The organism is Sphingobacterium sp. Lzh-3, from assembly GCF_046764375.1.
Classification (GTDB): Bacteria; Bacteroidota; Bacteroidia; order Sphingobacteriales; family Sphingobacteriaceae; genus Sphingobacterium.
Window position 1 is genome coordinate 691,715 of the sequence record NZ_CP177226.1, and the last position, 115,343, is coordinate 807,057.

Here is a 115,343-nt window from a genome sequence, read left to right on the forward strand (position 1 = left end):
GTAAAGCTTCAAAAAGTTCCTTGTCAACTTCACGGATCTGAATAGCAAGCACCCCTTGCGCTGGTGCCGGAATAATTTCAACAGGAGGAATCTCCTCCACATGAAAATCTGTAATATCCATTTCAATACGGCTAATACCTGCCTTTGCAAGTACTATGGCATCATATTGCTCATCACGTAGTTTTTGGATTCTTGTCTGCAAATTACCACGGAGATCGTCAAATTCTAGATCAGGACGTAGTGCCGAGATCTGCGCTTTTCTACGGTTAGATGATGTTCCAACTGTCGCATTGTGCTTTAATGAAAGACGTTTTTTGATGTCCACACAATCTTTGTGGATAATCAATAATTCAGCTGGATCTTCGCGCTCAGAAACCGCTGCAATGATCAATCCTGGAGGATTGACCGTAGGTAAATCTTTGTGTGAGTGTACAGCTAAATCAATGGTCCCGCTTAAAAGCTCTTCCTCAAGCTCTTTAGTGAAAAATCCTTTGCCTTCTAATTTATCCAAACGAAGGTGTTGAATGATATCACCCTGTGTCTTAATGACTTTTAATTCTGCTTCAATTCCGATTTCTGCCAATCGATCTTTTACAAAATTTGCCTGCCACATGGCAAGAACGCTTCCCCGGGTACCAATAATTAGTTTTCTATTCACGTTAATTTTACTTTACCTATTAAAACAATCACAAAGATGTTCCACCGGTAGCTACGTATTCAACTAGCACAGAATGTGTTTTAATTCAATTGAGCCCCGGAAAATGAACAATTTCGGAAAAATGTGTTTAATACCATTTATCAGAGCAAAAATAAATAAATGAAAGGAATATGTTGACACGTTACTGTCATTATATGTCAGGAAATAATTGATAAACCGAAATTTATGTGAAACAGTCAAAGGGTAGCTCCACGGGATGTGAGCAGAGCACATTCAGTGAGCAGAATAACCTTAGTACAAAACCTAGGGATAATAAAAAGTAGAAGGAAATCACTGCTCCAAGCAGCAGGTTTAGTGTTAGTTCTTTTCCGTTTCTGGAGTTTTAACCAAAATTTCTTTCGCCATAACCATTGGAACCTTGATGTATTTCTTTTCCATATAGTTGATGACTTTTTCCAAGACTTCTCTCGCTTCGGGGGTTAGGGCTTGAACCTCTTGGGCAAAAACCTCATTTAGAGCGAATGATTTAATTTCTTTAATTTTTTCAGGAACCTCACGCATAGCAACTTCTACACGTCGCTGTTTGATTAAAGGTAAAAATTCTTGGATATTGTCTTGGATAATCTTTTCGGCACTCTCCAGTTCATTATAACGCTCTTGGATGTTTTTCTCCGCGATAGCTTGTAAGCTACTTACTTCAATATAATGAATCGGATTATTTTGGAGAACTTCAGCATCGATATCGTTTGGAACGGCTAAGTCAATGATGATTTTCTTATCAGTTTCTCCGTTTAACAAGGATTGATAAAGTGTGTTGTCAATAATGGAAGTCGGTGCACCGGTACAAGTAATCAGAATATCAAAACCCTCTTTGTACTGATCAATAGCGGCCAAGGGGTAAGCTTCAGCGTTTAATTCTTCGGCTAGGGCCTTTGCATTCTCCACTGTGCGGTTGAAAATAACAAACTTGGCTTTTTGGTTCTTCTGGAAATATTTTGCTAAATTCTGATTGGTTTCTCCGGAGCCGATGATAACGATCCTAGGATTTTCAACCAGTTTTAATTCGCGTAATTTGCGATAGGCAAGAGAAACGACTGAAATTGGGTTTCTGGAAATTTTAGTATAGGTGTATACTTCTTTAGCAGTTTTTACGAGACGATCCATCATCAGACGTAGAAAATCTCCAGTAAAACCAGCTTCTCTACAACGATCATATGCCCGACGTACCTGTGCCAAAATTTCTTTTTCACCAACAACAAGACTTTCAAGTGAACATGACATCCGAAGCAGGTGATTTAAAGCATCCATACCCTCGTATTTGTTGACCTGTCCCAAGTAACATTGTAGTCTTTCCTGAGGGACACAGAAGTTCAATTTTCCCATAAAATCAGCAATGAATTCATGGGTCAATTCGTGAGCACCATAAAATACAAACTCTACCCGGTTACAAGTACCAATATAAAAGATCTCTGGAATGTCTAGGCTATGCTTTAGATTGATGAGGCGACTTTCTAAATCCTCATTGCAGATCACTAGATTACCTAGATCTTTTAGTTCGACATGTTTATGAGTAAACGCTAATACTTTAAGATTTTTCAAAGCTCTAATCCCTCGCTTATATTTAACGGTACAAATGTAGCTTAAAAGCTTTGTGCTTGTGTCAAAAATCTGTCAAAGGGATTAATTTAGAAAGATTTTAAATAGATATTTTTTATATGTAATCTACTGTTTTATAGGTAATTATATTGATATATGGTGCTGAATGATTTTCGTCACGATCTGTCGTGACGAAAATTTTAGCTATAAAATAGGATAAACTACTCTTTGATACCCGTATTTGTCGCTGCCGAATCGATAGTGACATCTTCCAATTCTTCCACATAAGGCTCCTCTTCAGAAGTAGTAGCTTCTTGAATTTCACTGTCACTATATTGATAATAGCTATCGAAGGTCTTACTGCTTTTATTGTAAATTAATGCATATTTGGAATTTTTATTCTTGACAATAATTCCATCAGCAGGAGCCGGCACTAATTTCATCTCATCCATAAAAATTTTCTGTCCCTTTTTGAAGCTGTTGATGAGTGGCAGTTCGCTGGAATATTCTTTCCAGAATAAAATATCGCCTTTTGCAGATATGATCCAGATGGCACTGCTCTGATAGTCATTCTTTTCGATCAGAAACGCCATTTCTTTATTCCAACTGTCTGCATCGTTGCGATCTGTAAAGTTCCCATAGCAGAAAACAGATTTAGCCCGATCTTTTATCCGAGTAAACTTGTATATAGGTTTATCATCTACAGGTTCTAGGTAGTTATTGCCCATAAAAATCTTTGTAATCCCCCTTCTATAGCGTAATGGGATGTTGTCGTATTCCGGAAGAGTGAAGATTGCATTATTCCAGTGTTGATAGTCTTCTAATGAACTCCATCCATCAGCATCTTCCAGGTCTTTGGGATCGGCATTATCAAATCCGACAACAGCTGTCGCGGTACTATCTACTTGCAAGCTGTCGAAAGCTTGTCGCTGGCTATAATTGTAATATCCGCCACCCGCTAGGATAACCAACAGAACGACGCCAATAATGATATATACTCTTTTCTTTTTATTTGGCTGTGTGGGTTGATCTGCGGTGATTTCTTCAACTTCTCTTTTCATGTTTATTATTCGGCTTAATGCTAAAAATTATACTCATCTCTTTTAAACAAGTGGAAAACAAGATCTAAATGATTGTTGGTCTTTTGATTAGCCCTGTTTTTTATTTGTTCTAAGCGTTAATTGCGCTTAAAAATAGAATAATTTTTCAAAAAGTGAAATACAAGTTATATATGTGTCAATATTCAACTTATATTCGTAGCAGTTTTAAAGGAATTTGAATCATGATTATTATCAAAAAATACGTTGCCATCGTTGGACTAGTCATTTCTTTTTTGTCCAGCATGACACCGTTCTTAAAAGTACCTATTAAAGGAAATTGGAATTTATATCAGGTAGATGCCTATTTATTCTTTATTACATTATTTATTTTGGGGGTGACGGCCCTTTTATTTTTTGTTCGTGCAGTTCGAGCTTATCAATGGATGACCCGATTAGCCGCCTGTTGGTACCTGTTGAGTATAACAGCGGTCTGGTTTAAGATCAATAACTATTTCGGTTGGGGATTTGCCGATAAATTGCTTTCTAAATCCTTGCACATGCGCTGGGGCTGGATTGTCTATTTGATTGGAATCTTACTGTTAGTGTTGAGTACCAAGAAGGTTTCTGCGGCAGCTGAATAAAATAAAGCCGTTTGCCAAATAAAACCTTCATGACTTCGCAGACACCAACAGCAATGAAAGCGGACTGGAGGTTCTTTCTGGCCAATAAGATCAAGCAGTTTCAGAAAAAAAATAAGCTAGATGAATTTCATCTAGCTTATTTTTTGTTTGGACGATGCGGTACGAAATGACTTTTTAGCTTGTCCAGTCCTAAATCCTCTTCAATCTTATCCAGTTCGTAAGACCATATTTTTTCATCCAAAATTTCGTTAAGGATTTTCGGATTAGTAAGATCTACAGGACGAACACGTTGTTCCCTGTTGATTGGTGAGGTCAGTTCCTGCAAACTGCCGCTATGGCGTATGATCTGAAAACGGAAAGTAGGCCATTTCCCAACATTTGCAAAGTTGCCTGTATAAAACTGCATAGAATCGTGCGGCGGTATCTTATTGCTGAAAATCCCTTTCACTTTATTCGCTGTCGCTTCAGATACGGATACCAGGAGCTCAAAGCTCGTTTCATTGATGATATGTAATTTAGCAAGTCCATCTTTGTGATCTCCCGAGATTGCCAGAAGTATTCCTTTTTCGATAAATCGATGTGGTGTCAGTGGTGTCGCATGCTGGTCAAGTTCATCATCTGCGCGACGCATATTACCGAAGACAAGGGTGATTTTATCCATTGGCACCGGAATCTCAAAACCAGTGTCGTCTGTAACGCCTACAATATCGTTGGGCTGCATGGATGTGATATGCCCTTCAATGGCTTCATCGACAAACCGTACTAAGTCGCCTATTCTAAATTTCATGTTTACTTTACTTTTGTGTCAATAATATATAGTAGCTTTTCAAGATCCGAGTGATCATTGTACAAATGAAATCCGACACGGATGCCCGAACCTCGGGGAAAGCATTTTATGCCCTCATCCAGGAGAGTTTGATAATAGTCGGGGTTGATCTGAATATTGAAAATATTGCTCTGCGGACGTCTATTGATGATGCTATCCAATAACAGTTTTCTGTTGGCAAGTTCAGCGCGGGCATCTTCGATCAATTTTTGGGTATAGACCACTGTTTCGGCAAACCCCCATTCCTCCAATTGAAGAAGAGACTGCTGTAGCGTTCCGTGCGACAGGGTGTCCAAATGCCCTGGTTCAAAACAGAGTTGTACCACAGATTTATTCATCCATTGATTGTTGAGGAAGCTGTAATTTTTTTGGATATCCGCATAAAGCATCGCTTTGAGTCTTTCACTTAAGAGCACAAAACCATTACCAAAGCCTGCCATAAGCCATTTGTATCCACTTGATAATACAGCGTCAAAACCCGAAAGTGCGAAATCAAAAAGATCCGTCCCTAAATATTGGGTGCCGTCGCCTACAATCAACAACTCGGGATGCTGATGCTTTAATTCCTGTATGAAGGATAGATCTATTTTTAACCCCGAAATATATTGAACAATAGAAAGGATAAGGACATCTGGTTTGAATGTTGCTATTGTGTCCAATAAGTTCGTTTCCAGTTGTTCGTCCATCGTGACAAATTGGTGTTCAAAACCACTTAATATCGTCGGAAAATTAACGGAAGGATAATCATTATTCAGTAATAAAACCTTAGCTTGTTTTGGTAAACCTGCCAATAGCGCATTGAAGGCAAAGGAAAAACAACTTGATAAGAAGACATTTTGGGAAGGGCAATTGAAAAATTTACCGAGTGTATCCCGACAGGCATCTAAAGTTGCGCCTTGCTGTTCGCGTAAGGTGGTATTCGAGTCAAAGAAATCTTGGTCCCTTTTGGCACGCCATGCCTTTGTTTCACGTGAAAGTAAGCCGGATCCCGGTGTCGTTAGGTAAGTTACCTCCGAAGCGATGTCAAAATGTTTGCGATATGGACTACTCATGTCTTTGGTCTATTGTTAGTATTGCTAAATAATCTGTCAAGGAGAGGTATTCTCCGCCCATGCTTTCTAAATGATCCGTGTGAAATTGGCAATCAATTAACCGAAGTTCAATTTCTTGCGCGAGATAAATCAGGGCCGCTTTCGAAGCGTTGGCGACCTTTGAAAACATGCTTTCGCCACAAAAGACGCCATTGATTAACACGCCATAAAGCCCACCAACCAGCAAGCCGTCGTGCCATACTTCCACCGAATGTGCATAACCCCGTGCGGCGAGTTTACTGTATGCGTCTATCATGTCCTCTGTTATCCATGTTCCGGCCTGATCTTTTCTATCGATAGCCGCGCAAAGCCGAATGACTTCTTTAAAACTTCGGTCTATCGATAAGGAAAATGTTTTTTTCCGGAGAACAGTCGCCATGCTCTTGCTGATCCTGATCTTGGACGGATAGATTACAAATCTCGGATTTGGAGCATACCAAAGTATGGGGCTATCATCACTGAACCACGGGAAAATTCCGTTACTATAGGCCAGTAGCAAACGATCTACCGAAAGATCTCCCCCTACGGCGAGTAAACCATCTGCATCTGCATAACTTGGGTGCGGAAACTCAAGTCTTTTCGTATTCAGTTCAAATACCATTGTTGTTTAACATGCTACGATAGATGGCATTATTCTGGCTGACGCGGTTCTTTACTGATCTCTTCAAATAATTTATCCATGTGTTCCACATATTCGTTGGTGTCATCCAGGAAAAACTCCAATTGAGGAACGATCTTCACCTGGTTCTTAATTTTTGCACCCAGTTTGTAGCGTATTTCAGATGTTTTGGAACGAATGGCCTTAATATCCTCCTGTGCCGTTTTTGTATTCAAAAAGCTCACGTAAACACGTGCAATCGCCAAATCTGGCGTAACACGAACCCGTGTCACCGTAATAAATGCTCCGGGAGCCCATGAATTACCTTCGCGTTGAAATAATGCTGCTAAATCTTGTTGAATGACCCCAGCAAAACGTTGCTGTCTCTTGCTTTCTGTTCCCATCGTATACGTTTTATGTTGAATATGATCAATTATGTTAAACAAAAATAGCCAAAATTTCAATTAAAAGAGAAACTTGGCTCGGGCTCTTGTCGCTTACTTGACAAAATATATACAATAAACCATCGATTGGTAGCGAACGGATTACAGTTTTGAAAAAACTAAAATAAGCTGCACAAGAAAAAAGGCACATCTTGGTTTGACGTGCCTTTAAATTTCGATTCACAATTGGTTAGGTAATTTCTTTCAAGTTTTAAGACTTTGGGGTCTATCATATTTGGTTCTAAAATTCGGTGTATTTAAAGCGGTAAGTATTTACTAACCCTACCATCTTCTATTTTTTCATCTCCCTTACACTACAAACATAGGAATACTTAAAAAACTGACAAAATAACTTTTAAAAATAAAGTGAGTGATTACTTATAAAATGTGTTTATCGCGATTTAACAAACTTTTAACATTTATTTTTTTTTGTAACAGCTCCTTTTTTTTGCTGCCCTTTTCAGTTCTCACCCAAATCGTATCCCAAAAATGTCTGCAATCTTTGCATTGATATAACCATTTGCAATTGGTATTTTTGTAAAAATTGTATGTGATAGAATTATCAGGAGCTTCAATCAACGCTAAACCGGCCAAAGGCTTTTGATAATAACAGGATCAAAAAGAAATTATACGAATGAAAATCTGGCAAAAAAATATAGATGTCGATTCTTTTGTAGAATCGTTTACGGTGGGCAATGACCGCGTAATGGACCTGCAACTTGCTGCTGCGGATGTTTTGGGTTCATTGGCCCATACACGCATGTTGAATAGCATAAATCTGATGACCGATGAGGATCTAGTGCTTGTACAAAAAGAACTGAAAAATATCTATAAGGAAATTTTAGCCGGTGACTTTCGTATTGAGGACTCGGTAGAAGACGTGCATTCACAGGTCGAAATGCTGCTTACACAGCGTATTGGAGAGGCCGGTAAAAAAATTCATTCCGGCAGATCCCGTAATGACCAGGTTTTGGTCGATCTAAAATTATACTTCCGCTCAGAGATTCAGCATATCATCCGGAATACGGAAGCTCTTTTTAATGAATTGATCCAGCTTAGTGAGCGATATAAGCATATTCTGATTCCTGGATACACGCACTTGCAGATTGCGATGCCTTCATCGTTTGGATTATGGTTTGGTGCTTACGCAGAAAGCCTTGTTGATGATCTGGAGATGATGCGTGCAGCCTGGAAGGTTTGTAATAAGAATCCTTTAGGATCTGCTGCAGGCTATGGATCATCTTTTCCATTAAATAGAACGATGACGACGCAGTTGCTGGGATTTGAAGACCTAAATTACAATGTGGTTTATGCACAGATGGGGAGAGGTAAAACCGAACGTATCTTAGCACAGGGCATGAGTTCCATCGCGGCGACATTGGCCAAATTTGCAATGGACGTATGTCTGTATATTAATCAAAATTTTGGCTTTATCTCCTTTCCGGCACATTTAACGACGGGATCGAGCATCATGCCGCATAAAAAGAATCCCGATGTCTTTGAGTTGATCCGTTCGCGCTGTAATAAGATACAAGCGCTGCCAAATGAAATTGCGTTGATGACGACCAACCTGCCATCTGGTTACCATAGAGATCTTCAATTGTTAAAGGAAAATCTATTCCCGGCTTTTAAATCGCTCAATGAGTGTCTTGAAATGGCAGCTTTCATGTTGGAAAATATTTCTGTTAAAGACAATATCCTGGACGATCCAAAATACGATTATTTATTCTCTGTGGAAGTTGTGAACAATGAGGTACTGAAAGGGGTTCCTTTCCGGGAGGCCTACAGGACTATCGGTATTGATATCGATGAAGGCCGTTTCAAGCCATCAAAAGAGGTAAACCATACCCACGAAGGAAGTATTGGAAATCTATGCAATGATCAGATCCAACGTATGTTCGGAGAGGTCAAAGCAACTTTTGGTTTTGAAAAAGTCGAATCAGCATTGGATGATCTTTTAAAATAAAAAATATGCTGTGGCCCTACAAAGGAAACAGCACATCAACATAAAACGGCCGGTAAGCATGTGCTTATCGGCCGTTTTCTTTTCTTATTTTTTTATCGAGAACTTAAAGTGTGTCTCGGAGTCGAACGATTCGCCCGCTTTTAACAGGGTTGAAGGAAATTCCGCCTGATTGGGCGTATCCGGAAAATGTTGTGTTTCCAGGCAGAATCCGGCGTAAGGCAGATACTTATAACCTCTTTTGCCAAAATCATTTCCCGTCATCCAGTTTGCTGTATAGAGTTGTACACCCGGTTCCGTTGTGAAAACATCCAGCTGAATGCCCGTGTTTTTTGAATAAACTGTTGCACAAGGCTGCGAAATAGGCTGGTTGTTGACATAACAATGGTCATAGCCTTTGGCGGCGATCAATTGTTCGTTATTTGCAGTAATATCTTGAACAATTGGTTTGGGGGTGCGAAAGTCGAAGGCGGTGCCCTCAACTGGTACTATTGCATTTGGTATCTGGTTGTCGTCAACAAATAAGACCTCATCTGAGTTGATCTGAAGGATCTGCTGCAATACGTCGCCACTGCCTTCCCCATCCAGATTGAAGTACGTATGATTGGTCAAGTTGATGTGTGTATCGGCATCCGATTGCGCGTGATATTTGATAATGATCTCGTTATTTCTGGTCAGGGTATAAGAAACCATAACTTTTAAGTTTCCTGGAAAGCCCTCTTCACCATCTGGGGAAACATAATAAAATTCGACGTGCGATTGGTAAGTTACCCTTCTGTCCCAAACCTTATCGTGAAAGCCCGAAATACCGCCATGAAGACAATTATTGCCATTGTTTTGCGGAAGCGTATACTGTTTTCCGTTGAGCTCAAATTTGCCATCAGCAATGCGATTGGCAAAACGTCCGGCAGTACAGCCATGGTATTTTTCATCAGAATCCAAATACGCCTGAATGGAATCGAAACCCAGTGCAACATCCACTAAATTTCCCTTGTTATCAGGTACCAAAATGCTGACAATACGTGCACCGTAATCCGTTAAGAGTACTTGCATGCCGCCTTCGTTTTTTAATAAGAGCAAATGCGTGTTTTTGCCTTCGATTGTACCTTCAAAATGTTTTGGAATAAGTGTTTGATATTTCGTCATGATGGATCCCTATTGGTATTTAGGTTAAAGATACAGAATATAACCAGTATAAAAATGACTTTGATACCAGCTGTATGTAAAATTTGTCATTTTGAAATGCAATCATCGATAATGTTGCAAAAATGACTCCTGAATAGGTGAATAACAGGAGTAATATATAGCGATATACGGACAGTCATTCGGGTCATTTCCGAATCGGTCTTCTATGATTATAATTGTATTTAAAGGCAAATTTATCTAAGTTTGCGCTATGTCTGAAAAAATGAATTGGAAAGATTTGCTCTCTGCAAAGCGCTGGGGTTACGAAGATCGGAGCGTAGATAGTTACCTTGTGGCCCGGTCGGAATTTCAACGGGATTATGATCGTTTGATCTTTTCATCCCCATTTCGGAGATTACAGAATAAGACGCAGGTTTTTCCACTTCCCGGCGCTGTATTCGTGCATAATAGATTAACTCATAGTCTAGAAGTTGCCAGTGTGGGCCGCTCTTTGGGGCGTATGTTTTATGCGCAGTTGAAAGAGGAAAATCCAAACCTGGATAATGATTACCCCTTTTTGCAAGAAGTCGGAAATATTATCTCTGCGGCATGTCTTTCACATGACCTGGGCAACCCTGCCTTTGGCCACTCGGGTGAATCTGCCATATCCACGTATTTCACAGATGGAGATGGACGTAAATACCAAGAGCAGGTAACGGCCGAAGAATGGGCCGATCTGACCCATTTTGAAGGAAATGCAAATGCCCTGCGGATTCTCACGCATGCCTTCCAAGGAAAGGATCCCAAAGGTTTTGCATTGACCTATACTTCCCTGGCTTCCATTGTAAAATACCCCTGTCTGGCAATTGATGGCCACCTTAAGAAGAGCCATCACCGCAAGAAATATGGCTTTTTTACAGAAGAACAAAAGGCGTTTGAGAAGATTGCCAATGAATTGGGACTATTAAAAGATCCCGCTAATCCAAAGGGCTATCTGAGACACCCCTTGGTTTATCTCGTGGAGGCTGCAGATGATATCTGTTACAATATTATTGACTTAGAAGATGCTCATCACCTTAAAATATTGTCCTATCAAGAAGTGGAAGAATTACTATTGCCACTATGTGGTAAAGAAAATCTTCGTGACAGACTCGATGGATTGCTGGATACCCCAAGCCGCGTAGCATTGTTACGTGCCAAAGCGATCAATACCTTGATTAAAGGATGTGTTGATGTCTTTGTACGTGAGCAGGACAAGTTTCTGTCAGGAACTTTCGGATCAGCGTTGATGGATGCCCTAGATGAAGAGATTGTTACACAAATGAACAAAATCTCGAAGATTTCCATTGCAAAAATCTATAATGCACCCACGGTTGTACAGATTGAGATTGCTGGCTACCGGGTGATGGATGCCCTATTGAAAGAGTTTGTTCCGGCATACCTGAAGAAGAACAAGAACAACTATGATAAAAAGCTAGTTGCGTTAATTCCTGAACAATTTTATACGGACAGACAAGATTCGTATTCAAAAATTCGTTGTGTATTGGATTTTGTTTCAGGTATGACTGATGTTTATGCGATAGAGTTGTATCGTAAAATCAAGGGAATAACGATACCATCAATAGAATAGGGACGTTTAAGGTAAAGGGTTAAAACATCAATATTAAATTGAGACTAACTGTAATATCCTCGGGTATTATAGCTGGTTTCGGATCGAAAATCTAACATCTCATATCTAAAATGAAGGTTGTAATTGCTGAAAAGCCCTCCGTGGCGCGTGATCTGGCTCGAGTGATGGGGGCGAAGGAAGTCAAAGACGGTTATATCGCCGGCAATGGCTATGCTTTTACGTATGCTTTTGGTCATTTGGTTCAACTCTGTACGCCACAGGCTTACGGATACAATTCGTGGACAATCTCGAACTTGCCGATCATTCCACCAACATTTAAGCTGGAGTCGAAGAAGGTGAAGCGTGATGGCAAGCAGATGGATGATACTGGAGCAGTGAAACAACTCAACACCATAAAATCCCTTTTAGAACAGGCCGAAGAAATTATTGTGGCGACCGATGCTGGACGGGAAGGGGAATTGATCTTTCGTAATATATACTATTTTTTGGGTTCTAAAGTCCCTTTTAAACGCCTTTGGATATCCAGCCAAACAGATAAGGCCATTAAAGAAGGATTTGCCAATCTGAAAGCAGGTACCGAATACGATAGCCTATATATGTCTGCTCGCTCACGTTCGGAATCCGACTGGCTCATCGGTATCAATGCGACGCAGGCCATCACCTTGGCGGCGGGAAATAAAGGATTACTTTCTTTGGGCCGTGTACAGACACCAACTTTGGCCATGATTTGTTCGCGCTACCTGGAAAACAAAGATTTTAAACCCCAGGCATTTTATAAAATCCAGGCCGGGTTTGAAAAAGACAATATCAGTTTTAAGGCAACCTCCAATAAGATCGATAAAAAGGATGTTGCCGAGCAAACCATTGCGCGATTGACCGTTGGTTCCAATTCCCGTGTGGCAAAGGTGGAAGCCAAAGAAACAAAAGAGCAGCCCCCCTTGCTATTTGATTTGACATCGCTGCAACAGGATGCAAATAAAAAATATGGTTATTCGGCAGATCAGACACTGAGTATTGCACAAACACTTTACGAAAAGAAGGTCATTACTTATCCGCGTACGGGTTCCCGTTACATCGGTGAGGATGTTTTTGAAGAAATTGGCGCACTTTTTCAACATTTAGCAGATACCGCGGATGAATCCATTGCATCGATTGCAAAAAATCTGATCGGCGCAAAATTGAACAAACGTTCTGTCGATGACAAAAAGGTAACAGATCACCACGCCTTGTTGGTGACGGATGAAAAGCCGGGGCCCATGCTCAAAGAGCAACAGAACGTTTACAATATGATTGCCAAGCGTATGGTGGAAAGTTTCTCGGAAGTTTGTATAAAAGATATTACCACCGTGACAATTGATGCGCAGGGAGTTGAACTTATCGCCAAAGGTACTGTGATCAAGCAATACGGCTGGCGTCTTTCCGCGGAGCAGATCGAAGCGCCTGATGAAGATAAGAACAATGACGATCAGGATAATGAAAATGCGCAATTACCGAGGCTATTAGCCGAGGAATTATTGCAGGTTCTGACCCTCGAGCTTGCCGAACGTTTTACAAAAGCAAGACCTATCCATACGGAAGCTTCTTTACTAAAGGCCATGGAAACTTCTGGAAAGGAAATTGAAGATGATGAGATGCGTCAGGCCATGAAGGACTGTGGACTTGGTACACCTGCTACGCGTGCTGCAACCATCGAAACACTTTTTCAACGTGATTATATTAAGCGCGACAAGAAAAAACTGATTCCAACGGAAAAGGGGCTTGCGGTATACAATCTTGTAAAAGATCGTTCCATTGCCAAAGTAACCTTGACCGGTAAATGGGAGCAGAAGCTGGAGGAAATGCGGGCCAATAAAGTGTCTTACGATGTTTTTATGAAACATATTAAGGACTATACGGCCAAAATCACAAAAGAATTGTTGACACTGCGGATTTCTCTCGCACAAGAGGAAGTTAAACCTCAACAAAAAGGAAAGATAAAATGTCCGAAATGTGAGAAGGGATTGATTTTGCTCTACGATAAAGTGGCCCAGTGCGACCATTATGCCCGTGGATGTGATTTTAAGATCTGGCGGACATTAAATGGTATCTTTCTGGACGAAAAAGAGATGAAGAACCTGCTGGAGAAAGGAAAAACCTCCGAGTTTAAAGGCGTAAAAAATAACGAGGGCGCCATTGTCACTGCGCCGCTTGTATTTGAAAATTTCAAGGTTAACGTGGGATAAACGGTTTACCCCACGTATTTATCTTTTCGGTTTTTATCCCCGCTGCAGAATATCCTGCAAAGCAGTTGAAATTGTTGGAAACTGGAAGGTAAATCCACTGTTCTCCAACCTTTCAGGTAATACCCAACGGCTTTTTAAAAGCAGCTCTGTCTCCGTGCCAATTAAAGCCGCACCTATTTCCAGTAGCCATTTGGGAGATGGTAGGCCAATTTTGCGGTTCATTACCTGTCTAAAAGTTGCCATAAAAGTCTTATTCATAATCGGGTTGGGTGCCGCACAATTGACGACACCATACAAATCCTCATGGCCTTTTAAGAACAAAATAAGCTGAAATAGATCTTCAATATGAATCCAGCTAAAATATTGCCGGCCATTTCCCTGTATTCCCCCTAGTCCGGCACGTACAAGATTTTTAAAAGGAAGGATAACCCCTCCATCCGCGCCCAAAACTATCGCCATCCGAAGTGCCACCTGTCTTGTCTTTTCCGATTTGAAGTCGAAGAAAGTCTTTTCCCATAATGTTGCAACATCAACGGAAAAACCTGTTCCGATCTCCCCCGAACTTTCTGTCATTGGACGATCTTCGGCGTGACGATAGATGGTGGCGGTACTCGCGTTTAGCCATAGTTTTGGTGGATTGGTACAGCCTGCTATGAGCTCCCCGAGAAGCGTAGTCGTTGCTGTTCGTGAAGAAAATATTTCGGCCTTATTTTTTTCGTTATACCGACAGTTGACAGATTTTCCGGCTAGATTGATTAGCATCGCTGCATTTTCCAGTGAATCGGAAATAGCGGATCGATCGGTCCAAAGGATATTGCCCCGCCGACGGCCAATGGTGATAACCTGATAGCCTAATGTACGAAATCTCTCGGAAAGATATTGTCCAACAAAACCTGTTCCTCCAGCGATGACTATTTTATTCATGGCAAGTGTATTTGCAGTCTGTTTTTATTAGGCGTTGAAGGTTGTATCCATGTTTCTTCGTTGTTTTGCAATCCGTTTGCCTCTAAAGAAGAGAAACATATTAAGAAAGAGCATTACACCAAGATATATGCTAAATCCACCGATTTTATAACTCAGACGCTCAATGAGTTCCTGAATGCTCGGCTTGTACAGGCTGATTTCAAGTATATAGAGTGCAAATCCCAAATTCATGAGGTAGAATCCGATGCGAAATAAATTATTCGTCGCATGGGCTACCTCCGGCCTACCGGCAAAGATATCATTCATGTAAACAATGCTATTTTTAAAAAGCACGTAGGCAACATAATAGGTTAATCCTATTGCAATGGGTAAGTAGATAAAGTACCCGATAACTGTTAAATTTCCCATGATATTAATGTTTAATGGTTAATGAATTCTTTCTTTTTGCGGAAAAGTAAATGCTGAGCATATTGAAGTAATGTAACCCAACAAGGACAAAAAGTAATCGTCCTGTTTTAAAGGCAATGCTGCTGATCATTTCATCAAATGATTCAATTTGTCGCCAATAACTAAATTGCAGGATTGCATATCCGATGTTGAGTAGATAATATCCCAGCAGCAATAAATTATTTGTCGTATCGGCCAAGTTGACCTCCTGGTGAAAAAGTGATCGGATGAAAATCCGACCATTTTTATGGAATAACCGACCCACCCAAAGAATAATATAACAGGTGAGCAGGCCGTAGATTGCGTACGCTAGGATATTGAAGTTCATGACGCTACATCATTAGTTTGATCAATTTGATTAATAAATCTCCGCCGCTTGTATTGAAAATCTTGTTGGCAATTGTTTCGAGTTGATCCGTCAGATTTTGGATGTCCTTTACCGTTTTATGGAACTCTTTGCCTTCTGCTGTCTGGTCCTTTTCGGTATTCCGGCTTATATCCTTTAGAACATCCATAACGGGGTCAAGCTCTTTCTGCTTACGCATCACCGCAATTTTCATCGCCCATTTTAAGACCTCTTTCTCTGCGACGAAATATTCCTTTCGATCACCAGCAATATGTTTTTTGTAGACAATACCATAATCGATCAATTGCCGGATACTCATATTGGCATTCCCGCGGGAAATCACCAACTTTTCCATAATCTCATCTGTAGACATGGGATTGCTTGCGGAAAGGAGTAGGGCATGAACCTGAGCAACAGATTTGTTGATCCCCCATTCAGAACCTAATGCGCCCCAGGTGTCTATGAACTGTTGTTTTGCTTCTTGTAATTCCATCGTACTTTTATTTTGCCAATACCTCAATTTGTTTTTATCGGACTATTGAACCGATCGGCTTTCCCATCCTTTTTGTGATTGCCTATATCAAAGGTATTTAAAGTTTTTTAATTTTCAATAATTTCTGAAAATAAAATAAGTTTAAGGATGCAAGTCACCATATCGTAATAAGAATTTGCTTTTCTTGCGGACTTTTCGATTTGTTTTAACTTTGCCTGCATTATGGCGACAACTTTGTATAATCCATTCAAACAATTTCAGTTTGATTCAGATATTTGTTTTTTAACAGGGAATAAGCTTCAGTCGGAAGAAGAATCCATTCAGGTGTTTCCTGTATGGATGATGAAATCTTTTCAATTGGAAGATAAACCTTTTAAAATGCTGGATGAGAATCTGGTTACTTACAAATCGTTGAAACTACCGTGTTCCATGGCTGCTGCTGAAGCTATTGAGCAAATGGAGCGTGCGGTAGAACAGTCGTTTGAACAAGGCTATGAAGCTGTCAAACAGTTGGATCCATTACTATTGTTTCAATGGATGACAAAAATCATCTATGGGGTGGTTTTTAATGAAATTCTTGCGGGAATTCAGCAGCAAAAAGCTTCTGGTGAAGATATGAATTTTTCTCAGGCACTCGCGCAGCGTTTTACGAATCTACATGCAATGTTACAGTCTCTGGTTGTACCGATGGAGTTTGAAAATACATTCCCATTTTCATTGGTTGTTGTACCTGTTGAGAATGCACCTGATACATTTATGTATCGTGATGAAATCAATACCTTGATCTTCTCGATCCGTATGAAGAATTTTGCTGTAGTTGCCTGTCTTCAAGATAATGCGACAAACAATATTTATCACGAGGATATTCTCAAAGTCATTGCGGGCAAAACATTACACCCGATCCAGTTTGAAGAATTGTGTGCCCGCTATTTTTATTCAGCCTACTTATTTAACCGTCTGCCAGATTATACCTATCTAAACACCCCGCAAAAAGTCTATGTTGAACCTATGCCATTAGCAGATATGTCGATGAAACCTATCTTTGATCATTGGCAAAATAAGACTTATGGCCAAGTTTTGGAAAATTTTTGGAAACCTTGGGGATTGACTTTATTCGAGATTATTAAAAATCCAGAGCATCCGATCAGTTTTCTTGTTGATGAAAAAGGGGCGTTTATTGCAGAGGTTGCTATGCCGCTCAATTAGTCCGGAGGATTTAAAGCAATAAATTATCTTATACAAGCGTTAAATGGTACGATTATGGATAGGATAGGTTATGTATTTAACGGGATTTAAGACTTTTTTTTCAATTCTACTTTTTATGGTATTGTGTACTTCCGCAGGTGCACAAGTGATTGCTAAACGGGATATTCCTGCAGACAGTATTGCACAGCACGTTGATGATTTTCCCTATTTCAAGGGCGGGGTGGTGGCCTGGTCCAGATTTTTGCAAAATAACCTGGATTTGTCGGGAACAATCAGGGCAATGGACAGTGTGGCCTATGCAAAATACGGATCTCGGCAGACGGCAATGCTGAAATTTATTGTTTGTGAAGATGGGGAGATCTGTAATATTGAAATCGAGAATCCCGATAAGGTGAGTCCCGAGTTTGCGAAGGCTGTGTTGTCCGCCATGCGCAGATCGCCGCAATGGATGCCGGGACAGGTCAAAGGAAAACCAGTTAAAACAAGATTTAGACAGCCTGTAGTAGCTGTAATTGAATAAATTTGAATAGAAAATAATCGCTAACATTTTCACCATTTATAAGATAATATGTCATTTTGGGATAAAGTCAAAAAAATTATGAACGGCGAAGAGGAAGAATCTCCGTCCGAAAAAAAAGATAAAGAAATTACTGCCGGAGGGTCTACGGTCTACCGTTATGAAGATCAATCTGATGATAAGGATCCAAAAAGCCTATTTCCGGAGGTACAATGTGTCTATCTGGATGAAATCGAGGAGCATTTGACCAAATATATTGCCGAACCCGATATGGTGTTCCATGAGATTATCTCCGAACTTGTTCATATCGATGTGCATTGGATTAAACCAAGTGCAAACTATCCATTCCATATATTGGTTACTTCGGGCATGAGTGATTTGGCCATGCATGTTCCTGATGAAGTTGAAAACAAAGAGACTTATGAGCGGGCGGAGCTGATGGTCGTGTTGCCCGCAGATTGGAAGATCGGAGAAGAGGAATTTCAGGATGACAACAATTATTGGCCGGTCTACTTTTTGAAAAGATTAGCGCGGTTTCCACATGAGTACAAAACCTGGTTGGGATATGGGCATACCATTCCCAATGGGATGGAAGCCGAAGATATTGCAAATACAGGTTTCGGTTGTATGTTGCTGCTTCCACCTATGCTAAGTTTTGATGAGGAATTTTTGGAGTTAAAAACCAAAGATGGTAATCTGATCAATTTTTATGCAATGATCCCTGTATATAAAGAAGAGATGGATTACAAACTTGAAGAGGGGACAGATGCACTCTTAGACCTGTTTGATGAGTATGGAATTTCAGAACTGGTCGATATTGACCGTCCCAATGTATGTAGAGATAGATAGTTTATAAAAAAAATAAGCAATGCTATTGGCTACATTGAAGCTTTTTAGCATTGCTTATTTTTTAGGAAATACTCTTTTCTATAATTGCTATCGTTTTATCGATATCCTCATAACTCACATTAAGGTGCGGTCTAAAACGGATACTTTTCTCTCCACAGCCTAACATAATCAGTTTATTTGCATAGGCATTTTTGATAAATTCATTGCGTGCAGCTTCCGATGCGAAATCCAATGCAACGAATAAACCCTCACCTCGTAAATTGGACAGCTGCGGTTTTTTCGCTAGCAGTTCCTGGAGCTTATCTTGTAGATAGCGCCCTTTTTCTGCTGCATTTTGAACGAGATTTTCCTGTTCTATGACTTCAAGAATTAATTTAAAGCGGAGCATATCCATAAAATCGCCACCAAATGTTGAATTGATACGACTGGATTCTTTAAAGACATGATGCTCCACCTGATCAAATTTTTCCTTACTCGCCAGTATACCACATACCTGGGCTTTTTTGCCGAAGGCAATGATATCGGGAATTACGTTGTAATGTTGGTAAGCCCACATTTTCCCCGTAATACCCAATCCGGTCTGTACTTCGTCAAAAATCAATAGGATCTGATTTTCATCACAGATTTGACGAAGCTGTACGAAAAATTCCTTTCGAAAATGGTTGTCGCCACCTTCACCCTGTATCGGTTCAATAATGATACAGGCAATATCGTTGGGGTTGGCGGCAAGGGCTTGGTGTATTTCAGAGACAGCCTTTTCCTCCAAAGTAATAGTCTGCTCAATATGTTCGCTTGTTAAGGGGTAGCTCAACTTCGGATTGGTAATGCGTGGCCAGTTGAACTTTGGAAAATAAAGGTATTTTCTGGGGTCTTGTGTATTTGTTAAGGACAGGGTATACCCGGATCTGCCATGAAAAGCCTGTTTAAAGTGAATGACCTGGCTGGCTTCCTTTTGTATTCCCTGTGCAAAATTAAGCCTTGTTTTCCAGTCGAAGGCAGCTTTTAAAGCATTTTCCACGGCGAGTGTTCCGCCTGATATGAAAAAGGCATAGGAGAGTTCTTTCGGTATGGCTACGCGGTCAAAAGTGTCGACAAAATCAGCAAACTCTTTTGGGTAAATATCAGACATGGCTGGCTTATTGACGGCCATTTTGCCTAAGAAGTCACGTTGTTTGACCAAATGTGGATGATTGTAACCCACGGCCATGGAAGCAAACATACTGAACATATCGAGGTATTCATCCCCATTTTCATCCACGACATAAGAGCCATGGGATTTTTCCATATCCATAACCAAAGGAAATCCATCGGCCAATATATGTTTGCTTAATCTTTCATGTACGTTGCTCATAATTTTGTGTGTAAATGGTTTATAAATCAAATTTGATACCTTGTGCCAACGGTAGGTCAGTCGTATAATTGATGGTATTTGTCTGACGGCGCATATAGGCTTTCCAGGCATCTGACCCAGATTCCCGACCTCCGCCAGTCTCCTTTTCGCCTCCAAAAGCACCTCCGATTTCGGCTCCTGATGTGCCGATATTGACGTTGGCGATACCGCAATCAGAGCCAGCAGCACTCAGAAATAGCTCGGCTTCCCGTAGGTTGTTCGTCATAACGGCAGAAGACAATCCCTGTGCGACGCTGTTTTGTAAGTCTATGGCCGCACTGATATCTCCCTTGTATTTGATTAAGTAAAGAATAGGGGCAAAGGTCTCATGCTGTACGATTTCATAATGATTTTCGACTTCGGCAATGACAGGCTGCACATAACAGCCACTTTCATAGCCTTTGCCTTCAAGTACCTTTCCCTTGATCAGCATTTTTCCCCCTTGTGTTTTAATTTTGTCCAGTGCGTTTAAGTATGATTTTACGGCGGCTTTGTCGATCAATGGTCCTACATGATTTTTCGTGTCCAAAGGGTCACCAATTTTTAACTGACCATAAGCTTTGGTCAGTTGTTTTTTGACATTGTCATAAATGTGCTCATGGATAATAAGTCTTCGCGTACTTGTACAGCGTTGTCCGGCTGTACCCACGGCACCAAATACAGCGCCGATGATGGTCATTTTTAAGTCTGCGTCTGGAGTAACGATGATTGCATTGTTTCCACCGAGTTCCAAAAGTGTTTTACCGAGGCGTTGTGCTACGGTGACGGCGACTTCTTTTCCCATGCGCGTGGATCCTGTTGCAGAAATCAAAGCGATGCGGTTGTCTGCCGAAAGCCACTCGCCAACTTCTCTGTCGCCCATAATGAGGTTGGATATTCCTTCGGGCAGCCCGTTGTTGTGTAGGATTTCTGCAAGTAATTTTTGGCAAGCTATGGCACATAGCGGTGTTTTTTCGCTGGGTTTCCAGACGACAGTATTGCCGCAGACCAGGGCGAGGGCGGTGTTCCATGCCCATACCGCCACCGGAAAGTTAAATGCTGTAATAATACCTACAACGCCCAAAGGGTGATATTGGTCGTACATGCGGTGCCCGGGGCGTTCCGAGTGGATGGTGTTACCATACAGTTGGCGGGATAGGCCTAACGCAAAGTCGCAGATATCGATCATCTCTTGCACTTCCCCCATGCCTTCTTGGTAAGATTTACCCATTTCATAGGAAACTAATTTTCCGAGAATGGGTTTGAGTTCACGGAGCTTGTCTCCCAATTGACGAACAATGTCGCCTCTTTTCGGGGCAGGTAGTAGGCGCCATTGTAAAAAAGCATCTCCTGCCTGCTTAATGACCGCTTCATAGTCCTTACGATTGCTGCCTTTTATTTTTGCGATGGGTTTTCCATCGACAGGTGAAATGGATTCGAATTCTTTACCTTCGGAAAACCATTGCTGTCCAGTTGATGATCCTAAATTCAGGGAAGATATTCCAAGTGTTTTAAGCGCTGATTGTATCATAATGGTTTATTTTATTCGTGGAATAGTTTAAATATATGAAATAAATTTTTTGTTGACAAGTTTGTTCTGAATATTGTTCAGTGAAAAATAATCATTATCTTAGATAAGCTAATGTAGACTATATCATGATCAAACAGATTAATATCGATTATTACCAGGTGGATGATTTATTGTCCGAAGAACATAAACTGATACGGCAGTCTGTCCGTGATTTTGTGAAAACAGAGATCAAGCCTTTCATTGAAGATGCGGCACAGGAACACCGTGCTATTGAGGGGTTGATGCCTAAATTAGGTGCAATTGGAGCTTTGGGGCCTTATATTCCTGCTGAATATGGCGGGGCGGGATTGGATCAGATTTCTTATGGCTTGATTATGCAGGAACTGGAAGCCGGTGACTCGGCAATTCGTTCGGCGGCATCGGTGCAGTCCTCTTTGGTGATGTTTCCGATTTATACCTATGGCAGCGAGGAGCAGCGTCGTAAATATTTACCGGGGTTGGCATCCGGCGAGTTGGTCGGTTCTTTTGGGCTTACTGAGCCTAATCATGGATCTGATCCGGGTGGAATGGAAACGAAATTGACGGCAAAAGGAGATGGTTTTTTATTAAATGGGGCAAAGATGTGGATTACAAATTCGCCTGTCTGTGATATTGCCGTCGTTTGGGCACGAGATGAGTCCGCAAAAGTACGGGGAGTAATTGTTGAGCGTGGAATGGCTGGTTTTGAAACTCCCGAGACCTTGCATAAGTGGTCGTTGCGCGCTTCCAAAACAGGTGAATTGGTTTTTCATGATGTTTATATCCCTGCGGAAAATGTGCTTCCTGCTGTAAATTCAATGCGTGGACCGCTTTCCTGTTTGAATTCAGCCCGCTATGGAATTTCATGGGGGGTGATCGGAGCAGCAATAGACTGTTATGAAACTGCGGTTCAATACGCGTTGGAGCGACATCAGTTTGATAAACCAATTGCTGGTTTTCAATTGCAGCAAAAGAAGTTAGCGGAATTTCTGACAGAAATTACCAAGGCGCAGTTGTTGTCGTGGCGTTTAGGGCAGCTCAAAAATGAGGGACGAGCGACGCCACAGCAAATCTCCATGGCAAAACGGAACAATGTGAATATGGCGCTACAGATAGCGCGTGAATCTAGGCAGATCCTTGGCGGAATGGGGATTGTTGGTGACTTTCCAATAATGCGGCATATGATGAACCTAGAGTCTGTAGTTACCTATGAAGGGACACATGATATTCATTTATTAATCACAGGACAGGATATTACGGGGCTGAACGCTTTTTCTTGATCATTTTCTTTGCTCCCACAGTTTCCACGGGGATTAGCTATACGATGCTTTAGTGAATAAAAATTCACTAAAGCATCGTATAGTTTGTGTAGGCTTTGCTATTGCCAAAATAAACCTTCGGTTTGTATGGCCTTATTTATTCTTAATCTCATGCTTTCGCGCTATATGAGCAATCTCCAAAACGGATAGCAGGCTAACGTTTTCATAAAAAAATGCCTATATCATGGCGATTCTGGTTGGATGCTGGGACACTTATAGGGTTATTTATGTCGTGTTCTATTTATTCGCTTTTATTTGGTTCTTCTTTAAGCAAGATTTTAATTGGTATTTAAGTAAACCCTACACCAGAATGAGAATTGATCGAGGTCTACTTTAGGCCAGTTCTGCCATCCTCTATTCCGCTGCGGTTGCAGTTCGCGGTCACCTCCTATCTCTATTATGTATATCGATGGTATTAACCGTTGCGGATCTCTGTTATTACGTTGCTTATGTTCAAATTGTATACCGATTTGTAATTAACAGCAGTATAGCACCGTTTTAACAGGGGGATAACAGGGCTTGTACCCCTGCTAACCCCCTGTTAACCCCCTGTTATCCCCCTGTAATACCCCTATTAATTAACTACAAAAGTTAGACGAAATTGGTAATAGATCCAGTGCGAAGCCTGCCTCCATACGCTATAGGATAACCTGAGGTTCTCCGAAGGCCCAATCTGGCGACCGGATCAGCTATTCCAGCCCTCCGATCACCTGTTTTACAAAAAGAATCGTGCACCGTTACAGGCAGTTAAGAACAAAATGAAATAAATAAGAACAAAAGGCTTGGAAGTTTGTTCCTAAACTCCCTATCTTTGCACCACTCCGCAAGGGAGGGACGGTTACCCCGAAAGAGGGAAACCATGAAAAAAGAAGGGTTTAAGAGAAGTCTGGCAGGATCTAAAATCCCGTTCAGTTTATTTTAAACGCGGAAATCGAAAAAAGAGGAAAGAAAAAAAAACTTCAAAAAGTTTTTGGAAGTTCGGAAAAGATTTCTACCTTTGCAGTCCCAACGGAAACGAAGGGAAAAACAAAACGATAAAGAGTGGCGCAATGCCCATCGGAATAAAGCGGATACGGAAGTTGAAGCGACAGAGTTCTTTAAGAAAACACAATCATGTAAGCGTGACGAGTAGGCAAACGAAAGTCATGAACAAATTCAAGTAATTCGTTCAATTCGATCCAAGATCAGAGATATAAAAAAAGAATTCTGATTATTATAAATAGTTGGAATCAAAAACTTCATTTTACAATGGAGAGTTTGATCCTGGCTCAGGATGAACGCTAGCGGCAGGCCTAATACATGCAAGTCGGACGGGATCCATCGGAGAGCTTGCTCGAAGATGGTGAGAGTGGCGCACGGGTGCGTAACGCGTGAGCAACCTACCTCTATCAGGGGGATAGCCTCTCGAAAGAGAGATTAACACCGCATAACATCAACAGTTCGCATGTTCAGTTGATTAAATATTTATAGGATAGAGATGGGCTCGCGTGACATTAGCTAGTTGGTAGGGTAACGGCTTACCAAGGCGACGATGTCTAGGGGCTCTGAGAGGAGAATCCCCCACACTGGTACTGAGACACGGACCAGACTCCTACGGGAGGCAGCAGTAAGGAATATTGGTCAATGGGCGGAAGCCTGAACCAGCCATGCCGCGTGCAGGATGACTGCCCTATGGGTTGTAAACTGCTTTTGTCCAGGAATAAACCTAGATACGTGTATCTAGCTGAATGTACTGGAAGAATAAGGATCGGCTAACTCCGTGCCAGCAGCCGCGGTAATACGGAGGATCCGAGCGTTATCCGGATTTATTGGGTTTAAAGGGTGCGTAGGCGGCCTATTAAGTCAGGGGTGAAATACGGTGGCTCAACCATCGCAGTGCCTTTGATACTGATGGGCTTGAATCCATTTGAAGTGGGCGGAATAAGACAAGTAGCGGTGAAATGCATAGATATGTCTTAGAACTCCGATTGCGAAGGCAGCTCACTAAGCTGGTATTGACGCTGATGCACGAAAGCGTGGGGATCGAACAGGATTAGATACCCTGGTAGTCCACGCCCTAAACGATGATAACTCGATGTTGGCGATAGACAGCCAGCGTCCAAGCGAAAGCGTTAAGTTATCCACCTGGGGAGTACGCCCGCAAGGGTGAAACTCAAAGGAATTGACGGGGGCCCGCACAAGCGGAGGAGCATGTGGTTTAATTCGATGATACGCGAGGAACCTTACCCGGGCTTGAAAGTTAGTGAAGAGTGCAGAGACGCACTCGTCCTTCGGGACACGAAACTAGGTGCTGCATGGCTGTCGTCAGCTCGTGCCGTGAGGTGTTGGGTTAAGTCCCGCAACGAGCGCAACCCCTATGTTTAGTTGCCAGCATGTAGTGGTGGGGACTCTAAACAGACTGCCTGTGCAAACAGAGAGGAAGGTGGGGACGACGTCAAGTCATCATGGCCCTTACGTCCGGGGCTACACACGTGCTACAATGGATGGTACAGCGGGCAGCTACATAGCAATATGATGCTAATCTCTAAAAGCCATTCACAGTTCGGATTGGGGTCTGCAACTCGACCCCATGAAGTTGGATTCGCTAGTAATCGCGTATCAGCAATGACGCGGTGAATACGTTCCCGGGCCTTGTACACACCGCCCGTCAAGCCATGAAAGTTGGGGGTACCTAAAGCATGTTACCGCAAGGAGCGTGTTAGGGTAAAACCGATAATTGGGGCTAAGTCGTAACAAGGTAGCCGTACCGGAAGGTGCGGCTGGAATACCTCCTTTCTAGAGTATCGAAGATCGGTGCTCGTCACGTTACATATGATTGCAGAAGAAAAAAACATCAGAAGAAAGTGCCCGCCCCTAAGGGAGCAGGACCGAGAGAAAGAGATGAACAAGATAAGCTAGTCCCGTAGCTCAGTTGGTTAGAGCACTACACTGATAATGTAGGGGTCAGCAGTTCAAATCTGCTCGGGACTACGAAAACGTTTGGGGAATTAGCTCAGCTGGCTAGAGCACCTGCCTTGCACGCAGGGGGTCAACGGTTCGAATCCGTTATTCTCCACGTCTCCGGGGAAGTGTATAGCGATATACTTCATATATACCGGAAAAAGAGTTCTTTGACATATTGAAAGAGAAAAAAATTACAAGAGAAGACAACAGTATAGAGACAATACGTGTATGTGTTCGATGTAGAGAGGAGACCCTCGGTGAATGCCGAACGAATCTTTACGTAGCATACGGGTATATATATCAAAAGCAGCCGCATAGTAGCAAAAGGCTATGCCGGTGAAGAAAGTAAATAAGGGCACACGGGGGATGCCTAGGCTCTCAGAGGCGAAGAAGGACGTGATAAGCTGCGATAAGCTTTGGGGATTGGCAAATGCGACTTGATCCAGAGATTTCCGAATGGGGCAACCTGACTATTTGAAGAATAGTCGTATAAAACGCGAACGCGCTGAACTGAAACATCTAAGTAGGCGTAGGAGAAGAAAATAACAATGATTTCCCAAGTAGTGGCGAGCGAACGGGAAAGAGCCCAAACCGATCATGTTACGGCATGGTCGGGGTTGTAGGACCACGACATTGTACAGCGCTATGAACTGGAAGCAGGTGGGAAACTGCGCGACAAGGGTGAGAGCCCCGTACAGGTAAAGAATGTTGACATAGTGGTATCCTGAGTACCGCGGGACCGGAGAAATCCTGTGGGAATCCACCAGCACCATCTGGTAAGGCTAAATACTCCTGAGAGACCGATAGTGAACCAGTACCGTGAGGGAAAGGTGAAAAGAACCCCGAACAGGGGAGTGAAAAGAACCTGAAACCGTGTGCTTACAAGCGGTTGGAGCAGGCAGGTCCTGTGACAGCGTGCCTTTTGCATAATGAGCCTACGAGTTACTCTTGTCTGGCAAGGTTAAGTCCTTCAGGGACGCAGCCGAAGCGAAAGCGAGTCTTAATAGGGCGCATAGTCAGATGAGGTAGACGCGAAACCTTGTGATCTACCCTTGGGCAGGTTGAAGTTGCAGTAACATGTAATGGAGGACCGAACCGATAAACGTTGAAAAGTTTCCGGATGACCTGAGGGTAGGGGTGAAAGGCCAATCAAACTGGGAAATAGCTCGTACTCCCCGAAATGTTTTTAGGAACAGCGTCGGCGTAGAGTTTGATAGAGGTAGAGCTACCGATTGGGTGCGGGGGAGTCAAATCCTACCAAATCCAGACGAACTCCGAATGCTATCAAATATAGCCGGCAGTGAGGCTTTGGGTGCTAAGGTCCAAGGCCGAGAGGGAAAGAACCCAGACCATCAGCTAAGGTCCCCAAATCCGTTCTAAGTTGAACTAACGAGGTCCGGTTGCCCAGACAGCTAGGATGTTGGCTTGGAAGCAGCCATTCATTTAAAGAGTGCGTAACAGCTCACTAGTCGAGCGGCCGGGCGTGGATAATAAACGGGCATCAAGAACGGTACCGAAGCTATGGATTTGTACTGAAAGATGTACATCTGGTAGGGGAGCATTCCATCGCCGGAGAAGCAGTTTGGCAATGAACTGTGGAGGTTATGGAAAAGCAAATGTAGGCATAAGTAACGATAAGGCGGGTGAGAAACCCGCCCACCGAAAGACCAAGGTTTCCTGATCAACGTTAATCGGATCAGGGTCAGTCGGGACCTAAGGCGCACCCGAAGGGGGCAAGCCGATGGACAACTGGTTAATATTCCAGTACTCTTCATAACTGCGATGTGGTGACGGAGTAGTGACACTGCCGCGAACTGACGGAATAGTTCGTTGAAAGGCGTAGGTATAGGGACGGTAGGCAAATCCGCCGACCCTGCTGAAACCCAATAGTACAGCAAAGCTCCGGTGGCGCTGATAGAGCAGGTAAACAGACTTCCAAGAAAACCCGCTAAGCTTCAGGTTATGAAGACCCGTACCGCAAACCGACACAGGTGGTCGAGGAGAGAATCCTAAGGTGCTCGAGTGAGTCATGGCTAAGGAACTCGGCAAAATGGCCCTGTAACTTCGGGAGAAGGGGCGCTGTCTCGTAAGAGCAGCCGCAGTGAAAAGGCCCAGGCGACTGTTTAACAAAAACATATGGCTTTGCAAAATCGCAAGATGAAGTATAAGGCCTGACACCTGCCCGGTGCTGGAAGGTTAAGAGGGGATGTCATCGCAAGAGAAGCATTGAATCGAAGCCCCAGTAAACGGCGGCCGTAACTATAACGGTCCTAAGGTAGCGAAATTCCTTGTCGGGTAAGTTCCGACCTGCACGAATGGTGTAACGATCTGGGCGCTGTCTCAGCCATGAGCTCGGTGAAATTGTGGTATCGGTGAAGACGCCGATTACCCGCAACGGGACGGAAAGACCCCATGCACCTTCACTATAGCTTAACATTGAGATTGGGTACAGGATGTGTAGGATAGGCGGGAGATGTTGAAGTGGCTTCGCCAGGAGTCATGGAATCAACCTTGAAATACCGCCCTTTCTGTATTCGGTTTCTAACTCCCTTATGGGGAGGACATTGTTTGGTGGGTAGTTTGACTGGGGTGGTCGCCTCCAAAAAGGTAACGGAGGCTTTCAAAGGTAAGCTCAGTACGCTTGGTAACCGTACGTGGAGTGCAATGGCATAAGCTTGCTTGACTGTGAGACCGACAAGTCGAACAGGGTCGAAAGACGGACATAGTGATCCGGTGGTTCTGTATGGAAGGGCCATCGCTCAAAGGATAAAAGGTACGCTGGGGATAACAGGCTGATCTCCCCCAAGAGCTCATATCGACGGGGAGGTTTGGCACCTCGATGTCGGCTCGTCACATCCTGGGGCTGGAGAAGGTCCCAAGGGTTGGGCTGTTCGCCCATTAAAGTGGCACGCGAGCTGGGTTCAGAACGTCGCGAGACAGTTCGGTCCCTATCTGTTGTGGGCGTTGGAAGTTTGAGTGGATCTGACCTTAGTACGAGAGGACCGGGTTGGACAGACCTCTGGTGAACCTGTTATGCCGCCAGGTGTACGGCAGGGTAGCTACGTCTGGAATAGATAAGCGCTGAAAGCATCTAAGTGCGAAACTAGCCACGAGATGAGACTTCCTTATAGGGTCGTAGAAGATGACTACGTTGATAGGCCATAGGTGTAAAGGTTGAGAGACCAAAGCCAAGTGGTACTAATAGCCCGAAGCTTTCTCAAGCAGACAGACACTGTTGTCTTCCTCTTTAATTTTTGAAACATACAGGAAACGAACCTCTTTCAATACATATGTCAGTTGGCATGAAAAACATGATATGAATATCATAGATCATCCAATAAAGATTTTTAGGTGCCTATATCGGCGGTGTCTACCTCTTCCCATTCCGAACAGAGCAGTCAAGCCCGCCAGAGCCGATGGTATTGCCGTAACAGGTGGGAGAGTAGGTCGGTGCCTTTTTTTACACGGAAGCCCTTGCTGGAAACAGTCAAGGGCTTCTTTCGTTTAAGTACTTCCATGGCCATTACACTTCGGCCACTGACCATCACTGCCTTTCCTCCGTCTATCGGTTCTCGCAGCACAGGACCGTCGGTGAGCCCGGTCCATCGGCAGCTGTTCCGAAACCTCCGCTATCCTGCAGCTTTCACTGTGCTCCGGTGATATGGAGCATCCTCGTAGCCAAGGGGAATTGTAATCCAGTGGACAGCACTCATACAACCTTCACTGATCGTATCAAATCCTATTACTTTTTACCTGTATCCTATAGCTGCATATCAATTGGTCTTGCAGTAGCTACTTATAATACTGTATATGCTATCCGACTGTTGGGAAGTATACCGGTAGTGGTTACAGATATAGCTACCAGAATTACACACTATACAGCTATTCTGTACTATTATTAAACTTTATGGGCAAATATCATTAACAACATGACTATGATCTTTTTATGTACACTTTACAGTCAGGAACGTAATATAACATTATACCTGCAGCTATACCTCTGTGTAGTTACAATTGTATAACGCTAGCAAATGCAGCTCGATATTCCCTGCTAGAGTAACCGATTATAATGGGCTTATCCTATCAGGGATTTCATTATTGAAAACTTTGTGGCTGATGAATATCGATTGAAAAACAACGAAGATAAAAAATTAAGCAATCGTTTGTGTAGATTAAGCAAACGATTGCTTTCAAGTTTCATTTTTTATTTAGAAAAAAGTGTTATATTATTGTTATAGAGATTAAGTTCTTACATAAGAACCAAATATAAATCCAATCCAAAAGGATTTTTCTATTGACTGTTTAGTTTGTTTTAAAATAGGTGATTTTTTAGAGGGACCAATTGGTCCCTTTAAATTTATATGAACTTTAAATTATGGATTCTAGAAGAGATTTTCTAAAAAAGGCCGGAATATTGTCATCACTGGCTGTTTCACTCCCTACTTTGGTCAATGCCAATACGGCAGCAGAGTCGTTTAATATGTGTGGCTATGCAGCTCCAAAAATTGATAAAGTCAGAGTAGCAGTGATTGGACTGGGCATGCGCGGTCCTGGTGCTGTTGAACGGTTGTCCTTCATTGAGGGATGCGAAATTGTCGCACTTTGCGACAAACATCCAGATCGGGTTGAACGCGCAACAAAAATCGTTACATCGAAAGGTCTAACAGCTCCGAAAGCATATTCAGGTGAAGATGGCTGGAAATCCTTGTTGAAGGAAGAGAAACTCGATCTGGTCTATATTTGTACGCCTTGGGATTATCATACTCCAATGAGTATTGCCGCGATGAAAGCGGGTAATCACGTGGCTTGTGAAGTGCCGATTGCTTTGACGATCAAAGATTGTTGGGAGGTCGTGAAGACATCTGAAGCGACTAAAAAGCATTGTATGATGTTGGAAAATTGCTGTTATGATTTCTTCGAAATGCTGACATTGAATATGGTACGCCAAGGCTTGTTTGGCGAACTCGTCCATGCCGAAGGTGCTTATATTCACGATTTGCTGGATCTTAATTTTGCAAAGAATGGCTATGATAACATGTGGCGCCTGAGAGAAAATATAAAATTAAATGGAAATCTATACCCTACTCATGGACTTGGGCCTGTGGCACAATGCTTAAATATCAATAGAGGGGATAAGATGGATCATCTTGTGGCAATGTCTTCCAATGATTTTATGATGGGAGAAAAAGCAAAAGAGCTAGCGGCCAAGGATTCTTTTTTCCAGGAATTTGTCGGAAAGAAATACCGTGGTAATATGAATACAACGCTTATCCGCACCGCAAAAGGAAAAACGATTATGCTGCAGCATGATGTCACTTCTCCTAGACCTTACTCTAGATTACATACACTAAGTGGAACCAAAGGGTTTGCACAAAAGTATCCTACGGAGAATATTGCTTTTGGCCATGAATTCATTACAGAACAGAAATTAAAAGAACTGTACGATAAATACACACCAGAATTGGTGAAATATATTGGTGAGCAGGCAAAACAGGTTGGTGGACACGGTGGGATGGATTTTATGATGGACTGGCGTCTGATTGACTGTTTGCGCAACGGATTACCTTTGGACCAGGATGTCTATGATGCTGCTTCATGGAGCTGTATCGTGCCATTGAGTTTCGAATCTGTAGAAAAGAACTGTAAAACAGTTGATGTACCGGATTTCACAAAGGGTGCATGGAAAAATAATACGCCGGTAGAAATCACGTTAAAAGGCGGTGGAAATACGCCTATTCGTGCTAGATCAGCGAAAAAAGAAAATATACAATTGGGCGTATAGTCCGCTTATATAAAATGACTTATTGAAGGGGAACTTTTTATTGTTCCCCTTTTATGTTTATCTTTAATTATGTTATTCAATCTGACTCTAATGACCTGTTTATCGTTATTTTCCACCAAGGATACACTTTCCTGTTGTGTCGGGGAAAATATACCTACGCGCGCAGGTATGATAAAATCCCAAATTGCTCAGTTAAAAAGTAAGACTACAGACAAGATGATATTAGTCGAAGGGGGCAAATTTTTGATGGGAAGTTCGAATTTTGAAGATAGTAAGCCTTTACATCAGGTGCAACTGAATTCATTTTATATGGACGAACATGAGGTCACAAATGCACAGTTTGCGCAGTTTGTAAAGGAGACGGGCTACGTTACAGTAGCTGAACGGGAACTGGATCCGAAAGACTTTCCAGGGGTAGATCCCAAGATGTTAGTCCCGGGATCGGCTGTGTTTTCTAAACCCAAAGAACTCAATTCCTTAAATAATTACCTGATGTGGTGGGAGTATGTCCCCGGAGCAAACTGGCAACATCCCGAGGGACCGAATAGCTCGATAAAGGATAAAATGAATTATCCGGTTGTTCAGGTTGCCTATGAAGATGCAGCAGCTTACGCGAAATGGGCAGGCAAACGATTACCTACAGAAGCGGAATGGGAATATGCGGCTAGAGGGCGTAAAGATGCAAACGATGACTTGTATTATTGGGGCAAGGACTTGAAGCCTAATGGTAAATGGACCGCTAATATTTACCAGGGAAAGTTTCCTGTACAAGATTCAAAGGAAGATGGCTTTGAGGGGACTGCGCCTGTAAAATCATTTCAGGCAAATGCGTTGGGACTGTACGATATGGAAGGGAATGTGTGGGAATGGTGTGCTGATTTTTATAGACCCGATTATTATCAGCATAGTACAACTGCTAACCCCAAAGGACCACAAGATTCTTATGATCCGCAGGAACCAAATCTTGAAAAACGCGTTCAGCGGGGCGGGTCATTTCTTTGCAATGATCAATATTGCGAAAGGTATAAAGCCGGAAGCAGAGGAAAAGGGGAGGTCAACAGTCCTACAAATAATGTTGGGTTCCGCTGTGTAAAAGATATAAAATAGAAAAGGCTTGCATTTGCAAGCCTTTTCTATTTTATTGATATGTCTTATTGTGCATTCAAAAACATTGATTTTTGATTGTACAATTCTCTGAAATAAGGATCTTGAAGATCTTTGATAAAGCGAATTGCTTCACCAGTTGATTTCATCTCAGGGCCTAATTGCTTGTCTACTTCAGGGAATTTATTGAAAGAGAATACAGGTTCTTTAATCGCGTATCCTTTCAGCTTACGTTCGATCGTAAAGTCTTTCAATTTATTAACACCCAACATGACTTTAGTTGCAATATTGATGTAAGGAACATCATAAGCTTTAGCGATGAAAGGAACCGTACGTGATGCACGTGGATTAGCCTCGATAACATATACATTTTCACCTTTTACAGCAAACTGAATGTTTAATAGACCTCTTACGTTCAATGCTTTTGCTAATTTAATGGAGTATTCTTCCATTTTATCCTGAACAGCTTGTGATAGGCCAAATGGAGGCAACACAGCTGAAGAGTCTCCTGAGTGGATACCAGCAGGTTCAATATGTTCCATCATACCAATGATGTGTACATCTTCACCATCACAGATTGAATCTGATTCAGCTTCTTCTGCACGATCCAAGAAGTGGTCGATCAGGATATGGTTTCCAGGAAGGTTTTTCAACAAGTTGACAACAGCTTTTTCTAAATCTTCATCGTTGATAACAATGCTCATGCCTTGTCCACCCAATACGTAAGAAGGACGAACCAATACTGGATATCCAACTTCGTTTGCAACTTGTAATGCTTCTTCTGCTGAAGTTGCTACACCGTATCTTGGATATGGAATTTCCAATTCTTTCAATAGATCGGAGAAACGGCCACGGTCTTCTGCCAAGTCCATATTCTCAAATGAAGTACCGATGATTTTTACGCCAAGTTGCTCTAGACGCTCAGCCATTTTAAGAGCCGTTTGTCCACCCAACTGAACGATAACACCTTCTGGTTTTTCTAATTCGATGATCTCACGTACATGCTCCCAGAATACGGGCTCGAAGTATAATTTGTCAGCCATATTGAAGTCTGTCGACACAGTCTCTGGGTTACAGTTAACCATAATCGCTTCGTAACCAGATTCTTTAGCTGCCAATAAACCGTGTACACACGAGTAATCGAACTCGATACCCTGACCGATACGGTTAGGACCTGAACCTAAAACGATGATTTTCTTTCTGTCTGAAGAGATCGATTCGTTTTCTTCTTCGAATGTCGAATAGTAGTATGGTGTTTGTGCAGGGAATTCTGCAGCACAAGTATCGACCATTTTGTAAACCCGGTTGATACCTAGCTCCTTACGACGATCGTAAACTTGATCCTCTGTTACATTTCCTAGTAACCATGCGATTTGTACATCTGAATAACCTTTTTGTTTTAAGGTCATGAAGAAATCGCGTGGAATATTATTCAATTGATAACGACGTAATTCTTGCTCAAGGTGTACCAACTCTTGGATCTGTACTAAGAACCATTTGTCGATACGTGTTGCCTTACGGATAGATTCCAAAGGAACGCCTAATTCGAAAGCATCTTTGATATGGAATAAACGGTCACCACTTGGATGTTCCAAACTATCCATGATTTCGTCAAGGTTTCTCCATTGACGACCGTCAGCACCTAAACCAGCGCGGCCAGTCTCCAATGATTGACATGCTTTTTGTAAAGCTTCGATAAATGTACGGCCGATTGCCATTACTTCACCTACTGCTTTCATCTGTAGACCTAATTCCTTGTTTGCTCCTTTGAATTTATCGAAGTTGAAACGAGGGATCTTAACGATCACATAGTCCAATGTTGGTTCAAAATATGCGGATGTTGTCTTTGTGATCTGATTTTGCAATTCATCCAAGTTGTAACCAATCGCCAATTTAGCTGCAATCTTCGCAATTGGATAACCCGTTGCTTTCGATGCTAAAGCCGAAGAGCGTGATACACGTGGATTGATTTCGATGGCAATAATTTCTTCGTTTTCCGGGTTTACAGAGAACTGAACGTTACAACCACCTGCAAATGTACCAATTGAACGCATCATCAGAATAGCCTGATTACGCATATCTTGATAACATTTGTCTGACAATGTCATGCCTGGTGCAACAGTGATTGAGTCTCCAGTGTGGATACCCATTGGATCAAAGTTTTCAATGGTACAGATGATGATAACATTGTCGTTGGTATCACGAAGTAATTCCAACTCAAATTCTTTCCAGCCCAATACCGCTTGCTCTACCAAAACTTCGTGTGTTGGTGAAGCGTGTAAACCTCTATTTAAGGCCGCATCAAAATCTTCTTTTCTGTGAACAAATCCACCTCCTGTACCTGCAAGAGTATAAGATGGACGTATAACAAGCGGATAGCCAATTTCTTGTGCCGCTTCTTTACCTTCAAGGAATGAGTTTGCAATTTTGGATGTTGCAACGCCCACACCGATATCAACCATTAATTGACGGAATTCTTCACGGTTTTCAGTTTTTTCAATGGCAGCAACATCAACACCGATAACTTTTACGTTGTATTTTTCCCAAAGACCTAGGTTAGAAGCTTCGATACATAAGTTCAAAGCTGTCTGGCCACCCATGGTAGGAAGTACAGCGTCAATGTTGTGTTTTTGCAAAATTTCTTCAATACTTTCGCATGTTAATGGAAGTAAGTAGACATTGTCTGCAACAACTTTGTCCGTCATGATTGTTGCAGGGTTTGAGTTGATGATGGATACTTCAATACCTTCTTCTTTCAATGAAAGGGATGCTTGAGATCCAGAATAATCAAATTCACAAGCTTGACCGATAACGATGGGACCTGATCCGATGATTAAAACCGACTTAATGGAAGTGTTTCTTGGCATTATATCTAGTTCAAAAAATTAAATTTCCTATTGTAAATCTGAGCAAAGACAATCAAAAGTAGCTCATGGGGAAGGGTCATTCCGACTGCTTTGTCGGAGTGCAAAGTTACATTTTAAATTTTGAAAATTAACTATTTATTTTAAGAATATTTCAAAAAAAAATGTAGTTTTTTAGAAAAGTGGCCCTGAAAAAACAAAAACGAGTTGGAAAACATAAGCGGTATGTTTTCCAACTCGTAGGCAATAATGAAGCTGATTTGTTTAATAAACGATGATTTCGTCGGTGAACAAGTAGCCTTTTTTTGGATTGCTGGCTTTGATTTTTATATAACGAGCCTGTTGGGCTTTGTCAAGTTTGAGTTCAAACCTTTTGAACGTCAACTTGGATTCTTTATCGGATATGTCATTTTTGATCGTTCCTACAGATCTGAAGGTACGGCCATTATCCGAAAGCAGGACTTCCATTTCTCCAGGCATATAAACGCCGGGTCCGATCATCTGCATAAAATTCATGGCTACTTGGTGTATTTCTTCCCTGCGTTCCATATCCACGACAACATCAATCGGACTGGTGAATCCTTGCCATTGACCATCGTGATAGGAAAGACCGCCCATGATTCCGTTTGTTAAGGTAGAATCTTTTTGTGCTGGATATCCCGACCATGCTGTGTTGTACGTTACTTTTTTTCCAATAGCACGATGAATGTCAATATCAAAGGATAGGGTTGGTCCGATTTTGATAGAATCTTGAAAATAAGCGGCATTGATATGACCTGTTGAGCTGAGTTCAAATGGTCCAGTATATGGCGTAGACAAGATTGTAGGCTCACTGCTATCAATGGTATATCGGATCTGATCTGTTTTTAGTTGCTCCGTTGTCAGCGTAATTTTATTATTATTTTTAGCGGCATTGTATGTTGCTGTATAAGCGACATTAAAGGAAGGACGATAATAATTGACGTTCAGATCTTGTAAAAGCTTATAATGTGATTGCAGTCTTCGCTGAAAATCCGTCCAGCTTTTCCCGTCTTTATTCGTCCAATTGATCTCCGCCAAAGCCAGCGCACGTGGGAACACCATATATTCGAGGTGTTCGGTGGTAGGTACATATTCTGTCCATATATTCGCCTGTGCGCCGAGGATATGCTTGGTTTTGTCCCCTTGTATGGCGGCTGGAATAGGATCATACGAATAAACCTTATCAAGTGTCAGATAACCCCCGATGGCTTCAGGCTGTGTCCGAGGGTCTGTTTGATAAGAATCAAAATAGAGGTGTGAACCAGGAGTCATGATGACATCATGGCCTGCATTTGCGGCCTTTATGCCACCATCTTCACCGCGCCAGCTCATGACGGTCGCTCCTTCGGTGAGCCCCCCTTGAAGGATTTCGTCCCAGCCGATCAGCTTTCTACCTTTGGATTGCAGGTATAGATCCATTTGTTTGATGGCATAACTCTGCAGTTCGTCAACAGATTTTAATCCTTCTTTTTGCATGAGCGCCTGATCTTTTGGGCAGGTTTCCCAATGCTTTTTCTCAGCTTCATCACCGCCGATATGAATGTACTGGGAAGGGAATATCGTGAGGACTTCATCCAAAACATTTTTTAGAAATTCAAACGTTTTTTCATTGCCGATACAGAATTCTCCCTGACTATAGGGCTTTCCGGAGCAAGAGAGTTCGGGGTATACGGCTAATACTTCTTCCGAATGTCCGGGCATTTCTATCTCAGGAATAACATTGATCCCTTTACGGGCTGCATAGTCGACCAATTCGCGTGCTTCTTCCTGCGTATAGAATCCACCGCTGGCATTTGGCTTACCTTTTTCTACATACTGACGACCATTGTTCCACCAATCTTTCCAGCCCGTATGTGTACGCCAGGCCGCCTTTTGTGTTAACTCGGGGTATTTCTTAATCTCCAATCGCCACCCCGCTCCGTCGGTTAAATGCCAATGAAAATTGTTGAATTTGTAGATGGCCATGATGTCGATATACTTTTTTACAAAAGATAGCGGCATAAAATGGCGCGATACATCCAGGTGTAAGCCACGGTAGGCAAATCGTGGCTCATCGACTATAGTTGCATAGGCTATTTTACTTGGATCAGCTTGTAGATAGCCCAATTGAACCAGTGTGTAAATCCCATTGATAACCTGGGGTACAGTCCAGGCCCTGAGTAGCAGGCCTTTTTCATCGATTTGGATGGAATAGGCGTTCTTGCTAAGGTTATCTGCATCAACTGCTTTAATAATGCGAAAGCCTTCTTTTGGACCTTTTTTATTTTTCTTGAGTACTTCGACAGCTAGGCTTTTGATAGCTGGGTGTTCACTAAGCAGTTGTGTCGCCTCCTGAAATTCATCTGAAACAATAACCTGAAGATGTGTAGGGATAGCGTATGTTCCCGTAGCCAATGTGATTTTCGAAGGTTTGGGTATAATGTCAAAGTTGGTTTGGGCATGTGCAGTAAAGATCGTTGCACCCCCAAGTAACAACATGGATAAAGATCGGCTCAGTCGCATAGTTTTGTTATTAGATTAATGATAATCAACACAAATATCCTAATTTTTGTTTCATAATTCTATTATTGGTGGCAATCGGTCATTTTTTATGATATAAAACCAACAAATTGACGGGTAGAAATTACATTTTTAATCCTTAACTTTGTTGTATGATTGAACTTCCAGTTATTCCGGCAACTCCTGCACAACGCAAGCCTGATTGGTTGCGTGTCAAATTGCCTGTTGGTAAAGAGTATAGACATGTCAGAAGTCTTGTAGACGAGCATAAATTACATACAATTTGTGAGAGTGGAAATTGCCCGAATATGGGCGAATGTTGGGGCGCTGGAACGGCAACCTTCATGATTTTGGGAAATATCTGTACGCGTTCTTGTTCGTTTTGTGCGGTAGCAACCGGTCGTCCTCTGGCGGTTGATTTGGATGAACCCAATCGTGTCGCCAATTCTGTCAAGTTAATGCAGGTAAAACACTGTGTGATCACTTCGGTGGATCGTGATGACCTAAAAGATGGTGGTTCGATAATATGGGCGGAGACAATCAACGCAATCCGTAGAGAAAGCCCAGAAACAACCTTAGAAACACTTTTGCCAGATTTTAAAGGACAATGGGATAATTTGGACCGCGTGATCGCAGTACGTCCCGAAGTTGTTTCGCACAACCTCGAAACTGTCCGTCGTTTGACAAGAGAAGTTCGCGTTCAGGCTAAATACGATCGTTCACTCGAGTGCCTACGTCGCATTTCTGAAGCGGGACTCCGTACAAAATCAGGAATTATGCTTGGCTTAGGTGAAACTGAGGAAGATGTTATCGAGGCAATGCAAGATTTATATAACGTCGGGGTGCATATTTTGACATTAGGTCAATATTTACAGCCTACGAAAGCTCACCATCCTGTAATCGAATGGATTACACCTGCACAGTTTGAGAAATATCAGAAAATTGGTTTAGAAATGGGATTCAAGTATGTGGAGTCAGGACCGTTGGTTCGTTCTTCTTATCATGCTGAGAAACATCTATTCGATATGCAATAGAAAACAGTTCTAAAGTTTTTTAACGAAGAATACTTTTTCGCAAGATATAAAAAGAAGCCTGAGTGATTTTTTGCTCAGGCTTCTTTTTTAATACCCCAACGCAATTGTTTCTTTCCGATGTGGTCTGATGCTTTAAAGGTTAAAAACTGTGCGGAGTAAAATTGTTCTTCCGCGAAGTTCAAATTCATTCTCGGAAATCATATTGGCCGTCATCAGATAAGTACGATAGTTTTTGATATTGGCCAAATTATTCATTTCCAATTCGAAGTCCATTTTCCACTTGTTGACCTTGTAGCGCGTAAAAAAGTCTATGAAGGTATAACTTGCATTCTTCATGTTTGTTTGAAAGGTGGCAAGATTGCGCAGGTTTAGCCGCATAAAGCCGTTTTTGAAGAGGCTGGTCGGAAAACCTATATTATGCATCATTGTGGTGGTTTTATTTTGGATCGTATTGTCCAGACCCTGTTGTTTACTCCTGCTCCAATTGAATAGTCCTGAATAGGAAATGTTATAAGATTTAAAGACTTTAGCTTCTATACTGGGTTGAAATAGATAGCTCATACTTCTAATAGGGACTAGGGCATTGTTTAACAATTGATTGTATTTGAAGTGAGAAATGCTTCCTTTTAGTTTGAGGGTACTTGCCAGGGGGAAAATGTATTTATCGAACCCGATCTGAGAAGACCAGCGCTCCTGCAGGTTATCCATATTGACCAAGATATTTTCGGTGATGTTATTTTTTATAACGGAAGATAATATCGTGTTGGAAAGCGATCTTGAATAGCTAACACCAGCATTTGCAAATAATACTTTTAGGGTACGGGCTAAATTATAATTGAGATTAAATGTATGTTTTTTGGATTCATTTAGCGCTGCATTATTTTGGCTGAGCATTCTATAGTTCCGTAATACCGCACCGCGGTATATATCTTCTATGTTGCCAATGTCCTGCGCAAATTGATAGTTAAATTGAAGATAGTCTTCTTGAGAAACCTGCCATCTCGCTTTTAAATTAGGATTGATCAGCACAGAATTTTTGGAAGTGGACAGCTGATGACTGACATCTTCATAATGCGTAAATAAATAGGTGACCGGGATGTCGAGCTGGGTTTCAAACCGACTTGTTTTCCAGGAATATTGAGGAGTAATAAATGCTTGGGACCTGCTCCAATGCAGATCATTACGGGTATTATCGCCCAAAGTTCGAATATGTTGATCATTATCCGCTATTGTAAGGAGCGAGTTGAAGTGTTGGCGATCTGTATCGAAGCCAATTTGATAGTATTGCTTGATTCTGCCTTTATTGAAACGATAACCTGTACTGACCTCCGTAAAAAAGGAAGGAACTTCAATTTGCTGGCGGCTACTTTTATAGGGAATGCTATCGTTGAGTATTTCTGGAAAAACACCGGGATAGATCTGTAAAGACTGTGGTTTATTACCATAATTTAAAGTCCAGTTGATTGCAATAATGTCGTTGTTTTTAAGTTGGGGTATATAGCTAAACAAGTTGCTGAATCCCTTGATGTGGTGTTTTTGGAACTGCTCGATCTGGCCTGAAGAGTTTGTCAACAATGCTGTTATATCTTTTTTTTCATACTCAAATGACAAGGCATTACTCGCATATTTCTTTTCCGTATTGGTGGATGCCGAAAGTCTGGCTGCGCCAAGCCATCGCGCTGTTTTCAGCTGATTTTGCTCATTAAAATAGACGTCGCCATCATCGAGCAGGTATTGTGTGCTTGAGGCATTATTTTGCCTATTGTTGTCGTATAAAACCTGAATATTTGATTTTAGCTGCCAGTGATTCTTAAGGTTATATAGATTATTGGTGTTTAGCGAACCTGTATTGTTGAAATAATAGTTGTTTTTAGGGATATTTGGACTGCCTGTTGTGCTCGTCGCCAGGAGATTGTTGATGGGCGAGCTACCAAACTTGGCCAGTAAAGAGGACTGATTGGCGCCGATGATATCTCCGGAAAGATCATTGCCGGTATTATTACCGCTGAGGACATTCAACATCTTAACTTTTTTGTTGAATAGGATTGAGTTCAATTCAGGATCATAGAGATTGGGCGTGCCGACGCCAATTTTGGCCTGCCCAGTGAGTTTTAGCTTTGCTTCCTCTTTGATAACGAGATTTATGGCGACGTCTTCTGTAAACCGTTTATTTTTAAGAACTTTATAATGTTCGTGATTGTCGAGTACCTGAATGTCTTTTACCATTTTATGCGGGATTGTCCGTGTACCTACACCATAGCGGTTTTCCAATAGATCGTCACCGTCAATGTAAAGTTTAGAAACGGTTTTGTCCTGGTATTTAATAAGACCCGATTCAGTAACTTCCATACCCGGAAGACGTTTGATTACGTCGCCTATATTTCGATCCTCTTCTTTGGCAAAAGATCCGACGTCGTAAGAGATCGTATCATTTGAACGGCTTACTTTAGGTTTGCTCTTTACAATGACATCTTGTAGTAGATTGGTTTTTGGTACGAGGGCGATCCGAAGATTCGATGTCTGCGTGCCAAGTTTGAGTTCAAATTTTTCGTAAGTAAGGTGATTGATCTGCAGGTAGAGGCTTGCATAGTCCTTTGGTAATGTAATTGTAAAACGCCCTTCTTTATCTGTCGGTTTGAAAGCGATGATTTTGTTGTCTGAAAGGATGTTAACACTGGCAAAGGGTACGGGATGCTGCGTCTTATCCACTTGGACCGTTCCACTAATCGTTTGCTGGGCAAAGGTTATTTGCCCAAGCAAAACGAATATAAATAAACATAAAAATACTTTCATTAAGGCGTCAGCTCTATCGGATTGTTGGTAACTTTTGAAGGTTTGTATTTATCGTCTCTTGAAATATTGAAACTCTTTATTTTTGACGGATCCAAAGCACCAGCAGGGGAGCCTCCTCCGGAGCCGGAACTGGATCTAACTGCAACCATATTTCCCGATGAACCTACACTGATGGTTCTGTTTTTTCCCGATTGGGCTTGCATATAAGCTTGTGGATTGGCCTTAAAGGCTTCCTGAACTTTTTTTACCTCTTCTGCAGTACTTACAATGGCGTTTTGCGGCAGGGCCACCGATGTTTTGCCATCCTCAATTTTGTCGAATCCGGCGTAAGCAAAAATCACTTCATTTTTTGTGTCACGAGCATCCAGAATTAGGCCAGGAAGGCCATGAAGTTTCCACGGACCATAGGAAAACGGCAGTTCGGTTGTAAACCAGGCGATATAGGTTCGGCCTTTGAATGTTGTTTTTGCGTTCTGGCAATTGTAGCCACCAATTTCTTTGCGGTCACCCAGTATTTCCCAATCTTGAATAGGGTAAACCTGTGGAATGGCAAAATTGTCACTGGCAACGCTGACCACTTCGGTCATTTTGTTTTGATTGGCGTCTAATAAATAGGAGGAGCTCGATGGTGTCGAACGAGTAGTAATGTTTAGTGTACCGTCGAAACTGGGGCCCTCCATTTGTTTTTTGACCTCATCTTGCATGCGCCTGGATGAATATGATGTGTAGTAGCTGGCCTGTTGATTCAGGTAAACGACTGTTTCATCGCGTATAAATTGATCCCGTTGGGTGCTATCATTTACATGCTTGAATTCGTAATGTACTTTAGCGATTGCTGGAGTACGCTCTTGTGCAAATAACAGCTGCGTCGCTAAGGATAATAGGAGTAGTAATGAATATTTCATAAATGTATGTTTATATCGTAAATATACGAAATATTCGTAATTAGGAAAATTTATTCTAATTTTTCCTTGTAATCCTCCTTAGGGCAGGTTACTGCAGGTGAATAAATGTTTGATTTGTTAGCTATCTTTTTTGTTAACTATTTCGCTTTGTCAGCGATATAAGTTTAGTGGACATGTTTAGGCATATGAGCTATTGTTATCTTTTAAACACGGTCTCACCTGCAATTACTGTCTGTGCTGTTTTTACATTTCGCAGTTGCTCATTCGGAATTTTCAAGATATCCTTTTCGAGGATAACAAAATCAGCATCTTTTCCTACTTCGATACTTCCTCTTTTTTTCTCCTGAAAACAGGAGTATGCCGCCCAGATTGTCATTCCTTTCAAAGCGTCTTCACGGCTTATCGCATCTTGCATCTGAAATCCGTGGCTAGGATATCCTTTTTTGTCAACGCGGGCTACTGCCGCGTGGAAACCATATAAGGGATTGAAATGTTCGACCGGAAAATCACTCCCCAAAGCGAGTTTTCCATATTCTTTCAACAGATGCTTATAAGCGTAAGCGCCTTTCATACGTTCTTCACCGAGTCGATCTTTGGCCCAGTACATATCGGAGGTTGCATGTGTGGGTTGTACAGATGGTATGATTTGATACTTTCGAAACTTATCAAAATCTGCAGGCGATATAATTTGGGCGTGCTCGATTCGCCATCTACGATCGCCATTATTATGGAGGTATTTGCCATAAATATCCAATATAATACGATTGGCCGAATCGCCTATCGCATGGGTATTTGCCTGAAACTTACTTTCGGCAATCTGTTTGATCATTGCTTCGTATTCTTGAGGGCTATGGAGGAGAAAGCCGTGGGTGGGGGCATCATGGTAATGCGCGAGGAGGCATGCACCACGGGATCCCAATGCGCCATCGGCGAGCAGTTTAAATCCTTTGATCTCGAAACGGTCTGTTTCATAGAAACCCTGATCGATAAATGACTTTATATTTTGGGGATTGCCTAGGATCATGGCATAATCTCTAATTTTCAACTGTCCTTCCCGATAGTATTTCTTTAGCAGATCGAGTCTTTCTTTTGATAAACCTGCATCTACAATGGAGGTAAGGCCAACGGAAAGGAGAGAGTCTTGCGTCCGCTTGAGCATTCTTAAATATTCTTTTTCACTCGGAACCGGAATTGTCTTATTGACAAGATCCATTGCATTGTCGATCAAGAGACCATTGGGAGTATTATTAGTCCCGCCGACCACACCGCCGCGAATGATGGGGATACTTGTTAATTTTGCCCATTCGAGTGCTTTGGAGTTCGCAACCGCCGCATGATAATCTACACGCATAAGGTAGACGGGGATATCCGGGAAAGCTTTGTCGAGTAGATCCTTGGTTGGGAAAGTTTTATCTTTCCAGCGATTTTGGTCCCAGCCACCACCGATCAGCCAAGTTTTGTGCGGATTTTTTTGTTGGTAGTTTTTGACACGTTGAATAACCTCCTCGAAAGAATCGGCGCCGTTTAGGTCGACTTGATCCATTAGTTCGGCTTCGTCAAATAAATGCGCATGGGCATCGTAGAATCCCGGATAAATGGCCTTCCCCTGTGCGTCAATTTTTTCTATTGCTTTGTACTTTCGCTGTATTTCTTCATCGGAACCAATGGCAATAAACTTACCATCTTTGACAGCAAAAGCATGTGCTGTACTAAAAGCCGAATCTACAGTATATACTTGCGCATGATAAACAATAAGGTCCACTTTCGTTTGCGGTGAACATGATATGATCGTCAAGCAGAATAAAAAAATGATTATTGGGAAGGTTTTCATAACCTAAAAATAGGAAAAAGCTTTTAATAAACTGAAACTAGACTTGGGGCTAGGTCTGCTGGATATGCGGACTTGAGGTTTTGGCTGATCGAATTGCTTTAGCTGATCGAATTGCTTTACGTGAGGCGCCTATGCTGAGTTGCCGCTTAATGTTCGGACAGGAGACCATCTGTAAAGTTTTGAAAGGGGACGTGCAGGAAAAGTAAGGAAAATACGAATTATCCAATAGACAAAAAAGGCTATCCAAATAACTTGGACAGCCTTTTTAATTCAAAAATCAAAATACGTGATTAACAGTACTCGTCAAATGCTGCAACTAAATTGTCAGCAATCATTTGTGCCGGGCGACCTTCAATCATATGTCTTTCAATCATGTGTACCAATTTCCCGTCTTTAAATAAAGCCATTGCTGGTGAAGATGGAGGGTAAGGCAACATGTAGTTACGTGCAGTGTTTACTGCATCAGTTTCCATACCTGCGAAAACAGTCACCAATTTGGCTGGGCGTTTTTCGTTTTTTACAGCAGCTTTTGCGGCTGGACGTGCATTTGCAGCAGCGCAACCACAAACAGAGTTTACAACCACAAAAACAGTTCCTTCTGATGCGATAGCCTGATCAACTGCTTCAGGTGTTTTTAATTCTTCGAATCCCGCATCAACTAACTCTTGACGCATTGGAGTTACTAAATATTCTGGATACATTATTTCTTAAGTAAAATGTTAATATTCTATTTTAATTGTGTTTATAAAGCTTTCTGTCGCCGGGCAAGTATACTTACTCCGCATAAACAACAGCTATACTTTATTCTTACAAATATAGCTGTAAAAGGCTGCTTCGTCAAGACACTTGTCTCAAATCAATGTCAGAAAATCTTTTACAGCATGAAGTCCATTTTCAAGACGTTGGTCGCCGAGACCCGAAACAAGACGATAATTCGCATTAATGGCGTTCAATTCGTTTTTCCAGATCTCCATGAAATGTTCGCGCTGTTCGGGAAAATCCCGTAGTGGATCGTCCTGCCAGGGTAGATCGATATCCATCAGCAGATAGAGATCGTAAACATGTTTTTGAATTTTATCGGTGACTTCCTGTGGTGTATGACCGAAAAGATGATCTGACCAAATTTTGACCGTAAGGAAGGTCGTGTCACAGATGAGGAGCTGTCCTTGTGCTAAAGGGACCAGCGCTTCCTCCAAAGCGACCTGTCCATAAAACATATTGACTTCGTCCTGTAAGGTATATTTATTGTTGAGGCTTTGACAATAATAACGTGAATATTCGGGCACGCATACCGTCTGAAATTCCTTGGCAAGAAATTGTGCCATCGTTGATTTTCCGGTGGACTCGGGGCCAACAACGGCAATTTTTATGAAATCTTTTCCCACATCGATCGTTTTGATAGGCAATATTACGCAAAATTTTTATAGGTTTTCTGCCAATCGCGATAGCCATTCCAAGCGATGAGTGTGAAAACAAGGTAGAGTACTGCGGTCAGCATAAGGTCTTTGTGTATATAGAGCGGGATATAACAAATATCCACAAATACCCATAAGAGCCAGTTTTGGAGCACTTTGCGTGTCATCAGAAATTGAGCAACAAAACTTACGGACGTGCAGAAAGCGTCAATATAAGGAACATCGGAATTTGTCTTGCTATCGAGGAGATAACCGATTGACAGTGTCAGGACGAGGATTGCCAGGAGGCAAAGGAGCAACTGCCCCTTGCTGGCTTTGACGATGGGTTTCTTTTTCTCTTCTTTTCGTTTTATCCAATAATACCAGCCATAAACAGCAGTAGACAGAAAGTAGAATTGCAGTACAGTATCTCCATATAGTTTGGCATCATAAAATAGAATAGCATAGGACGCCACGCTGATGATACTAATCGGCCAGTTCCATATATTTTGCTTAGCGGCCAAATAGACACAAAGAAAGCCTGTCAGGGTACCTAACCATTCGAGCCAAGAGGTCTGGGCAAATTGACGTGCAATCTGCTGAAAAAAATCATGCATGTGGTGTATTAAAAATTACACCCTAAATATACAAAGTCTGCCTTATAGTCAATTATTGAACTTGTTTATTAGCGCAATTGGTACTGGCAAAAGACTCGGGCTTAGCCTTAAAAACAAATCCCATACCCATAATATAGCCCATGGCTTCTTTCAGGGCAACATTTGACTGGAAATTTGGATTGGTGTTGATGTCGGCGTGGACTTCGAGGTCTACTTTGTGTTTTTCGAGGAGGGGGCAGAGTTGATAGGCTATATCGATGGATTTTTGGACTTCGAGTAGCATCCTTTCTTTAATGCTCATTCGGTGGTGCCTTTTGTCCCGTTGGATAAACATAAATCCACCTTTATGTTCCCGGAGAAAGACGATGACTGTTGCGAAGTCGATGATGCCTCTCTTGACTTGGGAATCGGTGCCGATATAAACCTTGAGCTTATTCCCTAGGGCATCTTCTCGTTTAATGACTTCTTCAACAGCATCGAAAATCGTGGAGCGAATGGATTCGCCATTGTATTTTTGCCATCTCATAGCGATATAAATTAGATATAAAAAAATTAAACTTCATCATTGACATAAATTTACTGAATTTCAATGAGCTAAGTGTTAATTTAGTTTTAAATAATTTATCCACATTAATGGTGTTTTACACCATAGGCCAGGTCTCCGGCATCACCGAGCCCAGGTACAATATAGGCTTTTGAGGTCAGTTCGTGGTCGACGTCGCCAACCCAAATATGCGCCGTGGGTACAAAAGCCTGAACGTGGTTTAGTCCTTCTTCGGATGCAATGGCCGCAACAATGTGTAATTCCTTGATGTCATATTCAGCCAGTAGATCCTTACAGCATAAAACAAGGCTCTTTCCTGTGGCCAGCATGGGGTCTACAATGATTACTGTACGGTTGTCTAAGTTTGGTGTATTGACATATTCCTTATGAATTTCAAACTCACCGCTCTTTTTTGTATGCCGATAGGCCGCAATGAAGGTGTTGTCGGCCTGATCAAATACATTTAAAAGTCCCTGATGAAAGGGAAGACCCGCTCTCAGAATTGTAGCGAGTACGGGTTGTTCCATCAAGAGATGGGTTTTGGCCACGCCTAACGGAGTTTCAACTTCAACAGGTTTGTAGGCCATCGTCTTGCTGATTTCATAAGCGAAAATTTCACCTAATCGTTCCAGATTCCGACGAAAGCGCATACGGTCCTGTTGAATAGTGATATCTCTCAGCTCGGCAATAAAATGATTTGCAATGCTATTTTGGGTAGATAGAATAGTGACCATGGCGTGTGTGCTAGTTCAATTAAACTAAAGATAATAAATAATCAATTGAAAGTAATAACATCTATGGTATTATTATAGTTTGCGCTAAAATGGTAAAATTTTTAGTAAATTTGTGTAAGACCATAAGAGGATTTGGCCTGGGCTACAGGTTGAAAAATCCTCTTGTTAGCAGATTGAAACCATCGGATCATAAAGGCTTTTTTTGAGCCTACGGCTCAAGTAATTCGTGGTGCAATGTTTGCTGAAAGAGGCCTGAATAGTTTTCTTTAAGAAATAGGAAGTATATGAAATTTGAATTGACATCGGAGTACAAACCCACAGGCGATCAGCCCGAAGCAATTAAGCAGTTGGTAGCAGGTGTAGAGCAGGCAGAGCAATACCAGACACTTTTGGGGGTAACGGGATCGGGTAAGACTTTTACTGTTGCCAATGTGATTCAGGAAACGCAAAAGCCAACCTTGATTTTAAGTCACAATAAAACATTGGCGGCCCAGTTGTACGGTGAATTCAAGCAGTTCTTTCCCAATAATTCGGTCAACTATTTTGTGTCTTATTACGATTATTATCAACCCGAAGCTTTTATTGCTTCGACAAATACCTACATTGAGAAGGATTTAGCGATTAACGAAGAAATCGAAAAGTTACGTTTGGCGACTACCTCGTCATTGATGTCGGGTCGGCGTGATATTGTTGTCGTTTCTTCGGTATCCTGTATCTACGGTATGGGAAATCCGGAGGATTTCTCCCGATCTATTTTTCGTTTTGGTGTCGGTATGACTGTCACAAGAAATGCTTTCCTGCATAAATTGGTCGAGATCTTATATTCACGGACGACCACAGAGTTTAAACGGGGTACCTTTCGTGTTAAAGGTGATACGGTGGACGTGTTTCCGGCATACTTGGATAATGCCATTCGGATTTCATTCTTTGGAGATGAAATTGATGAACTGAGTGAGATCGATCCTATTTCAGGTAAAACGCTGAACAAGATGGAAGATCTTGCTCTTTTTCCGGCAAACCTTTTCGTTACACCGAAAGAAAAATTCAAAGAATCAATCTGGGCTATTCAAGATGAATTGATGCAACGTAAAACGCAACTGGAAGAGGAAGGCTTAATGCTGGAAGCGAAGCGTTTGGAGGAGCGGGTCAATTATGATTTGGAAATGATGCGTGAACTGGGCTATTGCTCGGGAATTGAAAATTATTCCCGCTTTTTCGATGGTAGACAACCGGGGATGCGTCCGTTCTGTTTGCTGGATTATTTTCCGGAGGATTACCTGTTGGTCATTGATGAAAGCCACGTCACCTTACCACAATTGCGTGCGATGTATGGTGGTGACCGGTCGCGAAAAGTTTCCTTGGTTGAACATGGGTTTAGGTTGCCAGCAGCTTTGGATAACAGACCTTTGAACTTTCCGGAGTTTGAATCCCTGACGAATCAGACGATTTATGTGTCCGCGACTCCGGGCGATTACGAACTGCAGCAGACTGAAGGTGTTGTTGTTGAGCAGGTCATTCGTCCAACAGGACTTTTGGATCCGATTATTGAAGTACGACCAGCGATTAATCAGGTCGATGATTTCTTGGAAGAGGTCGATAAGACCATCAAAGAAGGAGGGCGTGTTTTGGCTACTACATTGACCAAACGCATGGCCGAAGAGCTTTCCAAATATATGACCAAGCTGAATTTAAAAGTCCGTTATATACACTCCGAAATTAAAACCCTGGAGCGGGTGGAAATCTTACGCGGTCTTCGATTGGGCGAATTTGATATCCTGGTCGGGGTGAACTTACTGCGTGAGGGGCTCGATTTGCCTGAGGTTACGCTTGTCGCGATTCTCGATGCGGATAAAGAGGGCTTTCTGCGTTCCGAACGATCGCTTATTCAGACGATTGGCCGGGCTGCCCGGAATGATAAAGGTCGGGTTATTATGTATGCCGATAAAATGACGGATAGTATGCGTGTCACAATAGATGAAACCAATCGTCGCCGAGACAAGCAGATGAAGTATAACTTGGAACATGGCATTACACCGCGTACAGTCGGCAAAACAAGGGAGGAGATTCTGGAGCAGACTTCTGTTGCTGATTTTTCGGGTATTGAACCTAAAATTTATGTTGAACCTGATCCGTCGAAGGCTATTGCAGCTGATCCAGTGATGCAATACCTGAGTGAGAAAGATTTGAAGAAGGCGATCGATAACGTAAGGAAGAAAATGGACAAAGCTGCAAAAGAAATGGACTTCTTGGAAGCTGCGAAATATCGTGATGAAATGTTCTCTTTGGAGAAGCTCTATGAAGAGCGGTTCCCATCGTAAAGGAAGGCAGTTTGTTAATATGTATTAATTATTGTTAATCAATATTAAGATTTGTTAAACAACGCTAAATAGCGTTTAAATTAAGATTCCGCCTTGCATATTTGTGGCAATTGTAAATAAATTGACCACATATGAAACATTTAATCTGCAGTATAATACTGTTTTCTGTGTTTTCCACAGCATTCTGTCAAAGTAAAATTTCTTACGGTATAAATGCTGGGTACACGAATGCCGGATCATTGGTATCCAATAAACGATCCCACAGTTATAGCTTCCGAAGCATTTCGGGTGTTACAGCAGGGCTTTTTCTTGAAATACCGCTCGTTGGCGGACTCTCTATTCAGCCTGAAGTAAACTTTACTCAAAATGGTATGGAGGCAAAGCATGCCCTTGAAAATAACTGGACAACATACCGAAGGAATGCGATCGAGATTCCATTGAATATAGCTTATAATATTACGGTTGGAGAAGGTCGGATTTATCTTGCTGCTAGTCCCTATTATGGTATACAGATGTCTGTGAATAATAATGATGGAAAATTTTACGATGCAACGACCAATCCTTCAGACTATGGTTTGGGTTTTAACTTAGGTTACAAATGGAATGGGGGCTATGGTTTCTTCATTGGCTCCAATTATGGGATGAAGGATATGAGCGTCAATGAAAATGTAAAACTCTATAACCGTACGTTCAATGTTGGCTTACGATTTGACCTCCATCAGATACTGAAAAAATAGCAACTAATATAACTTTAACGGGAAGCAGCACTCCATCAATTATATCGTCTCAGAAAGAACCTGTTTTTTTTGAAGCGTTATCATCGGATGTGCTGCTTTTTTGTAAGCTCAAGTTTTATGTTTTCATCTTCAGGTCATTTGTACTGATCGATGAAATCTGTATTGACCTCTAAGATCCACGCTAATTATTTTCCTTTCTTTCACATCAGATGTCTCCTGATCCACTGGAATCGACCTTATTTCATGAGTTTCTCAATTGAATTATATTGTTCAATTGTTAACATATTTTGCGTAAATCAAATTCTTCTCAGTAAATTAGTGCTCAAATCTAAACTAAAACATACTAAAAAATGAAAAAGCCAATTCTCGTTGTCAAATTTGGATCGGCTTCTATTACCACGAAAGAGGGAGAAGTTGATGAACGTATTGTTTTGGAGATCGCTAGGCAGATTGCTTCCTTACAAAAGAAATACAATATTGTCTTGGTCTCTTCAGGTGCTGTTGCCGCCGGTAAACGTTTTCTGCCCAGTTATACGGGAACGTTATCCGAACGAAAGGCCGCGGCTGCAATTGGCAACCCCATATTGATTAATACGTATTCAACTTATTTCCGACCGTTTAAAATTTCATTGGCGCAAAGTTTATGTGAGCGACATCATTTTTCCAATCGGGATCAATTTCTACAATTGAAAAATACGTATGAGGAATTGTGGCGGAACAATGTGATTCCAATCGCAAATGAAAATGATGTGGTAAGTAATAAAGAACTGAAGTTTTCAGATAATGATGAGTTGGCAACCTTGATTGCTGTTGGTTTTGGTGCCGAAAAATTGCTATTTAGTACTTCCGTCCCCGGTGTGTTGGATGCAAATAACAAGATTATACCGCAAATTGAAACCATCGATCGGGATATCTTAGGTTTGGCAAGGAAGGATAAATCTTCAGTAGGATTGGGGGGAATGACTTCGAAATTGAACTTTGCCCGATTGGCCAATCAGATGGGGATCGCTGTTGTCATTTTTAGTATGCAAACCGAAGAGGCGATCCAAAAAGCGGTTAAGCACGAGACCGGCACATTGTGTCTGGCTCAAAGTAAGAAGATCTCTTCCCGCAAGAAATGGCTTGCGAGTGGAAGTTTGATAAAAGGGGAATTGATGGTTGACCGTGGAGCGGAGGAAGCATTATTGAAGCACAAAAGTTTACTAGCCGTGGGGGTAACCCGTATCGTTGAACATTTTGAAAAAGGAGAAGTGTTAAATATCGTCAATCTAGAAGGCCTAACCGTTGCCGTTGCCCGGGCGAAGATGGATTCATCCGCTTTGTCCCAGGCCAGTAAAAAAAATGTAGAAATTGCACATGCAAATGATATCGTATTGTTATGAGTGAATCCATCGTAAAACAACTTCAGGCGGCGGCCAAAGCAAAACAAATTTTGCAACAACTGGCTCCTGATACCAAAATAACTATTTTAAATGCCATCGCAGATGGTCTTGTCGCGCATACCGCAGCTATATTACAAGCGAATAAGATTGATTTGGATCGTATGTCTGATGACGACCCCAAAAAGGATCGTCTTTTGCTCAATAGCGATCGTCTAAAAGGCTTGGCTGACAGTGTTAAGCAAATAGCCCAGCTAGCGGACCCAACAGATCAGCTATTACTAAAAAAGATATTGCCGAATGGATTGGAGATCGAGAAAATTACGGTGCCGCTTGGTGTCGTTGGCGTAATCTATGAATCGCGACCTAATGTGACGATAGATGTTGCGGCACTATGTATTCAATCGGGTAACGTTTGTCTATTGCGTGGTGGTTCTGATGCATTACACACCAATGAAGCATTGTTAAAAGTGATCCATGACGTCCTGCAGCTGCATGGTATCTCAAAGGATATTGTGCAACTATTACCTGTCGACAGAAAGCATGTGTCGGAATTGTTGGAAGCGACCCAATATGTGGATATTATCATACCACGTGGCTCACAGTCATTGATTGATTATGTCAGGGAGCATGCGAAGGTACCTGTCATTGAAACCGGGGCGGGAGTATGCCATACGTATGTGGACCGTACAGCAGATCTGGATATGGCAGCTAAAATTGTTGCTAATGCTAAAATTTCCAGGCCATCGGTGTGTAATTCTTTAGATACTGTTCTGGTCGATCGCACTATTGCTCCCGAGTTTCTAACAAAACTGAAGACCTACTTTGAAGATGCTCAGGTGGAAGTTTTTGCGGATCCTACAGCTTATGAGGTGTTAAAGGCCGAAAATTTTTCAAATTTAAGACGTGCAGAAGAAGATGATTTTGGAAGAGAATTTTTAGATTTGAAGTGTTCAATAAAGACAGTTGGGAGTTTAGATGAAGCTTTGGATCATATCGCAAAATATTCTTCCAAACATTCGGAATGTATTGTTTCTTCCAGTGAACTCCATATCGAACAATTTTTGAACACAGTGGATGCTGCTGCGGTATATGCCAATGCATCAACACGTTTTACAGATGGTGGTGAGTTTGGTTTGGGGGCAGAAATCGGTATCTCGACCCAAAAGTTACATGCCCGCGGACCATTTGCATTAGAAAAATTGGTAACAGAGAAATGGATTGTCCGTGGAAATGGACAGATCAGATAAGCATAGATCATGGGATTAAGTTTTAAAAAAGATGTATTGATGAATTGGATCGAAGAAATTGGTAAATTTCTTCGCATATGGACAGAAGGCCATGATGCCTTTATCGAGCGGACTGATCCAGCAGTGTTTGAAGATGCTTATGAGAAATTCTTCGAAAAGAGTAGGGCCTATTTTTTAAATCTTTCCGAAAGCGAGCTTTCGGAATATCTCAAAACAGATCTTCAAATACAGCAACTACATCCATTGGCTTTAACCTTGTTGTTTGATGGTTTGAATGCTACAGATGGTAATCAGGAGAATTTACTTCGCAAAGCAAAGTTTATTTTGAATCTGGCGATGGCCGAAACGGCGAGCTTTGCCTTTCAGGATTATCAATATCTTGCCATGATCGATAACAAGTTGAAGAGCCTTTAAAGATAACTTCTGATACTTCCCCATGTTGAATTAGATACCGTAAGGGATTAAATTGGCATAGGAGCAGAATTTCGGAAGTTATCTACTAATGGGCAGAAAACTGCCCATCAATTAACTGCCCCAAGAAATTGTAAACTTTTTGGGGCAGCGCATTGATCGACTCGTTATAACAGAAGTAATAACAAATTTGTGTAATCTTTTTTAGACCTTCCATTGTGAACGGAAATAGGCGGTTTTGTTCCGGTTGCTTAGCGCAGAATCTCGCGGGCGATCACCAGACGTTGGATTTCAGAGGTCCCCTCGTAGATTTGTGTGATTTTTGCGTCGCGCATTAACCTTTCGACATGATATTCTTTTACGTAACCATAGCCACCGTGGATCTGTACAGCTTCCACAGTATGTTTCATGGCAACTTCCGATGCATGTAATTTAGCTACCGCAGCTTCTTTACCGTAAGGAAGACCTTGGTCCTTTGTCCAGGCAGCTTTATAGGTCAAAAGTCGAGCAGCCTCGATATCGACTTCCATATCGGCCAATTTAAACTGTATGGCCTGATGGTCCGAAATTGGTTTTCCAAAGGTCTTTCGCTCTTTTGAGTAAGCCAAAGCGAGATCATAAGCACCGGCAGCAATTCCTAAAGCTTGTGCTGCGATACCGATGCGTCCCCCATCGAGTGTTTTCATGGCAAATTTAAATCCGAAGCCGTCTTCTCCGATGCGATTTTCCTTAGGAACCCGGACATCGGAAAATAAGAGAGAATGCGTATCAGAACTACGGATGCCCAACTTGTTTTCCTTCGGACCAATGGTAAATCCTGTCAGCCCTTTTTCAACAATCAATACATTGATTCCTTTGTGGCCTTTTTCAGGATGTGTCTGTGCGATTACAAGATAGATATCAGCATGGCCACCGTTGGTGATCCAATTTTTTGTGCCATTTAGTAGATAGTGATCTCCTTTATCTTCGGCGGTTGTGTGCTGCGAGGAGGCGTCCGAACCGGCTTCGGGTTCTGATAACGCAAAAGCGCCAAGTTTCTCGCCCTTCGCTAAAGGAATCAGGTACTTTTGTTTCTGTTCCTCTGTACCAAAAGCATTGAGTCCATATAATACCAGGGAATTGTGGGCGGATACAATAACGGCCGCAGAGGCATCAATTTTGGCAATTTCTTCGAGAACAAGAACATAGGCCAACGTATCCATGCCAGCCCCACCATACGCTTCGGGGGTCATGATACCCATAAATCCTAGTTCAGCCATCTGCTTGACAAAATCTATTGGAAATTTTGCGGCTTCATCGCGCTCGATTGCCCCAGCCTTTAGCTCCTGGGCGAATTCCCGTGCTGCGTCACGGATCATTTTATGTTCTTCGCTTAATTCAAAATTCATGGTATTTCAGTTTTTTTGGTTCGTCAGTTACCAAGCCGATAACTTATATATCTAATAAGGTTTGCTGTCAAAAAGTTTTCTCCCAACTCACAATCATTTATGAGACTGGTGTACCACCATACTCAAATATACAAAATATATATTATGCGAGCATAGTAAATAAGCAAAATACTTTTATACTAATTCAGTTAATCATATAGGCTTTTGGTGAACAATGGGCTGGATAGGGCACCTGGTCTTGGTTAATCTGGAGACAAATTTGCAGCGAAAAGTCAACATATTAAAATCCTTACTTTCAATTGGATTAGCTTTAGTTTTTTCATCTTAATTTAAAAAATTGAAGAATTACTTGTTTGCTAAATTTAATCTACTATATTTGTAGACTATATAATTTAAACACATTTAAAAAATAAGATTATGAGTTTAAGATTAGGAGATGAAGCGCCAAATTTTAAAGCGCAAACAACCATTGGTGAAATAGATTTTCACGATTATATCAAAGATAGCTGGGTCGTTTTCTTTTCGCACCCATCAGATTATACGCCAGTATGCACGACAGAGTTGGGCCGTACTGCAAAATTGAAATCTGAATTTGACAAGAGAGGTGTGAAGGCCATTGCACTAAGCGTCGATAATGTAAACGATCACTTGAATTGGATTAAGGATATCAATGAAACGCAAAATACCGAAGTGAATTTCCCGGTTATCGCTGATGAAGATCATCATATATCGGAATTGTACGATATGATCCATCCAAATGCGTCTGCAACAGCGACCGTGCGTTCGGTATTTATTATTGGTCCCGACAAAAAGATCAAACTGACGTTGACCTATCCAGCATCAACAGGTCGTAATTTTGATGAAATTTTACGGGTCATTGATTCTTTACAGTTAACAGCCGATTACCAAGTGGCTACACCTGCTGACTGGAAGCATGGTGAAGATGTTATTGTTGTTCCAGCGATAAAGACAGAAGATATTCCTGCTAAATTTCCAAAAGGGTTTAAAGAGATCAAACCGTATTTGAGAACGACACCACAACCTAATCTGTAAGAACTAGGCTTGAATTAAGGGACAAAAAAAGGCAACGTTTTCAAACGTTGCCTTTTTTATAGATTTAAAATGCATCCTAATAGACTTTAACCATGTAGATATAGTCTTGCATTTTCTTGATTTGTTCTGTTCTTGGTAAGCCTGCCAAGCTATTCTTTTTATTGATCTTAAGACCAGTAACCAGTGAATCACTTGGGATGTCCGCTAAAGCATTCAAGATTGATTTCGTTTTGATTGCAAAGGCAGCACCATCTATGCCACGTTGTTTTCCGGAAATAATACCAATCACATTACCTCTGCTATCCAATACGGGACCGCCACTGTTACCTGGATTGACAGGCACGGAGATCTGATAAGCAATGGTATCACCAGCATAACCTGTTGATGAACTTAGGTATCCCTGACCATATACTGCTTCGTCACGAGGAAACCCGATTGTATAAATATCTTCGCCAAGATCTGAATTCGAAGTTTTGAACGTGTAAGGTAAGCTTTTAGCTTTCTTAAAGGTCTTATCTGCGATGTATAAAATTGCTAAATCTTTGCTTGGATCGGTATGTACGATTTGTGCTTTATAAGATTCGCCTTTACTATTTTGTAAATAGATTGAATCTGCTCCACTAATGACATGGTAGTTGGTGACCACATAGCCATCTGTTGTCAGCATAAATCCTGTTGCGCCAAACTGGCTTTCAGTACCTTTTACTGATTTTTTGTCATTGATATCCCTGATTGCAGCGTTGTGTGCGTTGACGTTCTTTTTGACATTGTTCATGTCTCTACGTAATGCACTGTAATCGGAAGATGCTTTTTCGAGGTTGCTGTAATAACCGCTCAACCATAATGTGCCAAATACCGCAAATACCGCTACCACTGCCGCCACCAAAGAACTTGCTTTGATACGTTCCCAAAGTGAAATAACTGTTGATTGCTTCATTGGAACAACCTTGGTTGTTTTGCTTTGGGTTTTATGGTATTCTTTTGCTGATTGTGCCAATGCATTTTTGAAATCCAGCCGATGGCTAGTTTCCTGCATATTGACGACAAATTCGCGGTGTTGTTGTAATTGGGCAGCATAGGAGGGCTGTTCAGCACAAAAAGATTCAAATGCAGCTTTTTCCTCGGTCGATAATTCGCCGCGAAGATATTGATCTGCTAATTCGAAAAATTCTTTTTGATTCATTGTTCCCATGGTGTTACTCAAATTTTAATCTGTTGAAAAAAATATTTTTTTCAGCCTTTGTAGGCATTTATACTTCTGAGTCTTGGCATTATCTGTATTGGTATAACCAAATTTTTCACAGATGTCCTGCATCGAATGGTTTAAGATATAGAAATCATGTAAGATGGTCTTACATGGTTCTCCCATTTTCTCGAGGGCAAGTTCCATTTGGTCGAACTTTTTTTCAAGTTCTTGATGCTGTTGAAGATCTTCTTCCTCAAAGAGGGAATCTTCATAACCCCTAATGTCACTGTTGCCGAAACCAGCACGATTGAGTTGCTTAAGCCAAAGCCTTCTGCAAATCGAGTAAAGATATGTTTTTAGTTTGCTGCTGAGCTCAAAGTTTCCCTTGGAAACTTTATCGTAGAGCACAATGACAGCTTCTTGAAAGATATCTTTCGCTTCATCCTCACTTCCATTGTTTTGCAAGATCATATGGCTTATAGACGGATAGTACCGCTTATAGATAGCATCTATCGCCAAGCTGTTGCCGTTTCTGATGCCATCAATGATCTGCTCATCATTTTCTAACAGGACTGATTTACTGAATTTACTCACCTATTAATACCTTAATGCTTAAATTGTAACCCTTTGAAAAATAAAATTCTTCGAAATATTTTCAAACGTAAACTTTTATTTGTGTAAAGCGAAATCTATCCCCAAAAATAAGGCTTATTCCTTGAAACCGAAAGCATTTGTTTTTTATTGAAATCAACTGCTTTTGGGAGGACATCGTGATTTTTCGCCGCGTCTATTTTTTTATGTTTTTACTTCGTGTTATGTACAATTCTCGAAGGAAGATCTTATGGGACGATTTTAACGTGCTATATGATCTTTTTTTGTATCGAAAAAGTTTCGCAATCGAGTGCTTTAATAATCTGCTTGTTATTACTGCAAAATGAAGTTACATTTGGTTTCCTGGACTAAATTGCTTAATTACATTATGTTAAGAAACTCTGTTATTTTTTCAACGATTCTAGCCTCATTGCTGTCGCTGGACACTACTGTTGCGATAGGGCAAACGATTACGCCATCTATCGACGGTTTCCAGTATGGAGCTGCAGCGGCTCCAAAAGGGAATGAATGGGAATCGCCTCAATTATTATCACTTAATAAGGAGTTGCCACATGCTTCGTTCTTCTCCTTTCAAAACGTAGAAAGTGCGCGAAAAGTACTTCCCGAGCATAGTAACTATTGGCTTTCGCTCAATGGATCCTGGAAGTTTAACTGGGTAAAGACTCCGGAAGAGCGGCCAAAGGACTTTTATGATCCTAGTTATAATGTTGGTGCCTGGGAATCTGTTCCGGTCCCGATGAGCTGGAATATTTATGGTATACAGAAGGATGGAAGCCTAAAATATGGTGTACCTATTTACACGAACCAACGTGTGATCTTTCATCATCAAGTGAAGGTCGATGATTGGCGCGGTGGAGTCATGCGAACACCAGCCCAAGATTGGACAACTAATGTCTACCGTAATGAAGTGGGATCGTACCGACGCAATTTTACCGTACCTACTGATTGGGACGGTCGTGAAGTATTTATCAATTTTGATGGTGTAGACTCCTTTTTCTACCTGTGGATAAATGGCAAATATGTCGGATTTTCAAAAAATTCAAGAAACGTCGCATCTTTCAATATCTCACCTTACTTAAAAAAGGGGGCTGAAAATGTGTTGGCAGTTGAAGTTTACCGCAGTTCGGACGCTTCCTTTTTGGAAGATCAGGATATGTTTAGATTGCCCGGAATATTTCGGGATGTTTCGCTGACTTCAACGCCAAAAGTTCAGATTCGCGATCTAGCGGCTATTCCAGACTTGGACAGCAAGTACGAAAATGGTTCGTTGAAAATTACGAGTACTGTACGCAATCTAGGGAATAAGAAAGCTGAAGGGTATAAAGTTGTTTATTCACTTTATAAAAATAAGCTATACAGTGACGAGAATACCCTTGTCGACCAGACAGAAGCCTCTTCTGCTGTGCCAACCCTGGATGGTCAAGTTTCTAATAGCATCACAGCAACGTTGAATGTCAAAAATCCAGATAAATGGTCTGCCGAATTACCTTATCGGTATACTTTGGTGGCTGAACTGAAGGATAAAAAGAACAAAACGATAGAGACTATTTCTACCTACGTTGGATTTAGAAAGGTTGAGATTAAAGACACCAAGGCTTCGGATGATGAATTTGGCTTGGCCGGACGTTATTACTATGTCAATGGCAAGACGGTGAAACTCAAAGGTGTCAACCGTCATGAGACCAATCCTGAACATGGTAAGGTAGTGACCAGAGAACAGATGGAAGCTGAGGTGAAATTGATGAAACGGGCGAACATCAACCATGTCCGGAATTCGCACTATCCAGAACCTGCTTATTGGTATTATTTATGCGATAAATATGGAATTTATCTCGAGGATGAAGCCAATATTGAGAGCCATGAATATTATTATGGCAAAGAGTCTCTTTCTCATGTTCCTGAATGGAAAAATGCCCATGTAGCCCGTAATATCGAGATGGTGCATTCGACCATCAACCATCCGGCAGTGGTTATTTGGTCTCTAGGAAACGAAGCCGGTCCGGGTGATAATTTCGTGGCCGCCTATCAGGCTATTAAAAAAATTGATACGTCACGACCTGTTCAATACGAGCGTAATAATACAATCGTTGATATGGGTTCCAACCAATATCCTTCGATAGACTGGGTAAGAGGAGCTGTAAAAGGTACCTACAAATTGAAATATCCATTTCATATTTCGGAATATTCACATTCCATGGGAAATGCTGTTGGTAACCTAATAGATTATTGGGAAGCCATCGAATCGACCAACTTTTTTATGGGCGGTGCCATCTGGGATTGGATTGATCAGGCCATGTATTATTATGATAAAAAGACCGGCGAACGCTTTCTTGCCTATGGTGGCGACTTTGGAGACAAACCCAATGATGGGACCTTTGTCAATAACGGGTTGATCTTTGCCAATATGAAACCTAAGCCACAATATTATGAGGTAAAGAAAGTGTATCAAAATGCGGGTGTAAAAGCTGTTGATATTCAACAAGGGAAAATTGAACTTTTCAATAAAAATTATTTTAAAGATCTATCCGATTATCAGGTGCAATGGTCGCTATATAAAAATGGGATAGAGGTGAAAAATAGCGGGGGTACAATCAGTGCGACAGATTTACCCGAGGCGCGCCAACGCAAGCAACTTGTATTGCCGATAAATTATGCGCAGTTGGATGCGGGATCGGAGTATTTTGTAAAAGTACAGTTTATTCTCAATACGGATCGACCTTGGGCAGCCAAAGGCTTTGTACAAATGGAGGAACAACTGTTTGTCAAAGCGGCCGAAAATAAACCGTTGATTTCATCTGTTGCACAAGGGGAGGCTCCGTTGCTTTCCAAAGAAGGTGATTTGCAGGTGGTAAAGGGAGATCAGTTTATCGTTAAGTTTGACAATAAAACTGGCTCGATATATAATCTAACGTATGCCGGTAAACAAATTATCCGCGATGGTGAAGGTCCTAAATTGGATGCGTTACGTGCTCCGGTTGACAACGACAACTGGGCTTACCAACAATGGTTTGAAAAAGGATTACATAACCTGAAACATAAGGTTTTGTCTTCAAACAGCTATACCAAGAAGGATGGAACAGTTGTATTGGCGTTTACAATTGAGTCACAAGCACCTTATGGCGCATCACTGTTAGGTGGAACTTCTGGAACGTATACCCTTAAAGAACATACGGATAAGCCTTTTGGTAAGGATGATTTTAAATTTACAAGCAATCAGATCTGGACAATCTATAAGGATGGCTCTATTGAATTGTCGTCAAGTATTACATCCAATAATGCGAGTGTCGTATTAGCTCGATTGGGCTATTCTTTGCAATTACCGACCGAGTTTGGCAATTATAGTTACTACGGACGTGGACCGATCAACAATTATGCTGACCGGAAGACTGCTCAATTTATTGAATTGCATAAAAGTACTGTAAAAGACCAGTTTGTGCCATGGCCTAATCCGCAAAATATGAGCAACAATGAAGAGGTACGCTGGACAGCATTAACCAACAATAATGGTCAAGGAGCTATCTTTGTTGCAAAAAATCATTTAGCAACTTCCGTTTTGGAATATAGTGAGCTCGAACTGACATTTGCGCCACACCCTTATCAATTGCCAAAAAGTTCAGGTGTACATCTGCATCTAGATGCTGCGGTAACAGGATTGGGCGGTAACAGCTGTGGACAAGGTCCGCCGTTGGAGAAAGACCGTGTGAAAGCAGTGCCAACGTCTATGGGCTTTATTATCCGTCCGATTCAGAACAATGATATGATGGAGAAGGCTCAGGTAGCGACTGCCGGTGATGCGCCAATTTCTTTGGCAAGAAGTTCAAATGGTGAAGTTTCTATTCAATCAGGAGATAAGAATGAGCCTGTGTTATACAGTTTGAACAACGCGAAAGCAAGTGTCTACAAGGCGCCTTTTGATTTACGCGCCGGCGGTACAGTGACGGCTTGGTATCAGCGTAACGAAAAATTAAAGGTAACACAGCAATACTCAAAAATCGAAACTATTCCAATGGAAGTTATTTTTGCTTCAAGTCAGGAGACTGGCGAAGGGGATGCTAAGAACCTACTGGATGGGGATCCTTCCTCGATTTGGCATACGATGTATTCGGTTACGGTAGCACAGTATCCACATTGGGTTGATTTCGATGCTGGAAGTAGCAAAACAATTAAAGGGTTCACTTTTCTACCAAGACAGGATGGGCCGAATGGTGATATTAAGGATTATAAGATTCAGGTGAGTAAAGATGGAAAGAACTGGGAAGATGTGATGTCCGGATCTTTTGAACGGAATAAAAAATTAAAAACTGTTCGATTCGAAAAGCCTGTGAAAGGGCGTTATATCCGTTTTACTGGACTTAACTCCCAACGTGGTGATGATTATGCGTCGGGAGCTGAATTTGCTGTTATAGCTGAGTAAATCGCGTTACATCGCATATTGAGCCAGCATCTGTTTGACAGATGCTGGCTTTTTTTGTTAGCGACCTATGCTATGTTTAAATAGCGATTGAAAGGAGTGATTGGTCGTCTAGCCTAAACAGGTAAGGTAAGGTAAGGTAAGGTAAGGTAAGGTAAGGTAAGGTAAGGTAAGGTAAGGTAAGGTAAGGTAAGGTAAGGTAAGGTAAGGTAAGGTAAGGTAAGGTAAGGTAAGGTAAGGTAAGGTAAGGTAAGGTAAGGTAAGGTAAGGTAAGGTAAGGTAAGGTAAGGTAAGGTAAGGTAAGGTAAGGTAAGGTAAGGTAAGGTAAGGTAAGGTAAGGTAAGGTAAGGTAGAATCTTGCGCGATAATTTTGCAAACATATTACAAAGAATGTTCACACACTTCTGTATTTTTAGGCCAGTTTAAACTGTGGCAATCTGAACAGTATGGAAATAAATAAACTTGATAATGCACCCTTTACGGCATATCAAAAACTTGTGGTGTTTTTATTGGCAATGACGCAATTTACGGTCGTGCTTGATTTTATGGTGATGTCACCGATGGGGGATATCCTGATGAAAGCCATAGATCTCAAACCGGCTCAATTTGGTATTGCGGTTTCAGCCTATGCCTTCAGTGCGGGTGCTTCGGGCTTACTTACCGCGGGTTTTGCCGATCGTTTTGATCGGAAGAAACTACTGTTGTTTTTCTATTCTGGCTTTATCATCGGAACATTCTGCTGTAGTTTTGCTAACGATTACTGGACGTTGGTTGCTGCACGAATAATCACGGGACTGTTTGGCGGTGTTATCGGATCGATTTCTATGGCTATTATTACCGATATCTTTACACTTCAACAGCGGGGACGTGTAATGGGCTTTGTGCAGATGGGCTTTGGCGCAAGTCAGGTTTTGGGTATTCCCATAGGACTATATATTGCAAACAATTGGGGCTGGCATAGTGCCTTCCTGTGGATTGCCGTGATGGCGTTGATTATTGTCGTTATTATTGCGGTCAAACTCATTCCTATTACAGCACATATAGGTCTTCAGAAACATCAATCCGCGTTAAAACATCTTTGGTTGACTTTCTCACAGCGAGAGTACCGGGTTGGATTTATGGCCACCGCCCTGCTTTCGATTGGGGGGTATATGATGATGCCGTTTGGAAGTGCTTTTGCTGTAAATAACCTTAAAGTAAGCCACGAACAGCTGCCGATGTTGTTTATGATATCGGGTATTGCTTCCTTGATTATTATGCCTATTGTAGGCAAATTGAGTGATCGTTACGATAAGTTTAAGATTTTTGCTTTCGCTTCCTTTTGGCTTATGGTCGTCGTATTTATCTACACGAATCTAGGTGTCACGCCATTTTATATCGTTGTTATCTTAAACATTTTTATGATGGCGGGCATTTTAAGTCGAATGACACCATCTTCGGCCTTGATCACTGCTGTTCCTGAGGTGAAAGATCGGGGGGCATTTATGAGTATCAGTTCTTCGTTGCAACAGCTGGCTGGTGGTGTGGCTGCTTCATTAGCAGGTGTAATCATTGTCCAAGAAAACAAAGAAAGTCCATTGGAACATTACCCTACCTTGGGGATGATTGTTATTCTGATTTCCGTTGTGGGTATTTTTATGATCTATCGGGTAAGCAATATGATCAAAAAGCGACGCGCTGATTCTTAAAACAAAATTGCTCATTTTGTTATTAGTCCTTAAAACGATGAATTGTTAAAGAGAGATGAAATTATGGAAAAAATAATGAGATATCCACATCCAAATGGGGAGATAACCGTTCTTTGGATACCTGAACGCTGTGCACATGCTGCAGTTTGTGTGAAGAGTCTGCCCAATGTTTATCATCCTAAAGATAAGCCCTGGATTACGGCCCAAAATGCGAGTACGGCTGAATTGATTGAACAGATCAAGCACTGCCCTTCGGGAGCTCTTCAGTACGAATTAAAAAAATAATAACTGTATTATTTTCAAATCAAAAAAAAAGCATCATTTAAATATAAATGATGCTTTTTTTGTTGGCGGTCTGGACGGGACTCGAACCCGCGACCCCATGCGTGACAGGCATGTATTCTAACCAGCTGAACTACCAGACCAACAATTGTGTTTTTAAAATTTTAGCGGTCTGGACGGGACTCGAACCCGCGACCCCATGCGTGACAGGCATGTATTCTAACCAGCTGAACTACCAGACCTAAAATCTTAAGGATTGTTTTTAATAATTTTTGGCGGTCTGGACGGGACTCGAACCCGCGACCCCATGCGTGACAGGCATGTATTCTAACCAGCTGAACTACCAGACCTAAAAATCTTAAAAACTTATTTTGTTAAAGAACGTATGAGATTTCTCTCTCTTTTGAAGCGGTCTGGACGGGACTCGAACCCGCGACCCCATGCGTGACAGGCATGTATTCTAACCAGCTGAACTACCAGACCTCAACCCTTCTCCTCAGAAGGTGTGCAAATATAGCGTTTGTTTACGTATCTGCAAAGATTTTTTGAAAAAAAACTAATCTACTTGACCTTCTTTCATCTTCTCTGCATTCTCTGCAAATTGCAATGCATCGATAATTCCCTGAATATCACCATCCATAATTGCCGGCAAGTTGTACATCGTCATTCCGATGCGGTGCTCCGTTACGCGACCTTGAGGGTAGTTATATGTACGAATTTTTGCCGAACGGTCTCCTGTAGACACCAAAGTTTTTCTTTTTGCAGCAATGTCGCCGTTCTTTTTGTTCAACTCAAGCTCGTAAAGTTTGTTACGCAACATCTCCATCGCTAACTCACGGTTGGCTAATTGGGAACGTTCTACCTGACAAACAACAACGATACCCGTCGGTTTATGCGTCAACTGTACCTTTGTTTCGACCTTGTTGACGTTCTGACCACCAGCACCACCCGAACGGGATGTCTGTAATTCAATATCACCAGGATTGATTTCAACATCGACATCTTCAGCTTCAGGAAGAACTGCAACAGATGCGGCAGAGGTATGTACACGACCTTGTGTCTCTGTGTCAGGAACACGTTGCACACGGTGAACGCCAGATTCGTATTTCAACTGACCATAAGCATCATCACCGATAACTTTTAAGATGACCTCTTTGTAACCACCGGAAGTTCCTTCAGTAACGTCCATTACTTCGTTGCGCCAGCCCTTGGTTTCGAAATAACGTGTATACATGCGGTAAAGATCACCAGCGAATAATGCTGCTTCATCACCACCTGTTCCACCACGAATCTCTATAATGGCATTTTTCGCATCCTCAGGATCTTTCGGAATAAGCATTAAACGTATTTCCTCTTCTTTTTCTTCCTTGGCTACATATAAAAGATCCAACTCCTCCTTGGCCATCTCGCGAAGTTCTTGATCCTTCTCGTTCATGATGATGTCCTTATTGGTGTCAATATTACTGACCATATTTCTGTAAATATGGTATTGGTCTACAATTTTGCCTAAATCTTTGTATTCTTTATTCAATTTGGCAAAACGTTTCATATCCTGCATGGTTTCAGGGTTGCTCAGTTCAGCTTCCACCTCTTCCCATCTTTCCTTTATCGCTTGTAATTTGTCTAACATATATCAAAAATGCTTCTTCTAGGAATGTATGACCTAGATTACTATTGAGTGTACAAAAGTAAGGAAATTTTGTTGCTTTTAAACAACCTAGCCTGCTATTAATGAGAGGAAACTGCTTTTAGTCCTACGATGGAAGCAATCAGCGTGAAAATAAAGAATATGCGCCAGAAATCTGCTGGCTCCTTAAAGAAGAAGATCCCCATTAAAACGGTACCTACGGCACCTATTCCGGTCCAAACAGCATAAGCTGTGCCCAAGGGAAGTGTCTGTGTGGCTTTGATCAATAAACCCATACTTGCAAATAAGAATACGACAAAAGCACCGTACCAGAGCCATTGCGCATTTCCAGTTGCATCTTTGGCTTTACCTAAGCAGGTCGTAAAGCCAATTTCACATAACCCACCCAATATTAAAAATACCCAGTTCATATCTTTTTTGATTTTTTGTTTCGATACAAATGTCCGGCTTTTGGGCGATAATAATTTTTACAAATGTTAAAAATTTGTATGAATATTTGCGCGAATCCGGCTTAAGGTAACCTGACTGACACCAAGATAGGAGGCAATGTAACCCAGTTTTATGCGTTGGATATATTGGGGGTACTTTTGAAGTAATTCAGCATAGCGCTCCTGGGCGGTATTAAAGAGTTTGGACATGGTTCGTTGTTCGGCCTTGATAAATTCAAGTTCAGCCATCTTTCTTCCCCAATTTGCAATGGCGATATCACTTTCATAGAGTTCAAATAGTTGTTTTTGGTCTATTTGATAAACAATACTGTCTTCGAGGACGTCAATGTTTTCATAGCCTGGGGTGCCGTGAACATAACTATTCATGGATATGAGTGTTCCACCGGGCGAAACAAAATCCAGGGTTATCTGACGGTTGGCCGTCTCGTAGTAAACGCGGGCTAACCCTGAAGCCAGAAAATAGATGTCTTTTTGAATTTTGTCCTGTTCGATCAACAGGCTATTTCTTTTCGCCGTGATTTTCTTACTGACCTGCTCCAATTTTGCAGCACTTTCAGGCGTTAGAAAGTGATAACCATTCAGGCAATCGGATAAAGAAATTAGGATTTGCTCGCCCATTTTTCCAAACGTAAAGTTTCACCATCCCATACGGCATAGGTATGGTAATTTATCCATTCTCCTAAATTCAGAATACGGCTATTGGAGTTCAGCTCAACATCATAGGGTAGATGTCTATGGCCAAAGATATAATAGTCGTGATGTTGGGTTGACTCCAGCTCCTTTGCATAACCAATTAACCACTCTTTGTCTTCGCCCAGAAATTTTTCGTCCTCATTATTCGAAAGCCTGCTATGTTTGGACCAACGTGTCGCGATTCCGATTCCTAGATTTGGATGTAATCGTGCAAATAACCATTGACAGAGACGGCTCCGAAATACTTTCTTGAGTATCTTGTATTTGTAATCTCCCGAACCTAAACCGTCGCCGTGGTGAATGTAAAAATGTTTTCCGTTAAGTTGTAACTCCAGCTCATTGTCGATGATCCGTACATTTAATTCCTTTTTGAGGTAATCAAACATCCACATATCGTGGTTGCCTTTAAATAAAGTAATGGGAATGCCAAGATCTGCAATTTCGGCTAATTTGCCCAAAAAGCGGATATAGCCTTTTGGGACAACAGTTGCGTATTCAAACCAGAAATCAAAGATATCGCCAACAAGATAGAGCTGTGCAGCATCCGTTTTGATCTGATCCAGCCACTGTATAATTTGCAGCTCCCTTTCCCGTGAACTTTCCAAGGGGTAAGATCCAAGATGAAAGTCGGAGGCAAAATAAATTTTTGTTCTTGTTGACATGTGGCCAAAACTAAAAAAAATGGAGGCGAATACAAAATTCGCCTCCACAATATATTTTGCTATGATTTAGATAATTCGGTGATCAGCGCTTTTAGATATTCCGTAGCATCGGGATCAATGCGCTTCAAAGACTGCTGAAGTTGATCCGGATAAGCACTTTTTATTGCCATGATTGAACTTGCAATAACCATATAGGATTTGTCGGCTACAGCATTCAGAATTAGACTTTTGTATTTTTTATCTTTTGTCTGTGCAAGCTTTTGAATCGCAGAGGCACGGATAACAGAGGCTTCGGACTTCTCTGCAAGTGCCAAGATGGTTTTTTCGGCCGACTTGCGGACCGCGGGATTGCTTAGATCGAGACCTTGAATCGCTGTTGCGGCGAGATCTGGATCGTTATCTTTCAAAGCTTTTGTTAAGATTTGCTGGCTGATGGTATTTGTCGGATTTTTTGAGGCATAAGCAATTGCACCGACGCGGTTGGCAAATGAAGGTGCATGCTCATATTGATATAAATAGTCGGCATCTGATTTATCGATTTGAATTTGACCCACGAGTGTTTTTTCGGGATCAATATCGATAAATTCAACAGCAGCAGGTAGCGGGATCATAAATTGGGCGTTCCGCCTGTTGAGTTGAAAGGTCTGTCTGATCTTCCCATTTTTGGTATAGATATCGACGGCCAAGGGAAGCTGGAATGTCTGTACTGTAGAATCTTGAATTTGGGCTACATTTAGCACGACACTGTTCTCTCCGTTTCTTGTTGTGACCTTCAAAATTGGATGCCCGCCTTGGTAATACCATTGATTGAAGTACGGAGCCCAGTCTTTACCGGTTACTTCTTCCATTGCTAGACGGAGCTGATGCGGTTCGCCAGTTTTAAAGGAATTGTCTGTCAAGTATTTTTTCAACGATTGATAGAACGCTTCATCCCCCATTTGTTCTTTGAGCGCGTAGAGAATCAATGAGCCTTTCGCATAGCTGATATTATCAAACATATCTTCTTTATCCTGATAATAATAACGGGCTAAAGTTGGGCTTTTCCCATTTTTAGTCGATTTTAGATAGGACTGGAGTTTTTCAAATCTGGATTTATCACCACGATCTTTACCGCCGTCGTGCTCACGCCAGATCACTTCGCCGAAAGTGGCAAAAGATTCGTTCATGGTCAAATTGGACCAGGATTCTGCTGTGACCAAATCACCAAACCACTGGTGAAATAGTTCATGCGCAATCGTTCCTTCCTGATTGTCGTCCAACAATTCGCGTTTCGTCTTTTGTACATGTTCGCCATGTAGTGTTGCACTTGTATTTTCCATGGCACCTGAGACATAATCGCGACAGACGATCTGCGCATATTTATTCCAAGGGTAAGGAACACCCAAAGTCCTGCTGTAAAATTCCATCATCGCTGGTGTCTTACCGAAGATATCTTTGGCATAGGGCGCATATTTCGGTTCAAGATAGTAGTCAACGGGAATATTGTTGTATTTGTCCTGATAGATTTTAAAATCACCAACGGCCATCATAAATAGGTATGGGGCATGTGGTAAATCCATTGTCCAGGTATCTGTACGGGTACCGTCATTATTTTTCTGTTGCTTACTCAATACACCATTCGATAGGCTGACATAGTTGTCAAGTACGGTCATGGAGATTTCGGCTGTCGTCTTTTGATTGGGACGATCGATGGTCGGAAACCATGCCGAAGAAGCTTCGGTTTCTCCTTGTGTCCATATCTGCCGTGGTTTATTTGGCGTACGTTCGTCAGGATTAATAAAATAAAGTCCTTTCGCATCGTTGATTGCAGCGCTTCCCTGTGCTTTCAATAGGTTTGGTTTTGCTGTATAATCTAAGTATACCGTGTATTTTTCATTTCCAAGATAATTGCGGTCCAGCTTGATCAGCAGGGAATTATTGTCATAGCTATACTTTAAAGGGACCAATTGTTGGCCATTGACTAGCGACACCTGTTTGATATCCATACCTTTTGCGTCGAGACGAAGGGAATCTGTTGGATAGAAATGGGGTTGTAACGTGATCCACTCTTTTCCATTTAGGAATTGATTATTATAGTCAAAACGAACATCCAGCTTGGTGTGGACCAGATTGTTGATCTTGGTAGGGGTGGCTCGATACTGTTGATCTATGGGAAGTTGTTGCGCTTCACTTACTCCAATTTGAAGAATGGAAATCGACAAAGTAAGATATATGACTTTTTTGAACATGATTTTAGTATTTTCAAGATTTAAATAAATCTAAAGAAATTTCGGTGGCTATAAAAATATGTCAAGAAGAAATATGTTTATGATGCTGGTGGGTAAGACTTTATTAACGCAGCTATCGAATCAGCTAGCTTGTTTTTAATAAGAGATCGATAAATTTGTTTATATTCAACTCAAATTGAATTTTCAGATGCTAAGTGAGTGAAACTTAGGTTGGTTGAAACAAGTATAAAATTTTTTATGATAAACAAAAATTTTGGTCTTATCCTAATGATGATAGGTATGACAGGTACGGCGACGACCGGTTACGGACAACGGTTAACATATCCGACGACAAATAAAGGAACAGTTGTGGATGAATTTTGGGGTGAAAAGGTTGCGGATCCTTATCGATGGTTAGAGGACGATCGGTCCGCTGAAACAAAAAGCTGGGTACAGGCAGAGAATAAAGTAACATTTGACTATTTGAATGCAATTCCATTCCGTACAAAACTGAAAGATCAATTAACCGAAATATGGAACTATGAAAAGATAGGAACTCCGTTTAAGGAAGGTGGATATACTTATTTTTTTAAGAATAACGGCTTACAGCAACATGCTGTACTTTATCGTAAACTGGGGGAAAAAGGCTCCGAAGAAGTTTTCCTGGATCCAAATACATTCTCGAAAGATGGATCAACTTCATTGGCCGATGTTTCGTTTTCAAAGGATGGCAGCTTAGTTGCCTATTCTATTTCTGAAGGAGGATCAGACTGGCGGAAAGTCATTGTATTGAATGCCAAGGATAAATCGCCTGTAGGTGAAACGCTAGTGGATGTCAAATTCTCTGGTATTGCATGGAAAGGAAATGATGGTTTTTATTACTCGAGTTACGATAAGCCAAAGGGATCTGAACTTTCTGAAAAAACAGACCAACATAAATTATACTACCATAAACTGAAGACATCGCAAGCTACAGATAAATTGATTTTTGGCGGCCCGGCAACACCGCGACGTTATGTAGGGGCTTCATTAACAGACGATCAACGTTACTTAATTATTTCTGCTGCAAATACGACAACAGGAAATGAACTTTATTATCAGGATCTCAATCAGCCGAATAGCAAGATTGTCTGCCTACAAGATCATTTTGATGCAAATACAGGTGTCGTTGACAATATTGGGGATAGTTTCTTATTGGAGACAAACTACAAGGCTGCCAATAACCGTTTGGTGAAAGTTGATTTGAAGAATCCCGCAAAGGAAAACTGGAAAGATGTTATTCCAGAGACTGAAAATGTACTTTCGATCAGTACAGGTGGAGGCTATCTTTTTGCAAACTATTTGAAAGATGCCGTTTCGGTTGTGATTCAATACGATTATACAGGTAAAAAGATTCGACAAATAGAATTGCCGGGTGTGGGTACGGCGAGTGGTTTTTCGGGTAAGAAAAAGGAAAAAGAAATCTATTTTGGTTTTTCAAATTACATTACGCCTTCTTCAAGTTATAAGTTTGACGTAAATTCTGGTCAGTCTACACTTTATATCAAACCTAAGGTGAAGTTTGATTCCGGTCAGTATGAATCGAAGCAGGTTTTCTACACATCCAAAGATGGTACTCAGGTACCGATGATTATTACGTACAAAAAGGGGATTGTCTTGAATGGGAAAAACCCGACGATTGTGTATGGGTATGGCGGTTTTAATATCAGCTTGACACCTGCTTTTAGTACTTCCGTTGCGGTTTGGTTGGCAAATGGTGGTGTTTATGCTGTTCCAAATTTGCGCGGCGGCGGTGAATATGGTCAGAAATGGCATGATGGCGGTAGACAGTTCAACAAATTGAATGTGTTTAACGATTTTATTGCCGCGGCGCATTATCTTCAGGAGAATGGTTATACATCACCCGAGTATACTGCTTTATCGGGGGGATCCAATGGTGGCTTGCTCGTTGGTGCAACAATGACAATAGATCCCAAGGTCGCCAAGGTCGCACTGCCTGAGGTTGGTGTTTTGGACATGTTGCGTTATCATACCTTCACAGCTGGTGGAGGTTGGTCCTATGATTATGGTACGGTTAGTGATAGCAAAGAAATGTTTGATTATCTGAAAGCCTATTCTCCGGTGCATAACGTGAAAACTGGCGTTTGTTACCCCGCAACGATGGTCTTTACCGGAGATCATGATGATCGGGTAGTACCGGCGCACTCCTACAAGTTTGCTTCCGAACTGCAGGCAAAGCAAGCGTGTGATAACCCCGTATTGATTCGTATTGAGACAAAAGCTGGCCACGGTGCGGGACGGTCAACAGAAGTTCTGATCAATAGTACCGTTGATAAATATGCTTTCGCACTCTGGAATATGGGGGTTAAAGAGTTAAAATAAGTAGGCAGTTTCTAACGCCAAGCGCATTGCCTGTTAGTTCAGCGCATTTGCTATGGAGTAATCAATAAAAAGGTCCCGATCAAATTACCGATCGGGACCTTTTTATAAATTGACGATCAGAAGATCTTCTTATTGCCAAGTCTTTTCGCCTTTTTTCATTTTTTGTAAGGTCGCAACATATTCTTCTTTTTGGGTAGCATCTGTGATCAGTGAAATTGCTTTTTCTTGCGTTTTAATAGCTTTTTCTTTTTCTCCAAGGCGATACAATATGTTTGCAAAAGTGTCTAGATACATCGGCGCATCTTTTTCTTTCTCATTGGACAATTTACTCCATTCCGCTGCTGCTTTTAAACAGGCAGGATCATCACAGTTTTCAAAAATAGACCAAGCCATGTTATTCAATTCTCCTGCTGTGATGGTCGATCCATATTTTGCAATATATTTATTGAAGCTATCTCTTAAGCCCGGGTAATTTTTGGTATAACCGTAATAACGTGGTTGCATTTCGAGACTTGCTTTTTCTGTATTGACGGTTGGATATTTTTGCGCCAATTCTTTTTCTATACTTGCGAAATCAACCGTTTCCTTTGCACGGATTTTGGTATTTACCGCGTTACCAACCAACAGCTGGGACAAGAAGTCATTTGCTTTGACTTTTTCACTAACAGCATCAAATTTAGCAGGGTTGTCTTTGATTAAATTAAACGCCTTAGAATCGACAACATTCGCTGCTGAAAGTAATAAACTGACATTCTCCTTTGTAAAGATTTGATCTGTAGTCAAGGACGCTAATACCACTTCTTCCGCTTTTGCCTGTGTCTCTTGATCATACGCTTCTTTGGCTGCCATAGCCATACTTTTGGCAATGTTTACATTAGTTGGGTCGGCATTAAATTTTGCTAATAGCGTTTCATATTGTGTATTTGGATCAAGTGATTTTTGTGCTTTTGCTATAAAATCGTCGGCTTCACCGCCGCCTACGATACGATGCACAAGGGTGCCTTTTGAATCAAAGATCAGAAAAGTAGGATATGCCCTAACTTTATAATCTTTGGCAAAACGGTCGGCCTCTTCGTACCATGCTTTTACATCTTCATGATCATTCTTGGTTTTATCCATCTGAATTTTTGCATTGATAAACTTCGCATTGAAGAAATCACCAACTTTAGCTTGTGGGAAGATGGTACTCGACATATATTTACAAGGGCCACACCAGGTTGTAAAACAGTCTACAAAAATGAATTTGTTTTCTTTAGCCGCTTTTTCTTTAATCTGATTCCAGTTGAGCCCATGCTCAAATTTGACCCCCTCGCTTTGCGCAAATAGTAGGGTAGGAATGAGGAATAGCATCAAAATCAATTTTTTCATAATGTTAGTGTTTTGAATTTTTAATTTGATCGTTAACTTATTGGCTGGAATAAATTTAGTTCTCCCAAGTTTTTATTCCTTTCATCATTTTGTCCAGTGTTTCTTGATAGATAGGACGATCGTCCTCACTGGCCATTTCAATAGCTTTATTTTGCCACTTTATGGCTTTTTCTTTTTCTCCTTTCTTATAGAGTAGGTTTGCGTAGGTATCCAAGAATGCGCTGCTCGGATCTTCAATAATTGATTTTTTGCTCCAACTGAGTGCCGATTCAATACATGCAACATCACTGCTATTGTTAAAAATAGTCCAGGCAAAAGTGTTTAACTGATGGGGGGTAAAGTCTTCTGATGAAAGATAATCGTTGATCGTATTCTTCATGGCGACATAATTCTTTACCTGAAGGTAATAGTGTGCTTTTATCTTCTTGAACATCGGGACGAAATCGATGTCTGGATATTTTGCTGCGAGTTCATTTTGATAACTATCCCAGTTGGGTTCATGTTTGGCATCTATTTTAATCTGAAACAATTCGTTGACAACAACATTTGCCAGTGTCCGGTTGGCAATACCTGGTGATTCTAATAGAATATCAATTTTCTCTTTATTGTTGCGAATAAGATTGAAAGCTTTTGAATTGGTGAATTTGGCCGCCGCCAATAAAATATGGACATTTTCTTTTTTGAATAATTCATCCGTGCCCAATGAATTTGCTAGGGTATTTTCTGCCTTTCGTGCCGTATTTTCATCGTAAGCAATATTCGCTGCTTTCAGCATCTGCTTGGCTGTATAAATATCTTGCGGTCTTTTCTCGAATTTTTTTAACAGCGTGTAATACTGTGTTTCGGGATAGAGGCCATCCATCACATGACCGACAAATTCGGGAGCGTCACTTGCACCGACAATCCGGTGTACCGCTTGCCCATTGGGATTAAAGATCAGAAATGTGGGAAAGGATTGAATATTGTATTCATTGGAAATAGTACGCGCATCGGCATACCATTTTTTGACATTGGCATTGTCGGACTCTGTGGAATCCATTTGTACCCTAACACTAATGAAGTTCTGATTAATTGGCTGCCCCACCTGCTCTAAGGGAAAGATCTCATTGCTCATATATTGGCATGGGCCACACCAGGTTGCAAATAGCTCTACGAAGATAAACTTGTTCTCAGCTTGTGCCCGCTCCTTTATTTGTTTCCAACTCAACCCTTCTACAAATTTCACCCCCTTGGTCTGGGCCTGAGCCAAATTCCCGAATAAAATTGTAAGGCATAATGCGATTATACTTCTCATACTCACTCAACAAAAGATTCATAATTATGTTTAAGTTATTAAATTAATCTGAAAACAAAAACACCTCTGAAGTATTAATTTCAGAGGTGTTTTCGTGGACTGATAAATCGCTTATTTGATATTTATCTTCGATTTTAAATCTTTTGTCAGACCGTCTTTATGTAACATCAGAGAAGTTGTTTTATAACGTACAAATTCTTTTGTCGCATACAAATAACCATGATAGTCATTTGTTGTGCCCCAAGAGTTTTTAACGATGTAATACTCTTTTCCGTTTTGATCTTTTACAAGACCTACGATATGCATACCGTGGTCATCTGTAGTTTGCCAGTTGTCGAAAGCTTTTTGTCTTTCTTCTGCAGTTACTTTTAATTCTGGTTTAGGACCGACAAACATTGTTGATTTTTCCTGATCTGTCATATCCTCGAAAGATTTTTCAGGGACATAAGCAACACCATTTTTCCAAGAGAAGCCTTTTTCTGATACGTCGGTTGCCCAAGCTACAGTATAACCCTTTTGTAAAGCATTGTCGATGATATCCGTTAAATCGTTCATTTTAACATTATAGAAACGGTCAAATGACCAGTTGTCTGGAATTAACAATACGAATTGGCTGTAGTATGGATGGTCAGTTACCGAAGCAATCCCGACATAATCATCCGGATTGATACCGATTACCTGATCTGCAAAGGTGCGTGGTGTATAGGATTTACCGTTGTAATCAAATTTTTCAGGCACTTCCCCAAGATAGGAATCCATTGCTGCGGTATATGCTTTCTCCCAGTTTGGCGTTAATGTTTTACCTTTTACTACTGCGCCTAACATCGCATCCAACATATTTGTCATTTCACCAAAGTTGTTGCGTGTAGTACCGTAGTGAAGACCTGTATAAGCAGATTGTGGCATTGTACCGTATTTACGGAATGAGTTCAATACATCGTGGAATTGACCACCTTCCCCCAAAGACAATCCACCATGAAGGCGGACATATGTACGGGCTTTGTCTAAGTATGTGTTGCGCGCAGTGTAAATTTGGGAAATCTCAACTGGTTTTTTACCCATACGGATCATCTCTGATTCCAGGAAAGAATTACCCGAATAAGACCAACAAGTACCAGATGAACCTTGATTTTTGATCGATGTGTTCCCTAGATTGATGACTTCAGTAAATGTAAATCCAGATTTGCTATTGTCATTTTGATTTGCTTTTAGTGCATTGATCAAATTGTCCTGTGCTTGTACTTGGAAGGAAGCTGCGAAAAGTGAAGCGGCTAGTACAATGGTTTTATTCCAATTCATTGTTAGTGTTTTGTTAATTTAATGTGGTGCTAAATTAAATAAATTAAATTTAGTAAGGTATATTCCTCTGTAAAATAATTGTTCTTAAAATATTCTGTTTTTCTGCTAATCCATTGCTGGAGAATGGGCTCCCAAAATGCTGTATTTTTGATTCGAAATGTGGGGCTCTAAAAAGTAAGAACAAACTCGCTGAGAATTGGATATTTGAAAAGGTTCTGTATCGGTTATACGTTAAAATATCAAGAAAAAGGGGCTATCCAACCTTTTTGGACAGCCCCATTATATTTTGTTTAACTTATGAATTTTTGCTGACTGCTAGCATATGTTTCTGAATAACAATCATTGGTATTCTTTTAATACAAATTGGCTTAATCAGCAGGTGTAGCCTTTTTTGGAAAAAGCAGCGAAGCAACGATACTCAATGCAAGTATGCTGACAATGACGATCAACGAATGTGTCGTTGTAAAACCTACTTCGGCCAACCAGTGATGCAGCAGCATTTTTAGACCAATGAAGACCAGCAAAAAGGCTAAACCTACTTTGAGATATTGGAATTTGTGGATAATATTGACCAAAAGGAAGAACATAGACCGCAATCCCAGTATGGCAAAAATATTGGAGAAAAATACAACATAGGCATCTTTGGTAACCGAGAAAATTGCAGGGATGGAATCCACAGCAAAAATCAAATCTGTAAATTCTATGACCAGTAATACAAGAAATAGTGGCGTCATATATTTCACGCCATTCTCGACATGGAAGAAGTGCCCGCCATCTAATTTTGGTGTTACCTTAAAATATCGGGACGCGAATTTAACAACCGGGTGGTTCTGTGGATCTACTTCTTCTTCCTGGTTACGGTTGATAAACATTTTTACACCTGTAAAGACCAAAAAAGCACCAAAAACATATAGAATCCAGCCGAATTTAGCAATAAGGGTAGCGCCAAGGAAAATAAATAAGAAACGCATAATGATGGCGCCCAAAATTCCCCATACCAAAACTTTATGGTAATAGCGCTCCGGAATACCAAACGAAGTAAATAATAATACCATCACAAAGATATTATCTACGGATAGGGCATATTCTACAACGTAACCGGTGAGATATTCCAGACCAAGATTTTTGTTGTAGAGCTCGAGACTCGCCGCTAAATCACCCGGAATGATTTTAATATCGTGGTGGTGTTTGGTAATGATTTCCTGGAGGTGGTCTAAGTCATGGATGTTGTGTAGTTCAAATCCATAGTGACGAAGAAGCCAATAGAAACCTAATGAGAATAAGACCCAGATGGCGCTCATGATGCTAGCCATCTTTAGGCTAACAGGCTTGTCGCCTTTGGAGAATAAGCCTAGATCTATTGCTAGCATAAGTGCTATAAAGATGAGGAATCCGCCAAAAAACATTAATTCGTGACTCATTTTATTTTTTTCTTTCTGTTGTATATTTTACCAGCTGCTCCAACCCCGCTTTGTATTCGCTGTCGGGAAAGTCTTCCAAAATCCGGAAAGCGTCTTGTTGGTATTCCAGCATCTTATTTGTGGCGTATTCGAGCCCTCCGCTCTGGCGGACAAAGGCAATGACTTCAGCCACTTTGTGTGCATCCTCATTATGGTTTTTAATCAAATTAATGATCCTACGCTTTTCACTTGAAGTCACTTGATTCAAGGCATAGATGAGCGGTAAGGTCATTTTCTTCTCTTTGATGTCATTGCCGAGCGGTTTGCCAACATCATCTAAGCCAAAGTCGAATAAATCGTCCTTGATTTGAAATGCTATTCCGATTTTTTCACCAAATTGATGGAGCTTATCTATAGTTTCCTGATCTGCATTGGAAGAAGCCGATCCACAGGCACAGCAGGAGGCAATCAGCGACGCTGTTTTCTTCCGTATGACCTCAAAATAAATAGACTCTTCGATATCCAGTTTACGGGCCTTCTCGATTTGAAGCAATTCACCTTCGCTCATCTGATCCACAGCTTCAGATACAATTTTTAACAAGTGATAATCCTGATGTTTTACGGAAAGGAGCAGGCCCCTAGACAGGAGAAAATCACCCACCAAAACAGCGATTTTATTTTTCCATAATGCATTGATGGAGAAAAAACCTCTACGTTCATAGGAATTGTCCACCACATCATCATGTACGAGCGAGGCGGTATGCAACAATTCTACGAGAGCAGCTCCTCGGTAAGTGGACTCATTAATTCCGTTGCATATACCAGCAGAAAAGAACACAAACATAGGCCGCATTTGTTTGCCTTTACGTTTGATCAGGTATTGTGTAATACGATCCAACAAGGGGACGGAGCTTTTCATTGAAGCTTTGAATTTTTTTTCAAAAGCCTCAAGTTCGTGGGCAATAGGGCGTTGGATCTCTCTTAATTTTGACATGAATTGGGGTGAAATACCAAAATAGTTAAAGCTTAAAGATAGTGATTTTGTTACAACTCTTCGACTGCTTTCTCAAGATTTTTGTACCATTCTTCACCATAGGTGCGGATGAGCGGATCCTTTAAAAATTTGAATACAGGGACCTGTAATTCTTTGCCAAATGAGCAGGCATCTTTACAGATATGCCAACGGTCATAGTGAAGTACGTCGAATTCGGGATAATGTGTTGTCCTGATAGGATAGAGGTGGCACGAAACGGGTTTGCGCCAATGGACCTCGCCAAGTTCGTACGCCTTTTCGATAGCGCATTTTGTGATGCCATTTTCCCAGGTCACATAGGCACATTCTTTATTCCCATCGACACAGGTGGTCGTAAGATCGCCATCAACATCGACAACATACTTCCCTTGCTCTTCAATCGCTTCAATACCTTTCTCGGTCATATAGGGCCTTACTTTGGGGTAAATCTCCTCCAATATAGCCTTTTCACTCTCTAGCAGAGGAGCGCCCGAGTCGCCTTCAATACAACAGATTCCTTTACACTTTGATAAGTTGCACACAAAGTCATTGTTGATGAGATCTTCGTGTACCAATACATTTCCTACTTCAATCATGCTAATTATTTTGAGTAGCTTGCTCTTTGTCCCAATTTGTATTTTAATCCACTGGCTTCGAGTAGTTCCAATGTGACCGATCCGATGAGAATATCGACATTGGCTTTGACCGGGATACGGTTGCCATCATTGGTTACCCACAAATAGAGCTTGCTATTTTTTTTAAAGATACGTCCCGGTTTAATCTCAGGACTGAATTTGAGACATTCTAAAGTGCCTAATTCTGTTTTTATTTTTTCTATTCCAATATATTGTATGCCCAAGGTGGCAATCTCATCATTCAAAAAATAAGTCAGCTTAAAAGATTCACCTGGTTTTACCGTAGATAGATCCAGATTGCGGGCGAAATAATAGGAGGAAAGCAAATCAAAAGTTTGATCTACCTTCGAATTAAAAGTTCCTTTATTACCCACAACAGTATTTGTCTCTTGGTTGAAGCGGACTTTGTCATTCCGTCTATACCCGCCTTCGCGAATGTTCTCTGTATAGTAATACGGTAAAAATGTCTTGCTATTGATATACGAATTGTACTCATTTCGTACGGTATATATTGCAAAGGCGCCAGCTGTTTTGCCGGCAGCGTATAGATGAAAGGAAGGGTTTCCAGCTCCGTCCTTGGTATCCTCAACGGTTAATGTCCCCGTAGCGGCTGAAATAAAGCCATAACGGAGTTTATATTTTAATTTCTCGCCACCTTTAAACGCTGATTCTTTTAAATGCGGTAAATCTTGAGCAAAAGCAGTACTTACTATAACGGATAAGTAAATGAGCAAAGTCGATATAAGTTTCATGTACGTAAGTTTACGAAATTTGTTTGAAAAAGAAATGTTAATTTCATTCAAATAAATTTAACTTTTGATGTTAATGAGACGTTCATGTGCAATCACTTATATTGATCTTGGATCTGATTTATTTCGGCTGTGCTCGCTTAAATACAGGAACTGTAGAACAAGGTTCGCCATACATTATACTTTTTGCTACTTTACTTAGTTTTACCGTAAACTGTACAAATGTAGACGCTGGAATAAAAGTATCGCCACAACCTTTCACAACGACACGTTGATCCCGAAATTGTTCCATGTCAATCTGTTCAATTGCCGCAGCATATTGAATGCGTAATAGCTCATCCGCGTCTCCAAAGATAACAGTTGCCGCATAGGGCTCCAATTTGTTTGCCAATAACATGTAAGCCCAGGTCGGCACAATAGCATCAGCAGAACAAGTAATTGCGACATGTTTACCCGTATATTGCGACCAATCGTTCGTCTTAATGAATTCGCGAAAATCCTTTTCTTTAAGAATCAGGCCATGGAAGAGATTATCCTTAATATCATATACTACATTGTCTGCTTTAGGGTGGTAGTCGGCCAAGTCAACAGTGACTAACCCACTTTGCGCAACTTTGTTGACAATATTTGTTTGAATATCCATATTTACATCAAAAAAAAGCCGGACGATAATTCGTCCGGCTACAAATTTACTTAAAATTCTTTTAAAAGAATTTCACTCTATTGTCAATGATTTCAGCTTTGTCTTGCAATGCGCGGAAAATAGATCCCCAAGCGCGTTGTGCTTTAGCTGCAAGCATTTGTTTCTTTTGTCCGTTGATATCCGAAATAGCGGCAGGATTGGTAAAACCATTCACTTGTACAACATATACACCTGTGTTACCCTCAATCGCTTTGGAAGGTTTGTTTGGCTGTAGTCCAAAAACAGTACCAACTACCTTGTTTTCTAATGCAACACCAGGGATAACTGGATTTGCGAAGACAACATTTTCAACGTGAATAGCTGCTTTACCAACTTTTTGTGCAACTTGATCAATAGAAGATGTACCTGCTAAAGCTTTGTCAAATTTATCTTTCAAGATTTTAGCTTTAACCATATTTCTTACGGCAGGTTCAATATCTTTCTTAACAGCATCCAAGGAAAGGGTTCCTTTAGGCTGTATGTCGACCAAGCTTGCTAAGATATAAGAGGTTTCAGTCTCAAATACTTTATCTGAAATTTCACCTTTTTTCGCTTCGAAAGCCCATTTAATTAAATCACGTGGAGCTTCGGCACCATCTAGTACATTGTCCATCGCTGTTACGCGTGAGGCTGTTTTTGCTTCTAGACCAAGTTTTTTCGCTTCCTGAGCAAAGTTCTGTGCTGTAGCTGCAGATAAGAATGCTGTTGCTTTGCTATGCGCATTGTTCAACGTTTCTTTTCCACTGTTGATCACTTTATCAATGATGGCAACTTTAGCATATTTTGAACTTCCTGTTTGTTTCTCAATTTTAATGACATGGACGCCATATTGTGATTTCACAACTTTGATATCACCTGTTTTACCTTCGAAAATGGCTTTCTCAAGATCTGGAGCCATACGGCCTCTTGTTAAAGTACCAAGCTCTCCTCCATTGGTTTTGCTTTCTGGATCTTTGCTAAACTGAACTGCAAGCGCTGCAAAATTGTCTCCTTTTTGAATCAATCCTTTAATCGAGTCAGCTTTTGCCAGTGCTTTATCAACGCCGCCCTCGGCAGCAGGATCCAATAGGATATGTGATGCTTTTACAGAATCAGGGCTGATAATCGTAGAAACAACTTTTGCAATTTCATACGCATTGTTGTTTAAAAAAGGTCCAACCGTTGTTCCGGCGGCAACATTGAATACAACTGAATCCAGAGAAGGGCTCAACTGACCTTTTTTCAAATAAGTAAATGGATATTTGTTATCTGAATTGATTGAAGCAAATAAAGAGTCGTCTTTCGCAACGATTAAATCTTGTTTCAACTTGTTGATGGTCTCTTTTACAGCCAACGAATCTTTAGCAAGAGGTTTTGCATCCACCATTACGTATTGAATCGCACGTGTTTCCTCTTGTGTTTTGAACATACTTTTATGCTCATTATAATATTCTTGATAATCTGCATCAGTCAATTTAGCATCAGCATCTTTAACAGAAGCGTAATCTAAAAGAATGTATTTGAAGTTTGCTAGTTTATTACGCTCTTGGTATTCTTCGTTTGCTTCCAAAGAAGTAACATATACACTATTAGAAAGCAATTCTCCATATTTGCTGCTTAAACGCTCATCTCTAACGCCTTCAAGTAGTGCTTCCCATTGCTGAGCCACTTGTTGGTTACCTGATGAGTTCATTTGGGTGATAAAAGCACGCAGTTGACTCGGGTCAAATTGTCCTGTTTGTGGGTTGGTAAACGCTTGAATGATTTGAGGCGAAGGGTTGTTGCCTTGCACTAAATCATTTAATTCGTCTTTACCGACAGTCAAACCGATTTTTTCAATTTCCTTTTTCAAGATCTCTCTTGACAAAAATTGATTCCATACTTGTTGAACAGCGTATGTCCGCATTTGAGGAGTAACTGCGCCACCCATTTGTTGTTTGAACATTTCTTCTGTTTGTTCAACTTGCTTACTGAACGCAGGATATTCAATTTCAGTTCCGTTGACTTCCCCTACACGATTTTGATGTCTCGCCCAAAAAGGAGCCCCCCCTCGAACGACATCGCCTAGTAAAAATGCTAAAATTGCGATAGCCATAGCTGCGGTCAAGATGACACCAGCTTTGTTACGCAAAAAGCCCATTAATCCCATAGTCTGCTTATTGTGTTTATATTGTGTAAATACTTGTATTTCGTTAATTTATGCATAGTATAGCAAAATGCGGTGCAAGATACAATTTTTATAAAAAAAAACGGAATATTTTCCTGAATGTAGTAAAACAAATTTGAAAACTATTTGTATTAAGTGGAGTTTTTTGTTTCTTTTTAGTTCAAGGGGTTTGTTTTGAATGACTTAACTGTCTGGAGAAACAGACTAAAGCCATCTGGTCATATCCCTATAGAAAACTAAGCCAAACTCGAAATAATGGGAAGTATATCTTGCAATCAACTATTTCCCTAACGAAGGGAAGAGATTGTTGTTCGTGATTACCGTATAGCCTGTCGCATTGGCGATATTGACATGTTTAAAATCTTTGTCTGAAGTAAATGATGAGCCCTGTAAGTTTCCCCGATTATCCCGGAAGAAGGCCGTAATCGGAACATGATTGTAAAAGGTCATGTTACTGTTGCTGTCCACTTTACTTTCATCATAAATGATCTCTTCTGTTTTAATGATAGAGCCATCAGCCATGGTAACTACAACGTTTTTTGTGAAGGTGGTCGTTTTTTCTTTTTCCCTGCGAATGGCATGGTCGGAGGTAATTCGCTGAGTTTCCTTTAAATTGTCATCGTAAAAGATGATTTTTATGCTTTTTGGAAATTCATATACTTCAGTGCTATCGTGTTTGATGCGCATTTCAGGCGCTGTGAGATTTGCTTTTACACGTGTGGAATCGCTATAGATAATATCGACATGACGAGAAATATCGACGGCCTCTTCTTTTTTCATATTGGCGATGCGGTCTACCTCTTTGAGGTCAGGTTCGCAGGATGTCAATGAGAGCGCCCCTAGTAAAAATAATGTTACTAGGGGCGATATATTTTGGATTATGGATGAAGCAAATGTTTTGCGTGCCATCGTATTAATCAAATTGTGTTCTTCTAAACCAGCGGTCATTTAAGGTAAAGCCGATATTAAAGTTAATATAGCGTTCGCGTAGGAGATTATTGCTGATTTTGCCCATTTGGCCAAATTCTGCGGAAAAGTTTATCTTAGAGAAAGCTCCTGAAAATTGGTTTCTTGCCAATGGCAATCCTACCCCTACAGTAACCGCCATATCGTTGATATTCTGGTTACTTAAGAAGTATTGTGTTTTGTTATATCTGAAACCAACTCGGTAATCTACTTGGTTCAAATACTTGAGTGAAGTAACATCTGGAGTTATCTGGCCTCCGATAGCGACGCCATAATTCTTCCGTAGTTCGTTTTCTCCCGCTCTTGTTTGGAATCTGGACCAATCTGCGTATTTAAAATCAGCGCCAACTAACCAACGTCCACTACGTGCCAGTGTGATTCCAACATTATGTCGCAAAGGAAGCGTTAAATGTCTGCTGCTACGATCAGAAACATAGGTGCTATCCAAAGGAATATTTTGATTGTCTGGATCGGATGAAGGTGTAATTCTGGTGTTAAATACTGTCGCTCTCTCTTTGATGTTATTATTTAAGGATCCCGAATAACCAAAGGTCAAGGAATATTCTTTATTTAAAGGTTGTTCATATTGTAGACCATAATCGAAGATAATCCCTTGGATCTCACGCTTATTTTGCTGTTGGGTATTTAACGCTCCGGATGAAGGCAAAAATTCTACACGGCTATAATCATTTAGCGTTCCAAATAGATAAGACATATTGGCACCAATACTTAGGCCTTTTACAATGCGTACCCCCCAACCGGCATAGGCTTTAGTTAAACCACCTTCGCCAGTGAACACTTTCGTATAAGGATTAGAATCTACCGTTCCTGTTGAAGATGTCCGATAGCCTATATCTGAATAAGGAAGGATACCTAAACTGATACCGCCAAATCGTTTCATCGGGAAAGTCATGGTGATGTGGCTAAAAGCAAAGTCAGCCGTATTGTCTGATCTGGTTGTCGAGTTTAATTGGGTGTAATTTCCATATAAACCAGCATCAAAGGTTGTAAACTGTGTCGCAGAATAAGATGCAGGGTTGCTCGGGTTGGTATTGTATACACCATTGATTTTCCGGATAGCGGTATTGACCCCTCCCATCCCTCTATATTGTGGCAATAAATCTTCACGCATCTGACCAAGTCCAAATTGAGAATAAGGTGATGCTGATGTCGTTTTTTGGGCAAATGCGGTAGTAGAACTAGCTAAAATTCCACCTGCTAACAACAGTTGGAGTGATTTATTTCTTAGAGAGCTTGTAAAGCGTTTCTGCATGGTCAATCTATAAAATTGAGAAACTAATGTTTATTTAGTTTTAGTGAAATTTTCGAGTTATTTGACTCTTGTCTTAAATGTTCTTTGCTTTTAATCGCATACAAAACTATTCAATTTTTGCGAGCTTGTTAAGCCGATTTTGTTAAAAAAGGTTAAACACTTGTTGTACAGTTGTTTAGAAAAACTGGAAGTAGATGATGGTGAGTGTTATAATGCCGTACACGACCTCAAAAAACCATTTCTTTTTGGCGTAAGTGAAATAGTAAGCCATATAGATGGCGATCGAAGGGGCACAAAGTAAAAAATGAGCCTCAGTCAGTTTTTTATTCCAATAAAAGGAGATTATCGCCAAGCATAACATAAAAAACAACAATTGAAAGGACTTGCGGATATGCACAACACTCTTGAAAAAGTTGTCTTTTAATACCAGTAGGAAAAGTATCAAAGTAAAGATTACCGGGACAAGTACCAGATAATCGACTAATTGGATACGAATAGCTGTGGGAAATTTGTAGGTAAACGGCAGCCAAATGGTATAGAATTGTTCCATTTTTCCCATCCATAGATAGATAACTGCCAAGATGAAGTACACTGTTGCCAGTCCAAGCAATGGTGTGATCCATTCACGCCAATTGAATGGTCTAAAAATGAGCAGGCCTATCCACAATAAGAAGAACATACTCAGAAATGGGAAGTAGATCAGGCTTCCTATACCGACAATCATGCCGAGATCAAACATTTCGGCTTTAACATCTGTCTGCCGATAGAGAGAAAGCAACTTGCTCAGCATCCATATCGAAATGAAATTACAGATCAGCGTTGGGGAGAGAACCAGAAATGGTAAGAATAAGCTGGCCAACGTCATGTACATCAAAGCAACCAAGAAGCTGGGTTTCCCCAGTAGGTTAAAATGGCTTGTGATGCGATTAAGTATCGTTGCCTGAAAGATCGTTAAGATCAGTGTGATAAAAACATTGGTCGAGGGGGAGAGGTTGATTAAGTTATTTTCTCCCAATAAATTTCCCAATGCGGGTTCAAAGATTACAGAATCAAGTTTGTCCGGAAGGTGAAGAAATATGCCTAAACATAAGACAAAACCCACGATGGATAGAAATAAAATATTGATGGGTGAATAATTTCTAAACTGACTTATAATCATTGTATGCGATCGATAAAATGCTATTTATTCTTTTTTTCCAATTTGCTGATACGGCGATCGAGCAAAAAAAGGAAGAAAGCCAAACCTAGAAAAATGACCAACATGACCAATACAACAACGTAGATTTTACCTTCGCTACGCAATCCAGTCGCCATCTCGACATCATCTTGTGCAAATGTGCTCAAAGTGGATAAGAGTAGTAAGGCGATTGACAATGTTATTTTTTTCATTTGTTTAAAATATTATCCGTGTCGTTTTCAGTGTAATACATGATTCGATACACGCTGTTTGATTTATGTAATATCCTGTTTTTTATAGAATGTGCTCTACCCGATTTCTCTATCTTAGAAATAAAGGATCGGATTAGCCGTTCAATTCTATGCGTTTAAATCTTTCTTTTCGAGCAAACGTACCCTGTAGCGAAGTGAACAGATCCAAGCTGCAATCATTGGCCAGCCAATCATCGCTGCATAAAATGTAGGACGCAGCTCGCTGCTCATTTTTAAATCGCCAAAGGCGGCGTTTCCTCCACTTCCAGGGTGAAGAGAGTCCGTCATCTTCGGTAGAATATAAAGTAATACGATGATAATTGGAAATGCAAAGATATTGTACACAGCCGATATTTTGGCTCTTTTTTGCTCTTCTTCCAGCGCATTACGGAGCACCAAATAGGCCAGGTACATGAGTGTTGCTATTGCAGAGCCATTAAGCTTCGGATCATTTGGCCAAGGTTCTCCCCAGGTGATGTTTGCCCAAAGCATACCTGTCGCAAGTCCAAGAAAACAAAATGTTATTCCGGTATTGACAGCTTCAATGGCCATTAAATCATACTCCTGTTTGCCTGTATTGAGGTATTTAATACTATAGATAACAGAGACCAAGTACATAACGAACATGGCAGACCACATTGGGACATGAAAATAAACATTTCGAATGCTTTCGTGAAGGATGAATAGGCGGGGAACAGGTCCTAAAAGACCATTGATAATGACCGCACAGATAATCATCACCGCTAATATTTTCCACCATTTTTTTCTCATGGATAAATTGAATTTAGTTTGTTCTCAATTCTGATACTTAATCTCGCCAAAGGTACGGAAATAACAACAAAGAAATAGTGATGGTGATTACATTAATTGCAAGTAATACGATTATTTCTTTGCTGCTGGAAGCCCTTTCCAGGCCTTCTATTGCATTGCGGGAAAGTTTGATTAATACGATTAACAGCGGGATAATGGCGGGGAAACTCAAGATGGCCATTAGGGTGCTGTTGTTGTCTGCTTTGGAACTGATCCCGGAGATCATGGTAAAAACGGTAGCAAAACTAATGCTCCCCAAAATGACCGAAATGAAGTAAAGGGTTGGATCACCGACAGGGTTTCTGAATATCGTGGAATAGACAAAATAGGCAATGATGGCCAGCAGGGTCATCATCATCATATTGTAAATGACTTTCGCTAAAATGATCGCTCTGGGATCGACCAGTGAATAATAGTAAAGTTGTCGGTTTGGGTTTTCTTGGACGAAGCTTTTGTTGATTGCATTGATGGAAGCAAAGAGCATAATGATCCAGAATAATGCATTCCAAGTAGCCGTATCAACTGATTTGAATGCTTGGTAGCAAACGAAAACAGTTGATACGACATATAGTAGAATTCCGTTAATAGCATATTTTGAACGCCATTCCAGAATGATGTCTTTAAGAATTAAAGTTTTTACCTGTTGCAGCAAAGTCATATGCAGCAAAGATACAAATGTATTTTGACCACGAGAGTGACCAGAATCATCAATTCTTAAAAAAGCTATTTTTTTACTTATGCGTTAGAAATTTTGGACTTTGCAGCATCAGTTGTATTGTCGATTTTGCTTGCCAAATTTTGAGCGGCATTATTGGCGTGGTCCAAAGCTTCTCTGCCGGCTTCTTTTGCTTTGTTTTTCAGTGCATCTGCATCATCTGACGCCTTGCTGAACGCTGCTTGTGCCTTTGCTTTCAAATGGTCTAGTTCAGCCGAAGCTCTGTTAGCGAGTTTTTGTGCCTTTTTAGCTTCTTTTTTTGAAAGATCTTTCAATGACTTAGTTAAGCTTTTAATGCCATCATTTGCACGATCTAATTGTTTTTTCCCATCATCAGTTCCTAAAAGATACCATGCAGCAGCTCCCGCAGCTAATCCTACCAAAGCAAATGCCACTAATCCATTTTTGCTATTTTTCATAATTCTTCTATTTTGTTATATATTCAAATGATAATCAAGTATGATACCAAATGAACAATCACCGGGTGAATTTGTTTAAAAAGAATCAATAATTAACAAAATTTTACATATCAATTTTCTGCTGTTTTGACTGCAGATTATACAGATGCTGATAGAGACCGCTTTCTTTTTGGAGCAGTTCAAAGTGAGTGCCGCTTTCGGATACAATTCCATTTTCGACAACGATAATTTTATCGGCATCAACAATGGTCGATAGGCGGTGTGCAATAATGATTGAGGTGCGTCCACGCATTAATTCCTCCAATGCCTCCTGTACCTGTCTTTCTGACTCTGAGTCTAAGGAAGAGGTGGCTTCGTCGAGGATAAGAATTGCAGGGTCTTTTAAAAGTGCACGGGCAATGGCAATGCGCTGGCGCTGACCACCGGAGAGTTTAACGCCACGTTCACCAACGATGGTGTCATAGCCTTCAGGGAAATTTAAAATAAATTGATGTGCGTTGGCACGTCTCGCAGCTGCTATAATTTCATCTTCTGTAGCCTCGAGCTTGCCATAAGCTATATTTTCACGTATTGTCCCGCCAAATAACAAAACATCTTGTGGTACGATAGCGACCTGATTGCGGATATCACAAAGCTCAAAATCGGATGCCGGTCTGTCGTCGTAACATACTTCCCCTTTTTTTGCTGTGTAGAATTGCAGAATCAGTGAAGCTATTGTTGATTTTCCGGTTCCACTTGGGCCAACTATGGCGATTTTATCACCCGCATTGGCTGTAAAGTTGATGTCTTTGAGGATTTCAATATCGGGACGGCTTGGGTAGGCAAAGGAAACATGATTGAAGCTTAATTTACCGGTCATGGTCCTGTGGACTTCCTTGCAAGTCGGCTTTACATTAAGGTTTTCTTGTGGCTCATCCAAAATTTCCAGAATCCGTTCACTCGCTCCCAAAGAGCGTTGGATATTGGCATATAACTCAGGAAAACTGCCCATAGAACCGGCAACAAACATCGAATATAGAATATAGGTCGTTAGGTCGCCTACTGTCATTTCATGGATAGAAACTAATGCTGCTCCATACCAGATAACTGCGATCACAGCACCGAAAATACAGAAGATAATAAAAGAGGCAAAAGCCCCCCGGAAGGTAGCTCCTTTGACCGCTAATTTCACGACTGAATCCATCTGATTACTGTAACGGTTGAATTCGAAATATTCATTCACAAAGGCTTTTACGTTGCTTATTCCCAACAATGTTTCTTGAACGATACTATTCGACTCGGCCATTTTATCCTGTGCTTGTCGCGACAATTCGCGGATAAATTTTCCAAAAATAATAGCAGCCACAACGATGATCGGTAAAATACAAAGGTTCATGAGCGCGAGTTTGGGTGATACCCAAACCAATAAGAACACACCAAAGCAAAGGCTAATCAATTGACGCAAAATCTCGGCGAGCGTTGTTGTCAAGGTGTCTTGAATCTGTGAAAGATCTGCAGACAAGCGGCTGTTTAACTCCCCGACGCGGCGATTGGCAAAAAACTCTATGGGAAGTGAAATCAGCTTAAGATAGGTGTCTTTGCGGAGGGCGGCCAAGGTCCGCTCTGCAATTTCAACAAAGATTCGGATCCGAAAAAAAGAAACGACCGATAAAAAAGACAGAATAATGAAAGCTATTCCGCCGATATAATAGACCTGTGGTGTAAGCCACGGATAGGTTTGTTTGCCTTGGGCGGCGTCAATCATAGCGCCGAGCAAGGCCGGAAACGCCAGCATGGCCAAGCTTGATAAAACCAAGAAAAACATGCCGATCCCAAATTTAAACCGATAGGGTTTTAAATAGGTCATTATTTTTGCCGCTCTCAAAAGGAGCTCCTTATTCAATTTTGGTTTTGGTAGATCTTCTTCTTGTTTATTACCGCTGTTGAATCCTCTTGCCATATCCGCTACTTCAAATTTTGTTGCGAGGACAAATGTAAAGAGATTAAAAATATTTTGCTATCATACTTTAGTCAATTTTTTAAACAGAATCGTACATTCTCTATTTTAAACAGCAGTTTTAAGCGGAATGCCGTTATGCAGATGCTTATTGCTGTGGCGCTTTATTTTAAATTTTGTTGTTTCGAAGCTGTTTGTTGCGCTTTAAATCTATAACATAAATATCCTAATACGGCGATAATAAGTAAAGCGATATAGAGCAGTATATTGCCTATACCTCCGTTGCCGGATGTTTTGTCAATCTGTGCCCGTAGCTTTTCGTTTTCTTTTTGAAGTTTGCTTATGGTGCCTATATAGGCTGAGACCTGTTTGTCGTAATCGGTTGCCAACTGTTGAAACTTGTCTTTTTCAAAATCTTTGATTTTCAATAGTTTTTGAGTTTCCAGGAAGATGTTGTTATCGGTGATGACGATATCTTTAAGGATATCGATGCTCTTTTGCATGTCACCCTTTGATTTGAAAAGACCAAAAAGTCCTGTTTTTTGTGTGAGGCTCGTATCATAAGCCCCGAATTTCTGTTGACGGGCATCGAGTAGGTCATTTACACGGCTTCGTTGTACCTCAAAAGAGCTGGAGTCTGGGTTGTTTTGCGCCTTGGCCTGTCCAAAGAAGCAAAATAGAACGGAGACGGGAAGTAGGAATCTTAAGAATTTCATCATGTATTTGGACGATCTATTTATCAAATGTTTAGTTTAAACTAACGTTCATGGTAAAATTTTATTTTGCCATGATGGTACGCCTGCAATTTTAGCGCTGTGATCAGTTTGACTAAGGAAAAAAAGAAGCGAATGAACCAAAGATGAATTTATGAAATTAATCTTTAAATTCGATACGAATTACATTGGAGTCGTCGTCATGAAGCCCGAGTAGCTGACTTGCATTTCCTTTGTTGATGGCGATTTCAAGGTAGTTGGAAATACCAAATAAACAAAGTTTCTCTCCTTCTCCCACTTCATTGTAGTGCCAGGAAAGATTGGTAATGGTTTCATTACGTTTGAAATAGAGGACAAAGTGCCTTCCTTTTTGAACTTTATTGAATAGATCTTTTGAGATATTGGTAATGGCGTTGCCGAAAGCATCCACATAAATAACGTTGCCTCGGATCATATCTTTGTCGAAGATAGGCTGCAAAGTTACTTTTTCAATGAGCTGTTGCATTGGAGTTCCGATTTCTTTCAGTTTGCCCCCCTTGGCAATATGACAGGCGGATTTTGAAAGGATATCTGCAAGCGGAAAGTGAAGATACCGAAGGTCTTGCATTAAGTTGAGCTCATAGAGTTCCTGTGGTTCATTACCATTCAGCAATAGACTGAAAATACCGTTGTCGGCCCCGACGAAATAATGATCGTTGTATTTCATGCCGATATATTTTGACTCTTCATGAAACAGGGTATTAATTCCGATAATGTGTACGGTTCCCTTCGGGAAATAATGATAAGCGTTACCTAATACAAAGGCTGCCCGAGGGATATTGAAGGCTGGGATTTCATGGGTAATATCAACAATATTGGCATCAGACAACTGCGATAAAAGACTACCTTTTAGCGCGGCTTGATAAAAATCTTTGTGTCCTAAGTCTGTTGTTAATGTAATTACTGCCATTATAATCTAATCCTAGATCGAATTGCTGTCGAATTCCCTTAAATATACCTTTAAATTTATCTAAATAGTGGACAAAATTACTATTTATCAGATGATTTATAAAGCTAATTGGATAACTTATTTTGAATCGCTCTTTTTTCGATTGATATACACAAACATAGCGAAGATTTTATGTATAATGAAATCTTCTTGTGTCGTTGTGGAGTGTTTCCATGAGCTTCTAAATCATCGTCTTTTGTACAGTGTATATTCTTGGTTGTTTCGTTAGAATACGTTAATTTTGAATAGTATTATACAGCAACGATATTGTGTAATGGCTACAATCTAATTAATTCTAAATAGGATAAAATTTGAACGAATTACTAATTGCATTAGATGGTCTGAATTTACCCATATTATGGGGAGCAGACAATGAGCACTTCGATTATTTGAAGAAGCAATTCCCAAAACTGCGGATTGTAGCTCGCGGAAGTGAAATGAAGGTGTTGGGAGACGCGAAGGAATTAGATCTGTTTGAGCAATCGTTTAAGGAAGTCATGGCTCATCTGGAGAAATTTAACAACATTACTTTATTGGATTTTGAAAATCTCCTTGGAGCAAGTGCAGGTTCTGCAGTCCAACAAGAAAAAGAACTTGCGGCCAAACATGCAGCCTTTGGATCCGAACCGATTGTGTATGGACCTAATGGTCTTATTGTACGTGCACGTACGGCCAACCAGCGGAAGATGGTGGATAGTATTTCGAAAAATGACATCTTATTTGCGATCGGACCAGCGGGTACAGGAAAGACCTATACGGCGGTTGCATTAGCTGTTCGGGCACTTCGCAATAAAGAAATCAAAAGGATCATTCTAACAAGACCTGCTGTAGAGGCCGGCGAAAATCTCGGTTTTTTACCTGGCGACTTAAAGGAGAAGGTAGATCCCTATTTGAGACCGCTTTACGATGCCTTGGACGATATGATTCCAGCAGAGAAGCTAAAAGGTTATCTGGAAAACCGGACCATTGAGGTCGCTCCTTTAGCATTTATGCGTGGACGAACACTAGATAACTGCTTTGTGATTCTGGACGAAGCTCAGAATGCAACGGATATGCAGCTGAAGATGTTTTTGACACGTATGGGGCCGACGGCAAAATTTATCGTTACAGGTGATATGACACAGGTAGATTTACCGAAAAAAAATCAATCTGGATTGTCTACTTCGATTCGTTTATTGGAGAATATCGAAGGAATAGACATTATCCACCTCAGTGGCGGAGATGTGGTTCGCCATAAATTGGTTCGCCGCATCCTCGAAGCCTATGGTGATATTTAATATTAAAAGGCAAATAGAGCCGAGCGAGCTCTTAAATTAATGCGCTGCATCTATGAATGCCATTAAACGCAGTCATCGATGAACAATTACTTACATTTGAATTTTACTTTGAACATGAATGCTATAAAAGAAACAAATTTCAATTTCGACAATCAGACTGCTTTTTACCGAGGAAAAGTACGTGACGTATATACGATTGCCAATACTTATTTGGCGATGGTTGCCTCAGACCGTATTTCGGCATTTGATGTGGTACTCCCACGTCCTATACCCTATAAAGGGCAGGTGTTGAATCAAATTGCGGCCAAATTTTTAAAGGCTACGGCTGATATTATTCCAAATTGGGTTGTATCTGTTCCGGATCCAAGTGTAACTATCGGTCAAATGTGTGAGCCGTTTAAAGTAGAAATGGTTATTCGGGGTTACTTGTCGGGGCACGCTTGGCGTGAATATGCTGCAGGCAAACGTGAAGTATGTGGTGAGGCATTGCCAGAAGGACTGAAAGAAAATGACAAATTGCCTGAGCCAATTATTACACCGACAACAAAGGCTGCTGTTGGACATGATGAAGATATTTCACGTGCCGATATCTTGAAAAAAGGTATCGTAAGCGAGGAAGATTATGTTCAATTGGAGCAATATACCAAAGCGTTGTTCCAAAGAGGAACTGAAATTGCTGCGCAGAGAGGGCTAATATTGGTGGATACAAAATATGAGTTTGGAAAAAAAGACGGAAAAATTGTGCTGATCGACGAAATTCATACACCAGATTCCTCCCGTTATTTTTATGCAGAAGGCTATCAGGAACGCCAGGAAAAAGGGGAGCCACAAAAGCAATTGTCGAAGGAATTTGTTCGCAAATGGTTAATCGAAAATGGCTTCCAAGGGAAAGACGGTCAGGTCGTTCCGGAGATGACCGATGAGATCGTGGCTTCCATTTCTGAACGTTATATTGAGCTATACGAGCATATAGTCGGAGAGAAGTTTGTGTATCCAAATCAGGAAAACGTACTGGAACGTGTGGAAAGAAATGTGGCAAACGCCTTGAAAACGCTAAATTATTAGTACATTGTATCCTCAAACAAAGGAGATAGACTAATGAAGTATACCATTGATAAGCACGATCGCTATATTGTCATTGAACCTCATGTCGATGTGATTGACGCGGATAATGCCGCCAAACTCAAAGGGGAGTTTTTGTTGCGGAATACAATTGGACAACGGAATATTGTTTTAGATATGATCCACGTTAAGCAGACGGACGAGGTAGGTATCCGTTTAGGCGTACTTGCCCATCGCTTATGTCAGTCTGTTGGTGGCATATTTATTTTGGTTAATCTTTGTCCAACGCTAATGGATATGGTTCGTGTGTCGCATTTGGATAAATCGCTGAAAATAGCACCATCTTTAAAGGTTGCGGAGGATTTAATCTTTGCGCACGAATTGGAATCTGAGTATCGTGGGGCAATTGAGGATTAATTATGAAGTTTGAAGTTCTGATATTAGGAAATAGCTCGGCGACGCCCATGTTTGATCGTCATCCGACTAGCCAAGTGCTGAACTTTAATGAGCAATTGTTTTTGATAGACTGTGGAGAAGGCACACAAATGCAACTCAGCCGCTATGGCATCAAAAGTAATCGCATTGGACATATATTTATTAGCCATTTGCATGGGGATCATTATTTGGGCTTGGTGGGGCTGCTTTCATCGATGCACCTTGTCGGCCGAAAAAGTGATCTCCATTTGTATGGCCCGCCTGCGTTAAAGGAAATTTTAGACGTGCAGTTTTTGCATTCCGAGACTATCTTACGCTATAATCTTATTTTTCATCCGATTTCACCGGAACAGCCTGGCGTTATTTTTGAAAACAGAACATTAAAAGTAAGTGCTTTTCCATTAAAGCATCGTATTGCCTGTACCGGCTTTCGTTTTGATGAGGGACCCCGCGCGCGAACATTGTTGGGCGATGTCGTGCAGGAATTAAATATACCGACCGCCTATTTTCCGATGATCAAAAAAGGATTTGATTACGTCGATGAAACCGGTACAGTATATCGTGCAGACGACCTGAGCCTTCCTGCTCCCTTATCGCGCAGTTATGTGTATTGTTCGGATACCGTACGGACGCCAGAATATCTGCCTTATGTGCAAAAGGCTAATCTGATGTATCATGAGTCTACATTCTTGCAGGATATGGTTGATCGCGCAAAAGAGACGTTTCACACAACAGCGCTGGAAGCTGGAGAAATCGCCCGGGAAACTCACGCAAAGAAGTTGCTATTAGGTCATTATTCAGCTCGGTACAGAGATTTAAATCCCCTATTGGAAGAAGCGAGAACTGTATTCCCAAATACGGAACTCTCTGTGGAAGGTAGATGGTTTTCCGTCTAGTTTTTTTGATTTTTCTCTTATATCCTAGCGATTAACGGGTAAAGACCACTGAAATAGCGATAGAGGAGAAGTAATCAGGACCCCGAAACGAATAGATACAAGCAAACTACCAGGTAGAACAAGCTGATCAAAGCAACTGAACATCCAATAGTCGCCTATGAATAATTGCTTATTATATTGCATATGATGAACAATTTATCTAAGTTTACGGCTCTAATTTTTTTATAATGGATAATCCATTCAACTTAAACAACCTACTACGGGAAAATATTAAGAAGCTCGTACCTTATTCATCCGCAAGAGATGAATTTAAAGGGGAGGCATCCATATTGATTGATGCCAATGAAAATCCTTTTGGATCCCCCTTAAACCATGATTACAACCGATATCCAGACCCTCTCCAACATCAAGTTAAAGCAAAACTTTCTAAAATAAAAGGTGTACCATCAGAGCATATCTTTTTGGGAAATGGAAGTGATGAAGCTATTGATATTTTATACCGTGCATTTTGTACCCCTGGTGTTGACAATGTCATATTAGTTCCGCCAACCTACGGGATGTATGAAGTTTCTGCGAACATCAATGATGTTGCTTTCAAAAAGGTAAACCTTACTGCTGATTACCAGCTGGATTTGGATGGTATTGCCAATGCAATAGATGCACATACTAAACTGATTTTTATCTGTTCTCCAAATAATCCAACAGGAAACTCAATCCGTCGTCAGGATATTGAAACGATCTTGAATAATTTTCAGGGGCTTGTTGTTGTCGATGAGGCTTATATTAATTTTTCTGCTGTCAAGTCATTTACGCAAGAACTGGCTGAATACCCCAATCTAGTGGTCTTGCAGACTTTGTCTAAAGCTTGGGGACTTGCGGCCCTACGTCTGGGCATGGCTTTTGCCAGTAAAGAGATTATAGCTGTTTACAATAAAATAAAACCACCATACAACATTAACCAGGCTACACAAGATATTGTATTGGAGGCCTTAGATCAGGTTGATCAAGTCAATGACTGGATCAAGGAGACGGTGGCGGAGCGCGAGAAACTCGTGCGTGAATTGCTCGAACTGGACTATGTACAGCATATTACACCTTCTGATGCCAATTTTATTCTGGTCAAGATGGAACAGCCACGTGAAGTTTACGATTACCTGGTTCAGTACGGAATTATCGTTAGAGATAGATCCAAAGTCGAACTGTGTGAAGGCTGCCTGCGGATCACCGTTGGAACACCTGCAGAAAATCAAATATTGTTAGAAAAACTTAATCAAATCAATAAATAATACTATGCCTGATAACTTAAAACGTGTACTGTTTATAGACCGCGATGGAACATTAATTTTGGAACCTGAAGACGAACAAATCGATTCTTTTGCCAAATTAAAATTCTATCCTGGTGCTTTGCAGTATCTTCCACGTATCGCAAAGGAGCTGGATTTCGAATTGATCTTGGTTTCCAACCAAGATGGTTTAGGAACGTCTTCCCATCCGGAGGAGAATTTCTGGCCAGTCCATCATTTTGTGATTGATACGTTTGCAGGAGAAGGAGTAGTGTTTGCTGAGGAACATATTGATAAAACCTTTCCACACGAGAATGCGGAAACCCGAAAACCGGGAGTTGGTATGCTTGGAGCTTATTTTGATACGTCGAAATACGATTTGAGCCAATCCTTCGTCATCGGCGATCGTGTGAATGATGTTAAATTAGCACAAAACCTCGGTGCAAAGGCAATTTGGCTGCGTGCTAACGATCAATTAGGTGCTTTGGAAAACCTTGCGATAGATTCAACTGTTATAGCTTTAGAGACAACAGATTGGAAGACGGTGTATGAATTCCTTAAATTGGGTACGCGCACTGCCGAACATCATCGGAAAACCAATGAAACGGATATTTTTATTCAGTTGAATTTGGATGGTTCGGGTAAGTCTGATATCGAAACAGGATTGCCGTTTTTCGACCATATGTTGGATCAATTGGCTAGACATGGAGCACTTGATTTGACCATTAAGGCGAAAGGGGATCTTCATATCGACGAACATCATACCATCGAAGATACGGGTATCGCACTGGGTGAAGTCTTTTTGAAGGCTTTAGGGGACAAACGTGGAATTGAGCGCTATTCCTATACGTTGCCAATGGATGATTGTTTGGCTCAGGTGGCATTGGATTTTGGTGGTCGCAACTGGATTGTGTGGGATGCGGAATTTAAACGCGAGAAGATCGGCGATATGCCTACGGAAATGTTTTTCCACTTCTTTAAGTCGTTTTCAGATGCTTCACGATCGAATTTAAACATTAAAGCGGAAGGTGACAATGAGCACCATAAGATCGAAGCGATTTTCAAAGCTTTTGCTAAATCTATCAAGAAAGCAGTAAGACGCGATGCCGACCATATGCAATTGCCAAGTACAAAAGGAGTATTGTAAGATGATAGGAATTATTAATTACGGTGCAGGGAATATTTTCTCTTTGACAGCAGCACTGGATCGTGTTGGGCTTACCTATGGTATGGTCAATACAGCCGATGAGATCGATCAATACGATCGTATCATCATTCCTGGAGTGGGGCATGCTGGCGCAGCAATGGACAAACTACAGGAATCAGGATTGGTGCCTTATATCAAAAAGCTAAAAAAGCCTGTATTGGGGATTTGTGTTGGTATGCAATTGCTGACGGCTTTTTCAGAAGAAGGAAATGCCGAAATGTTAAAGCTATTTCCTTTGAAGACGTTACATTTTGATGCCGAAAAGTCGGGTAAAGTACCACATATGGGCTGGAATAGTGTTTCCGTGCCAACAAATAGTCCTTTATTTGCACATATTGAAGATCAGACTTATTTTTATTTTGTCCACTCGTACTTTATCGAATTCGATGCGACATATACCGCGGCAAAATGTGTCTATGGACAGCCTTTTTCGGCTGCAATTTCTAAAGACAACTTCTTTGGCGTACAATTTCATCCGGAGAAATCTGGAAAAGCAGGAGAGCAGCTGTTGCTCAATTTTTCAACTATTCAAATTGATTAAAAATATTCGACTATGTATATCATTCCAGCAATAGACGTCTTGGACAAAAAAGTTGTCCGTTTGAGAGAGGGTAACTACAATGACGTTACAACGTATGCGATTAGTTTAGAAGAGCAAATCGAAACCTACCGTGCAAATGGTACGGAACTCGTCCATATCATTGATTTAAATGGTGCAAAAGGAGACTTCAGCAATCAGGCCTATTTATTTGATATCATCCAAAAGACGGATATGAAGATTCAATATGGCGGTGGTGTTAGAAGCATAGAGAAGGTTAAAGAATTGGTAGATGCAGGTGTTTATCGTGTTATTGTCGGAACACAGGCAATCACAAATCCTTCATTCTTGGAGGAACTGGCTACACTGAACGAAGGTAAAGTAAAATATGCAGACCACATCGTTATCGCAATTGACGTATTGGATGAAGTTATCAAATACTCCGGATGGTTGGAAAGCTCGCCAATCAAATTGATCGAATATATTGATAAATGCTTGGATTTAGGATTCTTTAGGTTCTTATGTACCGATATTAGTAAAGATGGTAAATTGGGCGGCGCAGGTGTTGAATTGTACCAAAAGTTGTTGAGCCATTCTCCAATTATCAAGTTAATTGCTTCTGGCGGCATCAGTTCAATGGATGATATTCAGAAACTTCAGGAATTGGGCGGAGTAGAGTCTGTTGTCGTTGGTAAAGCAATCTATGAAAATAGAATCTCGATCGATGAAATCAAAGATTGGAATTTAAAATCGCTAATCAGATTTTAAAATGCTGGCAAAACGTATAATTCCCTGTTTGGATGTCAAGGATGGGCGGACTGTAAAAGGAGTCAATTTTGTGGATCTGCGCGATGCGGGTGATCCCGTTGAATTGGCCTATGAATATTCTCAACAAGGGGCTGATGAACTTGTTTTTCTGGATATCACAGCGACACATGAGGAGCGGAAAACGACAATTGATTTAGTCAAAGCGGTCGCACGTCAGGTGAATATTCCTTTTACAATCGGCGGTGGTATCAATGAAATTAAAGATGCTGATATCCTGTTGAATGCAGGTGCAGATAAAATTTCCATCAATTCCGCGGCGGTACGTAACCCCGATCTTATCAATCAGATGGCAGCCGCTTTTGGAGCACAATTTGTTGTGGTTGCTGTCGATACCCGGTCCATCGAAGGTCAGCATTTTGTCCATCTGAGTGGCGGACGTATTAAGACGGAATTGAACACAGCAGATTGGATTCTTGAAGCGCAGGAACGTGGAGCGGGAGAGATCCTGCTGACGTCAATGGATCATGACGGAACAAAAAATGGCTTTGACAATGGTTTTTTAAGAACAATAAACGACCAGATTCATATTCCACTGATTGCTTCTGGCGGAGCTGGTAATCAACAGCATTTTGTGGATGTTTTTCAACAAGCTAACGTGGATGCTGCCCTGGCGGCATCGGTGTTCCATTATGGTGAAATATTGATTCCCGATCTTAAAGCTACCTTGCGTCAAAATGGAATTGTCGTAAGATAGGAAACAGGATTGAAGACCGATGAGCAAAGAGCAGTAAGTCATACACTTGCTGAATGAAGTCCGGAGAAGTTAAACGAGAGCTCATGGCTCTTCGAAAATAATTAAAAATTGAAATACTAAAATCATGTTAGATTTTGCAAAAAGTGACGGCCTCGTTCCAGTGATTGTGCAGGACTTCCAAACGTTGGAAGTGTTGATGTTAGGCTATATGAACGAGAAAGCTTGGGAGAAAACACAAGCAGAAAAACGTGTTACGTTTTTCTCCCGCAGCAAAAATCGCCTTTGGACAAAAGGAGAGGAGAGTGGAAACTTTTTGAATGTAAAAAGCATCCATGTTGATTGTGATAAAGATACTGTTTTGATCAAAGCAGAACCAATGGGGCCGACCTGTCATACCGGGAGCAGAAGCTGTTTCAGTACGGACTTCAACCAAAACTTTCTGTTGGAGTTAGAGCGTATTGTCAACCATCGCTATGAACACCCTTCTGACGAATCGTATGTCAATCGCCTGCGTTCTCGCGGTATCAATAAGATTGCGCAAAAAGTTGGCGAGGAAGCCGTAGAAACAGTAATTGCAGCATTGACAGAAACAGATACTGATTTTATCAATGAAACTTCAGACTTACTGTTTCATTTGATCGTATTGTTGCGTGAGAAAGGATTTTCATTGGAAACAATTGCGAAAAACCTCGAGAGCAGACATCAATAGGTCGCTGATGGCACATCTTACCTCGTGCTCCTTGCTCACTTAAAATCGGATGATGGCAACACCGTTGAATAAAATCCGGAGCCGGGAGAAGGCTTTAAGCTAAGATGACAAAATAATCTAAGAAGTGCAGTATATTTGTGGATATACTGCACTTCTTGTTTCTACCGACGAACACTATGTATTGCTGTATTGATCTTTAGCGGATCACAGTTCGGTCGGCGGAAAATTTAATCCTACAGCATAAAAAAATAGATATGAACTATGCGATCTGGATAGAGAATGAGTTTTACCGAAATTACTATGGATATTACATTAAAATCAACATTACCAGGACATCAAAACCCTATTTTTTGTGTAGAAAAGGGCTACCACCCGAATACTTTTTTTACCGCTGGTAACGACAAGGGTGTTGTTGAATGGGATATTGAAAACAATGCGTTTAAACGTATTCTCTGCGCGGTAAGTTCATCGGTTTACGCTTTACGGATGATATCGGGAACGCCCATTCTAGCCATAGCCTTGCGCGAAGGCAAGCTGCTTTTGGTACATGTAGAAGAGCAAAAGCTTGTAGCAAGCATACAACTAAGCACCAAAGCTATTTTTGCATTGGCTTATATGTCCTGGAAAAATGAGCTTCTGGCAGTAGGTGAAGAGGGTACATTGTATGTCATTGATTTGGAAACGTATAAAAATATTTACGAAAAACGTTTATCCTCAACAACAATTCGAGCAATTGCAATTGATGAAGGACTTGGACGAATAGCATTGGGCGATAAAGATGGACAAGTTTATATGTTGGACAGTGCTGACTTTCATGTTATTACTGAATCAAAATTGCATAGTATGCCCGCAACGTCGCTGGCATTTGTCCATAATAAATTGCTAAGTGGGGGGAGGGATGCGCAATTGGTGATTTCAGACCCAAATCAATTGACAACTCATTTTTCCTTTGTACCACATCTTTTTACCGTATACGGAATATATCCTCATCCTAAAGCACCAATTTTTGCAACTGTCAGTCGGGACAAATCGTTAAAATTTTGGTCCACAGCCGATTTCGCACTATTGAAAAATATAAGTCGCGAGAAGATGCAAGATGGCCATCATTTATCTGTAAACGCAGGTGCATGGTCCGAAAATGGACAATATTTCTTTAGTGTCGGCGATGACAAATTAGTGAAGGTATGGGAATTTCATTTATAAAAGATTGGGCAGAAGGTACGGACTAACTGAGCAGTTAAAAAAATAGATTTCTTCTGTAGCGAATTCATAATTATATCGTTAACTATGGTAATTATAAATTTAATTGACCTTATAGTTATATTTTATGAAAAGAATTTGGCTTATCTTATTAGGCTGTATAGCGCTTTCGGGCTGTGATAAAATCGAAAGTAAAGGAATGTACCTGGCTCGCGTGCCCATATTTGAAACAATGGAAAGTATACGGGCTAAAGCTAATCCCGTAAGTAGTCCTACCGCAATTGTTCAACCTGGAAAGATCTATATTTATCAAGATTACCTGTTTATTAATGAGCCGGGGAAAGGTATTCATATTTTTAATAATGTCGATCCGTCAAAACCTCTGGCGATATCGTTCCTGAGTATCCCTGGCAATGTGGATCTTGCGGTTCTAGATGGAAAACTGTATGCTGATAGTTTTACAGATCTGTTGACCTTCGATCTTGAAAACCCTGCATCTCCCAAATTATTGACACGGAATAAGGATGTGTTTAAGATGTTGCTTCAAATGGATTACTTCAATAACACTGCCGATCGCATCATTACAGGATTCCGGGACAGTCTGGTAAGCTATAGCCAAAAAGATAAATATTCACCCTATGGCCGAAAAGATATTGTGTATAATGAGACCAATTCGGGATCTGGAAAAGGAGGATCTATGGCGCGATTTACCATTGCCAATAAACACCTGTATGCTGTAGATCAAACAACATTACACCTTTTTAACGTACAGAATGCAAGTAAACCGGCCTATGTAAAGGATATCAAAGTAGGCCCTGGTATCGAAACAATTTTTCCTTTTAAAAACAGCCTGTTTATCGGCTCCAATACAGGCATGGTGATTTATGATATCACGACGGCATCTGCTCCCGTAGAACTGTCACGTTATGCACATATTCGTGCCTGTGATCCTGTCGTTGTCAATGAGAAATATGCCTTTGTAACCTTACGTGCAGGCGTGGTATGTGGTGGACTGCAGAATTTGTTGGAAGTTATCGATATTCAAGATCTGAGAAAACCGATGTTGAAAAATACCTTCACTTTGGAGAACCCCTATGGCCTGGCGCTAGCAGACCAAACCTTATATGTCTGTGATGGAAAATTTGGATTGAAGTCATTCGATGCCAGTGATGTCAGCCAAATAGGTAATAAGCTTTTAGAAACTCACAAAGATCTGACGAGCATGGATGTTATCGCTGGACCAAAATCGCTGATCGTTGTTGGAGAAAAAGGTGTACATCAATACGATTATAGCAATAAAGCCAAATTGAAGGAATTGAGCATCATTCCTGTTATTAGATCCAATTAAGAAACTATTTTAAGCGCTTCATTATTCTGATATGAAAAGACTTTCGATTGCCATTTTGGCTCTCTTCGGGTATTTAACTGTTGATGCCCAAACAAAAAAATATACAAATCATAATGAATTTTCGGTTATTACTTATGGCCCAGCTTTTCTCGAATCTGGATTTGGTCTGCATACATTCCATGGGGTGCAGCTCCATGAAAATATTGCTCTTGGTTTAAATACAGGGGTGGATAGGTATCCTGTAAACAATGAAGGATCAAAATGGTTTTTACCACTCTCAGCCAAAGTGAATTATGTGGAATTCCCTGACAGAAAACGTAGTTTTTTTGCAGGATTGGATTTAGGCTATAGTTTTGCTTTCTTGAATAAAAATCTAGTCGAGAACAATTTAAAATATGAATATCAGGGCGGCTTGTTGGTAAATCCACAGCTGGGTTGGCGCTTTAAATTTAAGAATTCAGCGAAATATTGGTCTTTGGCAACGGGATACCGGTATCAGCACTATAGCCGAAAGGAGACTTATACGCGACCCTCAGGAAGTTTGCCAGACACTAGCATAGGATATGGAACAACACAAATGGATAAAAAATATGATCTGCACCGTTTTACTTTACAGGTAGGATTTGGTTTTTAGGTATCGATCGGATGTTTTTTTGTATTAACAGGTGTCGATAGGATGAAATGTAAAAAAATAGCGTAAGTATAGGGTTCGTTTTTCAAATCTAGGCCGATACTAACGCTATTTCACTCTTTTTGTGGAGCTTACTTATTCGCTGTCTAAAAGCTGTAATACCTGCGTAAGGTATTTCTCATCGACTTCATCAAAACTATTTAATTCACTGCTATCAACGTCCAGCACACCGATAATCTGTCCCTGTTTAAAAACGGGTAACACTATTTCGGACCGCGAGAGCGAACTACAGGCAATGTGTCCCGGAAATTGCTCCACATCAGGAACAATCAATGTTTTTTCCTGTGCCCAAGCACCCCCACATACGCCACGGCCTTTCTTGATACGTGTGCATGCAACGGGGCCCTGAAAAGGGCCTAATACGAGCTCGTCTCCATCAACAAGATAGAAACCAACCCAGAAAAAATTGAATTGTTCTTTCAGTGCAGCAGCGATGTTAGCCAAATTGGCAATTTGATTAGGCTCGCCTTGTAAAAGTCCTCCAATCTGAGGAAGTAAATTTTGATATTGTTCTTCTTTGCTACCTTTAGCTATCTGTAAATCCTCTGCCATAAAAATCTATGTAAAAAAAATAATCATGCATTTGCTATCAGGATTACAATTGCCAAGCATGTTTTGCCTGTCCGGAAAGCTTCACGGCATATTGAGTGCCAACCTGCATGAAATGAAAAAGCGCTAATACGCTGTTCAAAGTTAACAGAATATTAGCGCTTTCTTATCAGGCAAATGTTATTATTTCTTTGTGTTGATAATATTCACCCGAATGTAGTTGCTTCTTTTGCCGGAAGGCGTTACAACAACGGCTTTGAAAACACGTTCCTTACTATTAGGAACCGTAATTTTCACTGGACCTGTATATTCTAAATCCAATTCTGAAGGATCGTAGTTGTCCAATGTGTAATAAATTTTGGCCCCTTCAACAGATGGTTTCAAACCTTTGATCGTATATTCCGAAGCATATACAGTGGTATCTGTTATGCCATATACTTCCGGTACACGATAGAACATATTGGTTTGGTCAAGTTTAGCCAGCTGATTTGCTGCACGCTGTTCTGAGAAATTTTTCCAGTTCTTTTTCTCTGGCTGTGTCCAGGCAATTTCAGAAAGCGCCAACACGCGTGGTAGCACTGTAAATTCGACTTTATTTGATGATCCAATATACTCTGTCCAAATATTTGCTTGTACACCTAAAACGTGTTTCTTGTTGGTTTCAGCAATTTTGCTAGGCATTGGGTCTGACGAATATACTTTGCTCAATGTGGAAAGTCCGCCGATGCTTAAAGGTTCTCTGTTTTGATCAGGACCTTGTTTGTGATCAAAATATAGACCATAGCTGTTTGCCGTAATGATCACATCGTGACCTTGATTGGCTGCATCAATTGCGCCTTGATCGCCTCTCCAGCTCATGACCGTCGCATTAGGCGCTAAACCGCCCTCTAAGATCTCATCCCATCCAATGATACGTTTACCTTTACTATTGATGTATTTTTCCATACGTTGGATAAAATAGCTCTGTAACTCGTGTTCATCTTTGAGGTTGTTATCTTTGATTCTTTTTTGACAAAATGGACATGTTTTCCATCTCGTTTTTGGACACTCATCACCACCGATGTGGATATATTCGCTAGGGAATAAGGGAATGACTTCATCAATTACATCTTCCAACAATTTGAATGTCTCTTCTTTTCCGGCACAGAATACATCGTCAAACACTCCCCAAGTCTGAGCAGCTGTGTAAGGTCCTGGCTTATCACCACAGCCCAATTCTGGATAAGCCGAAAGTGCTGCTAATGCATGTCCAGGCATCTCGATTTCGGGTATAACCGTTACATATTTAGCTTTTGCATAGGCAACCACTTCTTTGATTTGGTCCTGGGTATAGAAACCACCATAAGGTGTGTTGTCATAATCGCCATCTGTCTTGTAGTTACCCAGCAGTGTTTGCTTGCGGTAACCGCCAATTTGAGTCAATTTTGGATGTGATTTGATTTCTATACGCCAGCCTTGGTCGTCTGTCAAATGCCAATGAAACGTATTCAATTTGTAAGATGCCAGAATATCAATGTATTTTTTTACAAATTCTATGGGGAAGAAGTGCCGACCAACATCGAGATGTAATCCACGATAGGCAAAACGAGGTTCATCCTGTATGGAAGCTTGTTGAATTTCTATGCTGGCCTTTTTATCTACAGGTAGCAGTTGGATCAACGACTGCATACCATAAAATAGACCGGCAGCTTTTCCGCTAATAGTTGCGCGGTCTGAACTTATGTTAAGTTCATACGCTTCAGCATTAGTGGATTTTGCGTTTTTGGAGGAGAAATAGATCGTATTGCTGCTCGTTGATTTCACTACTGATAAAGTGAGATTGTAGTTGCTTTTTAGGAAATCCTGAAACAGCGTTGCAACTTTTTTGTCCTCTTCGCTATCAAAGGCGATTTTGGTGTTAGCGTTGATTTTAAACGTACCATTTTTAATTTGAACCTGTTGCGGTAATGGCACAATGTTCAAGGTAGCGTCTTTCTTTTCTTGCGCGAATACTGCTGCTCCTATACTTAGAGCCAGCGCAAGTGAAAATAGTTTCTTCATGCGTGAGATTATAACTGAAATAAGAAGTCCTAAAAATAGGTGAATAAATACGTTTTAGCAAAGAGGAAATGTAACAAATAGGGTATGAAAACACTGCTTACGGTGTTTTTGGCCACTTAGAAGTAGTTTGTGTGATCGCGTTTTTAGGGTAGATCAATCGTTTGTTTAGCCTGTTAAAGAGGGGCTTTTTACTTCGGGAAATAGTAGCTAAATCTAGGTGAAAAAATTTATGTCTTTTAACTGTATCTACCTGTGTTCTACTGAGCAGCTGTTCAGTAACGGGCACAACGGAATTTGCTTTTCTGGTAACAGTCCCTTAAATACCATATTGAAGATGGTCATAATGGCTGATACCAAGTTCGGGTTAATCACAATATTTAATCAATTTTTAGACAGTGATCATTCAGTGTTTATTCAGTCTACACTGACTGATCACTGAGCAAGCACTGAACAATCACTGAACAAGCACTGAATAAGCAATGTCAAAAGACTGGATTTGGTTCCTATTTAATGTCCGTTTGCTGTAGCTAAAAGTCAAAGGGGAAAAAAGGAAATTGCTACGCCTTTGTAAAGAATAAATCGCCGTTTTGATGCTTCCTTTTAGGCCTCGATTTATTGCAAAACTGAGGTCCGGGAAATGACAAAGGAACCCGAAGGTTCCTTTATATCTTTTGCGCTATAGCATTAGCAACGTACATCCGTCATCCAATGATTGATATGGGATGAGTTGGGCAAATGTTTATGCATTAAAGTCGTTTCAGTGCTAATTTGATCATATCCTCTACGGAAAGATTGCTTTCGGTCTTTAAAATGGTATTTAATACCTTTTCTGCCGCGGCTTTGTTGAATCCGAGCATAACCAGCGCTGATAAAGCTTCTTCTGGTACAGATTGGGATTGGATAGGTGCTGCCAAAGCTTCGAAACCCTGTTTTTTTAATTTATCCTGAAGTTCCAGGATAAGACGTTGTGCTGTTTTAGGTCCAATTCCTTTAATCTTTTGAATTAGGGCAACCTGGCCATTGACGATGGCAGACTGGATCTCATCCGGTGTGTTTGACGATAGGATCATCCGGCCTGTATTGGGGCCAATACCGGAAACAGAGATCAAATTTTCGAATAATTTTTTCTCGCCTTCTGTCGCAAAGCCATAAAGCGTATGTGAATCTTCCCGAACTTGAAGTGAAATAAATAGTTTACAATTTTCCTGATCCTTGATTTGGGAGAAGGTATAAAGAGAGATGTGGACATAATAACCAATCCCACTCACGTCAATAACAACATGAGTGGGGGCTTTATATGCTAATTTTCCATTGAAATATTCGTACATAGTATACGAATATAGGAAGATTTTAAGCGATTCTATAAATTTTTAAGATGTGCTTGTACATCTACTACGGCAATGGTAACCATATTGACGATTTCGCGCACAGAGCTGTCCAATTGCAATACGTGAATCGGTTTGTTCATCCCCAAAAGGATTGGACCTACAGCCTCAGCTTCACCAACTTCTTGCAATAATTTATAAGCGATATTTCCGGACTCCAAATTAGGAAATACGAGTGTATTTGCAGATTTTCCATTTAAGCAGCTGAAAGGGAAGTTTGCTGTCAACATTTCGCTGTTTAGGGCGAAGTTTGCTTGTAAATCACCATCAGCAATAATCTCTGGATGTTGATCGTGTAGAATCTGCGCTGCTGCTCTCACTTTTGTTGGCGTTTTTCCTTCACTTGAACCAAAATTAGAGTAAGATAGTAATGCAATACGTGGCTGAATGTTCATGCGTCTCACAGCTTTATCCAGTAACAGGGTAATGTCTGCTAATTCTTGTGCTGTAGGGTCTTCATTCACGGTTGTATCACCCATGAAGATTGGTCCTTTTTTAGTTAGCATCATGTACATACCTGCGACACGGCTGCCTGGTTTCGCGCCGATTACATGTAATGCCGGACGGATTGTATTTGCATAATTTTTGGTCATACCGGAAATTAGGGTATCAGCTTCACCAAATTCCACTAAAGAGGCACCAAAATAGTTGCGGTCGTACATCAACTTACGGGCATCGTATTTCGATATACCACGGCGTTGTCTTTTGATGTAAAGATGCTCAATAAATTTCTTCGAACGCTCCGTTTCGTTGTCGACTTCAGCAACTGGGTCGATAATTTCAAGACCATCCAATTCAAAAGCATATTCTTTGATTAAACGTTCGATTTTATCTCTTCTACCTAAAAGAATCGGAATTGCAATACCTTCTTCTTTAACAATCTGTGCCGCACGCAACGTTTTGTAATTGTCTGCTTCTGCAAACACAACACGTTTAGGATCTCTTTTAGCAGCCATAGTTAAATTGCGCATAATCGCATCATCTTTACCAAGACGTTTACGTAGCGCATCGCTGTATTGATCCCAATCTTCGATTACGGTCTTTGCTACACCTGATGCGATGGCAGCTTTCGCAACAGCCATGGAAACTTCAGTGATCAAACGCGGATCGGTAGGTTTTGGAATGATATATTCTTCCGAGAATTTTAAATTACTCGTGTTATAGGCTTGATTTACTTCTTCTGGAACAGGTTGTTTCGCCAAATCTGCAATTGCACGCACTGCGGCAATTTTCATTTCCTCGTTAATTGCTGTTGCACGTACATCCAAAGCACCACGGAAGATATATGGGAAACCCAATACATTGTTTACTTGGTTGGGATAATCTGAACGACCTGTACCCATGATAATATCGTTTCGTGTTGCCATCGCCAAATCGTAAGCAATCTCAGGATTTGGATTTGCCATTGCCAATACAATTGGGTTTGGAGCCATCGATAACAACATCTCTGCCGACATGACGTCTGCTGCCGATAGACCGATAAATACATCCGAATCTTTTACAGCATCTGCCAGGGTGCGAATATCGCGATCTGTTGCATATTGTGCTTTCATACTGTCTAGATTTTCTCTATCAGTACGGATTACACCTTTGCTATCCAGCATCACAATATTTTCTTTGCTGGCACCTACTGAAATATACATGGCTGTACACGACATTGCAGCTGCTCCAGCACCATTGACGACGATTTTTACTTTTGAAATATCTTTACCGATAATTTCACAGGCGTTGATCAATGCTGCACCTGAGATGATTGCCGTACCATGTTGATCATCGTGCATCACTGGGATGTTCATTTCTTCTTTTAGACGGCGTTCGATTTCAAAACATTCCGGTGCTTTGATATCTTCCAGGTTGATCCCTCCAAAAGTAGGCTCCAATGCTTTGACAATGTTGACAAACTCATCGACATTTTTGGTGTCTACTTCGATGTCAAATACATCAATGTCGGCAAAAATTTTAAATAATAAACCCTTACCTTCCATAACTGGTTTACCAGCTTGGGCGCCGATATCGCCTAAGCCCAATACTGCTGTACCATTACTGATAACAGCAACAAGGTTTCCTTTTGCGGTATATTTATAAGCATCTTCTTTGTTCTCAGCAATAGCCAAACATGGCTCCGCTACACCTGGAGAATATGCTAATGATAAGTCTCTTTGCGAATTTGTTGGTTTGGTCGGAACAACAGCTATTTTACCAGGTCTACCCATTGCGTGGTAGTTTAACGCTGCCTGTTTACGATTAGTGTTACTCATTACGATTTTATTAATTTAAGGCTACAAATCTATCATTCTTTTTGATAATTGGAAATATTTGCCAATATCTTATTATAATTAGACAATAATATGTTACTTCAGGACATCCAACAGTTTAAACATTTGTTGACGCATGCTGGAGGCCGAGCCAGCATAGTTGTTAACCAGTAAAGTGTAGGTAAATGACTGTCCTGTTTTATTGGTATGTACACCTGTATAACCAAGTACGCCGCCGATTGTTCCACTTTTCATCTTCATATTGTTATAGGTGGGAAGACTTTCGTAGAAAGCAGGGTACCAACTTTGTTTTTGTGCATACTGCATAATCTTATTCATCGCTGCTGTGGTCACTCGATTTTGAGGGGATAGTCCCGAACCATCCATACTATTGAGTTCACTGGATTTTATGCCTAATTTGGCATTCCAATATTTTTGGATATAATAGGCGCCATCGTCGGTACCTGTTTTACCCGCTGTTGTATAAGCGATCGCTTTCAATAGGGCTTCTCCATAGAGATTGATGCTCTTTTGGTTAAACCAGTAGACAATTTTATCTAAGGTTGGGGATAGGTGGATATCCAGGGTTTGTTTTTTTGAAACATCGACTGAATCCATCTTTGTCCCAGTAGCAGGCCCTTCGCTGGCAACAATACCGTTATTGTTTAATACGTCGTTGAGTTGATAAGCGAGGTCATAAGCGGGGTCCGGCGATGATAGCTCGATTGTTTTTTTGAGATCTTGTCCGTAAGATCCACGCACAAAAATCTTAGTCGAATAGGGGGCCGAATAGGCATATACATTGTCACCACTGCCGGTTTTTCCTGTCGTTGTCTCGTTGATAATTTCTAGGTAAGGAACATGTGCTGTATAATTGACGATCTCGGCTTTTGCTCCAACTTTCGTGTTTGGCTGAAAATTGATGCCAAAGGCATTTTCACACCAGTTGAGCGAAGAAATTCCCGCACCGTAATAGTTGCCCATGTCAGTCCAGATCCAGCCACCCGGAAGCTGGTTGCCATTATAAAGCCGATCATCGGCGATGATAGCCCCTTGAATACTTTTGATACCTGCATTTTGGATCGTTGCGACCCACTTATTCAATATCGTTGCAGCCTGTGTCTCGGGATAGCGCGAGCTCCCCAAGGTCGGGTCTCCGGTGCCTGTCACAACAATATTTCCATTTAACACACCGTTCTCGTCGATTTCGCCTGTATAATACAGCGTTGTTTTGAACTGAAAATTCTTGCCCAGGAAGTCCAGGGCCGTCGCGGAAGTGATTACCTTCATGGTGGACGCAGTTGCTAGTCCAATATTTTCATTTGCCGCGAATACAGTCTGGCCTGTTTTTCCGTCGAAAACTACCAGTGAGCTCAAACCATTCCTGAGGCTTTCCTGATTTTGAAACTGCGTAAAAGCATCCTGGATTTTACTGCGAAGATCCTGCGCAAATAGTGGAGTGGTAACGGTCGCTAACGCGTAAGTGGAAAAAGCAATGGTACTTAGCAGAAATTGGTTCATATAGCATCTTTTTATTGTTCTATGGTATATCCAGCCTATCTTTGTTGATCCTGTTAACACGGTTATTTTAATTCATGTTTTGAAATCATGGATATTTTATCGGATTTATAATTATATATCGAGATATATCGAGCAGAGGCTATCATTTAAGCAAAACGTGCTCGTTATTCTTCGTTTGTTTTATTTGCCCTAAAGTTAGGCATTCGACCCTAAAAAATCCTAACTTGCATAAAATTGTATAGACGACATGAAGCATATCGAAAAATTAGCTGCCATTCGTGAGGCGATGAAGGTTCAAGGAATCGATGGATATATTATTCCGTCATCAGATCCTCATATCAGTGAATATTTACCAGAACGTTACAAATGTATTGCTTGGGCCTCGGATTTTACCGGGTCTGCAGGTACCTTAGCTATCACACAAGATTTCGCTGGTCTTTGGACAGATTCCCGTTACTTTGTACAAGCTGTGGAGCAATTGGAGGGAACAGGTTTTGAATTGGTGAAATTGAAAGCTCAGGGAGCTGCGGAATATGCCGATTGGTTGGCTGAGAAATTGCCTGCGGGTTCAAAAGTTGCTTTTGATGGCAATCTTGCTTCTTTATTGGTCGCTCAATCTGTTCAGAACACTTTGGAGCCATTGGAAATTAAAGTGGATGGTCATGTTGACCTGCTGTCATCCCTTTGGGTGGGTAGACCAGAGCTACCCAAGGCGCAGGCTTATCTGTTGCCCGAAGATATCACGGGGCAGTCTACTGTTTCTAAAATTGAGGCGGTACGTGCCGAGATGAAAAAGAATAGAACAGAGGCTCATCTGATCTCCTCTTTGGATGATTTAGCCTGGTTATTAAACATCCGTGGTCAAGATGTGCCTTGTAACCCTGTTGTGTTGGGATTTGTATTGATCACTGCTGAACATGCAACACTTTACATCGAACCTTCGAAATTGACGGCGCATGCAATAGAAGAACTTAAAGGTTACGGCGTAGATGTGGCAGCCTATGAAGATATCTTTACAACGATTCCTACATTGAATGTTGCTTCAGTTCTTATTGACCCTAAGCGTACCTGTTTTGCTGTTTTCGACAGTGTACCTAAACAGGTGAAGATTGTTGAGAAAATAAATCCTTCAACAAGTTTAAAAGCGATTAAGAATAAAGTTGAAATTGAAAATAACCGCCATACGTTTATAAAAGACGGGGTCGCTTTGACACGTTTCTTTAAGTGGTTGGAAGAAAATGTTTCTTCGGGCGAACTGTCTGAATTGTCCATCGCAGCCAAATTACGTGAATTCCGCGAAAGTCAAGATGGCTTCGTTGATGTCTCATTCACGACGATTGCTGGATATTTGGATCATGGTGCCCTGCCACATTATTCGGCTAATGAAAAATCAAACTATATATTACAATCTAAAGGCTTATTGTTGGTAGACTCGGGTGGGCAATATAACACGGGTACAACAGATATTACACGTGTCGTAACGCTTGGGGGGCTGACGCAGGAGGAGAAAGAGGATTACACACTTGTGCTTAAGGGAACAATAGAAGGCTCGCAAGCTGTATTCCCTACCGGAACACGTGGTTATCAGATCGATGCGATTACGCGTCGTCCATTGTGGGAAACATTACGCAATTACGGACATGGCACCGGACATGGTGTTGGTTTTTTCTTGAACGTACACGAAGGTCCGCAAGTGTTCAATGCTGCTGCAATAGATGTTGCTGTTGAGCCAGGTATGATTACATCAATAGAACCTGGATTATACCGCGTAGGTAAACATGGTATTCGCATTGAGAACCTCGTGTTGACCCGTAAAGCAGGTTCTTCCGAATTTGGAGACTTCCTTGACTTTGAGACGTTAACCGTATGTTATATCGCAACCGATCTAATCGAAAAATCCTTATTGGATAAGAAACATATTGCCTGGCTAAATAACTATAACCAGTGGGTATTTGATCAATTATCGACTCATCTTACGGTTGAGGAAAAGAATTGGTTGGCAGACAAGTGTCAGGCGATTTAATCGTTCAAAAAGTATAACGAAAGCGGACACCCGCTTTCCACAACAATAAGTTGTCAAAATAAATGGCCCTCAATAATAAGTGAAATTCTTTTTGAGGGCTTTTTTAATCGTTTTCTTTCAAGATCTGATAGATAGACTCTTTCCCAAAAGGTTTCAGGATGAAGCCACTGATAAAAGGGTAGTTTGCAAGTTGCTCCTGGTCGCTTTTACTCGTTGAGGAACTGACAATAAAGATCTTGGTGTGCTTGATAAAGTCGGTGCGGTTTTCAAGTGTATCCATTAATTCCCAGCCCGTCATGAAAGGCATATTGATATCCACAAACAGTATGGGTTTTATCGGCGATTGTGTAATATCATTTTTGTCTAAAAAGTCTAATGCGTCCAAGGCATTTTTAAAAGCATGAAAGGCAATTTCATATTCGGTAAACCCCTGTAGCATATGGCCGAAAATGGTACGTAAAATAGCATTATCATCAATAAGAATGATCGTTCTTTTAGTTTCAAGGTTCATGGTCTTTCAGATTTATGTTTGTTTTTCATCGTGCCAATAAATCCGTTTTCGCTGTTGATTGACAGTGCTGTTTTCTTGCACTTATGAGGTCCTCCGGTCAGAATTCCAAACGGCCAATTTCAGCCGAAAATTTCGAGCACTATTCTTCTTTATTGTTGTATCAGCGTATTGGTATATATTTTTTCCAGGAACTTGACATAAAATGTGCTTCCAGTATTGATTTCACTTTGTACATCGATCTTTCCACCCAATGATTCGATCTGATATCTAATGAGAAACAGTCCGACACCTTTACTCTCAAATCCACGGTGGAAAACCTTTTTGAACATAAATAACTCAGATTTGTACTTTGGCAGGTTAATGCCCAACCCATTGTCTTTCACCG

Annotated in this window: 94 protein-coding genes, 6 tRNA genes and 3 rRNA genes (2 of these 103 running past the window's edge); 40 read left to right on the top strand and 63 right to left on the bottom strand. The window is 41.0% G+C overall.

Going from position 1 to position 115,343, the window contains the following annotated elements:
* The 3 genes from hemC to ACLCDV_RS02830 form a co-directional block, all read right to left on the bottom strand.
* Window positions 1-658 carry the start of a hydroxymethylbilane synthase gene (gene hemC, locus ACLCDV_RS02820; protein WP_317668528.1) on the bottom strand. The gene continues 929 nt to the left of window position 1, outside the view, so only the first 658 of its 1,587 coding nucleotides appear in the window; it begins with the start codon at window positions 656-658; its stop codon lies off the left edge, out of view.
* Between the two features lie 357 nt (window positions 659-1,015).
* Window positions 1,016-2,257: a glutamyl-tRNA reductase gene (hemA, locus tag ACLCDV_RS02825; protein WP_317668527.1), complete on the bottom strand. Its 1,242-nt coding sequence runs from the start codon at window positions 2,255-2,257 to the stop codon at window positions 1,016-1,018.
* A gap of 218 nt (window positions 2,258-2,475) precedes the next feature.
* Complete coding sequence (locus ACLCDV_RS02830) at window positions 2,476-3,315, bottom strand: hypothetical protein (protein ID WP_411972869.1); 840 nt, start codon at window positions 3,313-3,315, stop codon at window positions 2,476-2,478.
* A gap of 221 nt (window positions 3,316-3,536) precedes the next feature.
* On the opposite strand from ACLCDV_RS02830, the gene ACLCDV_RS02835 reads away from it, so the two are divergent.
* On the top strand, window positions 3,537-3,935 hold the full coding sequence (locus tag ACLCDV_RS02835) for a hypothetical protein (RefSeq protein WP_411972870.1): 399 nt from the start codon (window positions 3,537-3,539) through the stop codon (window positions 3,933-3,935).
* 136 nt (window positions 3,936-4,071) lie between these two features.
* On the opposite strand, the gene ACLCDV_RS02840 is transcribed toward ACLCDV_RS02835, so the two are convergent.
* From ACLCDV_RS02840 to rbfA, 4 genes are read right to left on the bottom strand one after another with little or no spacing between them, the layout of a single operon-like run.
* A complete protein-coding gene (locus ACLCDV_RS02840; protein ID WP_411972871.1) occupies window positions 4,072-4,722 on the bottom strand; it encodes a hypothetical protein in 651 nt (216 codons plus the stop codon).
* Window positions 4,723-4,724: 2 nt separating this feature from the next.
* Window positions 4,725-5,813, bottom strand: coding sequence for an aminotransferase class V-fold PLP-dependent enzyme (locus tag ACLCDV_RS02845; protein ID WP_336836753.1), 1,089 nt, complete (start codon window positions 5,811-5,813; stop codon window positions 4,725-4,727).
* Complete coding sequence (gene aat, locus ACLCDV_RS02850) at window positions 5,806-6,453, bottom strand: leucyl/phenylalanyl-tRNA--protein transferase (protein ID WP_411972872.1); 648 nt, start codon at window positions 6,451-6,453, stop codon at window positions 5,806-5,808. The genes ACLCDV_RS02845 and aat overlap by 8 nt, the downstream gene beginning before the upstream one ends.
* A 29-nt stretch (window positions 6,454-6,482) precedes the next feature.
* The gene (gene rbfA / locus ACLCDV_RS02855) at window positions 6,483-6,854 is read right to left on the bottom strand and encodes a 30S ribosome-binding factor RbfA (protein WP_317668522.1); all 372 of its coding nucleotides are present in this window, start codon (window positions 6,852-6,854) and stop codon (window positions 6,483-6,485) included.
* A 673-nt stretch (window positions 6,855-7,527) separates the two neighbouring features.
* Here rbfA and argH point away from each other — a divergent pair.
* Window positions 7,528-8,859, top strand: coding sequence for an argininosuccinate lyase (gene argH, locus ACLCDV_RS02860; protein ID WP_343571367.1), 1,332 nt, complete (start codon window positions 7,528-7,530; stop codon window positions 8,857-8,859).
* 84 nt (window positions 8,860-8,943) lie between these two features.
* Here the strand turns inward: argH and ACLCDV_RS02865 are convergent, their stop codons facing one another.
* Window positions 8,944-10,002 carry an aldose epimerase family protein gene (locus ACLCDV_RS02865; RefSeq protein ID WP_286732393.1) on the bottom strand — a complete coding sequence of 353 codons (1,059 nt, stop codon included), beginning with the start codon at window positions 10,000-10,002 and terminating at the stop codon, window positions 8,944-8,946.
* 250 nt (window positions 10,003-10,252) lie between these two features.
* Between ACLCDV_RS02865 and ACLCDV_RS02870 the strand changes: the two genes are divergently transcribed.
* Window positions 10,253-11,611 carry a deoxyguanosinetriphosphate triphosphohydrolase gene (locus ACLCDV_RS02870; protein WP_411972873.1) on the top strand — a complete coding sequence of 453 codons (1,359 nt, stop codon included), beginning with the start codon at window positions 10,253-10,255 and terminating at the stop codon, window positions 11,609-11,611.
* A gap of 110 nt (window positions 11,612-11,721) precedes the next feature.
* Window positions 11,722-13,833, top strand: coding sequence for a DNA topoisomerase 3 (locus tag ACLCDV_RS02875; RefSeq protein WP_411972874.1), 2,112 nt, complete (start codon window positions 11,722-11,724; stop codon window positions 13,831-13,833).
* Between the two features lie 33 nt (window positions 13,834-13,866).
* Here the strand turns inward: ACLCDV_RS02875 and ACLCDV_RS02880 are convergent, their stop codons facing one another.
* From ACLCDV_RS02880 to ACLCDV_RS02895, 4 genes are read right to left on the bottom strand one after another with little or no spacing between them, the layout of a single operon-like run.
* Window positions 13,867-14,757: a TIGR01777 family oxidoreductase gene (locus tag ACLCDV_RS02880; protein ID WP_411972875.1), complete on the bottom strand. Its 891-nt coding sequence runs from the start codon at window positions 14,755-14,757 to the stop codon at window positions 13,867-13,869.
* Between the two features lie 27 nt (window positions 14,758-14,784).
* On the bottom strand, window positions 14,785-15,165 hold the full coding sequence (locus tag ACLCDV_RS02885; protein ID WP_075990933.1) for a hypothetical protein: 381 nt from the start codon (window positions 15,163-15,165) through the stop codon (window positions 14,785-14,787).
* Between the two features lie 4 nt (window positions 15,166-15,169).
* Complete coding sequence (locus ACLCDV_RS02890; RefSeq protein WP_333576948.1) at window positions 15,170-15,532, bottom strand: hypothetical protein; 363 nt, start codon at window positions 15,530-15,532, stop codon at window positions 15,170-15,172.
* A gap of 4 nt (window positions 15,533-15,536) precedes the next feature.
* Window positions 15,537-16,043: a GbsR/MarR family transcriptional regulator gene (locus ACLCDV_RS02895; RefSeq protein WP_411972876.1), complete on the bottom strand. Its 507-nt coding sequence runs from the start codon at window positions 16,041-16,043 to the stop codon at window positions 15,537-15,539.
* Between the two features lie 222 nt (window positions 16,044-16,265).
* Here ACLCDV_RS02895 and ACLCDV_RS02900 point away from each other — a divergent pair, with 222 nt between their 5' ends.
* The 3 genes from ACLCDV_RS02900 (at window position 16,266) to ACLCDV_RS02910 (ending at window position 18,615) form a co-directional block, all read left to right on the top strand.
* On the top strand, window positions 16,266-17,249 hold the full coding sequence (locus tag ACLCDV_RS02900) for a hypothetical protein (protein WP_317668515.1): 984 nt from the start codon (window positions 16,266-16,268) through the stop codon (window positions 17,247-17,249).
* 115 nt (window positions 17,250-17,364) lie between these two features.
* Window positions 17,365-17,769: an energy transducer TonB gene (locus ACLCDV_RS02905; RefSeq protein ID WP_317668514.1), complete on the top strand. Its 405-nt coding sequence runs from the start codon at window positions 17,365-17,367 to the stop codon at window positions 17,767-17,769.
* A 78-nt stretch (window positions 17,770-17,847) separates the two neighbouring features.
* Window positions 17,848-18,615 (top strand): suppressor of fused domain protein, encoded by a 768-nt coding sequence (locus ACLCDV_RS02910; RefSeq protein WP_411972877.1) that lies wholly within the window; start codon window positions 17,848-17,850, stop codon window positions 18,613-18,615.
* Between the two features lie 61 nt (window positions 18,616-18,676).
* Here ACLCDV_RS02910 and lat read toward each other — a convergent pair whose 3' ends face one another.
* Together lat and ACLCDV_RS02920 are read right to left on the bottom strand one after the other, a co-directional pair.
* Complete coding sequence (gene lat / locus ACLCDV_RS02915; protein WP_343571347.1) at window positions 18,677-19,966, bottom strand: L-lysine 6-transaminase; 1,290 nt, start codon at window positions 19,964-19,966, stop codon at window positions 18,677-18,679.
* Window positions 19,967-19,985: 19 nt separating this feature from the next.
* A complete protein-coding gene (locus ACLCDV_RS02920; protein ID WP_411972878.1) occupies window positions 19,986-21,515 on the bottom strand; it encodes an aldehyde dehydrogenase family protein in 1,530 nt (509 codons plus the stop codon).
* Between the two features lie 125 nt (window positions 21,516-21,640).
* Between ACLCDV_RS02920 and ACLCDV_RS02925 the strand changes: the two genes are divergently transcribed.
* The 8 genes from ACLCDV_RS02925 (at window position 21,641) to ACLCDV_RS02960 (ending at window position 32,684) form a co-directional block, all read left to right on the top strand.
* Window positions 21,641-22,813, top strand: coding sequence for an acyl-CoA dehydrogenase family protein (locus ACLCDV_RS02925; RefSeq protein WP_411972879.1), 1,173 nt, complete (start codon window positions 21,641-21,643; stop codon window positions 22,811-22,813).
* Window positions 22,814-24,097: 1,284 nt separating this feature from the next.
* A 16S ribosomal RNA gene (locus ACLCDV_RS02930) occupies window positions 24,098-25,627 on the top strand.
* 121 nt (window positions 25,628-25,748) lie between these two features.
* Window positions 25,749-25,822: transfer RNA gene (locus ACLCDV_RS02935), tRNA-Ile, on the top strand.
* A gap of 11 nt (window positions 25,823-25,833) precedes the next feature.
* Window positions 25,834-25,907: transfer RNA gene (locus ACLCDV_RS02940), tRNA-Ala, on the top strand.
* A gap of 227 nt (window positions 25,908-26,134) precedes the next feature.
* A 23S ribosomal RNA gene (locus ACLCDV_RS02945) occupies window positions 26,135-29,016 on the top strand.
* Window positions 29,017-29,142: 126 nt separating this feature from the next.
* Window positions 29,143-29,254: ribosomal RNA gene (rrf, locus tag ACLCDV_RS02950) — 5S ribosomal RNA — on the top strand.
* The 16S, 23S and 5S rRNA genes sit together here with 2 tRNA genes alongside, the layout of an rRNA operon.
* Before the next feature lie 916 nt (window positions 29,255-30,170).
* Window positions 30,171-31,577 (top strand): Gfo/Idh/MocA family protein, encoded by a 1,407-nt coding sequence (locus tag ACLCDV_RS02955; RefSeq protein ID WP_236590176.1) that lies wholly within the window; start codon window positions 30,171-30,173, stop codon window positions 31,575-31,577.
* A gap of 216 nt (window positions 31,578-31,793) precedes the next feature.
* Window positions 31,794-32,684, top strand: coding sequence for a formylglycine-generating enzyme family protein (locus ACLCDV_RS02960; protein WP_245972924.1), 891 nt, complete (start codon window positions 31,794-31,796; stop codon window positions 32,682-32,684).
* Window positions 32,685-32,728: 44 nt separating this feature from the next.
* Here ACLCDV_RS02960 and carB read toward each other — a convergent pair whose 3' ends face one another.
* Both carB and ACLCDV_RS02970 read right to left on the bottom strand, forming a co-directional pair.
* The gene (gene carB / locus ACLCDV_RS02965; protein ID WP_075990945.1) at window positions 32,729-35,548 is read right to left on the bottom strand and encodes a carbamoyl-phosphate synthase large subunit; all 2,820 of its coding nucleotides are present in this window, start codon (window positions 35,546-35,548) and stop codon (window positions 32,729-32,731) included.
* 261 nt (window positions 35,549-35,809) lie between these two features.
* Window positions 35,810-38,044, bottom strand: coding sequence for a beta-N-acetylhexosaminidase (locus ACLCDV_RS02970; protein WP_411972880.1), 2,235 nt, complete (start codon window positions 38,042-38,044; stop codon window positions 35,810-35,812).
* A 173-nt stretch (window positions 38,045-38,217) separates the two neighbouring features.
* Between ACLCDV_RS02970 and lipA the strand changes: the two genes are divergently transcribed.
* Window positions 38,218-39,099 carry a lipoyl synthase gene (gene lipA, locus ACLCDV_RS02975; protein ID WP_046672297.1) on the top strand — a complete coding sequence of 294 codons (882 nt, stop codon included), beginning with the start codon at window positions 38,218-38,220 and terminating at the stop codon, window positions 39,097-39,099.
* 132 nt (window positions 39,100-39,231) lie between these two features.
* On the opposite strand, the gene ACLCDV_RS02980 is transcribed toward lipA, so the two are convergent.
* The 8 genes from ACLCDV_RS02980 to upp all read right to left on the bottom strand — a co-directional run bounded on the left by ACLCDV_RS02980 (window position 39,232) and on the right by upp (window position 47,917).
* Window positions 39,232-41,892 (bottom strand): hypothetical protein, encoded by a 2,661-nt coding sequence (locus ACLCDV_RS02980; RefSeq protein ID WP_411972881.1) that lies wholly within the window; start codon window positions 41,890-41,892, stop codon window positions 39,232-39,234.
* Entirely contained in the window at window positions 41,892-42,797 is a 906-nt protein-coding gene (locus ACLCDV_RS02985) for a GLPGLI family protein (RefSeq protein ID WP_336833664.1), read from the bottom strand. Before ACLCDV_RS02985 ends, ACLCDV_RS02980 begins: the two co-directional genes overlap by 1 nt.
* Window positions 42,798-42,993: 196 nt before the next feature.
* Window positions 42,994-44,559, bottom strand: coding sequence for an amidohydrolase (locus ACLCDV_RS02990; RefSeq protein ID WP_411972882.1), 1,566 nt, complete (start codon window positions 44,557-44,559; stop codon window positions 42,994-42,996).
* A 359-nt stretch (window positions 44,560-44,918) separates the two neighbouring features.
* Window positions 44,919-45,329 (bottom strand): BrxA/BrxB family bacilliredoxin, encoded by a 411-nt coding sequence (locus tag ACLCDV_RS02995; protein ID WP_411972883.1) that lies wholly within the window; start codon window positions 45,327-45,329, stop codon window positions 44,919-44,921.
* A gap of 150 nt (window positions 45,330-45,479) precedes the next feature.
* Entirely contained in the window at window positions 45,480-46,013 is a 534-nt protein-coding gene (locus ACLCDV_RS03000) for an ATP-binding protein (RefSeq protein ID WP_317668504.1), read from the bottom strand.
* A 23-nt stretch (window positions 46,014-46,036) separates the two neighbouring features.
* On the bottom strand, window positions 46,037-46,639 hold the full coding sequence (gene pnuC / locus ACLCDV_RS03005; protein ID WP_317668503.1) for a nicotinamide riboside transporter PnuC: 603 nt from the start codon (window positions 46,637-46,639) through the stop codon (window positions 46,037-46,039).
* 52 nt (window positions 46,640-46,691) lie between these two features.
* A complete protein-coding gene (locus ACLCDV_RS03010) occupies window positions 46,692-47,165 on the bottom strand; it encodes a ribonuclease H-like YkuK family protein (protein ID WP_046672303.1) in 474 nt (157 codons plus the stop codon).
* A gap of 104 nt (window positions 47,166-47,269) precedes the next feature.
* Window positions 47,270-47,917 (bottom strand): uracil phosphoribosyltransferase, encoded by a 648-nt coding sequence (upp, locus tag ACLCDV_RS03015; RefSeq protein ID WP_313186537.1) that lies wholly within the window; start codon window positions 47,915-47,917, stop codon window positions 47,270-47,272.
* Window positions 47,918-48,201: 284 nt separating this feature from the next.
* On the opposite strand from upp, the gene uvrB reads away from it, so the two are divergent.
* The 5 genes from uvrB to ACLCDV_RS03040 all read left to right on the top strand — a co-directional run bounded on the left by uvrB (window position 48,202) and on the right by ACLCDV_RS03040 (window position 54,015).
* Entirely contained in the window at window positions 48,202-50,235 is a 2,034-nt protein-coding gene (gene uvrB, locus ACLCDV_RS03020; protein ID WP_201670136.1) for an excinuclease ABC subunit UvrB, read from the top strand.
* 131 nt (window positions 50,236-50,366) lie between these two features.
* A complete protein-coding gene (locus ACLCDV_RS03025; RefSeq protein ID WP_411972884.1) occupies window positions 50,367-50,972 on the top strand; it encodes an outer membrane beta-barrel protein in 606 nt (201 codons plus the stop codon).
* Between the two features lie 350 nt (window positions 50,973-51,322).
* Window positions 51,323-52,354, top strand: coding sequence for a glutamate 5-kinase (proB, locus tag ACLCDV_RS03030; protein WP_317668501.1), 1,032 nt, complete (start codon window positions 51,323-51,325; stop codon window positions 52,352-52,354).
* Complete coding sequence (locus ACLCDV_RS03035; RefSeq protein ID WP_411972885.1) at window positions 52,351-53,601, top strand: glutamate-5-semialdehyde dehydrogenase; 1,251 nt, start codon at window positions 52,351-52,353, stop codon at window positions 53,599-53,601. The genes proB and ACLCDV_RS03035 overlap by 4 nt, the downstream gene beginning before the upstream one ends.
* Before the next feature lie 39 nt (window positions 53,602-53,640).
* The gene (locus ACLCDV_RS03040) at window positions 53,641-54,015 is read left to right on the top strand and encodes a hypothetical protein (RefSeq protein ID WP_411972886.1); all 375 of its coding nucleotides are present in this window, start codon (window positions 53,641-53,643) and stop codon (window positions 54,013-54,015) included.
* A 248-nt stretch (window positions 54,016-54,263) separates the two neighbouring features.
* Here the strand turns inward: ACLCDV_RS03040 and ACLCDV_RS03045 are convergent, their stop codons facing one another.
* The gene (locus ACLCDV_RS03045; RefSeq protein ID WP_333576393.1) at window positions 54,264-55,400 is read right to left on the bottom strand and encodes an acyl-CoA dehydrogenase; all 1,137 of its coding nucleotides are present in this window, start codon (window positions 55,398-55,400) and stop codon (window positions 54,264-54,266) included.
* A 417-nt stretch (window positions 55,401-55,817) separates the two neighbouring features.
* Here ACLCDV_RS03045 and ACLCDV_RS03050 point away from each other — a divergent pair, with 417 nt between their 5' ends.
* A complete protein-coding gene (locus tag ACLCDV_RS03050) occupies window positions 55,818-56,453 on the top strand; it encodes a peroxiredoxin (RefSeq protein WP_333576391.1) in 636 nt (211 codons plus the stop codon).
* A gap of 76 nt (window positions 56,454-56,529) precedes the next feature.
* On the opposite strand, the gene ACLCDV_RS03055 is transcribed toward ACLCDV_RS03050, so the two are convergent.
* Window positions 56,530-57,636 carry a serine protease gene (locus ACLCDV_RS03055; protein WP_317668497.1) on the bottom strand — a complete coding sequence of 369 codons (1,107 nt, stop codon included), beginning with the start codon at window positions 57,634-57,636 and terminating at the stop codon, window positions 56,530-56,532.
* Window positions 57,637-57,660: 24 nt separating this feature from the next.
* Window positions 57,661-58,233, bottom strand: a complete 573-nt coding sequence (locus ACLCDV_RS03060) for a sigma-70 family RNA polymerase sigma factor (RefSeq protein ID WP_317668496.1) — start codon at window positions 58,231-58,233, stop codon at window positions 57,661-57,663.
* Window positions 58,234-58,618: 385 nt separating this feature from the next.
* Between ACLCDV_RS03060 and ACLCDV_RS03065 the strand changes: the two genes are divergently transcribed.
* Complete coding sequence (locus tag ACLCDV_RS03065) at window positions 58,619-62,665, top strand: glycoside hydrolase family 2 TIM barrel-domain containing protein (protein WP_411972887.1); 4,047 nt, start codon at window positions 58,619-58,621, stop codon at window positions 62,663-62,665.
* Between the two features lie 113 nt (window positions 62,666-62,778).
* On the opposite strand, the gene ACLCDV_RS03070 is transcribed toward ACLCDV_RS03065, so the two are convergent.
* Window positions 62,779-63,042: a hypothetical protein gene (locus ACLCDV_RS03070; RefSeq protein ID WP_411972888.1), complete on the bottom strand. Its 264-nt coding sequence runs from the start codon at window positions 63,040-63,042 to the stop codon at window positions 62,779-62,781.
* Between the two features lie 66 nt (window positions 63,043-63,108).
* Between ACLCDV_RS03070 and ACLCDV_RS03075 the strand changes: the two genes are divergently transcribed.
* Window positions 63,109-64,350, top strand: coding sequence for an MFS transporter (locus tag ACLCDV_RS03075; RefSeq protein ID WP_317668493.1), 1,242 nt, complete (start codon window positions 63,109-63,111; stop codon window positions 64,348-64,350).
* Between the two features lie 63 nt (window positions 64,351-64,413).
* Window positions 64,414-64,635, top strand: a complete 222-nt coding sequence (locus tag ACLCDV_RS03080) for a (4Fe-4S)-binding protein (protein WP_317668492.1) — start codon at window positions 64,414-64,416, stop codon at window positions 64,633-64,635.
* Window positions 64,636-64,698: 63 nt separating this feature from the next.
* On the opposite strand, the gene ACLCDV_RS03085 is transcribed toward ACLCDV_RS03080, so the two are convergent.
* The 9 genes from ACLCDV_RS03085 to ACLCDV_RS03125 all read right to left on the bottom strand — a co-directional run bounded on the left by ACLCDV_RS03085 (window position 64,699) and on the right by ACLCDV_RS03125 (window position 70,312).
* Window positions 64,699-64,775 (bottom strand) — tRNA-Asp (locus ACLCDV_RS03085).
* Window positions 64,776-64,800: 25 nt separating this feature from the next.
* Window positions 64,801-64,874 (bottom strand) — tRNA-Asp (locus ACLCDV_RS03090).
* A 31-nt stretch (window positions 64,875-64,905) separates the two neighbouring features.
* A tRNA-Asp gene (locus ACLCDV_RS03095) sits at window positions 64,906-64,982 on the bottom strand.
* A gap of 59 nt (window positions 64,983-65,041) precedes the next feature.
* A tRNA-Asp gene (locus ACLCDV_RS03100) sits at window positions 65,042-65,115 on the bottom strand.
* A 73-nt stretch (window positions 65,116-65,188) separates the two neighbouring features.
* Entirely contained in the window at window positions 65,189-66,262 is a 1,074-nt protein-coding gene (gene prfA, locus ACLCDV_RS03105) for a peptide chain release factor 1 (protein WP_293905354.1), read from the bottom strand.
* Between the two features lie 98 nt (window positions 66,263-66,360).
* Window positions 66,361-66,690 (bottom strand): multidrug efflux SMR transporter, encoded by a 330-nt coding sequence (locus ACLCDV_RS03110; RefSeq protein WP_317668491.1) that lies wholly within the window; start codon window positions 66,688-66,690, stop codon window positions 66,361-66,363.
* Window positions 66,691-66,756: 66 nt separating this feature from the next.
* Window positions 66,757-67,347 (bottom strand): Crp/Fnr family transcriptional regulator, encoded by a 591-nt coding sequence (locus ACLCDV_RS03115; RefSeq protein ID WP_317668490.1) that lies wholly within the window; start codon window positions 67,345-67,347, stop codon window positions 66,757-66,759.
* Window positions 67,329-68,084: a UDP-2,3-diacylglucosamine diphosphatase gene (locus ACLCDV_RS03120; protein ID WP_317668489.1), complete on the bottom strand. Its 756-nt coding sequence runs from the start codon at window positions 68,082-68,084 to the stop codon at window positions 67,329-67,331. Before ACLCDV_RS03120 ends, ACLCDV_RS03115 begins: the two co-directional genes overlap by 19 nt.
* A gap of 59 nt (window positions 68,085-68,143) precedes the next feature.
* Window positions 68,144-70,312, bottom strand: a complete 2,169-nt coding sequence (locus ACLCDV_RS03125; protein WP_411972889.1) for a M1 family aminopeptidase — start codon at window positions 70,310-70,312, stop codon at window positions 68,144-68,146.
* 237 nt (window positions 70,313-70,549) lie between these two features.
* On the opposite strand from ACLCDV_RS03125, the gene ACLCDV_RS03130 reads away from it, so the two are divergent.
* Window positions 70,550-72,673 carry a prolyl oligopeptidase family serine peptidase gene (locus ACLCDV_RS03130; protein ID WP_411972890.1) on the top strand — a complete coding sequence of 708 codons (2,124 nt, stop codon included), beginning with the start codon at window positions 70,550-70,552 and terminating at the stop codon, window positions 72,671-72,673.
* Window positions 72,674-72,802: 129 nt separating this feature from the next.
* On the opposite strand, the gene ACLCDV_RS03135 is transcribed toward ACLCDV_RS03130, so the two are convergent.
* From ACLCDV_RS03135 to ACLCDV_RS03225, 19 genes are all read right to left on the bottom strand, one after another.
* Window positions 72,803-74,041 carry a thioredoxin fold domain-containing protein gene (locus tag ACLCDV_RS03135; RefSeq protein WP_411972891.1) on the bottom strand — a complete coding sequence of 413 codons (1,239 nt, stop codon included), beginning with the start codon at window positions 74,039-74,041 and terminating at the stop codon, window positions 72,803-72,805.
* A 55-nt stretch (window positions 74,042-74,096) separates the two neighbouring features.
* Entirely contained in the window at window positions 74,097-75,335 is a 1,239-nt protein-coding gene (locus ACLCDV_RS03140; RefSeq protein WP_317668485.1) for a thioredoxin family protein, read from the bottom strand.
* 111 nt (window positions 75,336-75,446) lie between these two features.
* Complete coding sequence (locus ACLCDV_RS03145) at window positions 75,447-76,634, bottom strand: aminopeptidase C (protein ID WP_411972892.1); 1,188 nt, start codon at window positions 76,632-76,634, stop codon at window positions 75,447-75,449.
* A gap of 368 nt (window positions 76,635-77,002) precedes the next feature.
* Window positions 77,003-78,055: a TerC family protein gene (locus ACLCDV_RS03150; RefSeq protein ID WP_317668483.1), complete on the bottom strand. Its 1,053-nt coding sequence runs from the start codon at window positions 78,053-78,055 to the stop codon at window positions 77,003-77,005.
* Window position 78,056: 1 nt separating this feature from the next.
* Window positions 78,057-79,028, bottom strand: coding sequence for a polyprenyl synthetase family protein (locus ACLCDV_RS03155; protein ID WP_075990972.1), 972 nt, complete (start codon window positions 79,026-79,028; stop codon window positions 78,057-78,059).
* Between the two features lie 50 nt (window positions 79,029-79,078).
* Window positions 79,079-79,642, bottom strand: a complete 564-nt coding sequence (locus ACLCDV_RS03160) for a DUF3109 family protein (protein WP_411972893.1) — start codon at window positions 79,640-79,642, stop codon at window positions 79,079-79,081.
* Window positions 79,643-79,647: 5 nt separating this feature from the next.
* Window positions 79,648-80,433 carry a DUF3108 domain-containing protein gene (locus ACLCDV_RS03165; RefSeq protein WP_411972894.1) on the bottom strand — a complete coding sequence of 262 codons (786 nt, stop codon included), beginning with the start codon at window positions 80,431-80,433 and terminating at the stop codon, window positions 79,648-79,650.
* A gap of 118 nt (window positions 80,434-80,551) precedes the next feature.
* Entirely contained in the window at window positions 80,552-81,073 is a 522-nt protein-coding gene (locus ACLCDV_RS03170; protein WP_317668479.1) for a DUF2480 family protein, read from the bottom strand.
* A gap of 61 nt (window positions 81,074-81,134) precedes the next feature.
* Window positions 81,135-83,240: a SurA N-terminal domain-containing protein gene (locus ACLCDV_RS03175; RefSeq protein WP_411972895.1), complete on the bottom strand. Its 2,106-nt coding sequence runs from the start codon at window positions 83,238-83,240 to the stop codon at window positions 81,135-81,137.
* 297 nt (window positions 83,241-83,537) lie between these two features.
* On the bottom strand, window positions 83,538-84,167 hold the full coding sequence (lptC, locus tag ACLCDV_RS03180; RefSeq protein WP_317668477.1) for an LPS export ABC transporter periplasmic protein LptC: 630 nt from the start codon (window positions 84,165-84,167) through the stop codon (window positions 83,538-83,540).
* Between the two features lie 4 nt (window positions 84,168-84,171).
* Window positions 84,172-85,497, bottom strand: coding sequence for a hypothetical protein (locus ACLCDV_RS03185; RefSeq protein ID WP_411972896.1), 1,326 nt, complete (start codon window positions 85,495-85,497; stop codon window positions 84,172-84,174).
* Between the two features lie 175 nt (window positions 85,498-85,672).
* Window positions 85,673-86,656, bottom strand: coding sequence for a DUF6427 family protein (locus ACLCDV_RS03190; protein ID WP_317668475.1), 984 nt, complete (start codon window positions 86,654-86,656; stop codon window positions 85,673-85,675).
* A 20-nt stretch (window positions 86,657-86,676) separates the two neighbouring features.
* A complete protein-coding gene (locus ACLCDV_RS03195) occupies window positions 86,677-86,886 on the bottom strand; it encodes a CcmD family protein (RefSeq protein WP_046672332.1) in 210 nt (69 codons plus the stop codon).
* Window positions 86,887-87,033: 147 nt separating this feature from the next.
* A complete protein-coding gene (gene ccsA / locus ACLCDV_RS03200) occupies window positions 87,034-87,696 on the bottom strand; it encodes a cytochrome c biogenesis protein (RefSeq protein WP_046672333.1) in 663 nt (220 codons plus the stop codon).
* A 37-nt stretch (window positions 87,697-87,733) separates the two neighbouring features.
* Window positions 87,734-88,393 (bottom strand): heme exporter protein CcmB, encoded by a 660-nt coding sequence (locus ACLCDV_RS03205; RefSeq protein WP_411972897.1) that lies wholly within the window; start codon window positions 88,391-88,393, stop codon window positions 87,734-87,736.
* A 77-nt stretch (window positions 88,394-88,470) separates the two neighbouring features.
* Window positions 88,471-88,869, bottom strand: coding sequence for a hypothetical protein (locus ACLCDV_RS03210; RefSeq protein WP_317668474.1), 399 nt, complete (start codon window positions 88,867-88,869; stop codon window positions 88,471-88,473).
* Window positions 88,870-88,972: 103 nt separating this feature from the next.
* Window positions 88,973-90,808: an ABC transporter ATP-binding protein gene (locus ACLCDV_RS03215; protein ID WP_411972898.1), complete on the bottom strand. Its 1,836-nt coding sequence runs from the start codon at window positions 90,806-90,808 to the stop codon at window positions 88,973-88,975.
* A gap of 161 nt (window positions 90,809-90,969) precedes the next feature.
* Window positions 90,970-91,524, bottom strand: a complete 555-nt coding sequence (locus tag ACLCDV_RS03220; RefSeq protein WP_411972899.1) for a hypothetical protein — start codon at window positions 91,522-91,524, stop codon at window positions 90,970-90,972.
* A gap of 154 nt (window positions 91,525-91,678) precedes the next feature.
* Complete coding sequence (locus ACLCDV_RS03225) at window positions 91,679-92,467, bottom strand: S-adenosyl-l-methionine hydroxide adenosyltransferase family protein (protein WP_286778475.1); 789 nt, start codon at window positions 92,465-92,467, stop codon at window positions 91,679-91,681.
* A 350-nt stretch (window positions 92,468-92,817) separates the two neighbouring features.
* Between ACLCDV_RS03225 and ACLCDV_RS03230 the strand changes: the two genes are divergently transcribed.
* The 13 genes from ACLCDV_RS03230 to ACLCDV_RS03290 all read left to right on the top strand — a co-directional run bounded on the left by ACLCDV_RS03230 (window position 92,818) and on the right by ACLCDV_RS03290 (window position 104,617).
* On the top strand, window positions 92,818-93,783 hold the full coding sequence (locus tag ACLCDV_RS03230) for a PhoH family protein (RefSeq protein ID WP_046672338.1): 966 nt from the start codon (window positions 92,818-92,820) through the stop codon (window positions 93,781-93,783).
* Window positions 93,784-93,897: 114 nt separating this feature from the next.
* On the top strand, window positions 93,898-94,848 hold the full coding sequence (locus ACLCDV_RS03235) for a phosphoribosylaminoimidazolesuccinocarboxamide synthase (protein ID WP_411973925.1): 951 nt from the start codon (window positions 93,898-93,900) through the stop codon (window positions 94,846-94,848).
* Window positions 94,849-94,881: 33 nt separating this feature from the next.
* On the top strand, window positions 94,882-95,262 hold the full coding sequence (locus tag ACLCDV_RS03240; RefSeq protein WP_046672339.1) for an STAS domain-containing protein: 381 nt from the start codon (window positions 94,882-94,884) through the stop codon (window positions 95,260-95,262).
* 2 nt (window positions 95,263-95,264) lie between these two features.
* A complete protein-coding gene (locus tag ACLCDV_RS03245) occupies window positions 95,265-96,176 on the top strand; it encodes a ribonuclease Z (protein ID WP_411972900.1) in 912 nt (303 codons plus the stop codon).
* Between the two features lie 227 nt (window positions 96,177-96,403).
* On the top strand, window positions 96,404-97,462 hold the full coding sequence (hisC, locus tag ACLCDV_RS03250) for a histidinol-phosphate transaminase (RefSeq protein WP_075990985.1): 1,059 nt from the start codon (window positions 96,404-96,406) through the stop codon (window positions 97,460-97,462).
* 4 nt (window positions 97,463-97,466) lie between these two features.
* The gene (gene hisB / locus ACLCDV_RS03255; protein WP_075990986.1) at window positions 97,467-98,606 is read left to right on the top strand and encodes a bifunctional histidinol-phosphatase/imidazoleglycerol-phosphate dehydratase HisB; all 1,140 of its coding nucleotides are present in this window, start codon (window positions 97,467-97,469) and stop codon (window positions 98,604-98,606) included.
* 1 nt (window position 98,607) lies between these two features.
* Window positions 98,608-99,207, top strand: a complete 600-nt coding sequence (gene hisH / locus ACLCDV_RS03260; RefSeq protein WP_317668468.1) for an imidazole glycerol phosphate synthase subunit HisH — start codon at window positions 98,608-98,610, stop codon at window positions 99,205-99,207.
* A 12-nt stretch (window positions 99,208-99,219) separates the two neighbouring features.
* On the top strand, window positions 99,220-99,972 hold the full coding sequence (locus ACLCDV_RS03265) for a HisA/HisF-related TIM barrel protein (RefSeq protein ID WP_411972901.1): 753 nt from the start codon (window positions 99,220-99,222) through the stop codon (window positions 99,970-99,972).
* A gap of 1 nt (window position 99,973) precedes the next feature.
* Window positions 99,974-100,726, top strand: a complete 753-nt coding sequence (hisF, locus tag ACLCDV_RS03270; RefSeq protein ID WP_317668466.1) for an imidazole glycerol phosphate synthase subunit HisF — start codon at window positions 99,974-99,976, stop codon at window positions 100,724-100,726.
* 124 nt (window positions 100,727-100,850) lie between these two features.
* Window positions 100,851-101,435, top strand: a complete 585-nt coding sequence (gene hisIE / locus ACLCDV_RS03275; protein WP_075990989.1) for a bifunctional phosphoribosyl-AMP cyclohydrolase/phosphoribosyl-ATP diphosphatase HisIE — start codon at window positions 100,851-100,853, stop codon at window positions 101,433-101,435.
* A 300-nt stretch (window positions 101,436-101,735) separates the two neighbouring features.
* On the top strand, window positions 101,736-102,638 hold the full coding sequence (locus ACLCDV_RS03280) for a WD40 repeat domain-containing protein (RefSeq protein WP_317668465.1): 903 nt from the start codon (window positions 101,736-101,738) through the stop codon (window positions 102,636-102,638).
* A gap of 124 nt (window positions 102,639-102,762) precedes the next feature.
* Window positions 102,763-103,983, top strand: coding sequence for an LVIVD repeat-containing protein (locus ACLCDV_RS03285; protein WP_411972902.1), 1,221 nt, complete (start codon window positions 102,763-102,765; stop codon window positions 103,981-103,983).
* A gap of 31 nt (window positions 103,984-104,014) precedes the next feature.
* On the top strand, window positions 104,015-104,617 hold the full coding sequence (locus ACLCDV_RS03290) for a hypothetical protein (protein ID WP_411972903.1): 603 nt from the start codon (window positions 104,015-104,017) through the stop codon (window positions 104,615-104,617).
* 132 nt (window positions 104,618-104,749) lie between these two features.
* Here ACLCDV_RS03290 and ACLCDV_RS03295 read toward each other — a convergent pair whose 3' ends face one another.
* The 5 genes from ACLCDV_RS03295 to dacB form a co-directional block, all read right to left on the bottom strand.
* Window positions 104,750-105,226 (bottom strand): GAF domain-containing protein, encoded by a 477-nt coding sequence (locus ACLCDV_RS03295; protein WP_046672350.1) that lies wholly within the window; start codon window positions 105,224-105,226, stop codon window positions 104,750-104,752.
* Between the two features lie 180 nt (window positions 105,227-105,406).
* Complete coding sequence (locus ACLCDV_RS03300) at window positions 105,407-107,263, bottom strand: beta-N-acetylhexosaminidase (protein ID WP_411972904.1); 1,857 nt, start codon at window positions 107,261-107,263, stop codon at window positions 105,407-105,409.
* A gap of 746 nt (window positions 107,264-108,009) precedes the next feature.
* Entirely contained in the window at window positions 108,010-108,591 is a 582-nt protein-coding gene (gene ruvA / locus ACLCDV_RS03305) for a Holliday junction branch migration protein RuvA (RefSeq protein WP_317668460.1), read from the bottom strand.
* A gap of 32 nt (window positions 108,592-108,623) precedes the next feature.
* Window positions 108,624-110,906 carry an NADP-dependent malic enzyme gene (locus ACLCDV_RS03310; RefSeq protein WP_120333576.1) on the bottom strand — a complete coding sequence of 761 codons (2,283 nt, stop codon included), beginning with the start codon at window positions 110,904-110,906 and terminating at the stop codon, window positions 108,624-108,626.
* Window positions 110,907-110,999: 93 nt separating this feature from the next.
* A complete protein-coding gene (gene dacB, locus ACLCDV_RS03315; RefSeq protein WP_411972905.1) occupies window positions 111,000-112,424 on the bottom strand; it encodes a D-alanyl-D-alanine carboxypeptidase/D-alanyl-D-alanine-endopeptidase in 1,425 nt (474 codons plus the stop codon).
* Between the two features lie 247 nt (window positions 112,425-112,671).
* Between dacB and ACLCDV_RS03320 the strand changes: the two genes are divergently transcribed.
* On the top strand, window positions 112,672-114,447 hold the full coding sequence (locus ACLCDV_RS03320; protein WP_411972906.1) for an aminopeptidase P family protein: 1,776 nt from the start codon (window positions 112,672-112,674) through the stop codon (window positions 114,445-114,447).
* Window positions 114,448-114,550: 103 nt separating this feature from the next.
* Here ACLCDV_RS03320 and ACLCDV_RS03325 read toward each other — a convergent pair whose 3' ends face one another.
* The gene (locus ACLCDV_RS03325) at window positions 114,551-114,958 is read right to left on the bottom strand and encodes a response regulator (protein ID WP_286778496.1); all 408 of its coding nucleotides are present in this window, start codon (window positions 114,956-114,958) and stop codon (window positions 114,551-114,553) included.
* A gap of 149 nt (window positions 114,959-115,107) precedes the next feature.
* On the bottom strand, window positions 115,108-115,343 hold the 3' end of the coding sequence (locus tag ACLCDV_RS03330) for a sensor histidine kinase (protein WP_411972907.1). Its footprint extends 1,660 nt past the window's final position; the window shows 236 of its 1,896 coding nt (coding positions 1,661-1,896); its start codon lies off the right edge, out of view — the gene reads right to left on this strand; the stop codon is at window positions 115,108-115,110.

Bases quoted from the DNA above. Each gene is read 5' to 3' on its own strand.
- ACLCDV_RS03135 (WP_411972891.1), bottom strand. From the start codon at position 74,041: ATGAAAAAATTGATTTTGATGCTATTCCTCATTCCTACCCTACTATTT.
- rbfA (WP_317668522.1), bottom strand. From the start codon at position 6,854: ATGGGAACAGAAAGCAAGAGACAGCAACGTTTTGCTGGGGTCATTCAA.
- ACLCDV_RS02925 (WP_411972879.1), top strand. From the start codon at position 21,641: ATGATCAAACAGATTAATATCGATTATTACCAGGTGGATGATTTATTG.
- ACLCDV_RS03185 (WP_411972896.1), bottom strand. From the start codon at position 85,497: ATGCAGAAACGCTTTACAAGCTCTCTAAGAAATAAATCACTCCAACTG.
- ACLCDV_RS03320 (WP_411972906.1), top strand. From the start codon at position 112,672: ATGAAGCATATCGAAAAATTAGCTGCCATTCGTGAGGCGATGAAGGTT.
- lipA (WP_046672297.1), top strand. From the start codon at position 38,218: ATGATTGAACTTCCAGTTATTCCGGCAACTCCTGCACAACGCAAGCCT.
- ACLCDV_RS02985 (WP_336833664.1), bottom strand. From the start codon at position 42,797: ATGAAATATTCATTACTACTCCTATTATCCTTAGCGACGCAGCTGTTA.
- ACLCDV_RS03080 (WP_317668492.1), top strand. From the start codon at position 64,414: ATGGAAAAAATAATGAGATATCCACATCCAAATGGGGAGATAACCGTT.
- ACLCDV_RS02870 (WP_411972873.1), top strand. From the start codon at position 10,253: ATGTCTGAAAAAATGAATTGGAAAGATTTGCTCTCTGCAAAGCGCTGG.
- ACLCDV_RS03325 (WP_286778496.1), bottom strand. From the start codon at position 114,958: ATGAACCTTGAAACTAAAAGAACGATCATTCTTATTGATGATAATGCT.
- ACLCDV_RS02885 (WP_075990933.1), bottom strand. From the start codon at position 15,165: ATGGGAAATTTAACAGTTATCGGGTACTTTATCTACTTACCCATTGCA.
- ACLCDV_RS02995 (WP_411972883.1), bottom strand. From the start codon at position 45,329: ATGTATCCAGAATATTTAGTAACTCCAATGCGTCAAGAGTTAGTTGAT.
- ACLCDV_RS02895 (WP_411972876.1), bottom strand. From the start codon at position 16,043: ATGGAATTACAAGAAGCAAAACAACAGTTCATAGACACCTGGGGCGCA.
- ACLCDV_RS03165 (WP_411972894.1), bottom strand. From the start codon at position 80,433: ATGAAACTTATATCGACTTTGCTCATTTACTTATCCGTTATAGTAAGT.
- ACLCDV_RS03140 (WP_317668485.1), bottom strand. From the start codon at position 75,335: ATGAGAAGTATAATCGCATTATGCCTTACAATTTTATTCGGGAATTTG.
- ACLCDV_RS03115 (WP_317668490.1), bottom strand. From the start codon at position 67,347: ATGGGCGAGCAAATCCTAATTTCTTTATCCGATTGCCTGAATGGTTAT.
- ACLCDV_RS03145 (WP_411972892.1), bottom strand. From the start codon at position 76,634: ATGAATTGGAATAAAACCATTGTACTAGCCGCTTCACTTTTCGCAGCT.
- ACLCDV_RS02910 (WP_411972877.1), top strand. From the start codon at position 17,848: ATGAACGGCGAAGAGGAAGAATCTCCGTCCGAAAAAAAAGATAAAGAA.
- ACLCDV_RS02970 (WP_411972880.1), bottom strand. From the start codon at position 38,044: ATGTTGTTACTTGGGGGTGCAACGATCTTTACTGCACATGCCCAAACC.
- hisIE (WP_075990989.1), top strand. From the start codon at position 100,851: ATGTTAGATTTTGCAAAAAGTGACGGCCTCGTTCCAGTGATTGTGCAG.
- ACLCDV_RS03155 (WP_075990972.1), bottom strand. From the start codon at position 79,028: ATGTCAAAATTAAGAGAGATCCAACGCCCTATTGCCCACGAACTTGAG.
- ACLCDV_RS03295 (WP_046672350.1), bottom strand. From the start codon at position 105,226: ATGGCAGAGGATTTACAGATAGCTAAAGGTAGCAAAGAAGAACAATAT.
- proB (WP_317668501.1), top strand. From the start codon at position 51,323: ATGAAAAAGCCAATTCTCGTTGTCAAATTTGGATCGGCTTCTATTACC.
- ACLCDV_RS02845 (WP_336836753.1), bottom strand. From the start codon at position 5,813: ATGAGTAGTCCATATCGCAAACATTTTGACATCGCTTCGGAGGTAACT.
- argH (WP_343571367.1), top strand. From the start codon at position 7,528: ATGAAAATCTGGCAAAAAAATATAGATGTCGATTCTTTTGTAGAATCG.
- pnuC (WP_317668503.1), bottom strand. From the start codon at position 46,639: ATGCATGATTTTTTTCAGCAGATTGCACGTCAATTTGCCCAGACCTCT.
- ACLCDV_RS03285 (WP_411972902.1), top strand. From the start codon at position 102,763: ATGAAAAGAATTTGGCTTATCTTATTAGGCTGTATAGCGCTTTCGGGC.
- ACLCDV_RS03065 (WP_411972887.1), top strand. From the start codon at position 58,619: ATGTTAAGAAACTCTGTTATTTTTTCAACGATTCTAGCCTCATTGCTG.
- dacB (WP_411972905.1), bottom strand. From the start codon at position 112,424: ATGAACCAATTTCTGCTAAGTACCATTGCTTTTTCCACTTACGCGTTA.
- ACLCDV_RS03210 (WP_317668474.1), bottom strand. From the start codon at position 88,869: ATGAAAAATAGCAAAAATGGATTAGTGGCATTTGCTTTGGTAGGATTA.
- ACLCDV_RS03235 (WP_411973925.1), top strand. From the start codon at position 93,898: ATGAATGCTATAAAAGAAACAAATTTCAATTTCGACAATCAGACTGCT.
- ACLCDV_RS03010 (WP_046672303.1), bottom strand. From the start codon at position 47,165: ATGAGATGGCAAAAATACAATGGCGAATCCATTCGCTCCACGATTTTC.
- ACLCDV_RS02875 (WP_411972874.1), top strand. From the start codon at position 11,722: ATGAAGGTTGTAATTGCTGAAAAGCCCTCCGTGGCGCGTGATCTGGCT.
- ACLCDV_RS03300 (WP_411972904.1), bottom strand. From the start codon at position 107,263: ATGAAGAAACTATTTTCACTTGCGCTGGCTCTAAGTATAGGAGCAGCA.
- upp (WP_313186537.1), bottom strand. From the start codon at position 47,917: ATGGTCACTATTCTATCTACCCAAAATAGCATTGCAAATCATTTTATT.
- ACLCDV_RS03070 (WP_411972888.1), bottom strand. From the start codon at position 63,042: ATGTTTGCAAAATTATCGCGCAAGATTCTACCTTACCTTACCTTACCT.
- ACLCDV_RS03160 (WP_411972893.1), bottom strand. From the start codon at position 79,642: ATGATTGAAGTAGGAAATGTATTGGTACACGAAGATCTCATCAACAAT.
- ACLCDV_RS02960 (WP_245972924.1), top strand. From the start codon at position 31,794: ATGATATTAGTCGAAGGGGGCAAATTTTTGATGGGAAGTTCGAATTTT.
- ACLCDV_RS03175 (WP_411972895.1), bottom strand. From the start codon at position 83,240: ATGGGATTAATGGGCTTTTTGCGTAACAAAGCTGGTGTCATCTTGACC.
- hisF (WP_317668466.1), top strand. From the start codon at position 99,974: ATGCTGGCAAAACGTATAATTCCCTGTTTGGATGTCAAGGATGGGCGG.
- ACLCDV_RS03195 (WP_046672332.1), bottom strand. From the start codon at position 86,886: ATGAAAAAAATAACATTGTCAATCGCCTTACTACTCTTATCCACTTTG.
- ccsA (WP_046672333.1), bottom strand. From the start codon at position 87,696: ATGAGAAAAAAATGGTGGAAAATATTAGCGGTGATGATTATCTGTGCG.
- ACLCDV_RS03120 (WP_317668489.1), bottom strand. From the start codon at position 68,084: ATGTCAACAAGAACAAAAATTTATTTTGCCTCCGACTTTCATCTTGGA.
- ruvA (WP_317668460.1), bottom strand. From the start codon at position 108,591: ATGTACGAATATTTCAATGGAAAATTAGCATATAAAGCCCCCACTCAT.
- ACLCDV_RS02890 (WP_333576948.1), bottom strand. From the start codon at position 15,532: ATGAACTTCAATATCCTAGCGTACGCAATCTACGGCCTGCTCACCTGT.
- ACLCDV_RS03240 (WP_046672339.1), top strand. From the start codon at position 94,882: ATGAAGTATACCATTGATAAGCACGATCGCTATATTGTCATTGAACCT.
- ACLCDV_RS03125 (WP_411972889.1), bottom strand. From the start codon at position 70,312: ATGTTCAAAAAAGTCATATATCTTACTTTGTCGATTTCCATTCTTCAA.
- carB (WP_075990945.1), bottom strand. From the start codon at position 35,548: ATGCCAAGAAACACTTCCATTAAGTCGGTTTTAATCATCGGATCAGGT.
- uvrB (WP_201670136.1), top strand. From the start codon at position 48,202: ATGAAATTTGAATTGACATCGGAGTACAAACCCACAGGCGATCAGCCC.
- ACLCDV_RS02865 (WP_286732393.1), bottom strand. From the start codon at position 10,002: ATGACGAAATATCAAACACTTATTCCAAAACATTTTGAAGGTACAATC.
- ACLCDV_RS03190 (WP_317668475.1), bottom strand. From the start codon at position 86,656: ATGATTATAAGTCAGTTTAGAAATTATTCACCCATCAATATTTTATTT.
- ACLCDV_RS02880 (WP_411972875.1), bottom strand. From the start codon at position 14,757: ATGAATAAAATAGTCATCGCTGGAGGAACAGGTTTTGTTGGACAATAT.
- ACLCDV_RS03040 (WP_411972886.1), top strand. From the start codon at position 53,641: ATGAATTGGATCGAAGAAATTGGTAAATTTCTTCGCATATGGACAGAA.
- hisC (WP_075990985.1), top strand. From the start codon at position 96,404: ATGGATAATCCATTCAACTTAAACAACCTACTACGGGAAAATATTAAG.
- hisB (WP_075990986.1), top strand. From the start codon at position 97,467: ATGCCTGATAACTTAAAACGTGTACTGTTTATAGACCGCGATGGAACA.
- ACLCDV_RS03050 (WP_333576391.1), top strand. From the start codon at position 55,818: ATGAGTTTAAGATTAGGAGATGAAGCGCCAAATTTTAAAGCGCAAACA.
- prfA (WP_293905354.1), bottom strand. From the start codon at position 66,262: ATGTTAGACAAATTACAAGCGATAAAGGAAAGATGGGAAGAGGTGGAA.
- ACLCDV_RS02905 (WP_317668514.1), top strand. From the start codon at position 17,365: ATGGTATTGTGTACTTCCGCAGGTGCACAAGTGATTGCTAAACGGGAT.
- ACLCDV_RS03265 (WP_411972901.1), top strand. From the start codon at position 99,220: ATGTATATCATTCCAGCAATAGACGTCTTGGACAAAAAAGTTGTCCGT.
- aat (WP_411972872.1), bottom strand. From the start codon at position 6,453: ATGGTATTTGAACTGAATACGAAAAGACTTGAGTTTCCGCACCCAAGT.
- ACLCDV_RS03150 (WP_317668483.1), bottom strand. From the start codon at position 78,055: ATGAGTCACGAATTAATGTTTTTTGGCGGATTCCTCATCTTTATAGCA.
- lat (WP_343571347.1), bottom strand. From the start codon at position 19,966: ATGAGCAACGTACATGAAAGATTAAGCAAACATATATTGGCCGATGGA.
- ACLCDV_RS02840 (WP_411972871.1), bottom strand. From the start codon at position 4,722: ATGAAATTTAGAATAGGCGACTTAGTACGGTTTGTCGATGAAGCCATT.
- ACLCDV_RS03170 (WP_317668479.1), bottom strand. From the start codon at position 81,073: ATGGATATTCAAACAAATATTGTCAACAAAGTTGCGCAAAGTGGGTTA.
- ACLCDV_RS02900 (WP_317668515.1), top strand. From the start codon at position 16,266: ATGGCGACAACTTTGTATAATCCATTCAAACAATTTCAGTTTGATTCA.
- ACLCDV_RS03225 (WP_286778475.1), bottom strand. From the start codon at position 92,467: ATGGCAGTAATTACATTAACAACAGACTTAGGACACAAAGATTTTTAT.
- ACLCDV_RS03130 (WP_411972890.1), top strand. From the start codon at position 70,550: ATGATAAACAAAAATTTTGGTCTTATCCTAATGATGATAGGTATGACA.
- ACLCDV_RS03310 (WP_120333576.1), bottom strand. From the start codon at position 110,906: ATGAGTAACACTAATCGTAAACAGGCAGCGTTAAACTACCACGCAATG.
- ACLCDV_RS02955 (WP_236590176.1), top strand. From the start codon at position 30,171: ATGGATTCTAGAAGAGATTTTCTAAAAAAGGCCGGAATATTGTCATCA.
- ACLCDV_RS03215 (WP_411972898.1), bottom strand. From the start codon at position 90,808: ATGGCAAGAGGATTCAACAGCGGTAATAAACAAGAAGAAGATCTACCA.
- ACLCDV_RS03055 (WP_317668497.1), bottom strand. From the start codon at position 57,636: ATGAATCAAAAAGAATTTTTCGAATTAGCAGATCAATATCTTCGCGGC.
- lptC (WP_317668477.1), bottom strand. From the start codon at position 84,167: ATGGCACGCAAAACATTTGCTTCATCCATAATCCAAAATATATCGCCC.
- ACLCDV_RS02835 (WP_411972870.1), top strand. From the start codon at position 3,537: ATGATTATTATCAAAAAATACGTTGCCATCGTTGGACTAGTCATTTCT.
- ACLCDV_RS03290 (WP_411972903.1), top strand. From the start codon at position 104,015: ATGAAAAGACTTTCGATTGCCATTTTGGCTCTCTTCGGGTATTTAACT.
- ACLCDV_RS02830 (WP_411972869.1), bottom strand. From the start codon at position 3,315: ATGAAAAGAGAAGTTGAAGAAATCACCGCAGATCAACCCACACAGCCA.
- ACLCDV_RS03110 (WP_317668491.1), bottom strand. From the start codon at position 66,690: ATGAACTGGGTATTTTTAATATTGGGTGGGTTATGTGAAATTGGCTTT.
- ACLCDV_RS02920 (WP_411972878.1), bottom strand. From the start codon at position 21,515: ATGATACAATCAGCGCTTAAAACACTTGGAATATCTTCCCTGAATTTA.
- ACLCDV_RS03045 (WP_333576393.1), bottom strand. From the start codon at position 55,400: ATGAATTTTGAATTAAGCGAAGAACATAAAATGATCCGTGACGCAGCA.
- ACLCDV_RS03245 (WP_411972900.1), top strand. From the start codon at position 95,265: ATGAAGTTTGAAGTTCTGATATTAGGAAATAGCTCGGCGACGCCCATG.
- ACLCDV_RS03025 (WP_411972884.1), top strand. From the start codon at position 50,367: ATGAAACATTTAATCTGCAGTATAATACTGTTTTCTGTGTTTTCCACA.
- ACLCDV_RS03220 (WP_411972899.1), bottom strand. From the start codon at position 91,524: ATGATGAAATTCTTAAGATTCCTACTTCCCGTCTCCGTTCTATTTTGC.
- hisH (WP_317668468.1), top strand. From the start codon at position 98,608: ATGATAGGAATTATTAATTACGGTGCAGGGAATATTTTCTCTTTGACA.
- ACLCDV_RS03205 (WP_411972897.1), bottom strand. From the start codon at position 88,393: ATGACTTTGCTGCAACAGGTAAAAACTTTAATTCTTAAAGACATCATT.
- ACLCDV_RS03035 (WP_411972885.1), top strand. From the start codon at position 52,351: ATGAGTGAATCCATCGTAAAACAACTTCAGGCGGCGGCCAAAGCAAAA.
- ACLCDV_RS03075 (WP_317668493.1), top strand. From the start codon at position 63,109: ATGGAAATAAATAAACTTGATAATGCACCCTTTACGGCATATCAAAAA.
- ACLCDV_RS02980 (WP_411972881.1), bottom strand. From the start codon at position 41,892: ATGAAAGTATTTTTATGTTTATTTATATTCGTTTTGCTTGGGCAAATA.
- ACLCDV_RS03280 (WP_317668465.1), top strand. From the start codon at position 101,736: ATGGATATTACATTAAAATCAACATTACCAGGACATCAAAACCCTATT.